This window comes from Streptomyces sp. ICC4, assembly GCF_003287915.1.
In the GTDB taxonomy this organism is placed as follows: domain Bacteria; phylum Actinomycetota; class Actinomycetes; order Streptomycetales; family Streptomycetaceae; genus Streptomyces; species Streptomyces tritrimontium.
This window is the reverse complement of the sequence record NZ_CP030286.1, coordinates 1312165-1427507: the sequence shown is the minus strand read 5'-3', so window position 1 is coordinate 1427507 and position 115343 is coordinate 1312165. Positions and strand designations below refer to the sequence as shown.

Annotated in this window: 89 protein-coding genes, 1 tRNA gene and 8 pseudogenes (2 of these 98 only partly in view); 41 read left to right on the top strand and 57 right to left on the bottom strand. The window is 73.6% G+C overall.

Annotated features, from left to right (window positions below; genetic code table 11):
- Both DRB89_RS06425 and DRB89_RS06420 read right to left on the bottom strand, forming a co-directional pair.
- A protein-coding gene (locus DRB89_RS06425; RefSeq protein WP_112453245.1) for a sugar ABC transporter permease crosses the window boundary here: on the bottom strand, positions 1–974 show its 5' portion. The gene continues 85 nt to the left of window position 1, outside the view; only the first 974 of its 1059 coding nucleotides appear in the window; the start codon lies at positions 972–974; the stop codon falls past the left edge of the window.
- Complete coding sequence (locus DRB89_RS06420; RefSeq protein WP_239516034.1) at positions 971–2128, bottom strand: MFS transporter; 1158 nt, start codon at positions 2126–2128, stop codon at positions 971–973. Before DRB89_RS06420 ends, DRB89_RS06425 begins: the two co-directional genes overlap by 4 nt.
- Before the next feature lie 338 nt (positions 2129–2466).
- Between DRB89_RS06420 and DRB89_RS06415 the strand changes: the two genes are divergently transcribed.
- A complete protein-coding gene (locus tag DRB89_RS06415) occupies positions 2467–3306 on the top strand; it encodes a hypothetical protein (RefSeq protein WP_112447422.1) in 840 nt (279 codons plus the stop codon).
- 245 nt (positions 3307–3551) lie between these two features.
- Here DRB89_RS06415 and DRB89_RS06410 read toward each other — a convergent pair whose 3' ends face one another.
- Positions 3552–4538, bottom strand: coding sequence for an ADP-ribosylglycohydrolase family protein (locus tag DRB89_RS06410; protein WP_112451826.1), 987 nt, complete (start codon positions 4536–4538; stop codon positions 3552–3554).
- A gap of 268 nt (positions 4539–4806) precedes the next feature.
- Between DRB89_RS06410 and DRB89_RS06405 the strand changes: the two genes are divergently transcribed.
- The 3 genes from DRB89_RS06405 (at position 4807) to DRB89_RS06395 (ending at position 11917) form a co-directional block, all read left to right on the top strand.
- The gene (locus tag DRB89_RS06405; protein WP_112451825.1) at positions 4807–5538 is read left to right on the top strand and encodes a VIT1/CCC1 transporter family protein; all 732 of its coding nucleotides are present in this window, start codon (positions 4807–4809) and stop codon (positions 5536–5538) included.
- Positions 5539–5913: 375 nt separating this feature from the next.
- Positions 5914–10464 (top strand): glutamate synthase large subunit, encoded by a 4551-nt coding sequence (gene gltB / locus DRB89_RS06400; protein ID WP_204358093.1) that lies wholly within the window; start codon positions 5914–5916, stop codon positions 10462–10464.
- A complete protein-coding gene (locus DRB89_RS06395; RefSeq protein ID WP_112451823.1) occupies positions 10457–11917 on the top strand; it encodes a glutamate synthase subunit beta in 1461 nt (486 codons plus the stop codon). The genes gltB and DRB89_RS06395 overlap by 8 nt, the downstream gene beginning before the upstream one ends.
- A gap of 219 nt (positions 11918–12136) precedes the next feature.
- Here the strand turns inward: DRB89_RS06395 and DRB89_RS06390 are convergent, their stop codons facing one another.
- Entirely contained in the window at positions 12137–12919 is a 783-nt protein-coding gene (locus tag DRB89_RS06390) for a GntR family transcriptional regulator (RefSeq protein WP_112451822.1), read from the bottom strand.
- On the bottom strand, positions 12916–13464 hold the full coding sequence (locus DRB89_RS06385) for a UTRA domain-containing protein (protein ID WP_112451821.1): 549 nt from the start codon (positions 13462–13464) through the stop codon (positions 12916–12918). Before DRB89_RS06385 ends, DRB89_RS06390 begins: the two co-directional genes overlap by 4 nt.
- 149 nt (positions 13465–13613) lie before the next feature.
- On the opposite strand from DRB89_RS06385, the gene DRB89_RS06380 reads away from it, so the two are divergent.
- The 3 genes from DRB89_RS06380 to DRB89_RS06370 all read left to right on the top strand — a co-directional run bounded on the left by DRB89_RS06380 (position 13614) and on the right by DRB89_RS06370 (position 17709).
- Positions 13614–14003: an ATP-binding protein gene (locus DRB89_RS06380; RefSeq protein ID WP_112451820.1), complete on the top strand. Its 390-nt coding sequence runs from the start codon at positions 13614–13616 to the stop codon at positions 14001–14003.
- A gap of 176 nt (positions 14004–14179) precedes the next feature.
- Entirely contained in the window at positions 14180–16750 is a 2571-nt protein-coding gene (locus DRB89_RS06375) for a molybdopterin cofactor-binding domain-containing protein (protein ID WP_204357681.1), read from the top strand.
- Positions 16747–17709, top strand: a complete 963-nt coding sequence (locus DRB89_RS06370; protein WP_112447936.1) for an FAD binding domain-containing protein — start codon at positions 16747–16749, stop codon at positions 17707–17709. The genes DRB89_RS06375 and DRB89_RS06370 overlap by 4 nt, the downstream gene beginning before the upstream one ends.
- Before the next feature lie 33 nt (positions 17710–17742).
- Here the strand turns inward: DRB89_RS06370 and DRB89_RS06365 are convergent, their stop codons facing one another.
- Positions 17743–18717 (bottom strand): helix-turn-helix domain-containing protein, encoded by a 975-nt coding sequence (locus DRB89_RS06365; RefSeq protein ID WP_112447935.1) that lies wholly within the window; start codon positions 18715–18717, stop codon positions 17743–17745.
- 111 nt (positions 18718–18828) lie between these two features.
- On the opposite strand from DRB89_RS06365, the gene DRB89_RS06360 reads away from it, so the two are divergent.
- From DRB89_RS06360 to DRB89_RS06345, 4 genes are all read left to right on the top strand, one after another.
- A complete protein-coding gene (locus tag DRB89_RS06360) occupies positions 18829–19746 on the top strand; it encodes an NAD-dependent epimerase/dehydratase family protein (RefSeq protein WP_112447934.1) in 918 nt (305 codons plus the stop codon).
- Between the two features lie 98 nt (positions 19747–19844).
- Entirely contained in the window at positions 19845–20069 is a 225-nt protein-coding gene (locus tag DRB89_RS06355; RefSeq protein ID WP_112447933.1) for a hypothetical protein, read from the top strand.
- On the top strand, positions 20066–21154 hold the full coding sequence (locus DRB89_RS06350) for a hypothetical protein (protein ID WP_112447932.1): 1089 nt from the start codon (positions 20066–20068) through the stop codon (positions 21152–21154). The genes DRB89_RS06355 and DRB89_RS06350 overlap by 4 nt, the downstream gene beginning before the upstream one ends.
- Before the next feature lie 85 nt (positions 21155–21239).
- On the top strand, positions 21240–22571 hold the full coding sequence (locus DRB89_RS06345) for a glycoside hydrolase domain-containing protein (protein ID WP_112447931.1): 1332 nt from the start codon (positions 21240–21242) through the stop codon (positions 22569–22571).
- A gap of 60 nt (positions 22572–22631) precedes the next feature.
- Here the strand turns inward: DRB89_RS06345 and DRB89_RS06340 are convergent, their stop codons facing one another.
- The 4 genes and pseudogenes from DRB89_RS06340 to DRB89_RS06325 form a co-directional block, all read right to left on the bottom strand.
- Positions 22632–23174, bottom strand: a complete 543-nt coding sequence (locus DRB89_RS06340; RefSeq protein WP_112447930.1) for a pyridoxamine 5'-phosphate oxidase family protein — start codon at positions 23172–23174, stop codon at positions 22632–22634.
- A gap of 36 nt (positions 23175–23210) precedes the next feature.
- Positions 23211–23754: pseudogene (locus tag DRB89_RS06335) on the bottom strand (VWA domain-containing protein); the annotation flags it as partial.
- A 185-nt stretch (positions 23755–23939) separates the two neighbouring features.
- The gene (locus DRB89_RS06330; RefSeq protein WP_239516033.1) at positions 23940–25121 is read right to left on the bottom strand and encodes an acyl-CoA dehydrogenase family protein; all 1182 of its coding nucleotides are present in this window, start codon (positions 25119–25121) and stop codon (positions 23940–23942) included.
- Positions 25118–26806: an AMP-binding protein gene (locus DRB89_RS06325; RefSeq protein ID WP_112447929.1), complete on the bottom strand. Its 1689-nt coding sequence runs from the start codon at positions 26804–26806 to the stop codon at positions 25118–25120. Before DRB89_RS06325 ends, DRB89_RS06330 begins: the two co-directional genes overlap by 4 nt.
- 97 nt (positions 26807–26903) lie before the next feature.
- On the opposite strand from DRB89_RS06325, the pseudogene DRB89_RS06320 reads away from it, so the two are divergent.
- A pseudogene (locus DRB89_RS06320) lies at positions 26904–27302 on the top strand (flavin reductase family protein); the annotation flags it as partial.
- Positions 27303–27349: 47 nt separating this feature from the next.
- Here the strand turns inward: DRB89_RS06320 and DRB89_RS06315 are convergent.
- Entirely contained in the window at positions 27350–28033 is a 684-nt protein-coding gene (locus DRB89_RS06315; RefSeq protein ID WP_112447928.1) for a PadR family transcriptional regulator, read from the bottom strand.
- Between the two features lie 116 nt (positions 28034–28149).
- On the opposite strand from DRB89_RS06315, the gene DRB89_RS06310 reads away from it, so the two are divergent.
- The 3 genes from DRB89_RS06310 to DRB89_RS06300 are packed head-to-tail and all read left to right on the top strand — an operon-like array spanning position 28150 to position 30953.
- Positions 28150–29280, top strand: coding sequence for an LLM class flavin-dependent oxidoreductase (locus DRB89_RS06310; protein WP_112447927.1), 1131 nt, complete (start codon positions 28150–28152; stop codon positions 29278–29280).
- 3 nt (positions 29281–29283) lie between these two features.
- Positions 29284–30024, top strand: a complete 741-nt coding sequence (locus tag DRB89_RS06305; protein WP_112447926.1) for a glucose 1-dehydrogenase — start codon at positions 29284–29286, stop codon at positions 30022–30024.
- Complete coding sequence (locus tag DRB89_RS06300; RefSeq protein ID WP_239516032.1) at positions 30021–30953, top strand: alpha/beta hydrolase; 933 nt, start codon at positions 30021–30023, stop codon at positions 30951–30953. The genes DRB89_RS06305 and DRB89_RS06300 overlap by 4 nt, the downstream gene beginning before the upstream one ends.
- Positions 30954–30958: 5 nt before the next feature.
- Here the strand turns inward: DRB89_RS06300 and DRB89_RS06295 are convergent.
- A tRNA-Ser gene (locus DRB89_RS06295) sits at positions 30959–31031 on the bottom strand.
- A gap of 117 nt (positions 31032–31148) precedes the next feature.
- On the opposite strand from DRB89_RS06295, the gene DRB89_RS06290 reads away from it, so the two are divergent.
- Complete coding sequence (locus DRB89_RS06290; RefSeq protein ID WP_112447924.1) at positions 31149–31457, top strand: hypothetical protein; 309 nt, start codon at positions 31149–31151, stop codon at positions 31455–31457.
- Between the two features lie 36 nt (positions 31458–31493).
- Here DRB89_RS06290 and DRB89_RS06285 read toward each other — a convergent pair whose 3' ends face one another.
- Genes DRB89_RS06285 through DRB89_RS06270 form a run of 4 tightly spaced genes read right to left on the bottom strand, consistent with a single transcriptional unit; the run spans position 31494 to position 35283 of the window.
- Positions 31494–32651, bottom strand: a complete 1158-nt coding sequence (locus DRB89_RS06285; RefSeq protein WP_112447923.1) for an acetyl-CoA C-acetyltransferase — start codon at positions 32649–32651, stop codon at positions 31494–31496.
- Between the two features lie 25 nt (positions 32652–32676).
- On the bottom strand, positions 32677–33303 hold the full coding sequence (locus tag DRB89_RS06280) for a TetR/AcrR family transcriptional regulator (protein WP_112447922.1): 627 nt from the start codon (positions 33301–33303) through the stop codon (positions 32677–32679).
- 49 nt (positions 33304–33352) lie between these two features.
- Complete coding sequence (locus tag DRB89_RS06275) at positions 33353–34138, bottom strand: SDR family oxidoreductase (protein ID WP_112447921.1); 786 nt, start codon at positions 34136–34138, stop codon at positions 33353–33355.
- Positions 34135–35283 carry an acyl-CoA dehydrogenase family protein gene (locus DRB89_RS06270; RefSeq protein WP_112447920.1) on the bottom strand — a complete coding sequence of 383 codons (1149 nt, stop codon included), beginning with the start codon at positions 35281–35283 and terminating at the stop codon, positions 34135–34137. Before DRB89_RS06270 ends, DRB89_RS06275 begins: the two co-directional genes overlap by 4 nt.
- Positions 35284–35359: 76 nt before the next feature.
- Between DRB89_RS06270 and DRB89_RS06265 the strand changes: the two genes are divergently transcribed.
- From DRB89_RS06265 to DRB89_RS06255, 3 genes are read left to right on the top strand one after another with little or no spacing between them, the layout of a single operon-like run.
- Entirely contained in the window at positions 35360–36214 is an 855-nt protein-coding gene (locus DRB89_RS06265; protein WP_112447919.1) for an enoyl-CoA hydratase, read from the top strand.
- Positions 36214–37359: an acyl-CoA dehydrogenase family protein gene (locus tag DRB89_RS06260; protein WP_112447918.1), complete on the top strand. Its 1146-nt coding sequence runs from the start codon at positions 36214–36216 to the stop codon at positions 37357–37359. The genes DRB89_RS06265 and DRB89_RS06260 overlap by 1 nt, the downstream gene beginning before the upstream one ends.
- The gene (locus DRB89_RS06255; RefSeq protein ID WP_112447917.1) at positions 37359–38339 is read left to right on the top strand and encodes an acyl-CoA dehydrogenase family protein; all 981 of its coding nucleotides are present in this window, start codon (positions 37359–37361) and stop codon (positions 38337–38339) included. The genes DRB89_RS06260 and DRB89_RS06255 overlap by 1 nt, the downstream gene beginning before the upstream one ends.
- 89 nt (positions 38340–38428) lie before the next feature.
- Here the strand turns inward: DRB89_RS06255 and DRB89_RS06250 are convergent, their stop codons facing one another.
- Positions 38429–39082: a response regulator transcription factor gene (locus tag DRB89_RS06250; protein ID WP_112447916.1), complete on the bottom strand. Its 654-nt coding sequence runs from the start codon at positions 39080–39082 to the stop codon at positions 38429–38431.
- A gap of 245 nt (positions 39083–39327) precedes the next feature.
- Here DRB89_RS06250 and DRB89_RS06245 point away from each other — a divergent pair, with 245 nt between their 5' ends.
- The 4 genes from DRB89_RS06245 to DRB89_RS06230 all read left to right on the top strand — a co-directional run bounded on the left by DRB89_RS06245 (position 39328) and on the right by DRB89_RS06230 (position 43845).
- Positions 39328–40368, top strand: a complete 1041-nt coding sequence (locus tag DRB89_RS06245) for a transglycosylase family protein (protein WP_112463230.1) — start codon at positions 39328–39330, stop codon at positions 40366–40368.
- A 125-nt stretch (positions 40369–40493) separates the two neighbouring features.
- A complete protein-coding gene (locus DRB89_RS06240; protein WP_162688485.1) occupies positions 40494–41699 on the top strand; it encodes a histidine kinase in 1206 nt (401 codons plus the stop codon).
- 127 nt (positions 41700–41826) lie between these two features.
- Positions 41827–42030: a cold-shock protein gene (locus tag DRB89_RS06235; RefSeq protein WP_112447913.1), complete on the top strand. Its 204-nt coding sequence runs from the start codon at positions 41827–41829 to the stop codon at positions 42028–42030.
- A gap of 117 nt (positions 42031–42147) precedes the next feature.
- Complete coding sequence (locus tag DRB89_RS06230; protein ID WP_112463229.1) at positions 42148–43845, top strand: DEAD/DEAH box helicase; 1698 nt, start codon at positions 42148–42150, stop codon at positions 43843–43845.
- A 102-nt stretch (positions 43846–43947) separates the two neighbouring features.
- Here DRB89_RS06230 and DRB89_RS06225 read toward each other — a convergent pair whose 3' ends face one another.
- Genes DRB89_RS06225 through DRB89_RS06205 form a run of 5 tightly spaced genes read right to left on the bottom strand, consistent with a single transcriptional unit; the run spans position 43948 to position 48387 of the window.
- Positions 43948–44880: a tyrosine-protein phosphatase gene (locus DRB89_RS06225; RefSeq protein ID WP_204357680.1), complete on the bottom strand. Its 933-nt coding sequence runs from the start codon at positions 44878–44880 to the stop codon at positions 43948–43950.
- Positions 44881–44911: 31 nt separating this feature from the next.
- Entirely contained in the window at positions 44912–46012 is a 1101-nt protein-coding gene (locus DRB89_RS06220) for a nitronate monooxygenase (RefSeq protein ID WP_112447911.1), read from the bottom strand.
- Positions 46013–46016: 4 nt separating this feature from the next.
- Positions 46017–46784: a CoA-transferase gene (locus tag DRB89_RS06215; protein ID WP_112447910.1), complete on the bottom strand. Its 768-nt coding sequence runs from the start codon at positions 46782–46784 to the stop codon at positions 46017–46019.
- Positions 46781–47641, bottom strand: a complete 861-nt coding sequence (locus DRB89_RS06210) for a CoA-transferase (protein WP_112447909.1) — start codon at positions 47639–47641, stop codon at positions 46781–46783. Before DRB89_RS06210 ends, DRB89_RS06215 begins: the two co-directional genes overlap by 4 nt.
- Positions 47638–48387 carry an enoyl-CoA hydratase family protein gene (locus DRB89_RS06205; protein ID WP_112447908.1) on the bottom strand — a complete coding sequence of 250 codons (750 nt, stop codon included), beginning with the start codon at positions 48385–48387 and terminating at the stop codon, positions 47638–47640. Before DRB89_RS06205 ends, DRB89_RS06210 begins: the two co-directional genes overlap by 4 nt.
- 56 nt (positions 48388–48443) lie before the next feature.
- Between DRB89_RS06205 and DRB89_RS06200 the strand changes: the two genes are divergently transcribed.
- Together DRB89_RS06200 and DRB89_RS06195 are read left to right on the top strand one after the other, a co-directional pair.
- Complete coding sequence (locus tag DRB89_RS06200; protein ID WP_112463228.1) at positions 48444–49262, top strand: SDR family oxidoreductase; 819 nt, start codon at positions 48444–48446, stop codon at positions 49260–49262.
- Position 49263: 1 nt separating this feature from the next.
- Positions 49264–50172 carry an SDR family oxidoreductase gene (locus DRB89_RS06195; RefSeq protein WP_112463227.1) on the top strand — a complete coding sequence of 303 codons (909 nt, stop codon included), beginning with the start codon at positions 49264–49266 and terminating at the stop codon, positions 50170–50172.
- Positions 50173–50271: 99 nt separating this feature from the next.
- Here DRB89_RS06195 and DRB89_RS06190 read toward each other — a convergent pair whose 3' ends face one another.
- Positions 50272–50877, bottom strand: a complete 606-nt coding sequence (locus DRB89_RS06190) for a hypothetical protein (protein WP_112447905.1) — start codon at positions 50875–50877, stop codon at positions 50272–50274.
- A 221-nt stretch (positions 50878–51098) separates the two neighbouring features.
- Here DRB89_RS06190 and DRB89_RS06185 point away from each other — a divergent pair, with 221 nt between their 5' ends.
- Genes DRB89_RS06185 through DRB89_RS06170 form a run of 4 tightly spaced genes read left to right on the top strand, consistent with a single transcriptional unit; the run spans position 51099 to position 55029 of the window.
- Positions 51099–51881 carry a 2-keto-4-pentenoate hydratase gene (locus tag DRB89_RS06185; protein WP_112447904.1) on the top strand — a complete coding sequence of 261 codons (783 nt, stop codon included), beginning with the start codon at positions 51099–51101 and terminating at the stop codon, positions 51879–51881.
- A gap of 12 nt (positions 51882–51893) precedes the next feature.
- Positions 51894–52796: an acetaldehyde dehydrogenase (acetylating) gene (locus DRB89_RS06180; RefSeq protein ID WP_204358005.1), complete on the top strand. Its 903-nt coding sequence runs from the start codon at positions 51894–51896 to the stop codon at positions 52794–52796.
- Positions 52793–53893 (top strand): 4-hydroxy-2-oxovalerate aldolase, encoded by a 1101-nt coding sequence (dmpG, locus tag DRB89_RS06175; protein ID WP_112447903.1) that lies wholly within the window; start codon positions 52793–52795, stop codon positions 53891–53893. The genes DRB89_RS06180 and dmpG overlap by 4 nt, the downstream gene beginning before the upstream one ends.
- Entirely contained in the window at positions 53890–55029 is a 1140-nt protein-coding gene (locus tag DRB89_RS06170) for a Rieske 2Fe-2S domain-containing protein (protein WP_112453294.1), read from the top strand. The genes dmpG and DRB89_RS06170 overlap by 4 nt, the downstream gene beginning before the upstream one ends.
- A gap of 309 nt (positions 55030–55338) precedes the next feature.
- Here DRB89_RS06170 and DRB89_RS06160 read toward each other — a convergent pair.
- The 4 genes and pseudogenes from DRB89_RS06160 to DRB89_RS06145 form a co-directional block, all read right to left on the bottom strand.
- Positions 55339–56856 (bottom strand): annotated as a pseudogene (locus tag DRB89_RS06160) (homocysteine S-methyltransferase family protein); the annotation flags it as partial.
- Positions 56853–57818: a carbohydrate kinase family protein gene (locus tag DRB89_RS06155; protein ID WP_112449097.1), complete on the bottom strand. Its 966-nt coding sequence runs from the start codon at positions 57816–57818 to the stop codon at positions 56853–56855. The pseudogene DRB89_RS06160 and the gene DRB89_RS06155, both read right to left, overlap by 4 nt.
- 32 nt (positions 57819–57850) lie before the next feature.
- Positions 57851–59071, bottom strand: a complete 1221-nt coding sequence (metK, locus tag DRB89_RS06150; protein WP_112449096.1) for a methionine adenosyltransferase — start codon at positions 59069–59071, stop codon at positions 57851–57853.
- Between the two features lie 127 nt (positions 59072–59198).
- The gene (locus DRB89_RS06145; protein WP_112449095.1) at positions 59199–59426 is read right to left on the bottom strand and encodes a DUF6059 family protein; all 228 of its coding nucleotides are present in this window, start codon (positions 59424–59426) and stop codon (positions 59199–59201) included.
- Positions 59427–59785: 359 nt separating this feature from the next.
- On the opposite strand from DRB89_RS06145, the gene DRB89_RS06140 reads away from it, so the two are divergent.
- Both DRB89_RS06140 and pcaB read left to right on the top strand, forming a co-directional pair.
- A complete protein-coding gene (locus DRB89_RS06140) occupies positions 59786–61753 on the top strand; it encodes an FAD/NAD(P)-binding protein (protein WP_112449094.1) in 1968 nt (655 codons plus the stop codon).
- A complete protein-coding gene (gene pcaB, locus DRB89_RS06135) occupies positions 61750–63165 on the top strand; it encodes a 3-carboxy-cis,cis-muconate cycloisomerase (RefSeq protein ID WP_112449093.1) in 1416 nt (471 codons plus the stop codon). The genes DRB89_RS06140 and pcaB overlap by 4 nt, the downstream gene beginning before the upstream one ends.
- Positions 63166–63310: 145 nt before the next feature.
- Here the strand turns inward: pcaB and DRB89_RS06130 are convergent, their stop codons facing one another.
- The 15 genes and pseudogenes from DRB89_RS06130 to DRB89_RS43645 form a co-directional block, all read right to left on the bottom strand.
- Positions 63311–63904 carry a TetR-like C-terminal domain-containing protein gene (locus DRB89_RS06130; protein ID WP_112449092.1) on the bottom strand — a complete coding sequence of 198 codons (594 nt, stop codon included), beginning with the start codon at positions 63902–63904 and terminating at the stop codon, positions 63311–63313.
- Positions 63905–64093: 189 nt separating this feature from the next.
- Positions 64094–65428, bottom strand: a complete 1335-nt coding sequence (locus tag DRB89_RS06125; protein ID WP_112449091.1) for an FAD-dependent oxidoreductase — start codon at positions 65426–65428, stop codon at positions 64094–64096.
- Positions 65421–66242 (bottom strand): hypothetical protein, encoded by an 822-nt coding sequence (locus tag DRB89_RS06120; RefSeq protein ID WP_112449090.1) that lies wholly within the window; start codon positions 66240–66242, stop codon positions 65421–65423. The genes DRB89_RS06125 and DRB89_RS06120 overlap by 8 nt, the downstream gene beginning before the upstream one ends.
- A 33-nt stretch (positions 66243–66275) precedes the next feature.
- Entirely contained in the window at positions 66276–67892 is a 1617-nt protein-coding gene (locus DRB89_RS06115) for a class I adenylate-forming enzyme family protein (RefSeq protein WP_112449089.1), read from the bottom strand.
- 113 nt (positions 67893–68005) lie between these two features.
- Positions 68006–70246 (bottom strand): MMPL family transporter, encoded by a 2241-nt coding sequence (locus DRB89_RS06110; protein WP_112449088.1) that lies wholly within the window; start codon positions 70244–70246, stop codon positions 68006–68008.
- Positions 70247–70279: 33 nt separating this feature from the next.
- Positions 70280–71287 (bottom strand): alpha/beta hydrolase, encoded by a 1008-nt coding sequence (locus tag DRB89_RS06105; protein ID WP_112449087.1) that lies wholly within the window; start codon positions 71285–71287, stop codon positions 70280–70282.
- A complete protein-coding gene (locus DRB89_RS06100) occupies positions 71284–72855 on the bottom strand; it encodes an FAD-dependent monooxygenase (RefSeq protein ID WP_112449086.1) in 1572 nt (523 codons plus the stop codon). The genes DRB89_RS06105 and DRB89_RS06100 overlap by 4 nt, the downstream gene beginning before the upstream one ends.
- Entirely contained in the window at positions 72852–73838 is a 987-nt protein-coding gene (locus DRB89_RS06095) for an NAD-dependent epimerase/dehydratase family protein (protein ID WP_162688484.1), read from the bottom strand. The genes DRB89_RS06100 and DRB89_RS06095 overlap by 4 nt, the downstream gene beginning before the upstream one ends.
- The gene (locus tag DRB89_RS06090) at positions 73835–75097 is read right to left on the bottom strand and encodes a nucleotide sugar dehydrogenase (RefSeq protein ID WP_112449085.1); all 1263 of its coding nucleotides are present in this window, start codon (positions 75095–75097) and stop codon (positions 73835–73837) included. The genes DRB89_RS06095 and DRB89_RS06090 overlap by 4 nt, the downstream gene beginning before the upstream one ends.
- 57 nt (positions 75098–75154) lie before the next feature.
- Positions 75155–76771, bottom strand: coding sequence for a class I adenylate-forming enzyme family protein (locus DRB89_RS06085; protein WP_112449084.1), 1617 nt, complete (start codon positions 76769–76771; stop codon positions 75155–75157).
- A 28-nt stretch (positions 76772–76799) separates the two neighbouring features.
- On the bottom strand, positions 76800–77756 hold the full coding sequence (locus tag DRB89_RS06080; RefSeq protein ID WP_112449083.1) for a UbiA family prenyltransferase: 957 nt from the start codon (positions 77754–77756) through the stop codon (positions 76800–76802).
- A gap of 19 nt (positions 77757–77775) precedes the next feature.
- Entirely contained in the window at positions 77776–78588 is an 813-nt protein-coding gene (locus tag DRB89_RS06075; protein ID WP_112449082.1) for a class I SAM-dependent methyltransferase, read from the bottom strand.
- Positions 78589–78608: 20 nt separating this feature from the next.
- Complete coding sequence (locus DRB89_RS06070) at positions 78609–79727, bottom strand: DegT/DnrJ/EryC1/StrS family aminotransferase (protein WP_112449081.1); 1119 nt, start codon at positions 79725–79727, stop codon at positions 78609–78611.
- Positions 79724–80809, bottom strand: a pseudogene (locus tag DRB89_RS43650) (DegT/DnrJ/EryC1/StrS family aminotransferase); the annotation flags it as partial. The gene DRB89_RS06070 and the pseudogene DRB89_RS43650, both read right to left, overlap by 4 nt.
- Before the next feature lie 162 nt (positions 80810–80971).
- Positions 80972–81895, bottom strand: a pseudogene (locus DRB89_RS43645) (4-(cytidine 5'-diphospho)-2-C-methyl-D-erythritol kinase); the annotation flags it as partial.
- Positions 81896–82315: 420 nt separating this feature from the next.
- Between DRB89_RS43645 and DRB89_RS06060 the strand changes: the two are divergent.
- The 3 genes from DRB89_RS06060 to DRB89_RS06050 all read left to right on the top strand — a co-directional run bounded on the left by DRB89_RS06060 (position 82316) and on the right by DRB89_RS06050 (position 87031).
- The gene (locus DRB89_RS06060; RefSeq protein WP_112449079.1) at positions 82316–83293 is read left to right on the top strand and encodes an AfsA-related hotdog domain-containing protein; all 978 of its coding nucleotides are present in this window, start codon (positions 82316–82318) and stop codon (positions 83291–83293) included.
- Positions 83293–84300, top strand: coding sequence for an AIR synthase-related protein (locus DRB89_RS06055; RefSeq protein WP_112449078.1), 1008 nt, complete (start codon positions 83293–83295; stop codon positions 84298–84300). The genes DRB89_RS06060 and DRB89_RS06055 overlap by 1 nt, the downstream gene beginning before the upstream one ends.
- Positions 84301–84676: 376 nt before the next feature.
- On the top strand, positions 84677–87031 hold the full coding sequence (locus tag DRB89_RS06050; protein ID WP_112449609.1) for a helix-turn-helix transcriptional regulator: 2355 nt from the start codon (positions 84677–84679) through the stop codon (positions 87029–87031).
- A 259-nt stretch (positions 87032–87290) separates the two neighbouring features.
- Here the strand turns inward: DRB89_RS06050 and DRB89_RS42730 are convergent, their stop codons facing one another.
- Entirely contained in the window at positions 87291–87437 is a 147-nt protein-coding gene (locus DRB89_RS42730; RefSeq protein ID WP_162688483.1) for a hypothetical protein, read from the bottom strand.
- Between the two features lie 161 nt (positions 87438–87598).
- Here DRB89_RS42730 and DRB89_RS06045 point away from each other — a divergent pair, with 161 nt between their 5' ends.
- Together DRB89_RS06045 and DRB89_RS06040 are read left to right on the top strand one after the other, a co-directional pair.
- Complete coding sequence (locus DRB89_RS06045; protein WP_239516031.1) at positions 87599–88678, top strand: hypothetical protein; 1080 nt, start codon at positions 87599–87601, stop codon at positions 88676–88678.
- A gap of 111 nt (positions 88679–88789) precedes the next feature.
- Positions 88790–89878 (top strand): AfsA-related hotdog domain-containing protein, encoded by a 1089-nt coding sequence (locus DRB89_RS06040; RefSeq protein ID WP_112449608.1) that lies wholly within the window; start codon positions 88790–88792, stop codon positions 89876–89878.
- A 209-nt stretch (positions 89879–90087) separates the two neighbouring features.
- On the opposite strand, the gene DRB89_RS06035 is transcribed toward DRB89_RS06040, so the two are convergent.
- From DRB89_RS06035 to DRB89_RS06020, 4 genes are all read right to left on the bottom strand, one after another.
- On the bottom strand, positions 90088–90939 hold the full coding sequence (locus DRB89_RS06035) for a 4'-phosphopantetheinyl transferase superfamily protein (RefSeq protein WP_112449607.1): 852 nt from the start codon (positions 90937–90939) through the stop codon (positions 90088–90090).
- Positions 90936–91208, bottom strand: coding sequence for an acyl carrier protein (locus DRB89_RS06030; RefSeq protein ID WP_112449606.1), 273 nt, complete (start codon positions 91206–91208; stop codon positions 90936–90938). Before DRB89_RS06030 ends, DRB89_RS06035 begins: the two co-directional genes overlap by 4 nt.
- Before the next feature lie 83 nt (positions 91209–91291).
- Positions 91292–93142, bottom strand: a complete 1851-nt coding sequence (locus DRB89_RS06025) for an acyl-CoA dehydrogenase (RefSeq protein WP_239516030.1) — start codon at positions 93140–93142, stop codon at positions 91292–91294.
- Positions 93139–94944, bottom strand: a complete 1806-nt coding sequence (locus DRB89_RS06020; protein WP_112449605.1) for a fatty acyl-AMP ligase — start codon at positions 94942–94944, stop codon at positions 93139–93141. Before DRB89_RS06020 ends, DRB89_RS06025 begins: the two co-directional genes overlap by 4 nt.
- A gap of 224 nt (positions 94945–95168) precedes the next feature.
- Between DRB89_RS06020 and DRB89_RS06015 the strand changes: the two genes are divergently transcribed.
- Positions 95169–97721, top strand: a complete 2553-nt coding sequence (locus DRB89_RS06015) for an AfsR/SARP family transcriptional regulator (protein WP_162688482.1) — start codon at positions 95169–95171, stop codon at positions 97719–97721.
- A gap of 92 nt (positions 97722–97813) precedes the next feature.
- Here the strand turns inward: DRB89_RS06015 and DRB89_RS06010 are convergent, their stop codons facing one another.
- The 5 genes from DRB89_RS06010 to cseB form a co-directional block, all read right to left on the bottom strand.
- On the bottom strand, positions 97814–100549 hold the full coding sequence (locus tag DRB89_RS06010) for a LuxR family transcriptional regulator (protein ID WP_162688481.1): 2736 nt from the start codon (positions 100547–100549) through the stop codon (positions 97814–97816).
- Positions 100550–100729: 180 nt separating this feature from the next.
- A complete protein-coding gene (locus tag DRB89_RS06005; protein WP_112449602.1) occupies positions 100730–103267 on the bottom strand; it encodes an FtsX-like permease family protein in 2538 nt (845 codons plus the stop codon).
- A gap of 101 nt (positions 103268–103368) precedes the next feature.
- Entirely contained in the window at positions 103369–104151 is a 783-nt protein-coding gene (locus DRB89_RS06000; RefSeq protein ID WP_112453565.1) for an ABC transporter ATP-binding protein, read from the bottom strand.
- 166 nt (positions 104152–104317) lie between these two features.
- Positions 104318–105526 (bottom strand): HAMP domain-containing sensor histidine kinase, encoded by a 1209-nt coding sequence (locus DRB89_RS05995; protein ID WP_204358046.1) that lies wholly within the window; start codon positions 105524–105526, stop codon positions 104318–104320.
- 71 nt (positions 105527–105597) lie between these two features.
- On the bottom strand, positions 105598–106332 hold the full coding sequence (gene cseB / locus DRB89_RS05990) for a two-component system response regulator CseB (protein ID WP_275435579.1): 735 nt from the start codon (positions 106330–106332) through the stop codon (positions 105598–105600).
- Between the two features lie 237 nt (positions 106333–106569).
- On the opposite strand from cseB, the pseudogene DRB89_RS05985 reads away from it, so the two are divergent.
- Positions 106570–107187: pseudogene (locus DRB89_RS05985) on the top strand (aldo/keto reductase); the annotation flags it as partial.
- A gap of 218 nt (positions 107188–107405) precedes the next feature.
- Here DRB89_RS05985 and DRB89_RS46265 read toward each other — a convergent pair.
- Positions 107406–108242, bottom strand: a pseudogene (locus DRB89_RS46265) (DUF6777 domain-containing protein); the annotation flags it as partial.
- A 70-nt stretch (positions 108243–108312) separates the two neighbouring features.
- On the opposite strand from DRB89_RS46265, the gene DRB89_RS05975 reads away from it, so the two are divergent.
- The gene (locus DRB89_RS05975; RefSeq protein ID WP_112447228.1) at positions 108313–109821 is read left to right on the top strand and encodes a lipase maturation factor family protein; all 1509 of its coding nucleotides are present in this window, start codon (positions 108313–108315) and stop codon (positions 109819–109821) included.
- On the opposite strand, the gene DRB89_RS05970 is transcribed toward DRB89_RS05975, so the two are convergent.
- A complete protein-coding gene (locus tag DRB89_RS05970) occupies positions 109807–110790 on the bottom strand; it encodes an NAD-dependent epimerase/dehydratase family protein (RefSeq protein ID WP_112447226.1) in 984 nt (327 codons plus the stop codon). The genes DRB89_RS05975 and DRB89_RS05970 overlap by 15 nt on opposite strands.
- A gap of 148 nt (positions 110791–110938) precedes the next feature.
- On the bottom strand, positions 110939–111115 hold the full coding sequence (locus DRB89_RS43640) for a hypothetical protein (RefSeq protein WP_204357649.1): 177 nt from the start codon (positions 111113–111115) through the stop codon (positions 110939–110941).
- A gap of 340 nt (positions 111116–111455) precedes the next feature.
- Here DRB89_RS43640 and DRB89_RS05965 point away from each other — a divergent pair, with 340 nt between their 5' ends.
- Positions 111456–111842, top strand: coding sequence for a hypothetical protein (locus DRB89_RS05965; protein WP_112453228.1), 387 nt, complete (start codon positions 111456–111458; stop codon positions 111840–111842).
- An 89-nt stretch (positions 111843–111931) separates the two neighbouring features.
- Here the strand turns inward: DRB89_RS05965 and DRB89_RS05960 are convergent, their stop codons facing one another.
- Positions 111932–113407 carry an SDR family oxidoreductase gene (locus tag DRB89_RS05960; RefSeq protein WP_112447224.1) on the bottom strand — a complete coding sequence of 492 codons (1476 nt, stop codon included), beginning with the start codon at positions 113405–113407 and terminating at the stop codon, positions 111932–111934.
- 203 nt (positions 113408–113610) lie between these two features.
- On the opposite strand from DRB89_RS05960, the pseudogene DRB89_RS42725 reads away from it, so the two are divergent.
- Positions 113611–114423 (top strand): annotated as a pseudogene (locus DRB89_RS42725) (DMT family transporter); the annotation flags it as partial.
- 171 nt (positions 114424–114594) lie between these two features.
- Here DRB89_RS42725 and DRB89_RS05945 read toward each other — a convergent pair.
- A protein-coding gene (locus tag DRB89_RS05945; protein ID WP_112447220.1) for a transglycosylase family protein crosses the window boundary here: on the bottom strand, positions 114595–115343 show its 3' portion. Its footprint extends 556 nt past the window's final position; the window shows 749 of its 1305 coding nt (coding positions 557–1305); its start codon lies beyond the right edge, outside the window; its stop codon occupies positions 114595–114597.

The following is a 115343-nucleotide window of genomic DNA, read 5'->3' as shown; positions in this document are numbered from 1 at the left end:
ACCGCGATGCCCTTCCCGGCGTCGTAGCAGCCGTCCAGCAGCCTGCCGTCCGACAGGTGCGCTCCGGCCAGCCGCTCCAGGATCGCGGCCGCGCGGGCCGCGTACCGTGCGGCCCCCGGGCCCGGGACGCGGGCGAGCTTCAGCAGCGCGACGGCCGTCACGGCGGCCGCGGAGGTGTCCGACGGGCCCTCGGGCAGCGCCACGTCGGCCGGCGGGACGAGCGGCGCGCCGGGCCCCGCCCACGCGTCGGCCAGCCGCTCCGCGAGCTCCCGCGGACTCCCCGTCAGCAGCCCGGCCACGTCGGTCCGGTGCAGCGCGTCGGCCAGCGCCAGCAGTAGCCAGGCCCGGCCCCTGCTCCAGCCGACGGGCGGATCCCCGCAGGCCCGCCACCCCTCCCCCGCGGCGAAGCCCAGGGCGGGGACGAGCCCGGGACCCGGGGTGAGGCACAGGTCCAGATGGCGGGCCAGGTGGGAGGCGGCCGCCGCGGCGCCCCCGGGGCCGGCGGCGGCGAGGAGGGGGACCAGGCCCGGGACGCCGTCCACGCGGGCCAGCAGGCGGGGCCCGCCGAAGGCCGATCCCCAGGGGACCAGGCCCAGTTCCGCGTCCACGGCCGACAGGCAGGCCGCGGCCGCCCGCGTACGGAGCCCGGCGGCGGCGGGGTCGCCTGCCGCGAGCGCGGTGCCGTACCAGAGGATCAGCCCGCGCGTGGAGGTGTCCGCGTCCACCCAGCCGGCCAGCCGCGCGGTGCACGCGGAGGCGGCGGCCCGGTCGCCCGGGGCGCCGGTGTGCCGGGCGCGCAGCCACAGCAGCCCCGCCCAGAAGCCGCCGGCCCACGAGCCGCGGCCGGTGGTCGTCCAGCGGCCCGTCCCCGGGTCGGCGTACAGCGGGAACCGGTCGCCGGCCTCGGCCGCGCCGACGGCGACCCGGTCGAGGACGTCGGCCAGCGCCCGCCCCGCCCACGCGGGCCCGCTCACGCGGCGGCCGCCGCGGCCCGTGCGCGCCGCTCCCGCAGCGCCCACACCGTCGCCACGGCGCAGGCCAGGGCGAACTCGGCGGCGACCAGCAGCCAGCCCTCGCCGTAGCGGCCCGCGTCCGCGAGCGGGCCGAAGAGGGGCGGGCCCACGGCGAACCCGGTGAAGAATCCGGCGGCCACGAGCGCCGAGTCCTGGCCGGCCCGGCCGGGGGCGGAGCGCTGCATCACCAGCACCATCGAGACGGCGTTGGCCGATACGGCGAACACCCCGACGGCCACGGCGGCCACCCAGACCAGCGGCCCCGCGCTGAGCGCCGCCGCCAGCAGCACGGCCGCCCCGACCGATCCGGCCGCCAGCAGGCCCGGCAGCCACTGCGCGCGCCCCGGCCGGGCCGCCTTCGACCAGCCGATCCGGCCGCCGATGCCCGCGACGCCGAGCACCGCGACCAGGGCGCCGGCCGCAGTGGGGCCCATGTCGAGCCGCTGCGCGCCGAACAGGGCGACGTAGGTGTTCACCGAGGCGATCCCGGAGCCCAGGAAGAGGGAGAACACCGCCAGCCAGGCGATGTCGCCCCGGGGGACGAGCGAGGAGCGCGGCGCGGCGGGCTTCGCCGGAGGGTCTGCGGGCAGGGCGCGCAGCGCCCACAGGGCCGCCAGCGCGGCCGCGGCCGCCGCCGTCCACACGGCCCCGCGCCAGCCGGCCGTACCGGCCAGCGCCGTGAGCGGCAGCCCGGCCGCGAAGGCGCCGAGCTGGACGCCGGACTGCTTCATGCCGGTCACCGGCCCGCGCCGGGCGGGGGCCACGGCGGCGAGGATCGCCTTGTTGGTCGCCGGGTTGGCCAGGGCCTGGGGCACTCCGCCCAGCGCGACGGCGGCGAGGAGGAAGCCGGGGCCGGGTGCGGAGCCGATCAGCGCGAGCGTCGCGGCGGACACCGACAGGAGCAGGACGAGGGAGCGGCGCGGCCCGATCCGGTCCACCAGGCGGCCGCCGAACGGCGACAGCACGGCCGCCGTGCCGAATCCGATCGTGGTCGTCAGACCGAGCACGGCCGCCGAGACGCCCCACTCGGCCACCAGCCTGGGGCCGAGCGCGCCGAAGAGGAACAGCTGCAGCATCGAGAAGGCCATGGCGCCGGTGAGCAGGGCCGTCAGCATGCCCTCCGACCGCACCGCACCGCGCCGTACGGGTGTCCCTGGTGTCCCCGGTGTCCCTGGCGGCCCTGGTGTTCCCGGCATCCGAGGCCCCCCTGGCGCCTTCGCCGACGTACTGCGTTCCCCCACCGCGCGCTCCGTTCCCGCTGCCGGATCTCCGGTCCGCAGCAGGAGTCGGACGGGCGAACACCCCAGTTCCCGGGGGCGGTTGTGGTGTGTGACACATCCCGGCTAGAGCGGTGCATGAGAAATCCTGATGCACCCTGTCGCCGCCCCGGGGTCGGTGCAACGATGACTGCGCCATGACTCCGGGTCGGTGTTGCCGCGCGGTACGGGCTGCGATGTTCGCGGCCACCTGCGTGCTGCTCTCCTCCCTCGGGCACGTGCTCATGTCGGGGACGGCCGTCCCCCGGCGGGCGATGGCGGCGGCGTTCGCCGTCACCGCCGCGGCCGGCTGGATCCTCGCGGGACGCGAGCGCGGGCTGCCGGCGGTCATCTCGGCGACCGTCGCCGTCCAGGCCGCGCTGCACGGCGGGTTCTCGCTGGCCCAGGCGGTCGCGGACCGCTTCGCGGGCCGCCTCGCGGTCGTCCCGTCGGCGGCCGGTGCCGTGGGCGCGTCGGGCACTCCGGGGTCGCCCGCGGCCCCGGACTCGGCGGGCGGGCTGGTCGGGCGGTGGGTCCAGTACCTGCTCTGCTCCCCGCCCGTGCTCCCGCCGCGCCCGCCCGCTCCGGGCACGGGCGGCGGCGCGGGCGGCCACGCCCAGCACGCCATGCACTCCGTGCACGCGCTGACCGACGGCGCGGCCTCCATGACGGTGCCCGTGCCGTCACCGGCACCGATGTCGATGTCGATGTACACGTCCATGCCGACGCCGATGCCGATGGCGGGCGGGCACGACATGCTCTCCATGTCGCCGCTCGGCATGCTCGCCGCCCACCTCCTCGCCGCCCTCGTCTGCGGCCTCTGGCTCGCCTACGGGGAACGGGGCGCCTTCCGCGTCCTGCGTGCCTTCGCCGCCCGGATCCTCGTACCGCTGCGGCTGTTCTTCCGCCTCCCCGCGCCCGCGCACCGGCCGCGCGTCCGCTGCCGCCGGGACCACCGGGCCCGGCCCCTGCGCAACCTCCTGCTCGCCGACGCCCTCACCTCACGGGGTCCACCTCTCGGGACCGCTGTCGTCTGACAGCCGGCTCCCCGACGCGCGACGGGCCAGACCGCCCCGCGCCTCGGGCATCGGCCCTGCCGTTCGGCGGGCCGTACCCGTTCACGGGCTCCGAGGTGCCCCCGCACAGCGGCACCGGACCCGGATTCCCGGAAGGACCTCAGGCGATGACCCCTGCCCTGCTCACCCGCCCGACCGCCGCGCCTGTCCCTTATACCCCTTATACCCTTCCCACGTCTACCCCTTTCTAAGTCCCGGGGTCAGGGTCATCGGGGGGTCTCGGCTTCCGGGGTGAGGAGGTCCGCGATGTCCAGGACGTGGTAGCCGCGCATCGACGGGAGGCAGCTCCCGCGGACCGGGCCGATCGCCGAGGACCAAGCGGCCGGGATGGCGGGGGCGCCGGACATGGCTCCGGCGAGGGCGCCCGCCACCGCCGCCGTGGTGTCCGCGTCCCGGCCCATGTTGACGGCCATCAGGACCGAGCCGGAGAAGTCGCCCGCGCACGCGGCGAACGCGCCGAACGCCAGGCCCACCGCCTCCGGGGCCAGGTCCGTCCACGGATAGCCGCCGATCACCACCGCCGAGCGCACGGCCCGTTCGCCGCGCGGCGCGGCCGTGACCGCCCGGCGCAGGGAGCGCGCCGTCCAGGAGTCCGACGGGATGACCGACAGGGCGGCCGAGACGACCGAGGCCGGGGAGCCCCCGGCCATCGCCGCCGCGACGCCCGCCGCGACGGCCTGGCCGCCGTAGATGCCCTCGCCGTCGTGGCTGACGCAGCCGTCGATGGCGACCAGCCGCGCGGCCTCCGCCGGCCGGCCCGCCGCGAAGACGCCGAACGGGGCCGCGCGCATGGCGAGGCCGTCCGACCAGGCGTGGCGGTGCTGGGCCGAGATGGGGGCGGCCAGGCCCCGGCGGAGGTTCTCGAGGGTGCCGCGCTCGCTGAAGCCCGCGCCGCGGAACGGGCCCTCGTCCAGGTCCGCGATCCAGTGGTGCCACGCGCGTTCGACGTGCGCGACGGTGAGCGCCGATCCGTGGCGGGCCAGCAGCAGGCCCGAGAAGATCGCGTATTCCGTGTCGTCCGTGCCCGCCGGGTCGTCCGAGACGAAGCCCTCGATCCGGCCCCATTTGGCCCGGATCTCCGACGGCTTCATGTTCTCCGCGGGAGCGCCCAGCGCGTCACCCACCGCGAGTCCGAGAAGAGCGCCCCGGGCCCGTTCGAGGAGGACCTGCGGATTGCATGCAATCAGCTCCATGGCGCGCCTCTCCACTTGATGGGACTCATATTGAGCCCTTGGGGGATTTGTGCCATGGCATGTGGTTTGTCGCTCGTCGCGAAACACCCCGCCCGTGTCGCCGTCACCCGGTCGCCGACCCGCAAAACCCCAGGTAAGTACGGCCTTCCTTGCTGGCGGGCGGCAAAAATCGTGCGTAGTTTCGAGGTGTTCAGGGGGAGTGGGTGCCTGCGCGTCGAGCGTGGCGTAGCTCTGTGCGCCCACTCGTACAAAAGGGGAGATAGTCCGCATGTCCATCATTGACATCCAAGCACCGCTTCACACCGCCCACCGCGACAACCACACTCACCGCGACGTGAACGGTGGATGGCTGCGCCCGGCGGTCTTCGGCGCGATGGACGGGCTCGTCTCCAACCTCGCCCTGATGACCGGCGTGGCCGGCGGGGCCGTCGCCCCGCACGTCATCGCGGTCACCGGCCTGGCCGGTCTCGCGGCCGGCGCCTTCTCGATGGCCGCCGGCGAGTACACCTCCGTCGCCTCGCAGCGCGAGCTCGTGCTCGCGGAGCTGGAGATAGAGCGCCAGCAGCTGCGCAAGCACCCCGTCGACGAGATGGAGGAGCTGGCCGAGCTCTACGTGTCGCGCGGCGTCGAGCCCGCGCTGGCCCGCGAGGTGGCCATGCAGATGTCCCGCGACCCGGAGCAGGCGCTGGAGATCCACGCCCGCGAGGAGCTGGGGATCGACCCGGACGACCTGCCGTCGCCGATGGTCGCCGCCGTGTCCTCCTTCGGGTCGTTCGCGCTCGGCGCGCTCGTCCCGCTGCTGCCCTACCTGCTCGGCGCGGCCACCCTGTGGCCGGCGGTCCTGCTGGCGCTGCTGGGGCTCTTCGCCTGCGGTGCGGTCGTCTCCCGGGTCACGGCCCGGTCCTGGTGGTACAGCGGGATGCGCCAGCTCGTCCTGGGTGGCGCGGCCGCGGGTGTGACGTACATCCTGGGAACCTGGATCGGCGGAGCCGTAGGCTGACCGGGCAGGGAGTGAGACACTATGCAGTAGGCAACATAAGTAGCCAGTTACCCGGCGGTTTCGATCGCGTGTCCGTCGGGCATCAGACCTTGGGCGCCGGGCAATGAGGCCCGCCCCGCACCGGGACCTTCGTCCCGTGTCCCGATCGCAGGACACCCGCGAAAGTCCCCTCTTGTCTGTCCGGGCAGTGTCCGCATGCTGGAATGACATATCCGCTTCTCGGGATTGTCGTCATCATGTAATCTGCACGAAATTTCGCAGAGGGCCAACGTCGTCCCTCGGCTATGCACATATGCCACGACGACGACGGGAGAGCCGATGCGTTCCGCATCCACGCACTCCGCGACCGGCCTCAGCAACAACGCCTGGTCGCCCATGGACGGTCGCCCCGCCCAGCAGGGCATGTACGACCCGCGCAACGAGCACGACGCCTGCGGCGTCGGCTTTGTGGCCAACCTCACCGGCGAGGCCGGCCACACGCTGGTCGAGCAGGCGCTGACCGTATTGCGGAACCTCGAGCACCGAGGCGCCACCGGCTCCGAGCCCGACTCGGGCGACGGCGCCGGCATCCTCTCCCAGGTCCCGGACGCGTTCCTGCGCGACGTGGCCGGGTTCGACCTTCCCGAGGCCGGCGCGTACGCCGTCGGCATCGCCTTCCTCCCCGCCGACGGCACCGCACAGGCCGTCGCCGTGGAGCAGATCGAGGCCATCGCCGCCGAGGAGAACCTCACGGTCCTCGGCTGGCGCGAGGTCCCGGTCACCCCGGACCTGCTCGGCAACGGCGCCCGCGCCACCATGCCGGCCTTCTCGCAGCTGTTCGTCAGCAACGGGACGAGCGGCATCGAGCTGGACCGCAAGGCCTTCGTGCTGCGCAAGCGCGCCGAGCGCGAGGCCGGGGTCTACTTCCCGTCGCTCTCCGCGCGCACCATCGTCTACAAGGGCATGCTGACCACCGGCCAGCTCGAGCCCTTCTTCCCGGACCTCTCCGACCGCCGCTTCGCCTCGGCGATCGCCCTGGTCCACTCCCGGTTCTCGACGAACACCTTCCCGTCCTGGCCGCTCGCCCACCCGTACCGCTTCGTCGCGCACAACGGCGAGATCAACACGGTCAAGGGCAACCGGAACTGGATGAAGGCCCGCGAGTCCCAGCTGGCCTCCGGCCTCTTCGGCGAGGGCGCGCTCGAGCGGATCTTCCCGATCTGCACCCCGGACGCCTCCGACTCCGCCTCCTTCGACGAGGTCCTGGAGCTGCTCCACCTCGGCGGCCGGTCGCTGCCGCACAGCGTGCTGATGATGATCCCGGAGGCGTGGGAGAACCACACCTCCATGTCGCCGGCCCGCCGCGCGTTCTACAAGTACCACTCCACGCAGATGGAGCCGTGGGACGGCCCCGCCTGCGTCACCTTCACCGACGGCACCCAGGTCGGCGCGGTCCTCGACCGCAACGGCCTGCGCCCCGGCCGCTACTGGGTCACCGACGACGACTTCGTCGTGCTCTCCTCCGAGGTCGGCGTCCTGGACATCGACCCGGCCAAGGTCGTCCGCAAGGGCCGCCTGCAGCCCGGCAAGATGTTCCTCGTCGACACCGCCCAGAAGCGGATCATCGAAGACGACGAGATCAAGGACTCGCTGGCCGCCGAGCACCCGTACGCCGAATGGCTGGAGACGGGCGAGATCGAGCTGACGGACCTGCCCGAGCGTGAGCACATCGTGCACACCCACGCATCGGTCACCCGCCGCCAGCAGACCTTCGGCTACACCGAGGAAGAGCTCCGGATCATCCTCGCGCCGATGGCCCGCACCGCCGGCGAGCCACTCGGCTCCATGGGCACGGACTCCCCGATCGCGGCCCTGTCCGAGCGCCCCCGGCTGCTCTTCGACTACTTCACCCAGCTCTTCGCGCAGGTCACCAACCCGCCGCTGGACGCCATCCGCGAGGAGCTCGTCACCTCGCTGCTGTCCTCGCTCGGCCCGCAGGGCAACCTGCTCGAGCCGACCGCCGCGTCCTGCCGCAGCGTCACGCTGCCGTTCCCGGTGATCGACAACGACGAGCTCGCCAAGCTGATACACGTCAACGCCGACGGCGACATGCCGGGCATGAAGGCCGCCACCCTCTCGGGCCTGTACCGGGTCTCGGGCGGCGGCGACGCGCTGGCGGCCCGCCTCGAGGAGATCCGCGGGGAGGTCGACGCGGCCATCGAGAACGGCGCGCACCTGATCGTCCTCTCGGACCGCCACTCCGACGCCGAGCACGCGCCGATCCCGTCGCTGCTGCTCACCTCCGCCGTGCACCACCACCTCATCGCCACCAAGCAGCGCACCCAGGTGGGCCTGCTGGTCGAGGCCGGCGACGTCCGCGAGGTCCACCACGTCGCGCTGCTCATCGGCTACGGCGCGGCCGCGGTCAACCCGTACCTCGCCATGGAGTCCGTCGAGGACCTCCTGCGCGCCGGTACCTTCCTCTCCGGCCTGGAGCCGGAGCAGGCCATCAAGAACCTGATCTACGCGCTCGGCAAGGGCGTCCTGAAGGTCATGTCCAAGATGGGCATCTCCACCGTCGCCTCCTACCGCGGCGCCCAGGTGTTCGAGGCCGTCGGCCTGAACGAGGAGTTCGTCCAGGCGTACTTCCAGGGCACCGCCACCAAGATCGGCGGCGCCGGTCTGGACGTCATCGCCAAGGAGGTGGCCGCGCGCCACACCAAGGCGTACCCGGCCTCCGGCATCGCAGCCACGCACCGCGCGCTGGAGATCGGCGGCGAGTACCAGTGGCGCCGCGAGGGCGAGCCGCACCTGTTCGACCCGGACACGGTCTTCCGCCTGCAGCACGCCACGCGCAACCGCCGGTACGACATCTTCAAGCAGTACACCGACCGGGTGAACGAGCAGTCCGAGCGCCTGATGACGCTCCGCGGCCTTTTCGGGTTCAAGACCGACGAGTCAGGAGCCCGCCCGTCGATCTCCATCGACGAGGTCGAGTCGGTCGCCGACATCGTCAAGCGCTTCTCCACCGGCGCCATGTCGTACGGCTCCATCTCCAAGGAGGCGCACGAGACCCTCGCCATCGCCATGAACCAGTTGGGCGCCAAGTCCAACACCGGTGAGGGCGGCGAGGACCCGGACCGCCTGTACGACCCGGCGCGCCGCTCCTCCATCAAGCAGGTCGCCTCCGGCCGCTTCGGTGTGACGAGCGAGTACCTGGTCAACGCGGACGATATCCAGATCAAGATGGCGCAGGGCGCCAAGCCCGGCGAGGGCGGCCAGCTGCCCGGCCACAAGGTCTACCCGTGGGTCGCCAAGACCCGGCACTCCACCCCGGGCGTCGGCCTGATCTCCCCGCCGCCGCACCACGACATCTACTCCATCGAGGACCTGGCTCAGCTGATCCACGACCTCAAGAACGCCAACCCGGTCGCCCGCATCCACGTGAAGCTGGTCTCCGAGGTCGGCGTGGGTACGGTCGCGGCCGGTGTCTCCAAGGCCCACGCGGACGTCGTCCTCATCTCCGGCCACGACGGCGGTACGGGCGCCTCCCCGCTCACCTCGCTGAAGCACGCGGGCGGTCCCTGGGAGCTCGGCCTCGCCGAGACCCAGCAGACCCTGCTGCTCAACGGGCTGCGCGACCGCATCGTGGTCCAGACGGACGGCCAGCTCAAGACCGGCCGCGACGTCATCATCGCCGCGCTGCTCGGCGCCGAGGAGTTCGGTTTCGCGACCGCGCCGCTCGTCGTCTCCGGCTGCGTCATGATGCGCGTCTGCCACCTGGACACCTGCCCGGTCGGCATCGCCACCCAGAACCCGGTCCTGCGCGACCGGTTCTCCGGCAAGCCCGAGTTCGTCGTCAACTTCTTCGAGTTCATCGCGGAGGAGGTGCGCGAGCTCCTCGCCGAGCTGGGCTTCCGCACGATCGAGGAGGCCGTCGGCCACGCCGAGCTCCTCGACACCAGCAAGGCCGTCACGCACTGGAAGGCGCAGGGTCTCGACCTGGAGCCGCTCTTCTACGTGCCGGAGCTGCCCGAGGGCGCGGTCCGCCACGCCCTGATCGAGCAGGACCACGGCCTGGAGAAGGCGCTCGACAACGAGCTCATCCGCCTCGCCGCGGACGCGCTGAACGCCGACTCGGCCGAGACCGCGCTGCCGGTCCGCGCCCAGGTCGCGATCCGCAACATCAACCGCACGGTCGGCACCATGCTCGGCCACGAGGTCACGAAGAAGTTCGGCGGTGCGGGCCTGCCCGACAACACCATCGACCTGACCTTCACCGGCTCCGCCGGCCAGTCCTTCGGCGCCTTCCTGCCGAAGGGCGTGACCCTGCGCCTGGAGGGCGACGCCAACGACTACGTCGGCAAGGGCCTCTCCGGCGGCCGCGTCGTGGTCCGTCCCGACCGGGGCGCCGACCACCTGGCCGAGTACTCGACCATCGCGGGCAACACGATCGGCTACGGCGCCACCGGCGGCGAGCTGTTCCTGCGCGGCCGCACCGGCGAGCGCTTCTGCGTCCGCAACTCCGGCGCCCTGGTCGTCTCGGAAGGCGTGGGCGACCACGGCTGCGAGTACATGACCGGCGGCACCGCGGTCGTCCTCGGCGAGACGGGCCGCAACTTCGCGGCCGGCATGTCGGGCGGCGTCGCGTACGTCATCGACCTGGACCCGGCCAACGTCAACGTCGGCAACACGGGCGCGCTCGAAGCTCTGTCCGACACAGACTCCCAGTGGCTGCACGATGTGGTGCGCCGCCACGAGGAGGAGACCGGCTCGACCGTGGCCGCGAAGCTCCTGGCTGACTGGACCGCCTCGGCGGCCCGCTTCAGCAAGATCATTCCGACCACGTACAAGGCAGTGCTCGCCGCCAAGGACGCCGCTGAGCTCGCCGGACTCTCCGAGTCCGAGACCACGGAGAAGATGATGGAGGCGGCGACCAATGGCTGACCCGAAGGGCTTCCTCACCACCCCCCGCGAGACCGCCTGCACCCGTCCGGTGGCCGAGAGGCTGAAGGACTGGAACGAGGTCTACGTTCCGGGCTCGCTGCTCCCGATCATCAGCAAGCAGGCCGGCCGCTGCATGGACTGCGGCATCCCGTTCTGCCACAACGGCTGCCCGCTCGGGAACCTGATCCCGGAGTGGAACGACTTCGCGTACCGCGAGGACTGGACCGCCGCCTCCGAGCGCCTGCACGCGACGAACAACTTCCCGGAGTTCACCGGGCGGCTGTGCCCGGCGCCGTGCGAGTCCGCCTGCGTGCTCGGCATCAACCAGCCGGCCGTCACGATCAAGAACGTCGAAGTCTCGATCATCGACAAGGCGTGGGACAACGGCGACGTCACCCCGCAGGCGCCCGAGCGTCTGTCCGGCAAGACCGCCGCCGTCATCGGCTCCGGCCCGGCGGGTCTCGCCGCGGCCCAGCAGCTGACCCGGGCCGGCCACACCGTGGTGGTGTACGAGCGCGCCGACCGCGTCGGCGGCCTGCTGCGCTACGGCATCCCCGAGTTCAAGATGGAGAAGGTGCACATCAACCGCCGCATCGAGCAGATGCGCGCGGAGGGCACCAAGTTCCGCACCGGCGTCGAGGTCGGCCGCGACATCACCGCGACCGACCTGCGCAAGCGGTTCGACGCGGTGGTCATCGCGGCGGGCGCCACCGTCTCCCGCGACCTGCCGGTCCCGGGTCGCGAGCTCAAGGGCATCCACTTCGCGATGGAGTACCTCCCGCTCGCGAACAAGGTCCAGGAGGGCGACTTCATGGCGCCCCCCATCACGGCCGAGGGCAAGCACGTGGTCGTCATCGGCGGCGGTGACACCGGCGCGGACTGCGTGGGCACCGCCCACCGCCAGGGCGCGGCCTCGGTCACGCAGCTGGAGATCATGCCCCGCCCGTCGGAGGACCGGCCCACCGGCCAGCCCTGGCCGACGTTCCCCATGCTGTACAAGGTCACCTCGGCCCACGAGGAGGGCGGCGAGCGGATCTACTCCGTCTCCACCACCCACTTCGAGGGCGACGAGGACGGCAACGTCCAGGCCCTCCACCTGGTCGAGGTCGCCTTCGAGGGCGGCAAGCTCGTCCAGAAGCCCGGCACCGAGCGCGTCCTCCCCGCGCAGCTGGTCACCCTGGCGATGGGCTTCACCGGCACCGACCAGGAGAACGGCCTGACGGCGCAGTTCGGCCTGGCGATGGACGCGCGCGGCAACATCGAGCGCGACGCCTCCTACGCGACCAACGTCGACGGCGTCTTCGTCGCCGGCGACGCCGGCCGCGGCCAGTCGCTGATCGTCTGGGCCATCGCGGAAGGCCGCTCGGCCGCCCGCGGTGTGGACCGCTTCCTGACCGGCACCAGCGCCCTCCCGTACCCGGTCAAGCCGACGGACCGCTCGATCACCGTCTGATTCTCGACGCCGCGCTCGCACCGCTCGGCCGCAGGCGGCCTCCCGGGCTTCGCCCGGCTGCGCCGGCCTCCGGCCGTCGGAGTGGCGGCTGAGGTCTCTGCGGTACCCCCGGCTCGCCGGGACCCCTCATACGGTCCGTACAACGAAGTACGGCACTCGACACAACGCCCGCCACGTCCCCGACCAGGGGTGGCGGGCGTTGTGGCGTTCCGGGGGTGGTCAGGCTTCGGGCGTGAACTCGTACTGGAGCTCGTACAGGTGGCCTGCCTTCACCATCACGGTGACCTCGATCGGCTGTCCCTCCGCGCTGTAAACCGTACGGAGGGTCCGCAGGACGGGGAGGTCGCCGGGCAGCCGCAGTGCTGTGTACTGCTCCTGCGTCGCGACGCGGGCGGAGAGCCGGTCCACGCTGCGGTGGGGCGGGAAGCCGAGCTCGGTCAGCAGGGTCGGAGTGCCGCCCCGGATCCGGCGGGGATCCGCGAGAGCGGTGCCGCGAGCGAGGTCCGGCGGGTAGTACGAGCTCACCAGCTCGGCGGGTTCGTCTTCGATGGTGATCAGCTGGCGCCTGCACACGGCCGGCCTGCCCTCAGGGAGTCCGAGCGCGGCAGCGACATCACCGACGACGGGCACCTCTTCCACCGCCAGCAGGGTGCTGTGCGCCGCGCGGGCCGGTTCCGATGCTTCGGCGAGCCAGGGGTACGCCGCCCCGTCCACGGCCGGTGTCAGGGATCCGGCCGGGCGAACGGCCCGCTGGCGGGTGTCCCGTACGGTCACGGCCGAGCCCGCACGACCCAGGGCCAGCCCTTCGTCCTTGAGGAGCTGGACGGCCTTCTGGATCGTGGCGTTGGAGGCATCGAAGCGGGCCTTCAGCTGCGCGGTGGAAGGCAGCTTCGATCCAGGAGGGAGGCCGCCGCTCATGATCTCGTCACGGAGATCGGCGGCGATGCGGGCGTGGAGCGGCCGGGGGTCGGGTCCCGAGGCGTCGGCGCTGGACAGGGTCATGCGACCTCGATGTCGATCTCGTACCGCAACTGCTGGCGTCCGGCAGGCATGACCATCACGTCGGCCTGGATCGGCCGGCCCGCCGAGTCGTAGGTGGTCCGGGCGAGTTGAAGGACCGGTTCGCCCGGTCCGAGGCGCAGGTGCTCCCGCTCCTCGGCGCCCGGCATCCGGGCCGTCACGTTCTCGACGGCCCGTACGCCGATGTGTCCCAGCCCGGCCAGCAGGGTCACCGCGCCGCCCCGGATCTTTGCCGTGCCGGCCAGAGGGGTGCCTGCGGCGATGCCGGCAGGGTAATAGGTGTCGGTCAATTCGGTTGGCTCGCCGTCGAGTTCGATGATCCGGCGGCGGACGACGGCGGTCTCCCCGGTCGCGAGGTCGAGCATTCGGGCGACCTCGGCCGGGGCGCCGGCCTCACCGGCGTGCAGGATGCGCTGCGCGCCGCGACGGCCCGCCGCCTCGGCCTCGGCGGTCCAGGCGTCGGGTTCCCCGTCGGCGCGAGGGGTCAGGTACGGCATCGACGTGCTGGTCCATCCGCTGCCGCTCACGCTGCCTCCTGAGTGTCCGTCGTGCTCTGCCGGTGCCCACGTTAAGCGACACCTCTGCGCTATCCCAGCCTGCAGACCTTGCTGCTTTTCGCGAATAGCGATACGTTCTGTGAGGCCTTGGAAGCTCAGCGTTAAGGCGGTGGGGTGCTATGTCCTTGTCTCGGCAGCAGCGGTTCCCTCGGGCCCGTGCCTCGGTGCGCGCGGCCCGTCAGTTCGTAGGCGACACGCTTGGTGACTGGGGTGTGTGCGAGCGGCGGGACGACATACGGCTCTGCGTGTCCGAGCTCGCCACGAATGCAGTTCTGCACGGGGTCCCGCTGGGGCGGGAGTTTTCCGTGCGCCTGGAACGGGAGGGCGGGATCGTGACGATCGGGGTGCGCGACAGCGGCCCGGGTCGCCCCGTCGTGCAGCAGCCCGACCTCGGTGCTCCGAGCGGCCGGGGGCTGTGGCTGGTGGTCGAGCTCGCCGACGAGTTCCGGATCTGCGACGAACGGGTGGGCAAGACGATTTGGGCCGGGTTCAAGGTGGGCTCGGCGTGAGGTGAGTGACTGAGACACAACGCCCGCCACGTCCCCGACCAGGGGTGGCGGGCGTTGTGGCGTTCCGGGGTGGGGCCGTCCGTGGTGCCGAGCTGCGGGGAGGGTGGGGGCGGGTTATCAAGGGGGGTGAAGGCGAGCCCGGTAGGTATGGGGGTCGCCGCCCCCACGGTTGAGGAGTGCGTCTCGTGGAGTTCGAGGTCAATGGCGTCCCGTGCGCGGTGGACGTGGACGGTGATCCGGCCGCCGTGGAGGTGGTGCGGGAGCGGCTGGGGCTGACCGGGACCAAGCTGGTCTGCGCCGGCGGGGTGTGCGGGGCGTGCACGATCCAGGTCGACGGGGAGCCGCGGGTGGCGTGCCTGACGCCGGCGGTCCGGCTGGCCGGGCGGCGGGTCACGACGGTGGAGGGGCTGGCCGGTCACCCGGTCGGGCGTGCCTTCGCCGGTGAGGACGCCCTCCAGTGCGGCTACTGCACCCCCGGGTTCGTGGTCGAGGCGGCCGCGTTCTTCGAGCGGTGGCGGGCCGCGCACGGGCGGGCCAGGCCGGGGCGGGAGGAGATCGCGGAGGCGCTGGCGGGGCACCTGTGCCGGTGTGGGGCGTACGAGGGGATCTTCAGTGCCGTGGCGGCGGCCTGTGTGGGGGACTACGACGGGGAGGTGCCGGCGCCGCCGCGCGCCGAGGCGCCGGAGAAGGTCGACGGGTCCGCCCGGTACACCACCGACCACCGGCCCGAGGGGCTGCTGGAGGGGGTGATCATCCGCTCGCCGCACGCGCACGCGCACGTACGGTCCCTGGAGGCCGGGGACCTGCCGCTGGTGCCGCTGCTGCCCCCCGACGGGGTGGTGCGGTACGTCGGGCAGCCCGTGGCGGCGGTCGCCGCGGCGGACCGGGCCTCGGCGCGGGCGGCCGCCGAGCGGGTCAAGGTGGAGTACGAGGTGCTGCCGGCCGCCCTCGACGTGGGCCGGGCCCGGGCCGGCGAAGGGCCGCTGGTCTACGAGGACAAGGCGGCGCGCAAGCTGGCACCCGGCTCCGGAGAGGCTCCCCAGCTGGTGCCCGCCCGCTGGCGCGGCAACCGGCGCGGCCCGTCCGCCATGAGCAAGCGGCCCGCCACGGCCGTGCGCCGGATCATCGAGGGCCGGGAACGCAGCCCCGAGCGGGTGGTCGAGGGGCTGTTCACGACTGCCGCCCAGAGCCATACGCCGCTCGAACCGCACGCCTGCCTGGCCCACTGGGTCGACGGCGCCCTCCACCTGGAGGTGTCCACGCAGTCGGTGAAGCAGGTGGCCGAGCTCGCCGCCGAACGCTTCGGCGTGCCCGTCGAACGGGTCGTGGCACGGGCCGTCCACGTGGGCGGCGGCTTCGGCTGCAAGATGGGGCTCACCTCCGACGTCGTCGCCGCGGTGGAGCTGGCCCGGCTGCACGGCGCCCCGGTGCGGGTGGTGCTGGACCGGGACGAGGAGCTCACCGACGGTGGGTACCGGCCCGGCACGCGGATCCGGCTGGCGATGGCCGCGGACGCCGCCGGAGAGCTGAGCGCGCTGGCCATGGACGTGGACACCGACGGCGGAGTCTCGGTGGGCGGCACCGTGGCTGCGCTGGCCCGGTTCATGTACGGCAAGGCGCCGCGCAGGCTCCGCGACTTCGACATCGTCACGCACCGGCCGCCGGGCGCGCCCTTCCGCGGCCCGGGCGGACCCACGATGTGCTGGGCCCTGGAGCAGGCCGTCGACGAGATGGCCCACCGGCTCGGCGAGGATCCCATCGCGCTGCGCCGCCGCTGGGACGGCAACCCGAAGCGCCACGCCCTGTACGACCTGGCCGCCGCGCTCCCGGCCTGGTCGGGGACCCGCGGCGGCACCGGGCGGTTCCGCCGGGGCGTCGGGGTGGCAGCGGCCAACTGGCTGTACTTCCTCGACCCCGTCACCGAGGTCGAGCTCACCGTCGAGGACGGGATCGTCGTCGCCCGCTGCGCCGTGCAGGACATGGGCACGGGCTCGCGCACCGTACTGCGCCGGGCCGTCGCCGAAGGGCTCGGCGTGCCGGAGGAGAGGGTGCGTGCCGAGGTCGGGCACAGCGACACCGTCCACGGGCCCACCTCCGGCGGCAGCCGCACCACGCCGTCGATCGTGCCCGCGGCCGTGGACGCCGCCGAACGGCTGCGAGACGCGCTCGGCGCCGCTGACGGCGACGTGGCCTCCCGGTTGGGGCTTGCGAACGGCGTACGGGTCACCGGCCGGCGCCCCCGCGACCGCCGGGGCTTCGTGACCCCCCTCAACCTGACCATGGGCGGCGTGGCGATCGGCCGCGGCTTCACCGGATCGGTGCAGGTCGCCGAGGTGGAGGTGGACACCCGGCTCGGCCGGATCCGCCCGCTGCGCGTGTGGAGCGGCATCGCCGCGGGCCGCATCCACGAGGAACGGCTCGCCCGCAGCCAGTGCGAGGGCGCCGTCGTCCAGGGCGTCGGCTACGCCCTGTTCGAGGAGCGGCGCACCGACCCGGCCACCGGCCGGGTGCTGACCGACAACCTGGAGGACTACCGCGTCCCCGGCATTGGAGACACCCCCGAGATCACCGTCCACTTCCACCAGGAGGGCTTCGAACACGTCCCCGGCGGCGGAGTCGGCCTCGGCGAGATCGCCACCCTGCCGACCGCGGCCGCCCTGGCCAACGCGGTCCACGACGCCACCGGCCGGCGCCCGTACGACATGCCCATCCGACCCGACCGGCTCCTGGAAGGACTGGCTACGTGAGCACCGAGCCCACCCTCGCCGACCTCTCGGCCGCCGTCCTGGCCCGCGGCGGGGAGCTGCGCGCCGGTGGCACCGACACCACCGCCCGACAGCGCGGCGCGATCTCCCCGGGGCCGTTCACCGACCTCGACGGCGCGGACGGGCTGCACGGCTTCACCCCACTGCCCGGCGGCGGGCTGCGCGTCGGCGCGCTGACCACGCTCGCCACGCTGGCCACCGATCCGCGGGTGCGCTCCGGCTGGCCGGCCCTGGCACTGTCGGCCGGGACCGCGGCGACCCCGCAGGTTCGTGCCGCGGGCACGCTGAGCGGCAACCTGCTCCAGCGCAACCGCTGTTGGTACTACCGCAATCCGCACTTCAGCTGCCTCCAGAAGGGCGGCTCCGGCTGCCCCGCGCGCGAAGGCGACCACCATTTCGGCGTGGTCGCCGGCGATGGCCCCTGTGTCGCCCCGCACCCGTCGACCCTCGCGATGGCCCTGCTCACCTATGACGCCGAGGTCGAGGTCCACGGCGAATCGCCGCGTACCGTCGCTGACTTGTACGGGGACGGCGACCGGCTCCACCGTGCCGACCACCTGTTGGCGCCCGACCGCATCCTCACCGCGGTCCTGCTGCCGCCGTCCCTGCCGGGAGAACGAGCCGCCTGCCACCGGGCCACCAGCCGGGCCCACGCCGAATGGCCCCTGGTCGAGGCCACCGCCCGGCTCGTCCTGGACGGCGCCACGGTCACGCACGCCGCCGTAGCGGCGGGCGGCGTGGCTCGGGTTCCGCTGAGGCTGACGGAGGTGGAGGCCGTGCTGATCGGCCGTGAGGCCACCCCCGAGGTCCTGGCCGCGGCGGCCGCGACGGTCCTCGGCCGCTGCCGACCGCTGCCGCAGACCGCGTACAAGACCACGCTGTTCCGGGACACCGTGCTGGAGGTCCTGGAACGGGCCGCCGCCCCCGCCCCCACCGGTTAGCGTCCCGCCGGCCGTAGGGCCGCGCCTCCGGCCCTACGGCCGGCGAACCCGCGCCGTGGCCCGGTAGGCGGTCGGGGTGAGGCCGGTGGAGCGGACCAGGTGGGTGCGGAGGGAGTCGGCCGTGCCGAGGCCGCTCCGGGCGGCCACCTGGTCCACGGGGAGGGAGGTCGTCTCCAGGATCTCGCGGGCCCGGTGGAGACGCTGGTGCAGGAGCCACTGCAGGGGGCTGAGGCCCGTTTCGGAGCGGAAGCGGCGGGTCAGGGTGCGCATGCTCAGGCCCGCGTGCCGGGCCAGGTCGGTCAGGGTGGTCGGTTCGTGCAGGCGGGCCAGGGCCCAGGCGCGCGTCCCGGCGAGGGAGGTGTCGCCGTCGGCCGGGAGCGGGGTCTCGATGAACTGGGCCTGGCCGCCCGGCCGTGCGGGGGCGGCGACCACCAGGCGGGCGGTGGCGTTCGCCACGGCGGCCCCGTAGTCGCCGCGCACCATGTGCAGGCACAGGTCGATCCCCGCCGAGAGCCCCGCCGAGGTCAGCACCCCGTCGTCCTCGACGAACAGCACGCCCGGCACGATGTCGACCGCGGGGAAGCGCTCCCTGAACTCCTCCGACATGCTCCAGAAGGTCGTTGCGCGACGGGAATCGAGGAGACCGGCCTGCGCGAGGACGAATGCACCCGTGCAGATGGACGCGATGCGCCGCCCCCGCGCGGCGGCGGCCCGCAAGGCGTCCAGCACCCGCGGGTCCGCGCTGACCCGCGCGCCCGTCCCCGTGACCATCACGGTGTCGGCCCGCTCGATCGCCTCCATGCCGTGGCGCACGACGATGTCGATGCCGATCGCCGCAGTGACGACCCCGGGGGTGGGGGTGCAGACCGTCACCTCGTAGGCCGGGTCCTCCCCGATGCGCGTCGCGCCGAAGACCATCTCCGGGATCGACAGGTCGAAGGTGGTCACCGGGGGGACCGCGATGACCGTCACCCGGTGCGGACGGTGGGTCGGAGGAGGGGGCGTCATGGCTCGAATCTCCGGATGGCTGGCATTCAGGCCACTACTGTACGGCGCCGCCCGGAGCGAGAGTTGATCCATCGCGTGAACAACTCAGGCCTTCAGCAGGGGAGTACAGCCATGTCCGTGCACGTCATCACCGGCGCCGGCCCGATCGGCATCGCCACCGCCCGCATGCTCGCCGCGTCCGGCGAGCGGGTCCGTGTCGTCACCCGCAGTGGTGGTGGGCCCGAGCATCCGCTCGTCGAGCGGGTCGCCGCCGACATCACCGACACCGACCGCCTCACCGGGCTGCTCCGGGATGCGCGCACCCTCTACAACGCGGCCGCCCCCGCCTACCAGGACTGGCGCACCGCCTTCCCGCCGCTGGCGGCCTCCCTGCTCACCGCCGCCGGGCGGACCGGAACGGACTACGTGATGCTGGGGAACCTCTACGGGTACGGGCCAGTGGCGGAGCCCCTGACCCCCGGTCTGCCCCTGCGGCCGACCTCGGACAAGGGGCGCGTGCGCGCCGCGATGTGGGAGGAGGCCCTGGCCGCCCACGAGGCGGGGGGCGTGCGCGTCGCCGAGGTCCGGGGAAGCGACTTCCTCGGCGAAGGGGCGCTCTCGCTGTTCACCTGGACGGCCGTCCCGGCGGTGCTCGCGGGCACGGAGGCCGTGTTCCCGGTCGACCTGGACGAGGCGCACGCCTGGTCCTACGTGGGCGATGTGGCCCGTACCCTCATCGCGGTCGGCGGCCGGGAGGACGGCTGGGGCCGCGCCTGGCACGTGCCGTCCACCTCGGAGCTGTCCATCCGGGCGCTGGCGGGCCGGCTCGCCGAAGCCGCGGGTGCGCCCGGCCCGCGGCTGCGGCGCACGACGCCCGGGGAACTGGCCGCACTGGTGGCCCGGGACGCGGTGATGGCCGAGGTCCCGGAGATGGCGTACATGTACGACCGGGCGCTGCGCGTGGACGCCTCCGAGACCGAGCGCGTGCTCGGCGTACGGGCCACCGCGCTGGACCTCGTCCTCAAGGAGCTGGTGGAGAGCGGGAACTGAAGGCCGATGCCGGCCTTACCCGCGAGTATTGACTATTAGTCAATACAGCCTCACGCTCGGAGCGAGCCGTCGTCGTCTCTGGTGTGGGAGGTCGTCCCGTGCGTACCGATGAGGAACTGGGCCGGTTGAGCGCTGAGTTGGGAGGCGCCCGACCGCCCGCGTCGTTCGCGTCACTGGACGCCGGTGAGCTCGCGCGGCTCGCCGGAGCCCTGAAGGCGGAGCGGGTGCGCCAGGCCGAGGGGCTCGGCGAAGCCGCCGAGGAGGCCCTCAAGCTGGTGCCCGCCATCGCCCGCGGCGCCGTACGCAAGGTGCTGTTCCGGTGAGCCGCGCCGAAGTGGAGAAGATCGCCCGCCTGGTGGGCGTGGACGCCGGGGAGCTCGGCTTCCTGCGCGGGCTTCCGGACGAGGACGTACGGGCGTTCCGCGAGCAGGTCGGCGGCGTGCTGAACGACGGGGCGCCCGAGATGCTCGACCGGATCGCCGCCGCGACCAAGCTGGTCCCGGCCGGGGTGGCGGCCGCCATCTCGCAGAAGGCGCTCGGGCCCCGGCTGGCGGCCGCCGTGGCCGGCCGGCTGGAGGCGGGCCGGGCCGCGGACATCATCGAGAAGCTCCCCGTCCCCTTCACCGCGGAGGCCTGCGGGCACCTGGACCCCCGGAAGATCGCCGGGATCGTCGACCGGCTCGACGAGGGGCTCGTCGTCCGCATCGCCGTCACCCTCGCCGACCACCGGGACCACCTCACCATGGGCCGGTTCGTCGGCCACATGAGGGACCGGGTGCTGCGCCGGATCCTGGACCAGGTGGATGACGAGGCGGTGCTGCGCGCCGGCTTCTACGTCGACCTGCCCGACCGGCTGCCCCGGATCCTGGAGCTGATGGGCGACGAGCGGCTCGCCGCGGTGGTACGGGCCGCCGCTGCCTGCGGGCTCTGGGAGGAGGCCCTCGGCATCGCCGCGATGGTGGGAGGCGACCAGCGGCTGCGGATCGCCGAGCTCACCGCCCGCCTCGACGGGCCCGAGCTCGACTCGCTCGTGCGGGTGACGCACGCCGAGGGGCTGTGGGAGTCCCTGCTCCCGCTCGTCGCGCTGCTCGGCGAGGACGACCGGCTCGCCGTGGCCCGGCTGGGCTCCCTGCGCGATCCGGAGATCCTGGCCGGAGTGGTGCGGGCCGTCGTGGCGACCGCGCTGTGGGGCGCGTTCCTGCCGCTGGTCGGCGTGCTGCCCGAGGAGGCCCGCAAGGTGGTGGCGGACGCCGCCGCCGCGCTGGGCGACGCGGAGCTCGAGGGACTCGTGCGCGAGGTCGACAAGCAGGACCTGTGGGAGCTGGTGCTGCCGCTCGTCGAGCTCATGGAGGAGGCGGGCAAGGAGCGGATCTTCGCCCTTCCCGCCTTCCAGGACCAGCAGGGGTAAGGGGACGCCCGCTGGGCCGGACGGGCCAGTCGCGGGGCTTCTCCACTCGGAGGAGGGGCCCCGCATTCTGGTAACAGTGGGTCACATGTTGTCCTCCCACATGATGTTGAGCTGCCTGCTGGGCGCCGCGCTGCTCTCTCCCGTCCCCCTCGGGACCGGCGAACCGCCAGCCGGCGCAGCGAGCACCGAGCCGCGCACCGAGCCGGGCGCCGCCGACGGCCGTACGGTCGACTACCGCGGGCTGCGGCTCAGCGTCCCCGCCGACTGGCGGGTCGTCGACCTCGACCGGAACCCCGAGGCCTGCCTGCGCCTCGACCTGCCCACGCTCTACCTCGGGCACGCCGGCACCCAGGGCGAATGCGCGGCCGGCCGCGCCGCCGCCCCCCGCGCCGACACCCTGCACCTGGAACCCCTCGAAGGCGCCCCGCCGCGCGCCGACATCCCGACCGTCGGAGGGGACGAGGGCGACCCGCTGCCCAAGGTCCGGGGCGACAGCAACGAGCTCCGCTACGCACTGCGCCGCGCCGGGCTGATGGCCACCGTCTCCTACGCGACCACGCCCGAGTCCGTACGGGGCGTCCTCGGACGGGCCCGCGCGTTCCTCCCGCCCGCGGCCCCGGGCCCCGCACCCGCCGAGCCGGCCGTCGCGACCGGCCCGGGCCCCCGTACCGCCGTCCAGGAGCCCTACACCGGCGAGGGCTTCGACGCCTGCACCGCCCCCACCCAGCGGGCCATGGACGCCTGGCGCGGCGACTCCCCCTTCGGCGCCGTCGGCGTCTACATCGGCGGCCGCGCCCGGGCCTGCGCCCAGCCGCAGCTCACCGCCGGGTGGGTCGACCGGCAGACCGCGGCGGGCTGGCACCTGATGCCGATCTGGGTCGGCCCCCAGCCCTGGCACAGCTCCTCCACCGGCCTGTCCACCGACCCCTCCGAGGCCAATGAGCAGGGCCGGGCCGCCGCCGACGGCGCCGCCCAGGCGGCCAGGGCCCTGGGGCTGGCCGAGGGCACGGTCCTCTACAACGACGTGGAGAACTACACGGACCGGGCCACCTGGGACGCCCCGGTCGTCGCCTACCTCACCGCCTGGACGGTCCGGCTGCACGAACTGGACTACCGGGCGGCCGCCTACGTCTCGGCGAGCTCCGGGGCCAAGGCGCTGAGCGCGCACTACGCCCAGGCCCCGGAGGCCATGCCCGACGTGCTGTGGGTGGCCCGCTGGAACGGCGCGGCCTCCGTCTCCGACGCCGACCTGGGACTGCCCCAGGGCACCGGGCAGTGGGCCGGCGCGCGCCGGGCCCACCAGTTCCGGGGCGACCACGACGCCACGTACGGCGACGTGACGATCAACATCGACCGGAGCTGGGTGCACGTGGGCGAGCAGCAGGCCCCGAAGAAGGGCCGCCTGCCGCTCAGCTAGTGCTGTGGCCCAGTGCTGTGGCCCAGTGCGGTGACCGGAAGGGTCCACGGGGTCCGCCGGTCAGCCGGCCGGCGGCTCCTCGGGGACCGGCTTCTCGGGAACCGCCTCCTCGCGGACCGGCTCGTCGTCGTCTCCCCGGCGCAGGGTGCGCAGGCCGTGCTCCGGGGTCCACGAGCGCACCACGAGGTCGTCGCCCTCGACGCCGACGTGGACGACCTCCGTCAGCTCGGTGCGGAAGAGGTCGAAGGGGTGCGGGGACTCGGTCTCCTCCGCGTACCGGTGGAGCTCGGGCGGCTCCACGATCTCCACCGCCCGCCCGGCGATCCGCACGTCCCCGTCGGGCATCGTCTCTCCCGCGCCCGGATTGGTGTGCAGGGCGAAGCGCGGGTCGCGCCGCAGGTCCTTGCCCTTCATCGAGCCGGGCATCATGCCCAGCCACAGCTCGCCGCCGCGGATGTCGACATTGAGCCCGGTCGCGCGGGGGGACCCGTCCTTGCGCAGGGTCGCGAGGACGTGGTGCGGGAACTGCGCGAAGCGGGCCTCGACGGCCGCCGCGAAGTCCGGTTCCGCCGTCTCGAACACGGCCCAGTTGTTCGTCGTCATACGTCCATCAAAGCGCGAGGTGCCCCCGGCCGCCGCTCAGGCGCGCACGATGCCCGCCGCCCGGGCCGCCGCCAGCCATGCCGGGAACTCCCCGACCAGGCGGTCGTACAGCTCGGAGTCCGCGACGGTCCGCGGGTCCGGGCCGGCGTGGAAGTAGCCCGCGTTGTCCACGACCCGTTTGCCCGGGACGGGCAGTTCGTCCAGCCGCCGCAGGAAGTCGAACTGCGAGCTGCGCGTGTTCCCGAAGCCGACGAACTGCCAGAACAGCGGGAGAGCGGCCGCCTTGCACAGGTACTTCTCCGCGGCGAGCTTGTTGATCGGCCCGCCGTCGGTCTGGAAGACCACGAGCGCCGGAGCCGCGGAGCCCGAATCCAGGTAGTGGTCGATCACCGCGTCCATCGCCGCGTGGTAGGCCGTCTTGCCCATGTGGCCGAGGTGAGAGGGGATCTCGGTGAACCGCCGCCGGTATGCGCGTGTCGTCATCCAGATGTGCGGGCAGGCCCGACACCTGATTGGTACGGGCCTGCTCGCGGTAGCGCTGGTGGTACGGGCACATCGATCTGGAGTAGTCCAGGACCAGTTGGAGTTCTCTCCCGGATGAATCCGGAAGACTCTCCCTCGGATTGCTCCGAGGAGTTTGACAGGGCACGCCTGTCCGGCCACGACCCTCCCGGCCGCAGGAGCAAGTGCGAGACCTGCTCTGGTTGTTGGGGACTTGGTTATCGTCCGCAAACCATGCGGTGAGAGTAGCAGATGCTGTGTGCGTCAGCGTGCCGACAGCAGGCCGAGCAAGGCCGCCAGCCGTTCACGGTGCGCGGCCGGGGAGCCGAAGAGCTGCGCCGAGCCGTGCGCGCGCTTGAAGAACTCGTGCGCCTCGTGCTCCCAGGTGATGCCGATCCCGCCGTGCAGCTGGATCATCTCGCCCGCCACGTACGAGAAGGCCTCCGAACAGGCCGACTTGGCCGCGGCGGCCGGCGCCGGGGCCGCGTCCGCGGCGGCCGCCGCGAGCGCGAGCGAGCGGGCGCTCTCCACCGCGGTGTACATGTCGGCCAGCCGGTGCTTGATCGCCTGGAAGGAGCCGATGGGCCGTCCGAACTGCACCCGGTCCTTCGCGTACCGGACCGTCGCCTCCAGCGCCCGCGCCGCCGCCCCCGCCTGCTCGGCGGCGAGCGCGGTGCAGGCCAGGTCCCGGACCCGGGCCAGGACTCCGGCGCCGTCGGACGAGAGCAGCCGGGCCGGGGTCCGGTCCATGGTCAGCTCCGCGAGCGGCCGGGTCCGGTCCATGGTGGACCGTACGGTGAAGGCCGTCGGCGGGGCGGTGAGTTCGAACAGGCCCAGCCGGCCGCCGCCCTGGCCGGGCCCGGTGCCGGGCGTGGGGGCAGCGGTGGTGCCGGGCTCGGTCGCGGTGGCGAGGGTGGCGAAGGCCAGCAGCAGGGACGGCTCGCTCGGGCCGGTCAGTACGTACCGCTTGGCGCCCGTGAGCAGCCAGTCCGGCCCGGCCGGCTCCGCCCGGGCCGCCAGATCGCCGGCCTCCCAACTGCCGCGCCGGGCGCCCGGGGCCGGACCGGATCCCGTCTCCGGCCCGCCGTCGGGGCGCCCGCCCTCCTCCGCCCAGGCCAGCGCCCCCACGGCCGTCCCCTCCGCCAGCCCGGGCAGATGCCTCGCGCACGCCTCCCGGTCCCCGGCCGCCAGCAGCGCCCCCACCGTCAGCACCGCCGAGCCCAGATACGGTACGGGGCTCAGCGCGCGCCCCAGCTCCGCCCTGACCACCCCGACTTCGGCGGCCCCGCAGCCCAGGCCGCCGTACTCCTCGGGCACCGCCAGCGCGGCCGCGCCCACCTGGGCCGTCAGCGGGGCCCAGGCCGCGTGGCCGGGGTGGCGGGCGAGCACCGCCCGTACCGCGTCCCGCAGTTCCGCCTGCTCGGGGGTGGGCGCCAGTGTCCTCACGCCGACTCCCCCCGGGCCGCGCGGCGCAGCTCCGTCTTCAGCAGCTTGCCGCCCACGCCCCGCGGGAGCTCGGCCAGGCGGGTGAACCGCCGCGGCACCTTGAAATTGGCCAGCCGCTCCCGGGACCAGGCCGTCAGCTCGTCGGAGGTGACCGGCCCGGTGGTGACGACGTAGGCCACCCCGACCTCGCCGAGCCGCTCGTCGGGGGCCCCGACGACCGCGGCGTCGGTGATGGCGGGATGGGTGAGCAGCACGTTCTCCACCTCCGCGGGGTAGGCGTTGAAGCCGCCCACCACGTACATGTCCTTCAGCCGGTCGGTGATGGCGAGGTAGCCGCGCCCGTCCAGGACGCCGATGTCCCCGGTGCGCAGCCAGCCGCCGGGCAGCACCACCTCGGCGGTGGCCGCCGGGTCGTCCAGGTAGCCGGGGGTGACGTGGTAGCCGCGGACCTGCACCTCGCCCGGCTCCCCGGCGGCCAGCACCGCGCCGAGCGGGTCGGCGATCCGCACCTCGGTGCCGGGCAGCGGCGGTCCGACGGTGTGGGCGAGGGTCCGGGCGTCGGCGTCGGTGGGGCAGACGGAGACGACCCCGCCGGATTCGGTGAGCCCGTACGCGGTGAACACCTCCGGCGCGCCCAGTGCGGTGCGGATCTCCTCGACGAGGGAGGCGGGCACGGAGGCGGCCCCGGTGCCGGCCAGGCGCAGGGCGGAGAGGTCGTACGAGGTCCGGCGCGGGTGGCGGACCAGGCCGTGGAAGACGGTGGGCGGCCCCATCAGGCAGGTGACGCGCTCGGCGGCCATGCGCGCGAGGACGCGGTCGGCGTCGTAGACGGCCTCGGGGAGCATGGTGGCCCCGCGCAGCAGGCAGGCGAGCACGCCGGCCTTGTAGCCGAAGGTGTGGAAGAAGGGGTTGACCAGCAGGTACCGGTCGCCGGCGCGCAGGCCGACGAGGCCGGACCAGGAGGCGTAGAGCCGGACGGTCTGGCCGTGGGTGGTCATGACGCCCTTGGAACGGCCGGTGGTGCCGGAGGTGTAGAGGATGTCGCAGAGGTCCCCGGGGCGTACGGCGGCCGCGCGCGCGGCCCGCTCCTCCTCGGTGACGGACTCGCCGGCCCGCAGGTACGCCTCCCAGCCGAGGGTGGCGGCGGTCGTGGCGGCGCCGCCGCCTGGGCCTTCACCCCCTTCACCTCCTTCGCCTCCTTCACCCTCTTCGCCTCCTTCGCCGCGCAGGATCACGGTGGAGGCGAGTACCCCCAGGTCCTCGCCGGAGGCGTGCAGCGCGCGGGCGTAGTCGGTGCCGAGGAAGCCGCGCTCGGTGAAGAGCGCGCGGGCGCCGCTGCGCCGGATGACGTCCGCCGCCTCGGCGGGCTTGTAGCGGGTGTTGACCGGGACGAGGACGGCTCCGACGCCCACCGCGCCGAGGGCGGCGGTGATCCACCGGCGGCTGTTGGGGGCCCAGATCGCGACCCGGTCGCCGGGCCGGACGCCGTGGGCGATCGCGGCGCGGGCGGCCCGGTGGATCTCGGCGGCGAGCCGGGCGAAGGTCCAGCGGACCTCGCCGTCGGCGAGCGCCTCGAGCTCCCCGTGCGCCGCGGCGGCGTGGTCGGGGAGCCGGGCGAGCGTGGCGGGCGGCTGCGGCTGCGCCTGCTGTGGCCACGGCGGCTGCTGCGGGGGCGGTGGTGGCATCGGACCCTCCCTACTTGACGAGCGAGCGTGGGCGGTATCCAATCACAGGTGTTTCGGTTAGGCATATACCTAGTAGGAATAATCAGGGGAGGTTCTCATGTCCGACATGAAGTCGGTCCTGTCCAGCTTCTGCACCGGGGTCGCCGTCATCACGGCACGCGAAGCCGACGGCCGTCCCGTCGGGATGGCCGTGCAGTCCTTCTCGTCCGTTTCGCTGGACCCGCCGCTGGTCTGCTTCTGCCCGGCCCGTACGTCCACCACCTGGCCGAGGATCCAGGCCGCCGGCGCCTTCGCCGTCAACATCCTCGCCGCCGACCAGCAGGACCTGTGCCGCCGGTTCGCCGTCACCGGGGGCGACAAGTTCGCCGGCGTCGCCTGGCGCGCGGGCGGCAACGGCGCGCCCCTCCTGGACGGGGTGCTCGCCTCCGTCGCGTGCGATCTGGAGGCCGTCCTGGACGGCGGCGACCACGCCATCGCGCTCGGCCGGGTCACCGCCCTGGCGGCGCACCGCGAAGGCGCTCCGCTGCTCTACTTCCGGCGCGCCTACGGGCGCTTGCCGGCCGCGCCGGACTTCCCCGCCCCGTCGGGCTTCCCCGCCGTGCCCGGTCCGCCGGTCCCGGCGCCGCCCGGGTTCCGGCCCGCCGCCAGCGCCTCGATGTCGTCGAGCATGGCGGCGGCGAGGTCGCGCTCGGAGGCGTAGTAGCGCTCCGCCCACTTCAGGGTGAGCGTCGGGTACGCCCACGAGGCCTCGTCCTTGGCCCCGTCCGCGTCGGCCACCGCGCGCCGGCGCATCTTCTCCGCGAACTCCTGGTGCTGTACGAGGACTTCGCGCATCTGCTCCGGCTCCAGCAGGTGGCCCAGCCATAGCCGCAGCATCGGCCCGTGCTTGAGCACCGGCGGGTCGACGGGCGCCTCGCGCGCCCATTCCCGTACGGCCGCCATGCCCTCGCCGGTGATCCGGTACACGCGCTTGTCGCGGGTGCCGGTCTCCTGGGCGACCATCCGCGAGGAGGCGTAGCCGGCCTTCTCCAGCCGCTTGAGCTCGCTGTAGATCTGGCTGAAGGACGGGCTCCAGTAGAAGAAGCGCAGCGACCAGTCCGACCACTTCTTCAGGTCGTAGCCGGAGAGCTCCTCTCCGAAGGAGAGCAGCCCGAGCACAGCCCAGCTGGTTGCCGGGAGCGTGCGCTTGTTCGTCTCGTCTGCCGCCTGGTTCGCCACGCAGCGCAGTCTACGACCGGTCTTCGCGGTGACTCTTCCCCCGGTGAAGTATGACTGCTAGAAGTATTCCTAATCGAAATACATCGTTCACGTGCCGTGCCCGGTGCACGGCTGGGAGGTTCCCCATGAAGTTCTCGATGATCTTCGAGGCCCAGCTCGTCGACCCGACCCCCGAACGCGAACGCCAGGTCATCCACGACTGCGTCGAACAGGCCGTGTTCGCCGAGGAGATGGGCTTCGACCGGATCTGGGCCGTCGAGCACCATGCCCTCACCCAGTACGCCCACATGAGCGCCTCCGAGATCTTCCTGACCTGGGTCGCCGCCCGCACCCGGAGGATCCGCATCGGCCACGGCGTCGTGACCATGCCCTTCGGCTACCAGCACCCCGTGCGCGTCGCCGAACGCGCCGCCATGCTCGACGTGCTCTCCGGGGGCCGCGTCGACATCGGCGCCGGGCGCGGGGCCACCCGCCAGGAGATGTCCATGTACGGGGTCCGGCCCGAGGACACCTACCCGCAGATGGAAGAGGCGCTGCGGATCTTCTCCTCGGCCTGGCGCGAGGAGCGGTTCGAGTGGCACGGCTCCATCGACATCGGACCCGGCGCGATCCTGCCCCGCCCGGTCCAGGGCCCCCACCCGCCGCTCTTCATGGCCTGCTCCAAGCACGACACCCTCAAGCTCGCCGCCGAACTGGGCATCGGGGCACTGGTGATGGGCTTCGCCGGCGCCGACGACGTCCGCGCGATGCGCAAGGTGTACGACGAGGCCATCGCCACCCGCACCGGCGACCGCTTCGTCTCCACCGAGGTCAACGACCACCTCTCCGCCCTCTGCCCGACCATCGTCCTCGACGACGCGGAGCGCGCCCTGCGCCTGGGCACCCGCGGCCAGCGCTTCTTCGCCGAGTCCATCGCGCACTGGTACGGCAACGCCCCCGCGCCCACCGGCTACTCCGAGGAGGAGAGCGCCGAGGACCACGTGGCCGCCCTGGAGCGCGGCCGCGAGGAGCTCGTCGCCACACTGCACGAGGCGAACATCCCGGCCCGACCCGTGGACACCGGCACCTACAACGCCGAACATGCCTACGGAAACGCCGGGACCGCCATCGCCTACGTCGAGCGGCTGCGCGAGATCGGCGTCGACGAGGTCATGTGCCTGATCCAGATGGGCACCGTTCCGCAGGAGGCGTGCATGGAGACCATCCGCCAGTGGGGCGAGCACGTCATCCCGCACTTCCGCGCGCTGGAGGGCTGAACCGTGTCCGCAGGCTCCGTCCGTCTCGACGGCAAGGTCGTCGTCATCACCGGCGCAGGCCGCGGCCAGGGCGCCGCCGGGGCCCGGCTGTGCGCCGAGGCCGGCGCCCGGGTGGTCGTCACCGACGTCCGGGAGGAGGAGGGCCGCGAGGTCGCCGCCTCGCTGGGCGGCCAGGGGCTCTACGTGCGCCACGACGTGGCCGAGGCGGACAGCTGGGCGCAGGTGGTCCGCGAGGCCGTACGCGCCTTCGGGACCGTCTCGGCGCTCGTCAACAACGCGGCGCTGTGGCGCACGGCCCACGTGGAGCGCCAGGGCCTCGAGGACTTCGAGGCCCTGCTGCGGGTCAACCTGCTCGGCCCCTTCCTCGGCATCCAGGCGCTGGCCCCGGTGCTGCGCGCCGGCGGGGGCGGCTCGATCGTCAACGTCTCCTCCACCGCCGGACTCAAGGGCATCCCGGGCCACGCGGCGTACGGGTCGACCAAGTACGCGCTGCGCGGGCTGACGAAGTCGGCGGCGCTGGACCTGGCCGGGGACGGGATCAGGATCAACTCGGTCCATCCGGGGGCGATCGACACCCCGATGGTCAGCGGGGCGGTCGCGGGGCGGGACTGGTCGCACGTGCCGCTGGGGCGGATCGGGCGGCCCGAGGAGGTCGGGGAGCTGGTCCTCTTCCTCTGCTCGGACGCGTCCTCGTACATCACGGGGGCGGAGTTCACGGTCGACGGGGGGATGACGGCGCGATGAGCGACTCCATGGGCGTCACGATGGGCGGCTCCTTGTCCGGGGCGGCCCGCCGGCTGTGCGACGCGATGTCGGCAGGCTTCCCCGGGCCGGGCGACGTGGCGGCCCTGCGGGCCGCCGCCGCGGCGGGCCGGGATCCGGGCCGGGCAGCGGGCGTGGAGGTGGCCTCGGTGCGGGACGCGGTCGCGGACGGCGTCCCGGTCCGGATCTACGATCCCGCGCCGGGCGCCGCGGGCCGCCCCCTCGTCGCCTGGTTCCACGGCGGGGGCTGGGTGATGTGCGGCCTGGACACCCACGACGCGCTGTGCCGGGCGCTGGCCGCGGCCTCGGGCGCGGTGGTGGTCTCCGCGGACTACCGCCTCGCCCCCGAGCACCCGTGGCCGGCGGCGCCGGACGACGCGCTGACGGTGCTCCTGTGGGCCCGCGCGCGGGCCGCCGCACTGGGCTGCGACCCCGCGAGGCTGGTGGTCGCGGGGGACTCCAGCGGGGGCAACCTGGCGGCCGTGACCGCCCTGCGGGCCCCCGAACTGATCGCGGGCCAGCTGCTGTTCTACCCGCCGCTGGACGCGTCGATGGACTCGCCGTCGGTGGCCGGGTTCGGGGAGGGGTACTTCCACACGGCGGCCCACATGGCCTGGTACTGGGACCAGTACGTCGGCGGCGGCGACCCGGAACACCCGCACGTGTCCCCGCTCCGCGCCCCCGACCTGTCCGGTCTCCCGCGCACGCTGATCGTCCTCGCGGACTGCGACGTGCTGCGGGACGAGGGGCTGGCGTACGGGCGCCGGCTGGGGGAGGCGGGCGTGGACTGCGGCGTCCACCTGGTGCCCGGGGTCTTCCACGGCTTCCTGGGCCTGCCGCTCCCGGCCGCGGCCGGGGTGATCCGGGCGGCCGGGGCGTGGCTGGCGACCACGGCCACGGCCGCGAAGTAGAGGGGGGCTGGGCGGCCGGATTCGAACCGGCGTCCTTCCCTTAGCAAGGGATGCGCTGCCTCTGCGCTACGACCCAGCCCTTGCCCGAAGCTTAGCGCTGTGACCGGAAAGGTCCACCGGGTCGCGGCGCCCGGCACGGCACCTCGCCGCGGCCCCGGCCGCCGCGCACGCGGATATCCCCGGCATGATGTGCGCATGTCGATATCGGTCCCCGGGGTGCTGGCGCGCAACTCCCTCGCCCTGGCAGCGGAGTTCGCCGCCGTCCTGCTGCTGCGCGGCGACCCGTCGCACTGGCTGCCGGTCATGCTGGTGCTGTTCGCCTTCGTGTCCGGGGTGCCGAACGGTACCGAGGCCGGCTTCGTCCTGCGGACGGTGCTCGCGGGTGGGGCGGTGCTGATCGTGTGGTGCGGTGTCCGGGCCGGGGACGAGGTCCCCTGGCAGGTGCTGACCGGGGTCCTGGCCCTGATCCAGACGGTCGTGTTGACCCGGATCTCCCGCCGCTGACCGGTCCGCCGGCCGGTCAGCGGACCGGGGCGGAGGCTAGAGCCGCTCGATGATGGTGACGTTGGCCTGGCCGCCGCCCTCGCACATGGTCTGGAGGCCGAAGCGGCCTCCCGTGCGCTCCAGTTCGTGCAGGAGCGTCGTCATCAGCTTGACGCCCGTCGCGCCCAGGGGGTGGCCCAGGGCGATCGCGCCGCCGTTGACGTTGACCCGCTCCGGGTCCGCGCCGGTCTCCTTCAGCCAGGCCAGGGCCACCGGGGCGAAGGCCTCGTTGATCTCGACCAGGTCGATGTCCGAGAGGGACATGCCGGTCTTCTTCAGGGCGTAGGCCGTCGCCGGGATCGGCGCGGACAGCATGCGGATCGGGTCCTCGCCGCGGACCGACAGGTGGTGGATGCGGGCGCGCGGGCGCAGGCCGTGTTCCCGTACCGCCCGCTCGGAGGCCAGCAGCATCGCCGCCGCCCCGTCCGAGACCTGGGAGGAGACCGCCGCCGTGATCGTGCCGCCCTCCATGACCGGCTTCAGACCCGCCATCCTCTCCAACGTGGTGTCGCGGCGCGGGCCCTCGTCGACCGATACCCCGCCGTACGGCACGATCTCCCGCTCGAAGCGCCCCTCGTCGATCGCCCGCAGCGCCCGCTGGTGGGAGCGCAGGGCGAAGCGCTCCATGTCCTCCCGCGAGATGCCCCACTTCTCCGCGATCAGCTGGGCGCCGTGGAACTGGTTGATCGGGGAGTCCCCGTACCGTGCCCGCCACCCCGCCGACCCCAGGTACGGGCCTTCGGTGAAGCCCAGCGGCTCCGCCGCCTGCCGCGAGGCGAAGGCGATCGGGATCATCGACATGTTCTGGGTGCCGCCCGCGACCACCAGGTCCTGCGTTCCGGACATGACGCCCTGGGCCGCGAAGTGCACCGCCTGCTGCGACGATCCGCACTGCCGGTCGATGGTGACGCCCGGGACCTCCTCGGGGAGCCCCGCCGCCAGCCAGGCCGTGCGCGCGATGTCGCCCGCCTGCGGCCCCACCGTGTCGAGGCAGCCGAACACCACGTCCTCGACGGCCGCCGGGTCGATCCCGGACCGTTCGACGAGGGCCTTGAGGACGTGCGCCCCCAGGTCGGCCGGGTGGACCTCGGACAGGCCCCCCTTGCGCCGGCCCACCGGGGTGCGCACCGCTTCGACTATGTAGGCCTCGGGCATCAGAACTCCTCAGGGGTATGCGGGGTTACGTGCGTGTGGCGATGCCGTCCAGCACCATCGACAGGTACTGGCGGGCGATCTCCTCGGGACTGTGCTGGCCGCCCGGCCGGTACCAGGACGCCGCCACCCACACCGTGTCGCGCACGAAGCGGTAGGTGAGGCGAATGTCCAGGTCGGCGCGGAAGACCTCGGCGGCGACCCCGCGCTCCAGCGTCCCCAGCCACGCCTTCTCGAACTTGACCTGCGAGTCGGAGAGGTAGTGGAAGCGGGGCTGGGCGGAGAGGTGCCGGGATTCCTTCTGGTAGATCGCGACGGCGGCGCGGTGCCGGTCGATCTCCCGGAACGATTCGGTGACGAGGGCCTCGATGGTCTGCCGGGGTCCGAGACCGGCGGCGAGGACGGTGTCGTACCCCTCCCACAGCTCGTTCAGGAAGGCGGAGAGGATCTCGTCGAGCATCGATTCCTTGGAATCGAAGTGGTAGTAGAGGCTGCCGGCGAGCATCCCGGCGGCATCGGCGATCTTGCGGACGGTGGTGGCGTTGTAGCCCTGCGCGGCGAAGACCTCGGCGGCGGTGTCGAGGAGTTCGCGGCGGCGTTCGGGCGACGCCGTCACCTGGGGCTTCTTCTTGGCTGTCGGCTTGTTCGTTGGCACGCGCCCATTCTGGGCCAGCGGGAGCCGGGTCCGGTCGGCACGGCTTCCGCTAGGCGCGCTGACTGCTGACCGACACGGTCTCGCCCGTCATGTACGACGAGTAGCCGCTGGCCAGGAAGACGATGACGTTGGCGACCTCCCACGGTTCGGCGTACCGCCCGAAGGCCTCCCGGGCGGTGAGCTCGGCGAGCAGCTCCTCGCTGGTGACCTTCACCAGGTGCGGGTGCATGGCCAGGCTCGGGGCGACCGCGTTGATCCGTACGCCGAACTCCGCAGCCTCCAGCGCCGCGCAGCGGGTCAGCGCCATCACCCCGGCCTTGGCGGCGGCGTAGTGGGCCTGCCCGGTCTGGGCGCGCCAGCCGACGACGGAGGCGTTGTTGACGATGACCCCGCGCCCGGTGCCGGCGGCCCGCAGGGAGCGCATCGCGGCGCGGGTGCAGCGGAAGGTGCCGTTCAAGGTCACGTCCAGGACCCGCGACCACTGGTCGTCGGTCATGTCGACGAGGTTCGCCGTCCCGCCGAGGCCCGCGTTGTTGACGACGATGTCGAGGCCGCCGTGCGTCTGTTCGGCGAGCGCGAACAGCGCTTGGACCTGCTCCTCGTCGGTGACGTCGCAGGGCAGGGAGGCGACGCGGTCCGCGCCGAACTCCGCGGCCAGCGCGTCCTCGCTCTCCTTCAGGCGCCGGGCGTGGGCGTCGCTGACGATCACGCGGGCGCCCTCCTCCAGGAACCGCCGTGCGGTGGCCCCGCCGATGCCGGCTCCGGCGGCGGCGGTGATGACGGCCGTCCGGCCCGCCAGCAGCCCGTGCCCGGACACGTACTCGGGTGCGTTCACGCCCGTACCTCCTTGGGAAGGCCGAGGATGCGCTCGGCGAGGATGTTGCGCTGGATCTCGTCCGAGCCCGCGTAGATGGTGTCGGAGCGGGAGAAGAGGAAGAGCCGCTGCCAGTCGTCGAGGTCGTACGGGTCCCCGTGCGCGCCGGCGGCGACGAGCGAGGCGGCGCCGCACACGTCCATGGCCAGTTCGCCCAGGTCCCGGTGCCAGCGGGCCCAGTACAGCTTGGCGGCCGACGGGGCCGCGCCGGGCCGCAGGGCGCCGGCGCGCATGGTCTCCAGGCCGATCCAGGCCCGGACGAGCCGGTCGCGGATCAGCGGATCGGCCATCGCGCCGTTGCCGCGGGCCAGTTCGGCCAGGTTCTCCAGCTCGCGGCGGAAGCCGACCTGCTGGCCGAGGGTGGAGACGCCGCGCTCGAAGCCGAGGGTGGCCATGGCTACGGCCCAGCCCTCGCCGGGGGCACCCACGAGGTGGGCGGCGTCGGTGCGGGCCCCGTCGAAGAAGACCTCGTTGAACTCGCAGGTGCCCGTCAGCTGGGTGATCGGCCGGACCTCCACGCCCTCCTGGTCCATCGGGACCAGGAGGTAGGACAGTCCCGCGTGGCGCCGTGAGCCGGGCGAGGTGCGGGCCAGGACGAAGCACCACTGCGACTGATGGGCCAGCGAGGTCCAGATCTTCTGGCCGTCCACCACCCACACGCCGTCCACCAGGGCGGCCCGGGTGCGGACCCCCGCCAGGTCGGAGCCGGCGCCGGGCTCGCTGTAGCCCTGGCACCACAGTTCCTCCACGGCCCGGATGGGCGGCAGGAAGCGCCGCCGCTGCTCCTCGGTGCCGTGGGCGATGAGGGTGGGGCCGAGGAGCTGCTCGCCGATGTGGTTCACGCGCGCGGGCGCGTCGGCGAGGGCGTACTCCTCGTGGAAGGCGATCTGCTGCCCGGTGCTCGCGCCGCGGCCGCCGTATTCGACGGGCCAGCCGACGCAGGTCCAGCCGTGGGCCGCCATGTGCCGCTCCCAGGCGAGGCGTTCGTCGAAGGCCTCGTGCTCGCGGCCGGGTCCGCCGCGGCCCTTGAGGTCGGCGAACCCGCCGGTGAGGTGGGCCCGTAGCCAACTCCGAACCTCGGTGCGGAACTCCTCGACGCTGCTCATGGCCGTACGTTAACCTACCAAACACTTGTTAGGGAAGTTTGTGAAGGACGGAAGCTCCGTGAGCGAAGGAAGCCGGATGCCCGCTGCCCCCGACCCCGAGACGCCGGTGCTCTACGAGCGCCGCGGCCCGGTGGCGTACGTGACCATGAACCGCCCCCGCTACCGCAACGCGCAGAACAGCGCCATGACCTACGCGCTCGACGACGCCTTCTACCGGGCCGCCGACGACCCGGAGGTCAAGGTCGTGGTCCTGGCCGGCGCCGGCGAGCACTTCTCGGCGGGCCACGACATCGGCACCCCGGACCGCGACGCGCACCTGCCCTTCGAACGCCGCGCCGGCCTGTGGTGGGACCACTCGCGGCGCCCCGGCGCCGAATCCCGCTTCGCCCGCGAATCCGAGGTCTACCTCGGCATGTGCCGCCGCTGGCGCGAGCTGCCCAAACCCGTCATCGCCTCCGTCCACGGCGCGTGCGTGGCCGGCGGCCTGATGCTCGCCTGGGTCTGCGACCTCATCGTGGCGGGCGAGGACGCCTTCTTCGCGGACCCCGTCGTCCGCATGGGCATCCCGGGCGTCGAGTACTTCGCGCACCCGTGGGCGATGCCCCCGCGCATCGCGAAGGAGTTCCTGTACACCGGCGACCGGATGTCCGCCCGGCGCGCGTACGAGATCGGCATGGTCAACCGCGTCGTCGCACGGGCCGAACTGGCGCGGGAGACCGACCGCCTCGCCCTGCGGATCGCCGAGATGCCGAGCTTCGGCCTCGCCCTCACCAAGCGGGCGGTCAACCAGGCCGAGGACCTCCAGGGCCTGCACTCGGGCATGGACTCCGTCTTCGGCCTGCACCACCTCGCGCACGCCCACAACGCCGAGACGGCCGCGGACTCGCTCGGCGGCATGAACATAGCCGCCATGAAGGAGGCGAACAGCTGATGGACCTGAACCACGCGCCGGACGTCCAGGCCTTCCGCGCCGAAGCGCGCGCCTGGCTGGCCGCCCACGTCCCCGCCTCCCCCCTGCTCTCCCTGGAAACCGCGGAGGGATTCGCCGCCCACCGGGACTGGGAGGCCCTCCTGCACGCCCACCGCTGGTCGGTGGTCTCCTGGCCCGAGGAGTACGGCGGCCGCGGCGCCGGCATCGAGCACTGGCTGGTCTTCGAGGAGGAGTACTGGGCCGCCGGCGCCCCCGGCCGGGTCTCCCAGAACGGCATCAACCTCCTCGCCCCCACCCTCTTCGACCACGCCACGGACGAACAGCGCGCCCGCGTCCTGCCCTCCATGGCGAGCGGGGAGACGATCTGGGCCCAGGCCTGGTCCGAGCCGGAATCCGGCTCCGACCTCGCCTCCCTGAAGTCCCGGGCCGTGCGCACCGAGGGCGGCTGGCTGCTGTCCGGACAGAAGACCTGGTCCTCCCGGGCCGCCTTCGCCGACCGCGCCTTCGGCATCTTCCGCACCGACCCGGACGCCCCGAAACCGCACCAGGGGCTCACGTACCTGATGTTCGACCTGCGCGCCCCCGGCGTCACCGTGCGGCCCATCGGCCGGCTCGACGGCAAGCCCGCCTTCGCGGAGCTCTTCCTCGACGAGGTCTTCGTACCGGACGCGGACGTGATCGGCGAGCCCGGCCAGGGCTGGCGGATCGCCATGTCGACCACCGGCAACGAGCGCGGGCTCACCCTGCGCGCCCCCGGCCGCTTCCTCGCCGCCGCCGACCGCCTCGTCGGGCTCTGGCGCAGCACCGGCGACCCGGCGGACACCGCGCTCGGCGACCGGGTCGCGGACGCCGTGGTCGGCGCCCGCGCCTACCAGCTGTTCACCTGGGCCAACGCCTCCCGGTTCGCCGCCGGAGAGACCATCGGCGCCGAGTCCAGCCTCAACAAGGTCTTCTGGTCCCAGTACGACATCGCCCTGCACGAGACCGCCCTGGACCTGCTCGGCCCGCACGCGGAGCTCGCCGACGGCGCGTGGGCCGAACCCTGGGTCTTCTCGCTGGCCGGACCCATCTACGCGGGGACCAACGAGATCCAGCGCGACATCATCGCCGAGCGGCTGCTCGGCCTCCCGAAGGGCCGCCGCTGATGCGCTTCCTGCCGACCGAAGAACAGTCGGACTTCGCCCGCAGCCTGCACGGCCTGCTCGGCGCCTCGGACGTCCCGGCGGCCGTACGGGCCTGGGGCGCGGGCGACCACGCCCCCGGCCGGGCCCTGTGGACACGGCTCGCCGGGACCAGCCTGTTCGCCCTCGCCGTCGACGAGGCGTACGACGGGGTGGGCCCGCTCCCGCTGGAACTGTCGCTCGGCTTCGTGGAGCTGGGCCGCGCCGGAGTGCCGGGCCCGGCGGTGGAGACGGCCGCCGCCGCCGTCCTCCTCTCACGGCTCGGGGACGAGGCCCTCGCCAAGCGGTTCCTGCCCGGCCTCGCGGCGGGGGAGACCTCGGCCACGCTGACCCTCCCGGGCGCGGGACCGTACGCGCTGGACGCGGACGCGGCGACGCACCTGTTCACCGTGTCGCCGGCCGGGGAACTGCGCCTGGCCGGCCCCGGCCCGCTCCTGGCCTCCACCGACCCCGCCCGGCGCCTCTGCCTCCCGGAGGGCGGCGGCGAACTCCTGGCGGCCGGCCCGCACGTCACCGCGGCGGCCGCCGCCGCCGGAGACTGGGCACGGCTGCTGACGGCGGCCCAGTGCCTGGGCACCGGCGAGGCCCTGCTCGCCCGCACGGTGGAGTACGCCAAGCAGCGCACTCAGTTCGGCACCGCGATCGGCGGCTTCCAGGCGGTCAAGCACCGGCTCGCCGACACCCTGCTCGGCCTGGAGTTCGCCCGGCCGCTGCTGTGGGCGGCCGCCCTCTCCCTCGCCCCCGAGGAGGTCGCGGCGGCGAAGCTGACCGCGGGCGAGGCGGCGTACGCGGCGGCCATGACGGCCCTCCAGCTGCACGGCGCCGTCGGCTACACCGAGGAGCTCGACCTCTCGCTGTGGCTGCGCAAGGCCCGCCCGCTGCGCGACGCCTGGGGCACGCCGGCCCAGTGCCGGGCGGCGGTCCTCCAGGGGCTCGCGCGGTAGGTGCGGTAGGTACGGGGCGGGGCCGGTGTCCACCGCGGCGGACCCCGCCCGCCCGGGACCCCGTCCTGACAGGCCGTAGGCCCGGCCGGCTACGCCGCGCGGACCAGGCCGGCCTCGTGGGCCAGGATCGCGGCCTGGGTCCGGTTCGAGAGGTCCAGCTGCGTCAGGATCCGCGACACGTACGTCTTCACGCTCGCCGGTGACAGGTGCAGCGCCTGCGCTATCTGCTGGTTCGTACGGCCCTCGCCGACCAGCGCGAGGACGTCCCGTTCGCCGGGGGAGAGGGTGGAGAGCTGCTCGGTGTGGTCGGGGGTGCCGGTCCGGGTGTCCGCCCGCTCCAGCAGGGCCCGCATCACTCCGGGGGCCAGCGCGCTGCCGCCCGCCGCGACCGTGCGGATGCCGGCGAAGAGCTCCTCGGGGCGCAGGTCCTTCAACAGGAAGCCGGCCGCCCCCGCCCGCAGCGCGTCCAGGACCAGGTCGTCCGCCGTGTAGCCGGTGAGGACCAGGACCCGCGGCGGGTCCGGCAGCCGCAGCAGCCGCAGGGTCGCCTCCAGGCCGTCGACCCTCGGCATGACCAGGTCCATCAGCACCACGTCCGGCCGGTGCGTGCGCGCCAGCGGCACGGCCTCGGCCCCGTCGGCGGCCTCCGCGACCACCTCGATGCCGGGCGCGCTCCCCAGCAGGGTCACCAGCCCCGACCGTATGAGGCTCTGGTCGTCGACCACCATCACCCGGATCGCCATGTGACCCACCTCCCCTGAATCCCCGTCTCATCCCGGACATTACCGGCATATCGGGACCTCGGTCCCCACAACCCTCGCTCCCCAGTCCCCTTTTGCCGCCCCGCTTGTCCTCTTTAGGCGACTTCGGAGACCCCCTCTCCTCCCGGACGGTGGTGACCGAGGCCGAACGCACCGCCGCTCCATCCGCTCCACCGTCTCCACCCGATGCGCCGGCCTCGCCATGTCCCCGACGTCAGGAACCCCGCATGTCTCTCCCCTCTGCCCGCACCTTCGCCGGTCTCGTCGTCGCCGGCATCGCCGCCCCCGCCGCCGTGGGTCTCGTGGCACAGCCCGCGTCCGCCGCGTCGGTCGGCACGTGGGACAAGGTCGCCCAGTGCGAGTCCACCGGAAACTGGAGCATCAGTACCGGCAACGGCTACTACGGCGGCCTCCAGTTCTCCTCCGCCACGTGGGCGGAGTTCGGCGGCAAGCGGTACGCCCCGCAGGCCGACCGGGCCACCAAGGCGCAGCAGATCGCCGTCGCCGAGAAGGTCCTCGCGACCCAGGGCCCGGGCCCCTGGCCCGCCTGCGGCAAGCTCGCCGGCCTCCAGCGCGGCGGCCCGGCCCCCGAGGCGCCCAAGGCCCCCGCGGCCCCCAAGGCTCCCGCCGAGGGCACCGGCGCCTCCGCCGCCGGGAAGGCCTACAGCGTCGTCAGCGGCGACACCCTCGGCACGATCGGCTCCAAGCTGGGCATCGGCTGGCAGAAGCTGTACACCGACAACCGCTCCGTGATCGGTTCCGACCCGAACATGATCATCCCGGGCCAGCGCCTCGCGTACGGCTCCGGCTCCGGCGGCGGCTCCGACGCCCCCGCCGCACCGAAGCCCTCGAACTCCTCGAAGAGCGCCGGCGTCCTGCCCGTCTCCGGCGCCACCGTCTCCGCGCGATACCACCAGTCGGGCGGTTGGGCGGCCGGCCACCACACCGGCATCGACTTCGCGGTGTCCACCGGCACCCCGGTCAAGGCCGCCGCCGCCGGCACCGTCGTGTCCTCCGGCCGGCAGGGCGCCTACGGCAACGCCGTCGTCATCAAGCACGACGACGGCCGCCACACCCTCTCCGCCCACCTGTCCTCCGCGACCGCCTCCGCGGGCGAGCGCGTCCTGGCCGGCGAGCAGATCGGCCGGTCCGGCAACACCGGCAACTCCACCGGCCCGCACCTCCACTTCGAGGTCCGCTCCAGCAACAGCTACGGCGCCGACGTCAATCCCGTCACCTGGCTGAACGGCCTCGGCGTCTCCCTGTAGACACCGAGCCGGACCATCGGTGCGGCGTCCCCCCGGGATGCCCCTTCGGCGGAAGGCGGGCAACCTGGGGGGACGTTGTGACGCGCTTCGCGTCATTCATGTGCCCATGGGGGGGTGGTGGAGCCGTGCAGGCTGTGCCCGGTCGCGCCGGACAGCTCCTGGAACGCGGGCTGCGCACCCTGACCGGGGAGAGCGGCGGAGCGCCCGACCCGGTGCGCGCCCGCCGCACCGACATCTGCCTCGCCCTCCTGTGCGGGCTGCTCACCACCCTCAACCTCCACGACGTCCACCGCTTCGGCCTCGTCAGCGACTACCCCACGAGCCTGGCCGCCGGCTGGCTCGCGGCCGCCTCCCTGCTCTGGCGCCGCTCCCGCCCCTGGCTCCCGGCCCTCGTGGCCACCGCCGCGACCGTCGTCTCGGACGACCGCGGCCCCCTCGTCTTCGCCGCCTACGCCCTGGCCGCGTACGGCCGCGCCCACCGCTGGGGCGGGGTCCTGCTGATGGCCGTCGCCTACGCCGCCACCCGCGACCTCTTCCTGCCGCTCGGGTACGCCGGGCGCGACCCCGCCTCCTTCGTGCTCGGCTCCGTCCTCGTGCCCGCGCTGTACGGGGAGACGGTGCGGCGCAACCGGCGCGTCATGGCCGCGCTGCGCGAGCGGGCCCGCCAGGCCCACGCCGCCGTGGACCAGGCGGCCGACCTGGCCGTCGTACAGGAGCGCACCCGTTTGGCCCAGCGCACCCACGACGGCCTCGGCCACCGCCTCACCGCCCTCACGATGCAGGCCGCCGCCCTGCGCCTGGACGCCGGGGCCGACCCCCGCGTGCGGGAGGGGGCCGCGGCCGTGGAGGAATCGGCCCGGGCCGCGATGGCGGAGGTCAGGGAGGTGCTGGACATGCTCACCGACCCCGCGGGCAGCCGGTCCCACACCTCGCCCGTGGACGTCGGCCGCTTCCTCGGCTCCCTGGCGCGGAACATGCGGGCCACCGGCATGGAGATCACCCACCACACGCAGCCCGGCCTCGGGGCCTTCCCGGCGGCCGACGGGCGGCTGCTGCTGCGGATCGCCCGCGAGGGGCTCACCAACGCCGCGAAGTACGCCCCCGGCTCCGCCGTTCGGATGAATCTGTACACCGGGGACGGGGAGGTTCGCCTGGATGTGGTGAACACCGCGCCCGAGGGGGAACGGATCGTCCTCGACTCAGGCGGGATGGGCATTCCGGGGCTCCGGGCGGCCCTCGCGGAGGTGGGCGGCAGACTGCGCTCCGGGCCCGGTCGGGACGGAGGTCACATGCTCGCCGCGACACTCCCCGACCGACGTGTGCTAGCTTAGAGCTCGTTGCAGTTGTGGTACCCATGAACTTTATGTGCGCCTGACGGGAATGCTCCGACAGGCGCTTTTATTGTTTTGCCGGAATCTCCGGATGGGGCCCTTTGCCGCCTATTCAGGAGATTCAAAAATGGCACTTGGCACCGTGAAGTGGTTCAACTCGGAAAAGGGCTTCGGCTTCATCGAGCAGGACGGTGGCGGCCCGGACGTCTTCGCCCACTACTCGAACATCGCCACCCAGGGCTTCCGTGAGCTCAACGAGGGCCAGCGCGTGTCCTTCGACGTCACCCAGGGTCAGAAGGGCCCGCAGGCCGAGAACATCCTGCCTGCCTGACGTATTCAGCACGCCGGGGTCCGCACCGAGTAGGTGCGGGCCCCGGCTTGTCTGCTGTTTCGACCTGTTTGTAGCTTTTGTACGCAGTACCTGCCGGTTTCAGGAGGGCTTTCTCGCATGACCAGCTCCAGCTCCGCACGACCCAGCCGCCGCCCCACCCGGGGCCGAGGTGCGGCCCAGGGACGTCCGAAGGCTGGCGCGGGACGGCAGAAGTCCGCCCCCGTAGCCAGGCCCCAAGAATTCACCATGCCCGAACCGCTCACCCCGGCGCTGCCGCCGGTGGTCGCGTTCGAGGACATGGACATGCCCGAGGCGCTGCTGAAGACCCTCGCCGCCCAGGGCGTCACCGAGCCGTTCCCGATCCAGGCCGCGACCATCCCGAACTCCCTCGTCGGCCGCGACCTGCTCGGCCGCGGCCGCACCGGCTCCGGCAAGACGCTGGCCTTCGGCCTGGCGCTGCTGGCCCGGACCGCCGGCCGCCGCGCGCAGCCGAAGCAGCCGCTCGCCCTGGTCCTCGTACCGACCCGTGAGCTCGCGCAGCAGGTGACCGACGCGATGGCCCCGTACGCCACGGCCGTCAACCTGCGCATCACGACCGTCGTCGGCGGCATGTCGATCAACCGGCAGTCCGGCGCCCTGCGCCGCGGCGCCGAGGTGCTCGTCGCCACCCCCGGCCGTCTGAAGGACCTCATCGAGCGCGGTGACGCCGACCTCTCGCAGGTCTCCATCACGGTCCTCGACGAGGCCGACCAGATGACCGACATGGGCTTCATGCCGCAGGTCACCGCCCTGCTCAAGCAGGTCGAGCCCGAGGGCCAGACCATGCTGTTCTCGGCGACCCTCGACAAGAACATCGACAAGCTCGTCAAGATGTTCCTGCACGACCCGGTCGCCTTCTCCGTCGACCCGTCCGCCGGTGCGGTCAGCACGATGGAGCACCACGTCCTGTACGTCATGGACGAGACCGACAAGAAGGCCGTGGCCACGCGTATAGCCGCTCGCGACGGCCGGGTGATCATGTTCGTCGACACCAAGCGCGGCGTCGACCGCATGGTCAAGAAGCTCCTCGCCGACGGTGTCCGCGCCTCCGGCCTGCACGGCGGCCGCTCGCAGCCGCAGCGCAACCGGACCCTCGACTGGTTCAAGACGGGCGAGGTCACCGCACTGGTCGCCACCAACGTGGCCGCCCGCGGCATCCACATCGACGACCTCGACCTCGTCGTCAACGTGGACCCGCCGGTCGACCACAAGGACTACCTGCACCGCGGCGGCCGTACCGCCCGCGCCGGCGAGTCCGGCAGCGTCGTCACCCTGGTCCTGCCGGACCAGAAGCGCGACATGACCCGCCTGATGTCGGACGCGGGGATCTCCCCGCGCACCGCGCAGATCAAGTCCTCCGACGAGGAACTGGTCCGCATCACCGGCGCCAAGGAGCCCTCGGGCATCCCGGTCGTCATGGACGTGCCGCAGGCCACCCCGCCGCGCCAGCGCTCCGCCGGCCAGGCCGGCGGCGGCTCGGGCTCCGGCCAGCGCCGCCGCTCGGGCGGTGCGCGTACGGGTTCCGGCACGGGCGCGGCTCCGGCCGCCGGTGGCGGCCGCGGCCGCCGTACCGGCGGCGCGGGCGCGGCCGGCGGCCAGGCTCCGGCTTCCGGTTCGGGCCAGGCCCGCCGCGGCCAGGGCGGCCAGGGCGCGGCCGCGGGCGGCTCCGGCGAGCGCGGCCGGCGCACCGGGGGCGCCGCCTCCGGCGGCGCTGCCGCCGCGTCCGCCCGCAGCCGGGTGGGTGGCGCGGGCCAGGCCCGCCGCCGTTCCGCCTGACCGTCACGACGTACCGACCACCGCGCCGGGCAGCACTTCGCGTGCTGCCCGGCGCGGTGCTGTGTCCGGCGGCCTCCTGGTGGCGGCCACCGGACTACCGGATCACCGGACCAGCTTGTTCTGGAGCTTCGCCAGCGTCCGCAGGTCCAGGCCGAGGCCGTCCGTCAGGTAGCCGTAGAAGCTGCCGTAGTCGGCCTCCATCTGATCCGTCGCGGAGTCCAGGTAGTCCTGGCGGACCTCCTGGAGCGGGATCAGCAGGTCCGGGTTCTGCATCCGCCCGGACTGCTTGAGACCCGCCCGCACCTGGGCGTCGTACGCCCCGCGGAAGGTGTTCGAGGCCAGGTAGTCGCGCTCGGCGGTGTCCTGTGGGACGGCCAGGGCGCGCAGCAGGACGTAGCTCATCCAGCCCGTCCGGTCCTTGCCCGAGGTGCAGTGGTACAGGATCGGACCCTGCTTGCCGTCGGCGATCTCGCGCAGGGTGGTCGCGAACTGCGCCCGGTTCTCGGGGTTGGTCACGAACGCGCGGTAGATGTCGCGCATGTACGCCTCGGCGCGGCCGCCGCCGAGCATCTGCTCCTGCTTCACGGGGTCGCCGCTGCCTATCGCGCCGACCAGGGTCCCGTACAGGCCGAGGTCGTTGACCGGGCGGGCGGTGGAGGCCAGTCCGGCGGGCAGCTTGTCGGCGCCGTCGTACTGGACCTCCATCGGGATGCGGAAGTCGACGACCTTCGTGAGGCCGAGACCGGCGACGGCGGTGATGTCGGAGGCGGTCAGCTTGCCCAGTGCGTCGGAGCGGTAGACCAGGCCCTGGCGGACCTTTCCGCCGGTCCAGGTGCGGTAGCCGCCCAGGTCGCGGACGTTGACCGCGCCCTGGAGGGGGATCTGGCGGATCGTTTCCGCCGACTGCTGGTGCTGGTGGTGACGTGCGGGGGAGGCGCTGCTGGCCGGCGCGGCGTACGCGGTGGCGGGCAGGGTCCCGAGGGCTAGGGCGGAGGCGAGCACCGCGGTCGCCAGACGGATTCTTGCACGGCTCATCTGGGGCAACTCCTGTAACGGAGAAGGGGAATCACCCTGGTGGTGGCAGGGTGCCGGACGGGTGCGGGGGGATGAGGTGGGGGAGTGTGAGGCCGTGCAGTCCTTCCAGCACGGCGTGGGCCTCGGCCATGACGCGGGTGACGAGCTCCGCACAGGACGGCAGATCCTCGATCACGCCGGCGACCTGGCCCGATGCCATGACGCCGAGGTCCGTACGGCCCTCGACCATGGACGCCTTGAGGAGCATGGGGGTGTTCGCGGCGAGCAGCACCTGGCTCCAGGACAGGTCCTTGCCGTGTTTCATCGCGAGGCCGTCGCGGACCATCTGCGGCCACGACAGGCCCGAGAGCTTCTTGAAGCCGGCCGCGTGCCGCACGGCCTTGGCCAGCGCCCGCGCCCGGCCCGACCGCTCCAGGGAGGCGACGAGCTCGCTGCGCAGCATCCGGTGCGGGAGCCCGTCGACGGCCGTCGTGACGGTGACGTCCTTGACGCCGGCCTTCAGGTACTCGGCCTTGACGGCGTCCGGGACGGTCGAGTCGGAGGTGAGCAGGAACCGGGTGCCCATGGCGATGCCGGCGGCCCCGTAGGCCAGCGCCGCGATGAGTCCGCGGCCGTCGCTGAAGCCGCCCGCCGCGATCACCGGGATGTCCACCGCGTCCACCACCTGCGGAAGCAGCACGGTCGTGGCCACGTCACCGGTGTGCCCGCCGCCCTCGCCGCCCTGAACGATCACCGCGTCCGCGCCCCACGCCGCGACCTTCTCGGCGTGTCGGCGGGCCCCGATCGAGGGGATCACGACCACCCCGGCGTCCTTGAGCCGCGCGATCAGCTCCTTGGACGGGGCGAGCGCGAACGACGCCACCCGCACCCCCTCGTCGATGATCAGCTGGGCGCGCTCGGCCGCGTCCCCGGCGTCCGCCCGCAGGTTGACCCCGAACGGGGCGTCCGTACGGGACTTGACCTCGTGGACCGCGGAGCGCAGCTGGTCCATCGTCATCGTCGCCGAGGCCAGGATGCCGAGCGCCCCCGCTTCGGCCGCCGCCGTCACCAGGCGCGGACCCGCCACCCAGCCCATGCCCGTCTGCACGATCGGATGCCGGACCCCGACCAGCTTGGTGAATGCCGTCTCCATCGGATCAGACCCGCACTTCCCGGTCGCGCAGCCCCTTGGGGTCGATGACCTCGCGGATCAGCCGCAGCTCCTCGGCGCTCGGCTCCCGCGTGTACGGGACCTCCTCGGCCACGGCCAGCTCGAAGCCGGTGGCCGCCCGGACCTGCTCCACCGTGACGCCCGGGTGCAGGGAGGCCAGGCGCATCGAGCGGTCCGGGCCGCCGAAGTCGAAGACCCCGAGATCGCTGACCACCCGGGGGAGCCGGTGGAAGCGGGTCACCCCGGCCGCCTCGGCACGGTCGTGGCCCACGCCGCTCACCATGTCGACGCGCTCGACGAAGACCCGGGTGGAGTGCTTGGGGATCCAGTAGCTCACCGGGTTGTTCAGGGTGTTCACGGGCGCGCCGCGGACCCCGAGGAGCTGGCGGGCCGGCCGCTCCCAGTCGCCGATGCAGGAGATGTTCTGGTTGCCGAACCGGTCGATCTGGCTGGCGCCCATCATCACGTGCCGGTGTCCGCCGGTGACCATGGTCAGGTGGCGGCGGTACGGGAGCCAGCCCTCGGCCGTCCCGTCGAGCCCGACCAGCATGGCCTCGCCGTCGGTCAGCAGCAGGTCGGGGGAGAAGGTCCGCTTCGCCAGCCGGGCCCCGAAGGAGGGCACCAGGCCCATCGGGCTGGCCAGCACCTCGCCGTTGTCGCGCCAGGCCTCGGCGCAGGCGATCACGCAGTATTCGGCGCGGGTGGCGGTGTGCGTCGGCGTGCTGCTCGGCGTGCTGCTCGGCGTGGTGCTCACTTCTGCTCCTCGTGCCAGGCCTGGACGGCCGACTGGTAGGCGTGCTCGCTGCCGCCGGAGAGGAAGCGCCCGGCGAACTCGGGCCAGGGGGTGGTCGCGTACAGCTTCTGGAAGGCCTCGTCCCGGCCGTAGTCGGGGGCGCAGGAGGTGAAGTGGGCCCCGTTCGGGGTCTCCACGACCCCGGTCACCGAGTGGCGGCTGACCAGGAGGGACTGCGGGGGCCCGGCCTTGGAGAGCTCGGCGGTCTCGACGAGCTGCTCGCACGAGACGTACGCGGTGTCGGCGGCCTCGCAGAACAGGTCGTCGAAGTACGGGTCCGGGCCCAGGTACTGGGCGTTGCCGTGCCGGTCGGCGCGGTTGAGGTGGACCAGGGCCGCGTCCATGCGCAGGGCGGGGACGGCGACGAACTCCTCGCCGTCGGCGTAGGGCGAGGTCACGGTGCGCAGCTCGGGATTGACGCGCATGACGTCGGAGCCGAGGCCGGCGCGGACGGGGAGGAAGGACAGCCGGTTGGCGGCGGCGTGCAGGCCCCACATGAACATGGCCTCGTCGAGCTCGGTGAGGGGGAAGGCGCCGCTCTCGCGGGCGGCCCGGTAGTGCGGCTCCAGGGGGATGGAGTCGAGGGTGACGAAGGGCGTGACCAGCTTGGCGATCTTCCCGGCGGCGGCGAGCAGCCCGACGTCGGGGCCGCCGTAGGAGACCACGGTGAGATCGGTGACCTCGGAGCGCAGCAGGGCGCGGACCAGGGCCATGGGCTTGCGCCGCGAACCCCAGCCGCCGATGCCCACGGTCATCCCGCTGCGCAGCCGTCCGGCCACCTCGTCGGCGGTCATCGTCTTGTCGCTCTGGCCGGTCATGCCGGTCCCTCCTTGCCGAAGGTGTCGCGGACCCGGTCGGCGACCCCGCTGAGATTGGCCTCGAAGGTGAAGCCCTGTTCGAAGCGGTAGCTGCGGCGCACGTCCACCGGGTCGATGCCGTTGATGGCCGCCTTGGCGAGCCGGATGAGGTAGCCGTCCTTCTTGGCGATCTCGGCGGCCAGCTCCAGGGCCGCCGCCCGCAGTTCCCCGCGCGGGACCACCTTCCACACCGAGCCGTGGGCGTGCAGTTCGGCGGCGGTGGCGGTGCGCGAGGTGTAGTAGAGGGTGCGCATCAGGTGCTGCGGGACGAGCCGGGCCAGGTGGGTGGCGGCCCCGAGGGCGCCCCGGTCCAGCTCCGGCAGTCCGAAGGTCGCGTCGTCGGAGGCGACGATGGCGTCGGCGTTGCCGACGAGGCCGATCCCGCCGCCGAGGCAGAAGCCGTTCACGGCGGCCACGACCGGCACCTCGCACTCGTACACGGCGGCGAAGGCCTCGTAGCAGCCCCGGTTGGCGCCGATGAGCGAGGCGTGCCCGGTGTCGCGCTGCATCTCCTTGATGTCGACGCCGGCGTTGAAGCCGCGGCCTTCGGCGGCGAGGACCACGCACCTGACCTCGGGGTCCCGGCCGGCCGCGCGCAGGGCGTCGGCGAGGTCGTACCAGCCCTGCACGGGGAGCGCGTTGACGGGCGGGAAGTCGACTGTGACGAGTGCGATGCCCTTGTCGGGGCTTGAGGTGGAGACACCCATGAGCGGATCAGCTACCTTTCCACCAAACATTTGTTAGGTGAGGAAGGTAGCAGCCGATGGAGCTCAACGGGAGGGTTGTCGTCGTCACCGGCGGAACCCGGGGCGTCGGCGCCGGGATCGCGCGGTCGTTCCTCGCGGCGGGCGCCCAAGTCGTCGTCTGCGCGCGGCGGCCGCCGACGCAACCGGTCGAGGTGGAGGGCCGTTCCGCGTCCTACGCCGCCCTCGACCTGCGCAACCCCGCCGCCGTACAGGACTTCTTCGCGTCGGTCGCCCGGCGCCACGGACGCCTCGACTGCCTGGTCAACAACGCCGGCGGAACCCCGTACCGGCTGCTGGGGGAGGGCGAGGCGGAACGCCACGCGCGGGTCGTCGAGCTGAACCTGATCGCCCCGATAACCGCCTCGCTCGCCGCCCGCCCCTGGCTGCGGGAGGCGCGGGGCTCGGTCGTGATGATCGGCAGCGTCAGCGGGACCCGGCCCTCGCCGGGGACGGCGGCCTACGGGGCCGCGAAGGCGGGCCTGGAGAACCTGGCCCGCTCCATGGCCGTCGAGTGGGCCCCCGAGGTACGGGTCAACTCGCTGGTCCTGGGCATGGTGCGGACCGAGCTCTCGCACCTGCACTACGGCGACGAGAGCGGCATCGCGGCGGTCGGCGCGACCGTCCCGCTGGGACGGCTGGCCGAACCCTCGGACGTGGGCGACGCGGCGGTCTTCCTGGCCTCGGACCGGGCGCGGTACGTGAGCGGCGCGAGCCTGCTCGTGCACGGGGGCGGCGAGCGCCCGGCGTTTTTGGACGCGGCAACGGTGAACAAGGCGAACCAGACGAACCAGACGAACCAGACGAACCAGACGAACAAGGCGAACGAGGAGAGCTGACATGGGACTTGCCGAAGGCCGTGTGGTCATCGTGACGGGCGCCGGACGCGGACTGGGCCGGGCCCACGCGCTGGCCTTCGCCGCGGAGGGGGCCCGGGTCGTGGTCAACGACCTGGGAGTCGCACTGGACGGGCTCCCCGCGGCGGACAGCCCGGCGGCGCTCGTGGCCGACGAGATCCGGGCGGCCGGCGGGGAGGCGGTCGCGCACGGCGGGGACATCGCCACCTCGGACGGCGCGGCCTCCCTGGTCGAGACGGCCGTCTCGACGTTCGGGCGGCTGGACACCCTGGTCAACAACGCGGGGTTCCTGCGCGACCGGATGCTCGTGAACCTGGACGAGGACGACTGGGACGCGGTGATGCGGGTGCACCTCAAGGGGCACTTCCTGCCGCTGAAGCACGCGGCGGCCCACTGGCGGGCGGAGGCGAAGGAGGGCCGCCAGGTGGCCGCGCGGGTGATCAACACCTCTTCGGGGGCCGGGCTGCTGGGCTCGGTCGGCCAGGGCAACTACAGCGCGGCCAAGGCGGGCATCCTCGGCATGACCCTGGTCGCGGCGGCTGAGATGGGCCGCTACGGCGTCCAGGTCAACGCGATCGCCCCGGCCGCGCGCACCCGGATGACCGAGCAGGCCTTCGCGGACACCATGGCCGCCCCGCAGGCCGGGGCCTTCGACGCGATGGCCCCGGAGAACGTGTCCCCGCTCGTGGTGTGGCTGGGCTCGGACGCCTCGGCCGGGGTCACGGGCCGGGTCTTCGAGGCGGAGGGCGGCCGCATCACGGTGATGGAGGGCTGGCGGCCGGGTCCGACGGCGGACCGGGGCGCGCGGTGGACTCCGTCGGAGGCGGGGGAGGCGGCGGCGAAGCTGCTCGCCGACTCGGAGCGGCCGCAACCGGTGTACGGGGCCCGCTGACCGGGGCCGTCCGGCGGGCCCGGCCCCCGATGCCCGGCCCCCGATACCCGGCCCCGCGCCGGCCGCGTGTGAGAGCGGCCGGCGCGGGGCCGTTCTCCGTCAGCGCGTCGCGGGCTTCGGGGCGGGGGCCGCCGGGACCACATCGAAGTCGTACTCGTGGATCGTCCGCGCGAAGCCGCAGACGCCGTCCTTGCCGGCGTACCGGCCGTAGTCGAAGGCGAACCCCAGCCCGGCCTTGGACTTCGCATCGGCCCTGACGCGCATCCTGACGTCGGCTCGGGCGCCGGGCTTCAGGACCCCGCCGATCGTGGCGAACTTCGAGGCGTGGGGCATCGTCCGCCACTTCTTCGCGGCCTTGTCGTACCACTGCGTCGTGATCTTGAGCTCCGCGTACGTGTCGTACGCGGAGGCCGAGGCGTCCACGTTCGCGCCCACCGCCTTCAGCGGCGCCTTGGAGGTGTTGACCGAACGGAACGTGAAGGTGGACCAGGTCCCCGCGACGAGCCGGGTCGGGAAGCCCACCAGCTCGGAGGTGCTGCGCTCATCGGCCAGCGTCCACCCCGTGCAGGTGGCGAAGGGATCGGCGGCGACGGGAGCCGGCGCGGGCGGCTCGGCGGCGCTCGCGGCGGGCGCCGCGATCAGGAGGGCAGGTGCCACGACGGTCGTCGCGGCCAGGGTCGCCAGGGTGCGGCGGAGGTGGTTCATGGAACTCTTCCGGTTCTTCGGATTCTGCGGTCTGCGGGCGCGTCGCGCGCACCGCATCTAAGAGCCCCGAACCGCCCCGAAGGTTGCCCGGAGCAAACGGATTGCTCCGGATTCCTTTCCCGGCGGCCTTTCCCGGTGACCGGGAAAACGGCCTCCCGGCGCCGGAGGCGGTCCGTCTAGCCTCGCCGCACCGAATCCGCCCCTCCCCGCAAGGAGCGCACATGCTCTCGGACCGCCACCGGCTCCGCGTCGCTGAACTGCTGCGGTCCGCCGAGCACGGGCGGACCCCGGTCGCTCCGCTCAGCACCCGCTTCCCCGGCATCGACACCGAGGACGCGTACGAGATCCAGCTCCTCAACATCCGCCACCGCTGCGCGAACGGAGAGCGGATCACCGGCCACAAGGTCGGCCTGTCCTCCCCGGTCATGCAGGCCATGATGGGCGTCGACGAGCCCGACTACGGGCACCTGCTGGACGCGATGGAGCTGCGCCAGGACACCCCGGTCCCCACCGCCGCGTACTGCGCGCCGCGCGTCGAGGTCGAGATCGGCTTCGTGCTCGGCGCCGACCTCCCCGGCGAGGGCTGCACGACCGCCGACGTACTGGCCGCGACCGAGCGGGTCGTCCCCGCCCTGGAGCTCATCGACAGCCGGATCGCCGACTGGCGCATCGCCATCGCCGACACCATCGCCGACAACGCCTCCTCCGCCGGATACGCCATCGGGGAGGGACGCGACCCCCGCGAGCTCGACCTGAAGGCCGTCGAAGCCACCCTGACCTGCGGCGCGGACACCCTGGCGCGCGGCCGCGGCGACGCCGTCCTGGGGGACCCCGCCGCCTCCGTCGCCTGGCTCGCGCGCACCGTCGCCCGCTTCGGGGTCGGGCTGCGCAAGGGCCACCTCATCCTGCCCGGGTCCTGCACCCGCGCCGTGGACGTGGCCGCCGGGCGGACGTACACCGCCGAATTCACCGGGCTTGGCCCGGTGTCGCTCTCCTTCTCCTGAAGCTCTGAGGTGATCACGATCAAGACGAAAGCGACCGCCGCCATCGTCGGCTCCGGGAACATCGGAACCGACCTGCTCTACAAGCTCCAACGCTCCCCGTACATCGAGCCCCGCTGGATGATCGGCGTGGACCCCGACAGCGAGGGCCTCGCCCGCGCCCGCCGCGCCGGACTCGACGCCTCCCACGAGGGCGTCGACTGGCTGCTCGGGCAGGACGAGCTCCCCGACCTGGTCTTCGAGGCCACCTCCGCCTCCGTGCACCGGGCCAACGCCCCGCGCTACGCCGAACTCGGCATCAAGGCCGTCGACCTGACCCCCGCCGCCGTCGGCCCCGCCGTCATCCCGCCCGCGAACCTGACCGCCCACCTCGACCGGGCCAACGTCAACATGATCACCTGCGGCGGCCAGGCCACCATCCCCATGGTGTACGCCGTCTCCCGCGTGGTCCCCGTCGCCTACGCCGAGATCGTCGCCTCGGTGGCCTCCGTCTCGGCCGGCCCCGGCACCCGCGCCAACATCGACGAGTTCACGCGCACCACCGCCCGCGGCATCGAGGAGATCGGCGGCGCCGCCCGCGGCAAGGCCGTCATCATCCTCAACCCCGCCGACCCGCCGGTCATCATGCGCGACACCGTCTTCTGCGCGATCCCCGCCGACGCCGACCGGGGCGCCATCGCCGCCTCCGTCCAGCGCGTCGCCGCGGAGGTGGCCGCGTACGTACCCGGCTACCGGCTGTGCGCCGAGCCGCAGTTCGACGACCCCGACCCGCTGGGCGGCGGCACGGCCCGGGTCGCGATCTTCCTGGAGGTGGAGGGCGCCGGCGACTACTTGCCGCCCTACGCCGGAAACCTCGACATCATGACCGCCGCCGCCGCCAAGGTCGGCGAGGAGTTCGCGAAGGGAATGCTCGCGTGAGCACACGCACGACGTACTCCGACACCCTCGACATCCGCGTCACCGACTCCTCGCTGCGCGACGGATCGCACGCCAAGCGCCACCAGTTCACGGGGGAGGACGTCCGGTCGGTCGTCGCGGCCCTCGACGACGCCGGGGTCCCCGTCATCGAGGTCACCCACGGGGACGGCCTCGGCGGCTCCTCCTTCACCTACGGCTTCTCCAAGACCCCGGAACAGGAACTCATCAAGATCGCCGCCGACACGGCGGTGAACGCGAAGATCGCCTTCCTGATGCTGCCGGGCCTCGGCGTGAAGGACGACATCCGCGCCGCGCACGCGGGCGGCGGGCAGATCTGCCGGATCGCCACCCACTGCACCGAGGCCGACATCTCCGTCCAGCACTTCGGGCTGGCCCGCGCGACGGGCCTGGAGACCGTCGGATTCCTGATGATGGCCCACTCCACCACCCCCGAGAACCTCGCCCGCCAGGCCCGGATCATGGCCGACGCCGGCTGCCAGTGCGTGTACGTCGTCGACTCCGCGGGCGCCATGGTCATGGACGAGGTCACCGACCGGGTCGCCGCGCTCGTCGCCGAACTCGGCGACGACGCGCAGGTCGGCTTCCACGGACACGAGAACCTCGGCCTGGGCGTGGGCAACTCCGTCGCCGCCGTCCGGGCCGGCGCGCTCCAGATCGACGGCTCGACCCGCCGCCTCGGCGCGGGCGCCGGCAACACGCCCGTCGAGGCCTTCGCCGCCGTCTGCCTGAAGATGGGCATCCGCACCGGCATCGACGTCCTGAAGATCATCGACGCGGCCGAGGACGTGGTCCGCCCCGTCATGGACGAGGAGTGCCGGCTGGACCGCATGGCCCTGCTCATGGGCCACGCCGGCGTCTACTCCAGCTTCCTGCGGCACGCCTACCGGCAGGCCGGGCGCTACGGGGTCTCCGGCGCGCGGATCCTGCTGCGCGCGGGCGAACGCCGCCTCGTCGGCGGCCAGGAGGACCAGCTCATCGACATCGCCGTCGAACTCGCGGCCGAAGCCGCGCGAAGCGTCGGCGCGCCCGACCGCGCACCGCACGACACCACAACGAAGTGGAGGGCCACCACGTGACCGCGATCGAAGAAGAACCCCGTGTCATCGAAGCGGCGGCCGCGCCGACCCGGTTCGCCCGCGGCTGGCACTGCCTGGGACTCGCCTCCTCCTTCAAGGACGGCGCCCCGCACGAGGTCGAGGCCTTCGGGACCAAGCTCGTCGTCTTCCAGGGCGCCGACAGCGCGGAGCTCGCCGTCCTGAACGCCCACTGCCCCCACATGGGCGGCAACCTCGCCCACGGCACCGTCAAGGGCGACACCGTCGCCTGCCCCTTCCACGACTGGCGCTGGTCCGGCGACGGCCGCTGCGCCGCCGTCCCCTACGCCCGCCGCGTCCCGCCGCGCGCCAGGACCCGCGCCTGGACGGCCCTGGAGCAGAGCGGCCAGCTCTACGTCTGGCACGACCCCGAGGGCAACCCGCCCCCGCCCGAGGTCGCGATCCCCGTCATCGAGGGCGTCGGCGACCCCGAGTGGAGCGACTGGAGCTGGAACTCCCTGCGCGTCGAGAACTCCAACTGCCGCGAGATCGTCGACAACGTCGTCGACATGGCGCACTTCTACTACGTGCACTACGCCTTCCCGCACTACTTCAAGAACGTCTTCGACGGGCACGTCGCCACCCAGTACATGGAGTCCACCCCGCGCGGCGACGTCGACCTCGGCACCCTCTCCACCGGTGGCGGCCTGCGCTCGGACGCCTCGTACCACGGCCCCTCGTACATGATCGACCGGCTGTGGAGCGACGTCGGCGCAGGCGTCGAGCTCGAATCCGTCCTCGTCAACTGCCACTACCCGATCGACGAGAACAGCTTCGTGCTGATGTACGGGGCCATCGTCAAGAAGCTCCCCGGCATGAGCGACGAGCAGGCCGCCGAGGCGGCCCGGCTCACCTCCGAGGGCCTGGCCGTCGGCTTCGAGCAGGACGTCGATATCTGGAAGAACAAGACCCGCATCGACAACCCCCTGCTCACCGAGGAGGACGGCCCGGTCTACCAGCTCCGCCGCTGGTACGAGCAGTTCTACGTAGACGCCGCCGACGTCAAGGACGAGATGGTCCGACGCTTCGAGTTCGAGATCGACACCACCCGGGCCACCGCGGCCTGGAAGGCGGAGGTCGCCGAGAACCTCGCCCGCCGCGCGGCCGGGACCCGGTGATGACCCCGGTCGTGTGCGGGGAGTGCGGCGCCCGGGTGCTGTGCGAGAAGTTCAGCCCCGCCCACACCCAGATCCAGTGGACGGACGAGGCCGCCGTGCTCCCCGGGGGTTGCCCCCGCATCGCCGCCGCGGTCGCGGCGGGCCTGCCGAGCGGCGGCGTCCGCTCCTGCGGAGCCCTGCGCGAGGGCATCGAGGCGGCCGTCCTGGAGGGCCGCCGGGCTGCGCCGGCGCGCTTCCGATCTCCTCGCCCCCGGCCCTGGCCCTGTCCTTGACTACCCACTGACGCTGCCGACCACCGTCGCTGTGTTGGATGTCCGACTCGTGGATTCCCCAGTTGCCCGTCAGGTCCTCGATGAGGCGCTCGGCGATGGCGACCTTGTGCTCGACGGTGCGGGCCTGGCCCTCCTCGTCGATGGTCAGCGCGATCAGCGCGGCACCATGCTCCTGAGCAAGACGGGTCACCTTCGCGAAGCGGGAGTCGGGACCATCCCCGTCCTCGTAGTTCACCGAGTTGATGACCGCACGGCCGCCGATCTTCTCCAGACCCGCCCGCAGCACCGGAACCTCAGTCGAGTCCAGCACGATCGGCAACGTCGAAGCCGTAGCGAAACGGCCGGCCAGCTCCTGCATGTCGGCGACGCCGTCGCGCCCGACGTAGTCCACGCACAGGTCGAGCATGTGCGCGCCCTCGCGGATCTGATCGCGGACCATTTCCACGCAGTCGTCCCAGCGGGCGTCCAGCATGGCCTCGCGGAACTTCTTCGACCCGTTGGCGTTCGTGCGTTCGCCGATCGCCATGTACGAGATGTCCTGCCGGAACGGCACCGTCTGATACAGCGAGGAAGCACCCGGCTCCGGACGCGGATCCCGCACCGCAGGGCTCAGCTCACGGACGCGTTCCACGACCTGGCGCAGGTGCTCCGGCGTCGTTCCGCAGCAGCCACCCACCAGGGACAGCCCGTACTCGCGGACGAAGGTCTCCTGCGCATCGGCCAGCTCGGCTGCCGACAGCGGGTAGTGCGCCCCGTTCTTGCCCAGGACGGGCAGGCCGGCGTTGGGCATGCAGGAGAGCGGGATGCGTGAGTTCCGGGCGAGGTAGCGAAGGTGCTCGCTCATCTCCGCCGGACCCGTCGCGCAGTTCAGACCGATCATGTCGATGCCGAGCGGCTCCAGCGCCGTGAGCGCCGCACCGATCTCCGAGCCCAGCAGCATCGTGCCGGTCGTCTCCACCGTCACCGAGCAGATCAGCGGAACGGAGACACCCAGCGCCTCCATCGCGCGGCGAGCGCCGACGATCGAGGACTTCGTCTGCAGCAGGTCCTGGGTCGTCTCCACGAGCAGTGCGTCCGCGCCGCCCGTGATCAGGCCCTCCGCATTCACCTGATACGCATCACGGATCGTCGCGTAGTCGATGTGACCCAGCGTGGGGAGCTTCGTGCCCGGACCCATCGAGCCCAGGACCCAGCGCTGCTGCCCCGTCGAAGCCGTGAACTCGTCCGCGACCTCACGCGCGATCCGCGCGCCCGCCACCGACAGCTCCAGATTCCGGTCCGCGATGTCGTACTCGGCCAGCGCCGCATGGTTCGTGCCGAACGTGTTCGTCTCCACACAGTCGACACCCACCGCGAAGTACTCCCGGTGCACATTCGCCACGATGTCCGGACGCGTCACGTTCAAGATCTCGTTACAGCCCTCGAGCTGCTCGAAATCCTCCATCGTCGGATCCTGCGCCTGCAGCATCGTCCCCATCGCCCCGTCGGCCACCACCACCCGCGAGGCCAGCGCCTCGCGCAGGGCGGCGACCCGGGAGGTCTGGTCGCGGGTCACGACACACCCGCCGGGGACTGGGCCTGCCCGTACGTGCCGCCGACCTGCTCCAGCAGGGCGCTGCGGGAGGTCTCGTACTCCTGGGTGCCGACCGTCGCGAGGACGACGGTGGCCAGGGCGCAGCCCAGGCGTGCGGCGCCTTCGGGGCTCCAGCCCCAGACCGTGCCCGCGAGGAAGCCCGCGCGGAAGGCGTCGCCCGCGCCGGTCGGTTCGACGGGCCCGGCGGTGGGGACCGCCGGGACGGAGATCGGGGACTCGTCCTCGCGGGCGATGCGCGCTCCGTCGGCGCCGTGGGTGGTGATCCAGCTGCCGACGCGGGAGAGCACCTGGGGGGTGGTCCAGCCGGTCTTCTCCTGGAGCAGGGCGCTCTCGTACTCGTTGGTGAACAGGTAGCGGGCCCCGTCCACGAGGGCGCGGACCTCGGCCGGCTCCAGCCGGGCGAGCTGCTGCGAGGGATCCGCGGCGAACGGGATGCCGAGCGCCCGGCTCTCGTCCGTGTGGCGGAGCATCGCCGCCGGGTCGTTCGGGGAGACGACCACGAGGTCGAGTCCGCCGACCCGGCGGGCGACGGGGGCCAGCTCGATGCGGCGGGCCTCGCTCATGGCGCCCGCGTAGAAGGTGGCGATCTGGTTGTGGTCGTCGTCGGTGGTGCAGACGAAGCGTGCGGTGTGCAGCTCCTGGCTGACCAGCACGGATTCCGTGTCCACGCCGAAGGAGACGAGGCGCTCCGCCTCCGGGCCGTAGTCCGGTCCGACCGCGCCGACCAGCACGGGGTGCAGGCCGAGCGAGCCGAGCCCGAAGGCGATGTTGGCCGCCACTCCCCCTCGCCGGACCTCCAGGTGGTCGGCGAGGAAGGAGAGCGAGACCTTGTCCATCCGGTCGAGGATGATCTGGTCCGCGAACCGGCCGGGGAAGGACATCAGGTGGTCTACGGCGATCGAACCGGTGAGAGCGATCTTCACGGGGAGCTGCCTCTGTCTCGTCTTCGGGTCCGTCAGCGGCCGGCGGCGGCCTTGAGGGCCTCCGCGCGGTCGGTGCGTTCCCAGGTGAAGTCCGGCAGCTCGCGGCCGAAGTGGCCGTACGCGGCGGTCTGGGCGTAGATCGGGCGGAGCAGGTCGAGGTCGCGGATGATCGCGGCCGGGCGGAGGTCGAAGACCTCGGCGATGGCGTCCTCGATCTTCGCGGCGTCGACGGTGGCGGTGCCGAAGGTCTCGACGAACAGGCCGACGGGCTCGGCCTTGCCGATCGCGTACGCGACCTGGACCTCGCAGCGCGAGGCGAGCCCGGCGGCGACCACGTTCTTCGCGACCCAGCGCATCGCGTACGCGGCGGAGCGGTCGACCTTGGACGGGTCCTTGCCCGAGAAGGCGCCGCCGCCGTGGCGGGCCATGCCGCCGTACGTGTCGATGATGATCTTGCGGCCGGTCAGACCGGCGTCGCCCATCGGGCCGCCGATCTCGAAGCGCCCGGTCGGGTTGACCAGCAGCCGGTAGCCCGCGGTCTCCAGCTTGATGCCGTCGGCGGCGAGCCCGGCGAGGACGTGCTCGACGACCTGCTCGCGGATGTCGGGGGTGAGCAGCGCGTCCAGGTCGATGTCCGGGGCGTGCTGCGAGGACACGACGACGGTGTCGAGGCGGACGGGCTTGTCGCCGTCGTACTCGATGGTGACCTGGGTCTTGCCGTCGGGACGCAGGTAGGGCAGGACCCCGTCCTTGCGCACGTCGGTCAGCCGCTTGGAGAGGCGGTGGGCCAGGTGGATGGGCAGCGGCATCAGCTCGGGGGTCTCGTCGGTGGCGTAGCCGAACATCAGGCCCTGGTCGCCGGCGCCCTGCTGGTCGAGCTCGTCCCCCTCCTCCCCCGCGGCGCCCTCGACGCGCTGCTCGTAGGCGGTGTCGACGCCCTGCGCGATGTCGGGGGACTGCGCGCCGATGGACACCGACACGCCGCACGAGGCGCCGTCGAAGCCCTTGGCGGAGGAGTCGTAGCCGATCTCGAGGATCTTGTCGCGGACGAGCTGCGCGATCGGCGCGTACGCCGTCGTCGTCACCTCGCCGGCTATGTGGACCTGGCCGGTGGTGATGAGGGTTTCGACGGCCACGCGCGAGGTCGGGTCCTCGGTGAGGAGCGCGTCGAGGATGGTGTCGCTGATCTGGTCGGCGATCTTGTCGGGGTGGCCCTCGGTCACGGACTCCGAGGTGAAAAGGCGACGGGACACGGCACTCCCAGTGCGAGTCGGCGGCGGACTGACGAGAGCGGACAACAGCACTCGGGCAGGACCGGGACGGCGGACCCACCGACCGCGACTTTGTGGGTGTCCGCTTAAGCACCGCTTGCGTGAACCGTCAGATCAGGTGCCGCCAGATCTCCTTTTCCTCCTCGGACAATTCCTGAAGGCTGTCCCATTTCTCCGGATGGCCCGGCGGCGGGCCGCCGCCGGGCCGGATCGGGGGCCGGCCCGCACCCCATTCACCGGACCAGGCCGCATCGCGGTCCATGGGCGCGAGGGGCACCCACACTCCGCCGACGGCACCCAGCCCGGCGATGAAGGCCCACCACTTTCGATTGCGCATGCTGCCCTCCTGGGCCTGGAACAAAGACAGTTCACCGCTTCGAGCATGGCGGCAGCGGCTTGGCTTCCGCTTAAGGAGGAGTCGAGGCGGGTCCGCGCACGGACCGGCGCGGCCGCATGGCAAGCCCATGGCAATCGGAATCCGCGGGCATGGCGGGAGCGGGGCAGAACCCGTCGGTCACCGGCCGCACCCGGCAGGTTCTCGGCATGATTTCCCGGCTCCGGGACGCATTTTCCGGCCACGGCGGGCCTTTCGTTGACCGGCTTTCACACCGGCGGCTCTGATCCCTTTCATGCGTGCGCTCCACGACGGGATGCGCATTCCCGCCTCTTTCATCTCACGCCAATCAGGAGCAGCAGATGGGCAATCAGCAACTCGTCATGTGCGTCGTCGGCAACGGGCCCCGCGGACTGTCCGCGCTGGAGCGTGTCTGCGCGAACGCCTCCCAGTTCCCCGAAGTCGACGTGACCGTGCACGTGGTCGACCCGGAACAGCCAGGTCCGGGCAGAGTCTGGCGCGGGAGCCAGTCCCGTCATCTGCTGATGAACACCGTCGCCTCCCAGGTCACCCTCTTCACCGACGACACGGTGGAGATGGCGGGGCCGCTGGCCTCGGGGCCGAGCCTGTACGAATGGGCCCGGCTGATGACCCCACTGGAGCCCGGCGAGGGCGGCCTGGACGCGGACTTCCTCGCCGAGGCCCGCCGGCTCGGCCCCAACACCTACCCGACCCGCGGCTTCTACGGCCGCTACCTGGAGTGGGTCTTCCAGCACGTCGTGGCGCTGGCCCCGGCGCAGGTCGAGATCGTCGTGCACCACAGCCGCGCCGTCGCCCTCGACGACGGCGACGGCGGCGGGCGCAAGGACGGCCCGCAGACCGTACGGCTGGAGGACGGCACGGTGCTGGAGCACCTGGACGCCGTCATCCTCTCGCTCGGCCACGTCCCGGCCGAGGAGCCCGAGTGGCTGCTGCGGCTGCACGAGGAGGCGTCCGCGCTGGGCCTCGCCCACCACCTGCCGGTCAATCCCGCCGACACCGACCTGTCGGCCATCGGCGCGGGCGAGGCGGTGCTGCTGCGCGGCCTCGGCCTCAACTTCTTCGACTACATGGCCCTGTTCACGCACGGCCGGGGCGGCGTCTTCGAGGAGGACGGCGACCGGCTCGTCTACCGCCCCTCGGGGCTGGAGCCCCGGCTGTACGCGAGCTCCCGGCGCGGGATCCCGTACCACGCGCGCGGCGAGAACCAGAAGGGCGCCTTCGGCCGGCACGTGCCGCTGCTGCTCACCGAGGCCAAGGTCCGGGAGCTCCGCCGGCGTGCCGAGCTGAACGCGGGGCTCGACTTCCGTACGGAGATCTGGCCGCTGGTCGCCCGCGAGGCGGAGGCGGTCTACTACACCGCGCTGCTGGCCCGCGAGCACTCCCCGGCGTACGTCGACGCCTTCCGCGACCTGCTGCTGCGCACCGAGCGCGGCGGTGCGGCCGAGCGGCGGCTGCTCGCGGAGTTCGGTGTCGCGCCCGAGGACCACTGGGACTGGGAGCGGCTCTCGCAGCCGCACCTCGGCGTGGAGTTCGCGGGGCCCGACGCGTACCGGACGTGGCTGCTCGACCTGCTGCGGCGCGATGTCGCGGACGCGCTGGAGGGCAATGTCGCCGGACCGCTGAAGGCCGCGCTGGACGCCCTGCGCGACCTGCGCAACGAGATACGCCTGCTCGTCGACCACAACGGGCTGACCGCGGCCTCGCACCGCGACGACCTCGACCGCTGGTACACCCCGCTCAACGCCTTCCTCTCCATCGGCCCGCCGACCCGGCGCATCCAGGAGATGATCGCGCTGATCGAGGCCGGGGTGCTCGAGGTGACCGGTCCCGACATGCGGGTGGAACTCGACGCCGCGGGGCGCCGGTTCACCGCCTCCTCGGAGCGGGTCCCGGGCTCGCGGGTGCACGCGCGCGTGCTGATCGAGGCCCGGCTGCCCGACATCGACCTGCGCCGCACCGCCGACCCGCTGCTGCGGCACCTCAAGGCCACCGGGCAGTGCTCCGCCCACGTGGTCGACGGCCCGGGCCGCGAGACGTACCCGACGGGCGGGCTCGCGGTCACGCAGCGCCCGTACCACCTGATCGACGCGGCGGGCGAGCCGCACCCGCGCCGGTTCGCCTTCGGCGTGCCCACCGAGTCGGTGCACTGGGTGACGGCGGCCGGCATCCGGCCCGGCGTCAACTCCGTGACCCTCGGGGACTCGGACGCCCTCGCCCGCGCCGTGATCGCCCTGGCCGGCGTGCCGGCCAGAGCGGTGCCCGCGGCGCGCAGCGAGGTGGCGGGATGACCGACCTCGACTCCGGGCTGCTCTCCCCCGTCCGGGCGGGCACCCCGATCGAGCCGGTGACCGGCGACCTCGCCTGGCTGCAGGCGATGCTGGACGCGGAGACCGCCCTGGCCCGGGCGCAGGCCCGGATGGGACTGGTCCCCCGGGCGGCCGCCGAGACCATCACGAAGGCGGGCCGGGCCGGGGAGTTCGACCTGCGGGCCCTGGCCGAGGCCGCCAGGGGCGCGGCCAATCCGGTGGTGGGCGTCGTCCAGGCACTGACCGCGGCGGTGGCCGACGCCGACCCGGCCGCCGCCGACTACGTGCACCGCGGCTCCACCAGCCAGGACGTGCTGGACACGGCCACGATGCTGGTGGCGGCGCGCGCGCTGGCGGTGATCACCGCCGATCTGGAGCGCACCGCGGACTCGCTGGCCGTACTGGCCGCCGCGCACCGGGACACCCCGGCGGCCGGCCGGACCCTGACCCAGCACGCCGTGCCGACCACCTTCGGGCTGAAGGCGGCCGGCTGGCTGCAGGGGGTGCTCGACGCGCTGGAGCGGCTGCGGGCCCTGGAGCGCGGCGGGCTGCCGGTGGAACTGGGCGGCGCGGCGGGCACGTTGGCGGGCTATCTGGAGTACGCGCGGATCGACGCCCCGGACAGCTCGGCGGCCGATCCGGACCGCTACGTGGCCGAGCTGTTCGGCGCGTACGCGGACGAGCTGGGCCTCGCGGTGCCCGTCGCGCCGTGGCACACGGCCCGTACGCCGCTGGCCGATCTGGCCGCCGCGCTGACCCTGGCCTCCGGGGTGCTCGGCAAGATCGCCGTGGACGTGCAGTCGCTGTCGCGCACGGAGGTCGCGGAGGTCAGCGAGCCGGCCGCGCCGGGCCGCGGGGTCTCCTCGGCGATGCCGCAGAAGGTCAATCCGGTCCTGGCCACCTTGATCCGGTCGGCCGCGGCGCAGGTGCCGCTGCTGGCCGTGGGCGTGGCGCAGGCCCTGATCGCGGAGGACGAGCGGCCGGCGGGCGCCTGGCACGCGGAGTGGCAGCCGCTGCGGGAGTGCCTGCGGCTGGTGGGCGGGGCGGCGCACACGGCGGCCGAACTGACCGCGGGACTGCGGGTGCACGCCGACCGGATGGCGCACAACCTGCGGCTGACGGGCGCGCTGATCGTGGCCGAGCGGCTGGCCGCGGTGCTGGCCCCGGCCCTGGGGAAGGCGGCGGCGAAGGCCGTCGTCACCCGGGCCTCGCTGGAGTCCGCCGCGAGCGGCCGTCCGCTGGGCGAGCTGCTGGCCGGGGAGGCGGGGATCGCCGCCCGCTTCACCCGCGCGGAGCTGGACTCCTTCGCCGACCCGGCCCGCTACACCGGCGCGGCCGGGACCCTGGTGGACCGGGTCCTGGCCCGGCACCGGGAGCTCGTACCCGCCCGGTGACCCGGCCCGGCGCATGACGGAGGGGGCTGCCCGCAACCGGGCGGCCCCCTTCGCCGTACGACCCCCTCTGGGGAGGGGCGTGTGTTCAGCCGGGCCGGACCGCCTCGCACAGGTGGTCCGGCCCGGCGGGTCGTGACGCCGCGGCCTACGGGCGGGCCGCGAGCCCGGCCAGGGCGTGCTCGGCGAGGTGGCCGGCGAGCGCCTTGTCCAGCGGGCCGGTGCCCAGCAGCAGGCGGAACCAGATGGGGCCGAAGACCAGGTCGACCGCGGTGTCGAGGTCGATGTCGGCGCGGACCTGGCCCTGCTCCTGCGCGAGCTCGAAGCGGGCGCGGGCGACCGTGCGGTTGGGCCCGAAGACGTGCTTGAGGAAGAAGCCGGCGAGCCGCTCGTCGGTGTTCGCCTCGGCGGCCAGGGCCGCCAGGTGCGGGCCGATGCCCGGGGCGGCGAACAGCTCGACCACGGCGGTGAGCTGCGCCTCGAGGTCGGCGGCGATGTCACCGGTGCGGGGGAAGACCATGTGGGGTGCGACGGTGCGCAGCAGGGTCTCCACCACGACGAAGCTCTTCGCGGGCCAGCGGGCGCTGATGAGCCGCTCGTCGACGTCCGCGCGGGCGGCGATGTCGCCGAGGTCGAACTCCCGGTACGTGCGCTCCGCGCACAGCTCCAGGACGGCGGCGAAGACCGCTTCCTGAGCCTCGGGACCTATCACTGCTGCGGTGGACTGCTCCAGATTCGGCATACCGGCGAGCCTAGGTCGGGGCCTTCGCGCGGGAGCGTCCGCGCCTGTGGCAAGAACCTGTCAGACAGGGAGTCTCCACCGGAGGGTTCGCGCAGGTCACGTCGTACGCCCGCACACGCGGGCGGCCGGACCCCGAGGATCGGGATCCGGCCGCCCCGCGCATGCCGGAGCCGTTGACCGTCAGGTCGGTCAGCGCTCCAGCAGCGCCCGTACGCGCGGTACCGCGAGCTTCGCCGAGGCGATGGCCGCCTCGCTGCTCGGCCGCAGGTACAGCCAGTCGCCCGCGTACTCGATCGGTCCGGGGGCGCGCTGGATGAATCGCTTGCGCAGCGCGAGCGCCTCGGGCGGCGCGTCCGGCAGCGCGTGCTTCCAGCGGATGACGTCCGTGCCGACGCACGCCTCCTGGAGCCCGTCGATGAGAAGCCGCTCCCCCTCTTCGAGGACCAGGCGCGAGACGTCCTCGTCGCTCGCCTCGAAGAGGCCGGGGACCCGGCGGGGCGAGATGAGCAGGGACACCAGGCCCTTGCCGGCCGGCGCCCGCTCGGGGCACTTGTTGTGCTCGACGGTGCAGCCCGCCAGCAGCGGGCTCTCGCCCCGGGCGATCAGCGCCGCGTACAGCTTGGGCCCGAAGGTCGTGCGGCGCGGTTCGAGCGGCCGGTCGAGCATGCAGGCGACGCGCATCACCGGCGAGAAGGTGGAGGCCTCGAGGAACGCCCGCTCCTCGTCGGGGACGTCCGGGTAGATGGACGTGATCTGCGGGGAGGGCAGGGTGACCACGACGGCCCTGGCGGTGACGTCGGTGCCGTCCTCGAACATCAGCCGCGCCCCGGTGCCGTCCTCCTTGACGGTGCTCACGCGCTTGCCCACGTGCACGGTGAGCCGCTCGGCGAGCTTGCGGGCCATGGTGTCCTGGCCGTGCTTGTACGTCCGCCAGCGCAGGATGCCCTTGGTGCCGAGCATGATCGCCATCAGTGGGGCGGCCGTGGAGCGCTCGGGGGTCCAGCCGAAGGCGGAGGCGGAGATCGGCTCGAGCATCCGGTCCACGAGCTCGGGGTGGTACTCGCGGCCCAGCTCGGTGACGGTGCTGGTGCCGAAGATCGAGTCCTCGGGGTGCTCCGGGTCCAGGGCGCCCTTGCGGCCGGCCTTCGCCATCAGGCGCAGCATCTGCCCCCACGCGGCCGGGGAGAGTCCGGCCCTGGAGAGCGCGGACAGCGGGTGCCCCAGCCACGGGAAGGCCCGGCCGTCGCGCCACAGGGCCACGGGGGGCCTGATGCGGTGGACGTCGCCGGACTCCTGCAGGCCGAGCTCGCGGATGAGCTCCCAGGTGGAGGGGTAGCCGAAGGGGGCGAGCGTCTCGGCGCCGCGGTCGATCGTGTAGCCGTCGATGCGGCCGCAGCGCATGCGTCCGCCGGCTTCGGACTCGGACTCGAAGACCTCCACCCGGTAGCCGGCCTGGGCGAGGCGGTGGGCGGTGGTCAGACCGGCGATTCCCGCTCCGACGACGGCGACGTCGAGATCAGACATTGCTGCTCCTCAGCGAGTGGGCCCCCGCCGGGACCGGAGGGTTCTCACGGACGGGCTCGGCGGCCGGTGCGGGACCAGTACCGGCAACGGGGCCGGCAACGGGGCCGGCGGCGAGCTTCCCGGACCAGGGCCGGCGGCCCTCGGCCAAGAACTGGCGGCGCAGGAGCGTCATGTACGTCAGGTCCAGGACCAGGATGGTGAAGCCGAAGAAGGGCAGCAGCCAGCGGTCGGGGAACTGCCCGGCGAACATGATGGTGACGGTGAAGGTGCCCAGCAGCTTGGAGAGCGCCACGCCCATCGACTGACCCTTGGTGGAACGGCGCTTGCGGAGCAGGCCGATGTAGGCCGCGCTCATGAAGACGTTGATCCCCATGGCTCCGTAGATGCCGTAGAAGTCGGCGAACTCGCGTCCCAGCAGGACGTGGAAGAGCGTCGCGTATCCGACCAGGCCCAGGACCACCGCCGTGTACAGCTTCGGCCGGATCCTGGGGAACTCCTTGCGGCCGTACTTCAGCGCCTGGGCGAGGATGATGACGTCGAGGCCGAACCAGGCGACGAGCATCCACTTCTGGACCTCGGGTGTCGGCAGGACGAACCCGTAGGTGAGCTCCCAGCCGAAGTTGAGGGCCAGCGCGCCGAGCGGCATGCCGACGTGCTTGTCCACGGACGCCCGCCGGATCAGCGCCACGTACGCGTAGATCCACGCCAGGCCCTGGAACATCTCCAGCGGCCAGTAGAACCAGTCGGGGACCTCTCTCGGCGTGTGCATCGCCGGCGGGTTGGTCATGAATTCGATGAGGACGATTCCGTCCATGTGCTCGGTCTTTCCTTTCTTGTCCGGCGGGTGTCAGGTCCAGCGGCCGGTGCCGACGGATCGCTTCTCGCCGAGTACCTGCTCCAGCAGTTCGAGTCGGCGCACCTTCCAGGTGGCGGTGCGCGGAACGTCCTCCCAGCGGACGAGGACGGGCTCGGCCAGCGGGGGCAGCCCCTGGGTGGCGCGGAGCCACTCACCCTCGTCGAGGTGTCCGTCCCTCATGGACAGCACGGGGACGGGGAGTTGGCCGTGCACGCCGAGCACGGTCACGTCGATGGCCTTGTCGAGACGGTCGAGCAGGACGCTCTCCACCTCGATGCTGCTGCCGCCGGGGATGGTGTCGACCTCGCGGTCGACGAGGCGCAGCTTGCCGAAGCGGCCCCTGACGCCGACGTCCCCGGTGTTCCACCACTTGCCGTCGAGCTTCATCTCGTGGCGGTCCTCCTCACCGAGGTAGGTGAGGCAGCGGCCGCCCGAGGCGACCATGAGGATGCCGGGCTTGCCCCGCGGCTGGGTGCGGCCGGTGTCCGGATCGACGACCTTGACCTTGGCCAGGATCGGCACGGGCCGGCCGAGGTCGTTGGTGATGGCGGTGGGAGAGTCGGTCTTCTCGACCTTGCGCCGGGTGAACCACGCGATGCAGACCGGTCCGACCTCGCTCTGGCCCCAGCCCTGGCCCCAGATGACGCGCTTGTGGCCCGAGGCGGCGAGGAACTTGCGGACGGTGCGCGGGTGGACGGCGTCGAAGGTGCCGGCGAAGAGCCGGACCTGGCGGAACAGCTCGGGCCGGTCGTCGGCGAGCTCCTCCCAGCGCTGGAAGATGTTGGGGCACGCCTCGAGCGTGGTCGGCTTGTAGTCCTCCAGGGCGCGGGCGGCGTTCTCGACGGACGGGTCGGAGATCACCACGAGGGCCTTGGGCGCGAGCGCGAACTGGCCGGCGGTCCAGGAGACGTTGCGGGCGTGCGCGAAGGTCACGGAAGAGCCGACGATGTCGGTGCGCCTGCTCGCGACGACGGGGAAGCGGATGCGCTCCAGGCGGCTGGCGAGGCCCAGGATGGTGCGGCCCGAGTTGACCACCAGCTTGGGGACGCCGGTGGTGCCGGAGCTGTGGGTGATGATCATCGGCTCCTCGTCGGGGACGAGGTCGACGGGGGCCTCGGCGGCTCCCCGCAGGTCGTCCAGCGAGACGGAGTTCGGGGGCAGCGGCTCCTCGGGTCTGCCGATCACCACGACCCGTACGCCGGGGTCGGCCAGGTTGATCCCGGCCCGGTAGGCGCGGTCCAGCTCCTCGGCGCCGGCCACGATCAGCTGCGGCTTGAGGTTGTCGATCATCGAGCGGATGGAGGCGACGTTCTTCAGCGGCGCGAGCTGGGCGGGCAGCACGCCGATCCGGGCGGCGCCGGCGGCGAGCATGAGGGTGTCGTAGTGGTTGCGCTTGACGATCGCGATCCGGTCGCCCCGGCGGGCACCGGCCGCGTACAGCCAGGCGGCCGCGCGGCGCACGGTCTCGGCGAGGGAGGCGGCGTCGTGCCGGATGCCGCCCTCGGGGGCGATGTCGAAGGGGCGGTCGAGCAGCATGACCGTCTGGTGCCGCGCCTCCGCGTGCAGGTCGAACAGCAGACCGATGTTGGAGGTCCGGGATGTACTCATGTTGTTTCTCCCAGGAGACAGAGGTGGATGCCGCCGACCGCGGGGCCGGGGTCCGCCCTGTGCCCCACCGCCCGGTCTCCCGGGCGGCGAGGCACAGAGCACGACCAGGGTCGTCAGCGGGTGTTGGAGGCCAGCGGCGCCGCGGCGTTCGCGCCGTTCGCCGGCGGCTCTTCGCCCTCGTGGAGGCCGAAGCGCTGGTGCAGCTTGCGCAGCGGGCCGGGGGCCCACCAGTTGGCGCGTCCCATCAGCTTCATCGTGGCGGGCAGCAGCGCGCCGCGGATGATGGTGGCGTCCATGACGATGGCGAGGGTCAGGCCGAGGCCGATCGCCTTCATGTAGCTGATGCCCGAGGTGACCAGGACCACGAAGACCAGCGAGAGCAGCAGGGCCGCGTAGGTGACGACCTTGCCGACGCGCTCCAGACCGGAGGCGACCGCCAGCTCGTTGTCACCGGTGCGGTCGTACTCCTCCTTGATCCGGGACAGCATGAACACCTCGTAGTCCATGGACAGGGCGAAGGCGATCGTGAAGAGCATCACCGGCACGGTCCAGGTGATGGCGCCGGTCACGATGAAGTCGCCGACCAGTCCCTTGAGGTGGCCGTCCTGGAAGATGAAGACGAGGGCGCCGAAGGTGGCGGACAGGCTCAGGCCGGTGAGGAGCATCGCCTTGATCGGCAGCAGCACGCTTCCGGTGAGCAGGAAGAGCAGGACGAACATGCCGACGAACAGGATGAGGGCGGCCACCGGAAGGGTGTCCTCGAGCTGGTCGAAGGTGTCGACGCTGACGGCCGCGGGGCCGCCGACCTTGACGTCGAAGGGGGCCTTCGCGCCACGGACGTCCTGGACGAGCTCGTCGCCCTTGTCGCCGTACGGGTCCACGGCCGGGATGAGGGACAGGAAGGTGGAATCGGCGGCGGCGAAGCGGCCGTTGGCCTCGGTGGGCCCGGTGACCAGCTTGCCGCCGGTGTAGGAGCCGGTGAGGGCGTCGACGCGGGTCACGCCGGGGAGCGCGGACAGCTGCTCGGCGTAGGAGCCGATCTCGGCCGTCTTGGACTTCGGGTCACCGCTGCCGACGGCGACGATCTGCAGGGGCTGCTGCTCGCGGGAGTCGAAGTCCGCCTTGAGCTGCGCGGCCACCTGGGCCGACTTGGCGTCGGCGGGCAGCACGCTCTCGTCGGGCAGGCGCACGTTCATGTTCGCGGCCGGCAGGCCGAGCAGGACGACGAAGGCGAGGACGAGCACGGTGACCAGGACCGGGCGCTTCATGACCGCGGTCGAGGTGGTGTGCCAGAAGCCGCCGCCGTCCTTGGCGGGGTTCTCCTTGCGCTTGATGATCTTCCACTTGTCGATGCGCGGCCCGATCCACTTGAGCAGGGCCGGGACCAGCACGATCGTCGAGCCGGCGGCGAGCAGCGCGGTGGCGATGCAGCCGAAGGCCAGCGAGCGCAGCATCGTGAAGGGCAGTGCGAACAGGCCGAGGAAGGCGACCGCGACCGTCAGCGCGGAGAAGAGCACCGTGCGGCCGGCGGTGTGCATGGTGGCGCGGATGGCCTCGTTGATCTCCTTGCCGCGCCGCAGTTCCTCTCGGTAGCGGGTGACGAAGAGGAGGCTGTAGTCGATGCCCAGGCCGAGCCCCAGGAAGGTCGTGGTGCTCATGACCATGCTGGAGGTCTCGCTGAACATGGTGACGCCGAACAGCACGCCCATCGACAGCAGCATCGCGCTCATGGCGACGGCCAGCGGGAGCAGGGCGGCGATCACGCTGCCGAAGATGATCACGAGGACGAGGAGCACGAGCGGGAAGACCATGGAGTCGGCCTTGGCGCTGTCCTCGTTGGACTGGGTGGTGTTCTCCAGCCACATCATCGCGGAGCCGCCGGTCTTCACCTCCAGCCCCTCGACCTTGCCCGTGTACTCCTTGTCGATCTCCTTGATCCGGGCGATGACCTCGTCGAAGTCACCGTTGACCCGGCCCAGTACGAGGGCCTGGTTGCCCGACTTGGCGCGCAGGGCCGGGGCCTTGCCCGAGGTCCAGTAGGAGACCACGTTGGAGATCTCGGCCTCGCCGGCGATCTTCTCGGTGAGGGCGGCGCCCGCGGCGGCGACCGCGGGGTCGTCGACCCCGCGCTCGTCCTTCACCAGCAGGAGCAGGTTGGGTTCACCCTGCTTGAAGGTCTCACCCAGCTCGGCCGCGGCCTTGAAGGACTCGGTTCCGGTGGACTCGTATCCACCCATCGTGAGGCGCTTCTGCAGACCGCCCGCCGCGCCTCCGGCGAGGAGGACGACGAGCAAGGTCCAGAGCAGCACCTTCTTTGGCGAATTGAGAAGGACGCGGGAAAGACTCTCAAACATGGGATTCCCCTTTTTCGGAACGTAACTCCGACGTCATGCGGACGCGGAGAGCTTTCGGTTCAGCCAGCGCGAGGTGATCGCGTAGGCCTCGGGTGCGGTGCGGTGCACGTTGAGGGAGTGACCGGTCGCCGGGATGACGTGGGTCTCCAGCTCCGCCTCGGGGCCGTAGAAGCCCTCTTCGAAGGCGTGCACGGCCGCGCTGTCGGCGGCGAAGCCGACGTCCGCGCTGCTGAACAGCGCGTCGTGCTCACCGACCACGAGGAGCACGGGAACCTTGACCGCGAGCGAGTACTCGGGCAGGTAGGTCTGGGGCAGGCTCTCGCCCTCGCCGAGGGTGGCGGTGGCCTTGATGAGCTCGTCGTGCGCCGACAGCTCCGGGTCGATGCCCTGCGCGTGCTCGAGCATCCGGGCGCGCAGGCCCGGGCGCTGGGTCATGTACCACTGCGGCAGGTCCGGGTCGGCGATGACCGGGTCCTCGGCGCCCGGGTGGAAGAAGTTGATGACCTCGTCGTACAGCGGCGCCGTGGTGTGCAGCATGCCGGTGACGACCAGGGCGTCCACGTCCGCGTGGCGGGCGGCCTCGACGATGGCCAGGCCGGAGCCGAAGGAGTGGCCGACGGAGACGACCTTGGCGAAGGAGTGCCCGGCGGGGGTGCCGGAGCGGAGCTCCTGGATGACGTGGTGGATGGTCTCGACGTTGCTGTCGACGGTGACGTCGACGGCTGCCGGGCGGCTGCTGGCGCCGGTGCCGAGGCGGTCGAGGAGCAGCACCGCGTAGCCGGCGGCCAGCATGTGGGCGGCGTAGTCGTACGCGCCGGGCACGGTCCAGTAGCGGCGGTCGTAGGTGAGGCCCGCCAGCAGCACCTGGACGGTGTCGGACCCCTGCTCGGGGATCAGCAGCTCGCCGCGGAGCCGCCACTCGGTCTCCGGCGCCGCGGCGGGGCGCACGGTGAAGGTCAGGTCCTCGCGGACCGTGCCGCCGGACGCGGCCGGGGCCGGGGCCGCGTCCAGGTCCGCGGGGCGGATGGAGGTCGTGGTCATCGGGTTCTCCTTGAACTGCCGTGGATCGGAACGATGTCGGCGAGCGGCGTCGCGTCCCGCGCACCCGGCCCGCCCTGGGGCGGCCGTGCGGAGGAGCTCGCGGCCCGCGGTCCGGAAGAAGGGGTGAGGGCCCCCACCGGGGAGGTGCGGGCGGCCGCGCCGTGCGTGGTGCTCGGCGGGGCGGAGGGAACGGGCCGGCGCGGCCCGCGCAGGGCCGCGGCCAGGACCTTGGGCCGGAAGGCCGCGGTCGGTGTGACCAGCAGCTGGCCCAGTTCGAGGATCACGGTGGCGGCGGCACGGTTGACCGGGGCCACCGCGGCGACCTTGTCGACGTACCACTGCGCGATGCGGGTCTGCAGGTCGGGCGGGGACACCTCGGCGGCCCACGGGTACTTGAGGTCGGAGGTGGTGGCGATCTGCCACGCCCCGGCGGCCTGCCTGGCCAGCGCCTTGCGCAGCCGCCCGGCCAGACCGGGGGCGGCGCCGTGGTCGCGCAGCATCCGGTCGAGGACCAGCGCGCCCTGGACGGCGACCGACATGCCCTGCCCGTAGGAGGGGTTGAAGGCGGCCATCGCGTCGCCGACGACCAGGAACCGGTCGGGGGCGCGGCGCAGCTTCTCGTAGTGGCGCCAGCGGTTCTCGGTGCGGCCCGAGCCGTGGATGCGGCCCAGCAGGGTTGCGTCCCGGACGGCCTCGAACAGGACGGGATCGCGCAGGGACTTGACGGCGCGCAGGAAGCCGTCGAGGTCGGTGGGCGGGCGCTGCCCGCCACTGACGGACACCGACACCATCCACTTGCCGTCCTCGATGGGGTTGAGGATGCCCTGGCGCGGATTGTCGGGGGTGGCCATCAGCAGCATGCACGTCCAGTCGGCGGCATGGCCGGCCGGAGGGGCGAACACCGCGGTGGCGTAGGCGGTCTGCGCGTCGACGACGGTCTCGCGCGGAGCCTCGTAGCCCAGCTCCGCGAGCCATTCGGGGGCCCGGGACTTGCGGCCCGAGGCGTCGACGGTGAAGGCGGCGGCGATGAACCGCTCGGCGCCCCAGCCGGCCGGGGCCGCGCCGTCCCTGCCGCGCACCCGGACACCGGCGACGGTGGATCCGGGCCCGGCCTGGAGGGAGACCACCTCGTGCTCCTGCAGGAAGGTGACCTTCGGGTCGGTGCGCAGCCGTTCGCGGACGACCGAGTCGATGACGTCGCGGGTGCCGGTCATCATCGACAGGCCGGTGTCGAAGCGCGGGATCCAGCCGCCGGGGGCCATCAGCAGGATGTCCTCGGGCATGCGGACGCGGACCATGCCGCCGGCGATCAGCTCGCGTTCGATGCCCGGGAACAGCCGCTCCAGCCCCTGGTGGCCGGCGGCCATCAGGTTGTGGGCGTGCCGGGACTGGGCCACGCCCCGGCGCCACTGCGGGCCGTCCGGGAGCCGGTCGCGCTCGATGACCGTGACCCGGTCCATGGTGCGGGCCAGGGCGGCGGCCGCGGTGAGCCCGGCGAGGCTCGATCCGATGACGACGGCGTGGCCCTCGCCGGTGTCGGTGCCGGGGACCGCTGTGGTCGGACTCATCGGCTGCTCCCTCCTGCGTGCGTGGTGGCGGCCGCGGCCCTGGGGCGGGCCGCGAGGTCCCCGAGGACCGTGGGCAGGCCGTCCGCCACGGTGGGGTGGACAAGGCTCCAGCCGAGCTCGGTGCGGGCGCGGCGGTTGGAAACGCGGTACGAGGTGGTCAGCGAGGCCGCGACGGCCCCGCCAAGGGCGAGCGCGGCGAGCGGGCGCGGTACGCCCGAGACCTTGCGCACGCCGGTGGCGAACGCGATCCGCGCGGTGAACTGGGCGATCCGCAGCGGCTCGTCGTCGACGAGGTTGTACGAGCCGCCCGCGGGCGCCCGGTCCAGTGCGGCCACGTATCCGGCCGCGAGGTCCTCGACGTGGACGCAGCTCCAGTAGGCGCGGCCGTCGCCGATGTGGCGCAGCCGCCCGGAGCGGATCCGGTCGAGGAAGGCGGTCTTGAAGTTGCCGCAGGGCCCGTAGACGAACCCGGGGTGGAGCGTGACGGCGTCGAGCCCCCGCCCGGCCAGCGAACGCAGCAGGGCGGCCCCGGCCGCGTGGCCGACGCCCAGCGGGGCCGGGGTGTGCGGGGTGGACTCGTCGATCCACCGGTTGCCGTGGTCCCCGTACACGTAGGCGCCGCCGGTGTAGAGCAGCCTGCTGCCGTGGCGCAGGCAGGCCTCGGCGAGCGCCGAGGTCATGACCCGGTCCGCGGTGCGCAGGCCCGCCAGCCGGGTGGGGGTCAGCCGCCCGGTGACGCGCTGCTGCGCCGCGTGCACGACGGCGTCGTGCTGCTCGACGAGCCCGGTGTACGAGCCCGGCCGCAGCATGTCGCCGGCGTGCGGGATTGCCCCGGCGGCGGCCAGGTCCGCGGCGGCGGCCGAGGCCGGGTCGCGGACCAGGGCGGTCACCTCGCGGCCGGCCGCGAGCAGGGCGCGGGTGACCGCGCCGCCGACGAAGCCGGTGGCGCCGGTGACCAGGACCCGCTGCCGAGGGGTGCTCACAGGTGCTCGACCGTCGGGCCGGCGGGGATCTTCCGCCGGCAGTCGAGGACGTACGCGGCGTGCTGCGCGACCAGTTCGAGGTCGAACGCCGAGTGGTCGGTGAGCAGGACGACGGCGTCGGCGTCCGCGACTTCCTGCGCGGTGAGCTCGACGCGCGCCAGGCGCGGGTCGACCCCGTGGCCCTCGACGACGTGCGGGTCGACCGCGCGGACCTCGGCGCCCAGGCGCAGCAGGCCCTCGACGACGCGGGTGGCGGGCGATTCGCGGGCGTCGCCGGTGTCGGGCTTGTAGGCGAGGCCCAGCAGCAGGACGCGGGCGCCCTTCAGGGCCCGGCCGCGCTCGTTGAAGCCGTAGATGAGCCGCTGGACGACGTATCCGGGCATGTGGTCGTTGATGTGGTTGGCGAGCTCGACGAAGCGGAAGAGGCGGCCGACCTTCCGCTCCACCTGCCAGGACAGGTAGACCGGGTCCACGGGCAGGCAGTGGCCGCCGACGCCGGGGCCGGGGGTGAACTTCATGAAGCCGAACGGCTTGGTGGCCGCGGCGTCGATGGCCTCCCACACGTCGATGCCGAGGGTGTGCGCGTACATCGCGAGCTCGTTGACGAGGGCGATGTTGACGTGCCGGAAGGTGTTCTCGACGAGCTTGGTGAGCTCGGCGACCTTCGGGGAGCCGACCGGGACGGTGGTGTCGATCAGCCCGGCGTAGAAGGTGTCGATCGCGGCGAGGGAGGCCTCGTCGATGCCGGAGACCACCTTGGGGGTGCGCTCCAGCGTCCAGGTCCGGTTGCCCGGGTCGATGCGCTCGGGGCTGTAGCCGAGGTGGAAGTCGGTGCCCGCGGTCAGGCCCGAGAACTCCTCCAGGATCGGCGCGACGAGCTCCTCGGTCGTACCGGGGTAGGTCGTGGACTCCAGGACGATCGTGGCGCCCTGGCGCAGGAAGCGGCCGAGGATGCGGGCGGCCGACTCGATGTGGCTGAGGTCGGGCACGCCCTCGCGCAGCGGGGTGGGGACGCTGATCACGGCGACGTCGAAGCCGCCGAGCTCGCGCTCCTCGGTGGTGGGGCGGTAGGCCCCGGAGTCCAGGACCGCCTGGAGCCGCTCGGGGGCGACGTCCTCGACGAAGGACTCGCCGGCCGCGATGCGCTTGACGCGCTCCTCGCTGACGTCGAAGCCGACGACCGTGTGGCCCGCCTCGGCGGCGAGCATCGCAAGGGGCAGGCCGACGTAGCCCTGTCCCATGATGACGATCTTTGCCATCTGTCCGTTCCTTTGGTGGCCGGGTGGGTGGCCGTTGAGGGTGGGTTGACCGGCGGATCAGGTCCAGAGACCGGTGCCGAAGGTTTCCTGGGACTCCAGGACGCGCTGGCGCAGGTCGAAGCGGCGCACCTTCCAGGTGCCGGTGCGCGGGAAGTCCTCCCAGGCGATGACCCGCGGCTCGGCGAGCTCGGGCAGGTCGCGGGTGGCCGCGGCCCACTCCTGGTCGGTGAGGTCCGGTCCGGACAGGCTGATGACCGGGACGGGCAGGCCGCCGGGGTCGCCGAGGACGATGACCTCGGTGGCGCGCTCCAGGCGTTCGAGGAGGATCGACTCCAGCTCGATGCCGCTGACCCCGGGGATCAGGTCGACCTCGCGGTCGACGATGCGCAGGTTGCCGGTGCGTGAGCGCACACCCATGTCACCGGTGTTCCACCAGCCGTCCCAGGCCTTCTCCTGGTGCCGGTCGTCCTCGCCGAGGTAGGTCAGGCACAGGCCCTTGGTGCGGACGAGCACGACGCCCTGCTCCCCGGCGGGCACCGGCTTGCGGGTCTCCGGGTCGACGACCTTGACCTGCGTGACGAACGGGACCGGGCGGCCGACCACGTTGGTCACCGGATCCAGGGCGCCGGCGTTCTTGCGGATCTTGTTGCGGGAGTAGACGGCCATGGCCACCGGGCCGGTCTCGCTCTGGCCCCAGACCTGTCCCCACACGGGCCGGCGGACGTCGCTGGCCTCCATGAACTTCCGGACGGTCGGCGGGTGGATGGCGTCGAAGGTGTTGAGGTACGCGCGCACCCGCTTGAACGCCGCCGGGTGGGACTCGGTGAGCGGCTCCCAGCGCTGGTAGATGTTCGGGCAGGCCTCGAGGATCGTCGGGCGGTGCTCGGCGAGCATCGCGGCGGCGGTCTCCGGCTCGGAGCCGGCGAGGATGACCACCTTCTGCGGCGGGCGGGCCATCTGGGCGAAGGTCCAGGTGATGGCGCGTCCGTGGACGAAGGCGATGCAGGAGGCGAACACGTCGTCGGGACGCACCGCCAGCCCCGGGATCGGCATCGTCTCCAGCTTGGTGAGGACGCCGAGCAGGGTGTTCGGGGAGTGCACCACCAGCTTGGGGACGCCGGTGGTCCCCGAGGTGTGCGTGCAGATCATCGGCTCGTCCCGGCCGCGCAGGTCCACCGGCGGCACGTCCGCGCCGCTGAGGTCGGCGAGGCCGACGGCGTCGGGGGCGAGCGAGACGTCCCCGTCGATGGAGATCACCTGGGTCCCGGGACCGGTGAGCAGCACCCCCTCCTTGACGGCCGCGGCGAGCACGGAGTCGGAGGCGATCAGGACGCGCGGGGCGAACCGCTCCATCATCTGGGCCAGTACGCCGGGGGCGTTGGTGGCCGAGATCATGGCGGGCAGTGCCCCGATGCGGGCGGCGGCCGCGGCCAGGAGCACCACGTCGTGGTGGTTCTCCTTGATGATGGCGAGCCGGTCGCCGCGGCGCAGGCCGGCCAGGCGCAGCCGGCCGGACATGTCGGCGACGAGCGAGGCGAGGCGGGCCCCGTCGTACTGGCGGCCGGCGTCGGGAGCGATGTCGAAGGGCCGGTCGAGGTGCCATGCCGGCACGTCCGCGTCGGCGTATGCCTCGAACAGCGCGCCCAGGTTCTTGGGTCGCAGGTTCTTCTTCATACCCAGCCTTGTCTTCGTGGAAGTCGGGTCAGCGGACGGCGAGCAGGTTGGCGACGAGCAGCAGGGCCACGCCGAGGCGGTGGGCCTGGCCGCCGAGCTTGCGGGCGACCAGGACCTGCCCTTTGAGCAGTCCGGTGCGCAGTTGGTGGACGCGCAGGGCGATCACCGGGGCGAGCGCGAGGAGGAACCACCAGGGCACGGCGCCGACGGCGCAGGCCCAGAGGATCGCCGCGGTCTCGGCGAGGCTGAACGCGGCGATGACGGCGGCGTAGACGGGCGGCCGCAGCATGGTCGCGAGGTTCTTGCGGCCGGAGGCGATGTCGCCGTCGCGGTCGTTGATGTTGGAGTAGAGCGAGACGAGCACGCTCCACAGGCCGATGAGCACGGACTCCAGCAGGGCCAGTCCGGTCATCTCGCCGTGGACGAGGCCGAAGGGGATCACCGCGACCAGGCTGGTGCTCAGGATGAGCACCAGTTCCTGCCCGTAGCGGTGGCTCAGCCGCAGGCCGTAGGAGTACTGGACGCTGCCGCCGACCAGCACCGGCAGCAGGGCCAGGGCCCACAGCGGCCGGTGCGGTGCGATCAGGGCGCCCAGGACCGCCCAGGTGATGCCGAAGAGCAGGGCCGCGTAGCCGAACCCGAGGGCCTGGCGGACCGTCAGGTGTCCGTCCAGCAGGGGTTTGAGCTCACGGTTGCGCAACTGCGCCTGCGCGGGGTCGTAGTTGACGAGGTCGCTGCCGTCCCGGAAGCCGGTGACGTCGTCGAACGCGACGGCCGACGCGCAGACGCCGACCCAGCCGAGGGTGAGCACGACCAGCGTCAGCAGGACCCGGGGGTCCAGCCGCTCGTCCGGCGGCAGCATCGTCCACACGACCAGCGCGGCCAGGTAGTAGTCGAAGAACCTCAGCTTGGCCAGCTGCGCGTAGGCACGCGGACGGGTCATCCGCGGCGCTGCCGGGGGTGCGGGTGCCAGGGTGTCGGTCATGCCCTCTTCCTCCGCCGGTTCAGTTGCCGAGCGGCTTGCGGCCGGTGGTGGAGATCTGGACCTGGCTGAGCCAGTGGTGGGCGGGGTCGCCCATCTGCGCGATGGCCTCGTCGATGCGCTCGCGGGTCACCAGGCCCCCGGCGGTGATGCGGGTGGCCATGAACTCCAGCCACAGCTGGTAGTGGCGGGCCTGCACCGAGCCGCCCTCGACCATGACCACGCGGCCCTCGGCCTGCACGTCCTCCAGGCCGGTGCCCAGCGCGATGTGGTAGTCGACGTGGCCGCCGCGCGGGTCGTGGCCGGCCTCGCGCATCAGCCCGTATCCGGCGGCGCGCACGTCCTGGAGGAACTCCTCGGAGTGGGCGCTGCGGAAGAGGGTCGAGGAGTCGGTGTCCTCGAGGAAGAGGATGCCGCCGGGCTTGAGGGCGCCCACCAGCTTGGCGATCAGGGCCTCGCGCTCGGGCAGGTGCTGAATGACCATGCGGGCGTGTACGAGGTCGAAGGCGGCGGCGGGCAGCTCGTCCTCGCGCAGGTCGAGCTGGAGCACGCGCAGGGTCTCGTCCTGCTCGTCGATCAGGCGCTCGGGCTTGAGGTCGGCGGCGACCACCCGGCCGGTGGGGCCGACCAGGTGCGCGAGGCGGCGGGCCGCTGAGCCGGAGCCGAAGCCGACCTCCAGGCAGTGCCAGCCGGGGCCGACGCCGAGCCGCTCGAAGCGCTCGAAGGTGCCGGGGTCCCAGATGGCCTCGTTGGTGATCAGCCGCTCGGTCTCCTTGTCCCAGGCGGAGTCGAAGACGTACTCCTGCTGCTGGTCCGCTTCCGTGGTGACGGTCATGGGTCCTGGTCCTCCTGGGCCTAGGCGAAGAAATCGCAGATCGTGTCGGCTATGTGCTCGACCTCGGCGTCGGTCAGGTGCGGCCAGACCGGGATCGCGAGGTTGGACCGGCTGGCCCGGCGCGCGTTCGGCCAGTCGGCGCCCTGCGGCGCGAACGCGGCGAAGGCCGGCTGCAGCGGGAGCGGGGTCGGGTAGTAGACGTGCGAGCCGATGCCGTGCTCGCTCAGGTAGGCGCGCAGGTCCTCGCGCCGCGAGACCTGGATCGAGTACACGTAGTAGCAGCGGCCGTTGCGTCCGGCCGGCGGGGCCTTGACGTCCTCGTCGTGGAGCTCGGCGAAGCGCTCGGTGTAGTAGTCCGCGATCCGGGCCCGGCGCTCCAGGCGGTCGGGGAACCCGGCCAGCCGGTGCAGCTGGAAGCCCGCGAGGACCTCGTCGAAGCGGCTGTTGCGGCCGATGCGGTGGTGCAGGAAGCGGTTGACGCCGTCCTGCCCGTGGTTGCGCAGCATCTTGACGGCGGTGGCCAGTTCCGGGTCGTCCGTCAGGACCACCCCGCCCTCGCCGGCCGTGCCCAGGGCCTTGACCTGGAAGAAGGAGAAGACGCCGAGGGTGCCCCAGCGGCCGGCGGGCACACCGTCCAGGACCGCGCCCTGGGCGACCGCCGCGTCCTCGATGACCGGGATGCCGTGGCGCCGGGAGATGTCCGCGAACCGCGGCATGTCGGCCATGATCGAGAACAGGTGCGCGGGCATCAGCGCCTTGGTGCGCTCGGTGATCAGGCTCTCGGTGTGGTCGGGGTCCATGACCATCGTCCACGGGTCCACGTCGGCGAAGACGGGGGTGGCGCCGGCGTTGACCACGGCGGAGGCCACCGGCTGGCAGCAGAAGGCGGGGACGATGACCTCGTCGCCCGGACCGATGTCCAGGGCGCCGACGGCCAGTTCCAGCGCGCCCGTGCCGCTGCCGCAGGCGAGGACCGCGCCGGCCCCGGTCGCCTTCTTGATCTCCTCTTCGAACTCGGCCGTCCGGCGGCCGAGGATGAAGCGCTGCTCCGGATCGGTGCCGACGTCGAACAGCACCTTGAGCAGGGCGTCCTTGTCACCCTCGAACAGGTCCGGCGGGAAGAAGGGCAGGGTGTTCACGACTGGCTCCCGGTGAAGAAGTCCCGGATCGCGGCGACGACGGTGTCGAGCTGCTCCCCGGTCAGGTCGGGGTAGAAGGGCAGGGCCACGGCCGACGCGCAGGCGGCCTCGGCCACGGGGAAGTCGCCCGGTCCGTAGCCCAGGTGCGCGAAGCAGGGCTGTACGTGCAGGGGGATCGGGTAGTACGTCTCGGTGCCGATGCCCCGCGAGGCCAGGTGGGCGACCAGCTCGTCGCGGCGCTCGACCTCGATCTCGTACACGTAGAAGACCGCGTCGGTGGGGACCGCCCGCTCCACGACGGTGGGCAGGCGCAGGATGCCGGGCAGGCCCGACAGCCGCTCGTGGTAGGCCTGCGCGAGGCGCGCGCGGGCGGCGATGTCCTCGTCGAGGCGGGGCAGCTTGGCCATCAGCACGGCGGCCTGGATGTCGTCCATCTTGCTGTTGGTGCCGGAGGCGCCCGACAGGTTGGAGATGCCGGCGATGTGGTCGATGGTCTTGCCCATGCGGCCGTGGTGGCGCAGGATCTGCGCCGTCTCGGCGACCTCGTCGTCGTCGGTGAGGATCATCCCGGCGTCGCCGATCGCGCCGAGCGTCTTGGTGGGGAAGAAGGACAGCACCCCGCCCCTGCCGAGCAGGCCCGCGTGCTTGCCGTTCCAGCGCATGCCGATGCCCTCGGCGCTGTCCTCCAGGACGGTGATCCCGTGCCGGTCCGCGATCTCGGAGATCGCGTCCATGTCGGCGAGCTGGGTGAACAGGTGGGCGGGCATCACGGCCCGGGTGCGCTCGGTGATCGCCTTCTCGAAGGAGAGCGGGTCCATGGCGTACGTGACGGGGTCGATGTCCGCGAAGACGGGCACGGCCCCGATGGCGGCGACGGTGGTGGCGGTCGCGGCGAAGGTGAAGGCGGGGACGACGACCTCGTCGCCGCGCCGGACTCCGGCGGCGCGCAGCAGGATGACCAGGGCGTCGGTGCCGTTGTTGACCGCGATGGCGTGCTTGGCGCCGGTGTAGGCGGCGACGGCGCGCTCGAACTCCAGGCACTTGCGGCCGTGCGACCACTTGTTGCGGTCGAAGACGTCCTGCACGTGGGCGCTGATCGACGGCCACAGTGCGTCGAAGGTGGCCGCCTGGGTGAAGAACGGCACCCCCGGGTGCTCGCGGCCGCCGGGCTCGGCGGGAACTTCGACACTCTTCACGGCTGCTCCTTGGGAGACGTTGAGGGAGCTCCGGTCCGTCCCGGTGGTCACCCGCGCGGCCGGGCCGTCGACGGGGCCGTGCGCGGTGCGTACGGACCGGCAGTGCCCGGAGGCTTCGAGGGCGGCGGCCACCGTCCCGGCGGCGGCTTCGTCGCGGACCAGGAAGGCGCAGGTCGGGCCGGAGCCGCTGACCAGCGCGCCGAGCGCCCCGGCGTCGAGTCCGGCGCCCAGGGTGTCGGCCAGTTCGGGGCGCAGCCGCAGCGCGGCGCCCTCCAGGTCGTTGCGCAGCAGGGCGGCGAGCCGGTCCGGGTCCCCGGAGGCGAGGGCGGCCGCGAAGTCGGGCGCCGGGGCCAGCTCGGCCGGCGCGGGGGCCGCCGTGTCCGACTCGGCGAGCAGCAGGTCGTACTCGCGGAACACCCGCGGGGTGCTCAGCCCGCCCCGGGCTTCGGCGAACACCCAGTGGAAGCGGCCGGAGTCGGGCAGGGCGGTGAGCCGCTCGCCTCGCCCGGTGCCCACGGCGGTGCCGCCCATGAGAGCGAAGGCGACGTCGCTGCCGACCTCCGCGGCGACCTCGGCCAGCAGCGGGTCCTTCGGGTCCAGGCCCCACAGCGCGGCGCAGCCGACGATGGCGGCGGCCGCGTCGGCGCTGCCGCCGGCCATGCCGCCGGCGACCGGGATCCGCTTGTCGATGTGCAGGTGCACGCCGGGGTCGACGCCGATCCGCTCGGCGAGGAGGGCGGCCGCCGCGGCGGCGAGGTTGCGCCGGTCGGCGGGGACCGCCCCGATGTCCTCGCCTTCGAGCGTGACGGAGAGCTCGGGGGCGGGGGTGGCCGTGACGGTGTCGTGGAGCGACACCGCCTGGAAGACGCTGACGAGTTCGTGGTAGCCGTCCGGCCGGGTTCCGCCCACAGCGAGGTGGAGGTTGACCTTGGCCGGTACCTGGACCGTGACGCTCACCGTGCGGCGTCCCAGATCTCGATCATCAACGTGGCTGCTTCCTGTGTCGAAGGGTGTTCCGGCAGACCGTCGCCGACCGGAAGGACGGCGTCCGATGGGCGGCGCGGAGGCGGAATCCGTCCCGCCGCTGCCCTGGTGCCGAGAGTCTGCGGCGGCGTCCATGCGCCCGGCTAAAGCCATCTCGGCACCCGGCGTGACCTGCCCGTACGCCCTCCAGGACCGCCTGCGCGGCCTGCCGGAGGGGTAACCGGAACACCCCGGGGAGGGCGCGGGCGGCGACAGCAGTACCTGCCGTGCAACTTCGTGCCATCGCCGTGCGCTGGAACGGCGCGGGGCGCCCGGAGAAGCTGGACGGGCACGCCCGGACACCCCGCGGCCGGGGCCGGACCGAAGCTCTCCGCACGGAGCGGCGACGCACCCGAGCAAGGAGTGAGGATGTCTCGAACCGCGACACTCGAAAGGCTCGACCTGACAGCGGTCACCCGCCGGCTCGTCCACCTGCCGAAGGAGCCGTGGCTGCCCGGCCGCGGCGCGCCGGAGCCGGACGGGGAGCGTTTCGCGCTGTCCGGCGAACTGCCGGACGCGCCCTCCCTGTTCCGCGACGGCGCCGGGGGCCACGACACCCAGCTGTTCGTGGAGATCTTCCGGCAGCTGGGCCTGTCCCTCGGGTACCGCTACTTCCGGGTGCCCGCCGAGCGCGCCTGCCTGTTCGTCGGGCTCGACTGGGCCGTGGCCGATCCCGCCGTCTGGCGCCGCCGCGGACCGGGCGCGCACCTGGCGGTGGACGTCCGCGCCACGCCCACCACGACCACTCCGGGCGGGGCGCCGCGCGGGCTGCGGCTGGCCGCCGCCCTGCGCATCGACGGTGAGCCGGGCTGCACGGGCTCGGCCGAAGTCCTCTTCCTGCCCCCGGCGGTGGCCCGCGACCACCGTGCCACCAGCCGGCTGGCCGCCGTGTCCGCGGACGCTCCGCGCCCGTACGGTCCGCCCCGACCGCTCGCCGAGCCGGGCTCGGTCGGCCGCACCGACCCCGCCGACGTGGTGGTCCGCGCGCCCGTGACCCGCGGGGAGTCGTCCACCACCGCGCTCGTGATCGACCCCGGGCACCCGGTGTTCTTCCTGGACGGCGCCGACTCGGTCCCGGGCCTGCTCCTGGTGGAGGCGCTGCGGCAGTCCGCGGTGCTGGCCGCCGGCCGGAGCCACGGTTTCCGCCCGGAGCTCACCGCGCTGACCGCGCTGGCCGTGCGCTTCCGCGGGTTCGCGGAGCTGGACCTGCCGCTGAGCTGCACCGCGGTGGCCGGCCCGGTGCGCCCGGACGCGGCCGGGCGGGCGTCCGCGCCGATCCGGCTGACGGTCTCCCAGCTCGGCAAGGTCACCGCGGAGGCCGAGATCACCGCGGCCCGGGCCGCGTGATGACGAGCGCACCCGCCCCGGCGGGGCACGTCGGGCTCGGTGACGACCGCGACGCCGTCCCGGGCGGGGAGAGCCTGCGGTCGGTGGTCGAGAAGGTGCTGGGGGACGTACTGGCCCCCTGCCCGCCGCTCGGCGCGGGCTCCCCGATGCTGCACACCGGAGCCTTCGTGGTGGACCCGCCCTTCTACGGGGACGGGGACATCGGGCAGGTCGCCGTCTGCGGCACCGTCAACGAGATCGCGGCCGCGGGCGCCGAACCGGTGGCGCTGACCCTGTCCGTCATCGCCGAGGCCGGCCTGCCGCTGGCCCGGCTGGCCAGGGTGGCCGCCTCCGTACGGGACTGCGCGCGCGAGGCCGGCGTGGTGGTCTCCGCCGTGGACGTCCGCGCGGTGCGGGCGGGCGAGGCGGACCAGCTGTACCTCCAGACCACGGGCATCGGGGTCTTCCCGCAGGGCACGCCGCCGCGGAGCGCGGCGCGAGCCGGGGACCGGATCCTGCTGAGCGCCCCGCTGGGCGGCTACGGCGCCCACCTGCTGTCGGTGCGCGAGCTGCTCGGGTACGAGAGCATCATCAGCGGCGCCTGCGCCCCGCTGGCCTCGCTGCTCGCCCGGGTCCGCGGCCGCGTGCCGCCGGACGCGGTGCGGGCGGTGCGCCCGGTGGCGGGCGAGGGCCTGGCCCCGGTGCTGCGCGCGATGGCGCACGGGACGGCCTTCGACCTGCGCGTCGAGGAGCTCGCGCTGCCGGTCCGCCACGAGGTGCGCATCGCGCTGGACGCGCTGGGGGTCGCCCCCTGGCACGCCTCCAGCGCGAGCTGCCTGTGCCTGGTGGTGGCCGCGGACCGTGCCGAGGAGGTGCTCGAGGCGCTGCGCGGGCATCCGCTGGGCCGGGAGGCGGCCGACGTGGGCGTGGTGCTGCCCGGTACCGGAGCGGGTGTGGAGCTGGTGCGCGCCGACGGCTCCCGGGTGCCGCTCGCGGCCGAACAGGGCCCGCCCGCACGGCTGTCGTAGCCGGACGTGATCCAGCAGGACCCCCCGCCCGCACCGTTCCGGTGCGGGCGGAGCCATGTGCGGAGCCATGTGCGGGCGGGGAGCGGAGGCGGAGGGGGCGGGTCCGGGCCGGGCCGGCCGAGAGCGGAATGCTCCCGCTGCCTGGTTCCGGTCGTTTTCCGTACCGGACCGAGCTATTCACCACACCGGCCGCACCGATCCGGCTAACTTCATTCATCTCCTGCCGTTATTCAAACGTCGAGTTTCGGTCCTCTCCGTCGGAGGCCGCTTGTCAGGGAAAACCCTGACAGTAAAACAAGACACCCCGACAGCATTTACAGCCGAATACGTACACCCGTTCTCCGGAAATGAGAACGCGCACCCGAGGAGACCCGCCATGCGCAAGGAACCGCTGACGCCGGTACGGGCGGAAGAACTCGCCCTGCTGCGGCGCACGCTGCTCCTGGCACGGGAGTCCCCTCAAGTCACTCGCATCACGGGGGAGGCGTGGTCGGGCAAGACCCACCTGATGCGCCGGCTGTCGCAATCGGCACGACAGGAGGGCTGGACCGTCGCCTTCGGCAGCGTGCCGCGCCCGGGCCCCGCCCGCCCCTTCGAGGTGCTCGTCGACGCCCTCGACGAGCACCTCGGCCACGCCGGCGCCTCCCTGACCGCCGCGCTGGGCACCGCCCACACCCGGTGCCTGGCCGCATACTTCCCCTCGCTCGCCACCGCGCCCGGCGCCCCGCCCGCGGCCCCCGCGCCGCCGGACGCCTACGGCGCCGTCCGCGCCCTGCGGGCCCTGATCGAGATACTGGCGGGCGACGGCGGCCTGCTGCTGGCCCTGGACGACGTCCACCGCGCGAGCCCCGAGACCCTCGACTTCCTGACCCACCTGGTCCACCACCCGCCGCGGGCGCCGGTCCTGACGGTGTTCGCCCACCGCACCGGCGCCACCGCCCGGCACCTGTCCGCCGTCTCCCACGACAGCTCCCGGGTCCGCCACATCGCGCTGGCCCCGCTCGCCGACGACCGGGCGCGCACCCTGCTCCCGGCCGGCCTGGACCCGGTCACCGAAGCGCAGGCGCTGCGCGACGGCGCGGGCGTGCCCGGGCTGCTGCGGGCCCTGGCCCACGATCCCGCCACCGGGCCGCGCGCCGTCCCCGAACTGTCCCTCGGCGTACCGCCCCTGCTCCAGCACGGTCCGGTGGAGCTGCACTCCCTGTCCTCGCTGGGCTGGCGCACCGCCTGCGCGGCGGCCGTCGTGGGCTCCCCCTTCACCCCGGGCCAGGTCGCCGCGACCGCCCCGCTGCCCGAGGAGGAGGTGCGGCGCGGCCTGGACGAGCTGCACGCCGAAGGGCTGGTCGCCCCGGACGGCTCCGCACTGCGCTTCCGCTTCACCCGCCCCGTCCTGCGGGCCCTGCTCTACCACGCCTCCGGCGCGGGCTGGCGCGGCGCGGCCCGGCACCGGGCCGTCCTCGCGCTGCGCTCCGACCGCTCCCCGGCGGCCCGGTTCGCGCTGGCCGCGCACCTGGAGGACACCGATCCGCTCAGCGCGGCGGACGTGCGCGAGCTGAACCTGGCCGCACGGGAAGGGCTGTTCCGCCAGCCCGCCCGGTCCGTACGGGCGCTGCGCCGGGTGACGGCGTACCCGCAGGCCCCGCTGGAGTCCCATCTGCTGCTGCAGAAGGCCCTGGTGGTGGCCGGCGAGCCGGAGGAGGCGCTGCGCGGATACGCCGGGCTGTGGCCGCGCGTCCACGTGCTCTGGGCACCGGACGGACGCCACGACGCCCTGCTCTGGCAGGTCCGGGCGCTGCGGCTGCTCGGCCGGGGCGCCCGGGCCGGCGCGCTGCTCGACTCGGCCGGCTCCGGCTCCGGCTCCGGCTCCGGCTCCGGGCCCGCGGCCGGATCCGGGGCCGCCCGGGCCCAGGGCGGGGAACTGCTGGGCGAGCGGGCCGCGCTGGCCCTGGAGGCCGGCCTCCGGAACGATCCCGAGACCGGCCCGGCGACCGGCCCGGCGACGGGCGGCTCCGGCTGGGACTGCGCGCTGGAGGCCGCCCGCGGCGCCCTGCGCGAGGCGGGCCCGCCGCAGGATCCCGGCCACGCGCACGCCCTGGCCCGGCTGGCCGCCGTACAGGCCGCGGCCGGCGACCTGCCGGGCGCCGCCCGCAGCGCCCGCGGGGCCGCCCTGCTCCTGGACTCCCTCGACGACGACGGGTGCGCCCCCGTGTTGGAGGCGCTGCGCTGGCTGGGCTCCGCCGAGTCCGCGCTGGGCGACCCCGCGGCCCTGCGGCACGCCGAGCGCGGTGTCCGCCTGGCCCTGCACCACGGGCAGGCGTTCCTGCTGGGACAGCTGGCCACGGGCCTGGCCCGGGCCCGCCTGGCGGCCGGGGACCGCGCCGGGGCGGCCGCCGCCGCCGCTCTCGCGGCCGAGGCCGCACGCCGGGGCGGAGCCCCCGTACCGGCGCGCGAACCCGAGGCGGCAGCGGAACCCGGCATGGCCGGAATTCGGCAGCGGGTGTCCGGATATCAACTTGCCGACCAGGTCGAGGGCAGGCTCTCGGAACTCAGCCGCCGAGAGCTGGAAATAGCCGATCTGGTCGCCGACGGAAACACCAACCAGGGAATTGCCGCGCACCTCGACATCAGCGTGAAAACCGTGGAGACGTACATGAGCCGGATATTCAAGAAGCTCGGCGTCAATTCACGTTCCCAGGTAGCCCGCACCATCGGAAGAAATGACGGCCATTAACGGCCGGAACACCGGAATGCATTCGGGAGCTTATCGCCCGCGCGAAAACGGGCAAGAAAAAGCCCCGCCACTCGAACTTGGGGTTCCGAGGGCGGGGCTAATGGGCGACTCGACCGGTCGGGGGAACCGGGAGCGGAGGACCCACACCCAGAGAGTTCCACCCACCGCTTGTGAACGACTTAAGGCACCTTCCGGGATGTGAAAAAGAGCAGGCCCGCCAGTGTGGCGGGCCTGCTCTCGGCACGGGTCAAGCGGAACGTCAGCCCCAGCGCTCGTCCAGCGGGACCAGAACCGGCGGGGCCGACACGACGGCGGCGCTCACCGCCGGCCCGGTGGTGATCGCCTGCACGGAGCCCGCCCCCACGGACACCGCGACGCCGAACGCGATCAGAAGAGTCGCTGCCATGTTTCGAAGACCAAGGCCGTTCATACTTACCCCCAAGTTTGGTAAGGCCCGTTGTGGTTACGTCAATTAGTCTGCCGAGTTTCAATTGCGGACCCAACCCTTCCCCGCTGTCGTAAAGTTGCCTGGCAACTTGTTCTCGCAACCGGGGGGAGAAAAGCGAGATGCCCGAAAATGCCCTCACTGGGGCAGGTTTCGCCAAGCTGGACGATACGAGTGCGTCCGCATATCGGTACGCGGTTCTCCGCGGCCGCTACGTGCGGGCGGACGTGGCCGAGGAACTGGGGGTCAGCGCCGACCACGCCACACTCATAGAGGAGACCCTGCGGCGGCTGCACCTGTTGCGCCCGATGCCCGGCGAGCCCGATGCCCTGGTGCCCATCAGCCCGGGCGCCGCCGTGGTGGACCTGGTCGCCCCCGCCGAGAACGACATCCGCGAACTGCAGCAGTCCGTCAGCGAGGTGCGGACGGACATGCTCGCGCTGCTGCCCGCGTACTTCGAGAGCCGCCGCCGGCGCAACGAGGCCGAGGCCTTCGACGTCATCGCGGACATCAAGGCCCTGCAGTCCATGCTCGACGACTACGGCTCGCGCTGCCGCTTCGAGATCCTGACCGCCCAGCCCGGCGGGCCCCGCAGCTCCGAGATGCTGGAGCAGGCCCTCCCCCAGTCCCTGGGACGGCTGGACAAGGGGCTGCGGCTCAAGCAGCTCTACCAGCACACCGTCCGCAGCGACCTGGCCACCACCTCCTACGTCCGGTCCGTCACCGGCGCGGGCGCCGAGGTCCGCACCACCGACCAGATGATCGACCGCATGGTCATCTACGACCGCGAGATCGTCTTCCTGCCGGAACAGCACGTCAAGGACCGGATACCCGGCGCCGTGGTGGTCCGCGAACCCACCCTGGTCGCCTTCCTCTGCAAGGTGTACGACCACCTGTGGGCCGGGGCCGCCCCCTTCATCCCGGGGATGGAGGAGATCACCACCATCAACGACGAGCTCAAGCTGTCCATCGTCAAGCTGATGGCGGAGGGGCACAAGGACGAGCTCGTCGCCCGGCGCCTGGGCATGTCGGTCCGGACCGCCCGCCGCCACATCTCGCAGATCATGGCCGAGGTGGAGTCCACCAGCCGGTTCCAGGCGGGCTTCAACGTGGCCATGTCCGGCATGCTCGACGAGGGGGCCGGCGGCGACTCCGGCCGCGACGGCTCCCCGGGCCAGGGCCCCAAGTACGAGCAGTACTAACTGACACACAGGAAGCTGCCACCGCTGTCCGCTGGCCGCCCCTCCCGCCTCCCGGCAGTGTGAGCACCCGGGAGCCTCAACGGGAGGCGGCCGGGACGGGGGTGGGTCAGCATGAGCGGTACCGCACTCGCCGACTGGGAGGCCGCGGCCGGACGTTCCCCGGTCGTCGGCCGTTCCTCGGTCGCCGACTGGGACATCCCCCCGGACCGGGACGCACCCGTCCGGCGCTCCGCGCCCGGCGCCACCACCCGCCACCTGGTCCACCGCCCCCGCACCTGGGAGCACCACGGGCTGTCCCCGGTGGAGGACGCCTCGGAGGAGTTCGCGCTCGCCGCCGACCTCCCCCGCGACCACCCGCTCCTCAACGACGGCCCCGGACGGTTCCACGACATCCAGGCGGCCTCCGAGATGGTCCGCGAGGTGGGCGAGTTCATCGGCCAGTGCCACTTCGGCGTCCCGGCCAACCGCACCGGCATCTTCTACCGGTTCGGCATCGACGTCCCCGACCTGGCCGCCTGGCGGACCCGGCCCGGACCCGCGCGGCTGACCGCGACCCTGGTGGTGACCCCCGACAAGATGATCGGCGGGGTGCCGCGCGCCCTGGACTTCCGCACCGCCCTGGAGATCGACGACGTCCGGTGCGGGACCGGATCGGCCAACGTGGTGTTCCTGCCGCCCGTGCTGCGCCGCAGCCACCGCGAGCAGAGCCGCGCCACGGCCTTCGCCGCCGCGGGCGGGACGGGCCGGCCGGGCGGGACGCCCGCCGCCGACCCGGGCACCCTGGTGGACCCGGCCGACGTGGGACGCTCCGACCCGGCCAACGTCATGCTCCACGGCGCCTCGCGGCCCTCGCACGGCAGGCTCTCGGTGGGCGTGTCCGTACCCCCGCTGTGGCCCTCGGCCCAGGGTGCGGGCGACGGCCACGTGGCCGCCCTGGTCCTGCTGGAGACGCTGCGCCAGGCCTCGCTCCTGGCGGCCCTCGGCACCCATCAGCTGGCACCGGCGCGCTGTGCGCTCGCTTCCCTGCGGGTCCATTTCCGCGGCTACGCGGAGCCGGACCTGGCGATGCGCTGCGCGGCGGTGTCGGGAGTACTGGAGCACGACGGCCAGGGCCGGCGCCGGGCCCCGGTCACCCTCACCCTGACCCAGGCGGGCCGCACCGTGCTGGAGGCCGTCACCAAGGTGGTGGAGGACCACTAGTGCTGTGGCCGGGAAGGTTTGCCGGGGCGCGGTGTCCGGTGCGGTGCCTCTCCCCCAGCTACCGCTGGGAGGGGCCCCCGGGCGGAGGGCCGCCGCTTGTACTGGACGTACTTCGGTGGTCCGACAACGCGGCGAGGTGCCGTGCCGGGCGCCGCGACCCGGTGAACCTTTCCGGTCACAGCACTAGGCGGCCCGCCGCTCCCGCGCGCTCAGGCGGCCGCCGCCTCGGCGAGGGCCTCGTGGATCGCCTCGACCGCCTCGGCGTCGAGCATCGAGGTCACCTCGGTGTCCGGCGCGCCGGGGAATCCGGCGTCGTACACGGCGGCGCTCACGGTGAAGTCCACGCCCCCGCTGACCAGCGCGTAGGTGCGGAAGGACCACTCGTCCCCCTCCCCCGGCGTGCCGTCCGGGCTCAGCACCCGGATCCGCCCGCCGCCGCCCCGGCCGAAGCCGAACTCGGTGAAGCGGAACTGCATGCCCTGCCCGATCGCCTTGCTGTACGCCTCCTTGAGCGTCCACAGGCGCACCAGGTTCCGGTTGCGGTCCGCCTCGGCGAGGGCCGCGAGGTCCCTGCGCTCCTGCGGGGTGCAGATGTGCCGGTCCAGGCCCGGCCGGTAGAGCCGACGGGTGGCCCGTTCGGCGTCCACACCGATCAGCCCGCGGCTGGTCAGCGCGACGACGAGCAGCTCGCCGGTGTGGCTCAGGCTGATGTCGATCTGGTCGCAGCCGCGCAGGGAGGGGCGCCCGGTGGGGCCGTAGGCCAGCTCCAGGTCGGCGGCGTCGGCGGACAGCGCGCCGGCGGCCGCGTGCTTGAGCAGCAGCCGCGAAGCCGCGTACCGGCTGCGGATGTCGGGGTGCTCGATGTCCTCGAAGCGCGCCCAGTCCCGGCCCAGTACGGCGCGCAGCGCGGGCGCCCGCTCGTCACCGGGGCGCCAGTCCGCGAGGCGGCCGTACACCAGCACGCTGCCGTGCCGGCGCAGTTCGGCGCGCACCCGCTCCGCGTCCGCGCGGTCGCCCGGGCCGGCGACAGCGAGGGGCTCGCCCAGGGCCGGAGCGGTCACGGGGCGGGCCGCGCCCCGCGCGTGGCGAGGTGCACGACCAGGCGGTCGACGGTGGAGTGGTCCCAGACCCAGGCGGGTTCGAGGGAGATCCCGAAATCGTCCTCCACGTCACCGCACAGGCTCAGCGCGCCGACGGAGTCCAGCCCGTACTCGGCCAGCGGCACCGACGCGTCGATGCTGTCGGGGTGACGGCCGAGGTAGACGGCGAGCCGCTCAATCAGCCATCCGTACAGCGGCGCCGCGTTGCGCGACGGTACGGGGAAAGTCATGCCGGTGCTCCTTGGACGAGGGTCGGGTTCGGTACGGGGGGTCGGTACAGGGGGTCGGTACGGGGGTCGGTACGGGCGGCCGGTCAGCCGGGCACCGGCGCGTCGTACAGGTCGTAGCTGCGCCCCTCGCCGAAGCGGGCCAGCACCTCCCGGTGGACCCGGTCCGCGCAGCTCGCGGGCAGCTCCCCGGGGCGCAGGCCCAGCCGGCGCGCGACGCGGTGCAGGGCGGCCGCGGCCCAGGAGGGGTCCCCGAGGAAGGCGTCCCCGGCGGCGCGGGCGTGCCACCACACCCCGAGGACGGCGGCGCCGGCCAGCACCAGCGCGTGGCGGTCGCCCAGCGCGAACCAGGCGGGGCTGGTGGGGCGGCCCGCCTCCGGCGGGGGCAGCGCGAGCACCCGCCCGCGCAGATCGCGCAGTTCGCGGACGAGCAGGTCGGCCGGGGCGCGCAGGGCGCGCTCCTCGCGGGTGGTCCCGGGCACGGCGGCGGCGAAGGCCAGGAGGGAGGCGCTGAGGCTGTCGCGTCCCCCGGCCGGCACGAGGGCCCCGTACCGGAAGGGGGGCAGCGGACCCGCCGGGCGGAACAGCGCGGCCGGCGCCTCCTCCCCCGTGAACCAGGCGCCCCGGGCGAGGCTCCCCAGCTGCGGGACGACCGTGGCGCGGCAGGCCGCGGCCCCGGCGTGCCCGAGGCCGGCCGCGGGCACGTCGCGCAGGTGCTTGGCGAAGATCCCGACGGCGCCCTCGCGGGCGTACAGCTGCGATCCGAGCACCGTGGACAGGTCGTGCATCGTCTCGCTGAGCACCTTCGGCAGCAGTGCCGCGGCGGCCGCCGCGTACAGGCTGGTCTCGCCGGGCAGCAGGTGCAGGGCCCGGGCGGCGACGAGGGCGAGGCTGTCGCAGAGCAACAGGTCGGTGAAGGCGCCGGTGACGGTGGCCGCGACCTGGCGCGGGTCGGCCGCGGTCCCCGGCCCGCCGAGTCCGCCCGCGCCGCCCACTCCGCCCGCTCCGCCCGGCCCCTTGGCGCGGTCGACGCGCACGGCGGTGCGCAGGGCGGTGTCCCCGGCCGCCACCGCCAGCGAGGCCGTCAGGGTGCGGCTGATCTGGAAGGACCGCAGGGCCGTGCGCAGCCCGCTGCCGGGCGCGCCGAGCAGCGCGCCCTCGGGCACCGGGCAGCGGTCGAACTCCACGCCCGAGCGGAAGTAGCCGCGCAGTCCCACCGACGGCGGCCGCCCGGTGATCCGGTGGCGGTCCGCGGGCAGCCGGCGCGGGTCCAGCAGCAGCGCGCTGTGGCTGCCGCTGCCGCGTTCGTCGCCGGTGCGGCAGAACAGCACCAGGGCGTCCGCGCGCCGCACGTTGGTGACGACCGGCTTGGCGCCGGTCAGGGCGAGCCCGCCGCCGGCCCGCGGGACGATCCGGATGCCGCTGCGGGCCGAGTCGCCGGTGCGCGCGCTCTCGTGCTCGGCGACGGCCGCCTTCGAGCCCGCCAGCAGGAGGGCGGCGAGGTGGGCCCGCTGGTCGGCGCTGCCCGCCATCCACACGTCGGACGCGGCCGTGAAGGTGGTCGTGCCGTGGCCCGTGCCGAGGGCGACGTCCCGGCGGAAGACCGGCCGCGCGATCCGCACCAGGGATTCCACCGAGTCGAAGCGGCCGCCCAGTTCGCGCGGTACGAACTCCTCGTTCATGCCGAAGCCGTCGAGCACCGCCTCGGCCTCGGCGGAGGGCGTCGCGGCCCGGTCGGCCCGCAGCAGCGCCCGGTGTCCGGTCGGGTTGTCCGGCCGGCCGGGGTCGCCGAGCAGCCGTTCCAGGGCGGCGACGCGGTCGCGCACGGGCAGGGCCGCGACCGGGACAGGGACCGCGACCGGGACCACGCCGCCGGCGCCGGCCGGGACCGTGCCGCGCACGCCCCCGGGGGCCGTGCGGAGCCGGGTCCCGCTCACCACACGGTCCCCTGCGCCGTGCCGCCCACGGGTTGCAGCAGGTCGTTGCCGAGCACCGTGTTCCAGGGCCGGATCAGGCCCCGCACGTCCGGATCGAGCACCTCGTACACACCGGCGAGCTCCCCGGCGAGGAACAGCTCGCGCATCAGGGTGCGCCGGACCTTGCCGCTGGTGGTGCGGCGCACCGTGCCGGGCCGGACGAGCAGCACGTTGCCCCCCGGCACCTCGAAGTCCTGCCCGACCAGGGTCTGCACCCGGCGGGCCAGGATCCTCAACTGCTCCCAGTCCGTGTCCTGTTCGCGCACCTCCTGGAGGACCACGAGCTGCTCCCGCCCGGCGTCCACGGTGAACACGGCTCCGTGGCCGGCGGCGAAGGCCGGGGACAGCGCGCGGACGGCCCCCTCCACGTCCTGCGGGTAGAGGGTGCGCCCGCTCAGCACCGCGACCTCCTTCAGCCGCCCGGTGACGTACAGCTCCCCGTCGTCCAGGACGCCGAGGTCCCCGGTGCGCAGGAAGGGCCCCGACCCGCCGCGCGGTCCGGCCCCGAAGGCCTGCTCGGTCTCCTCCCGGTTGCGCCAGTAGCCCCGGGCCACGCTGTCGCCGCGCAGCTCGATCTCCCCCACCCGCCCCGGGGGCAGCTGCCGCCCGTCGGGTCCGGTGACGCGCAGCTCGTGCCCGCGCACGCGGCCGCTGCTCACGAGGGTGCGTACGGGCTCTCCCGCGCGGGCCGGGCGCAGCTCGTCGCGCTCCAGGGCCGCCGCGTCCACGGTGCGCCGGACCGGGCCTTCGCCGGGCACCCCGCCGGAGACGAAGAGGGTGGCCTCGGCCAGACCGTAGGCGGCGCACAGGCTCCCGGGCCGCAGCCCGGCGGCGGCGAACCGTTCCGCGAAGGCGTCCAGGGTCCGGTGGCGCACCGGTTCGGCCCCGTTGAGCGCGACCCGCCAGCGGGACAGGTCCAGCCCGGCGAGCTGCTCGTCGGTGACCCGCCGTACGCACAGGTCGTACGCGAAGTCGGGGGCGGAGCTGACCGTCGCCCCGTACGTGTCGATGGCCCGCAGCCAGCGCACCGGGCGCCGGACGAAGGAGGCGGCCGACATCTGCACCGAGGTGGCGCCCAGCCACAGCGGATGCAGCAGCTGACCGATCAGCCCCAGGTCGTGGTGGTGCGGCAGCCAGCTGGCGAAGCGGTCCTCGGGCGTGGTCCCGAAGGCTTCCCGGAAGGCCTCCTGGTTGGCCAGCAGGTTGCGGTGGCTGACCATCACCCCGCGCGGCCGCGAGGTGGAGCCGGAGGTGTACTGGAGGAAGGCCAGGTCGTCGGGGCCCGTGCCCGGGTCCTCGTACGCCCCGGGGCCCGGGTCGCCGGCCGCGCCGATCGCGTCGGTGGCCAGGCACACCACCTCGCCGCGGCCTGCCATCGCCAGCCACAGCGAGACCTCGGCGGCGTGGGCCGCGTCCGTCAGCACCACGCGCGCCCCGGTGTCCCGGAGGATGCCGGACACCCGCTGGAGCCGTTCGCCGCGGTCGCCGGGGAGCGGGGCGGGGACGGCAACCGCCCCCGCGTACAGGCAGCCGGTGAAGGCCCGCAGGAACTCGGCGCCCGGCGGGTGGAGGAGGAGGACCGGCTCGCCCGCGGCGCCCAGGGCGCGCAGCCGTACGGCGAGGGCGCGGGCCGCGGTGTCCAGCGCGGTGAAGGTCACGTGCTCCGCGGTGCCGTCGTCGTGGAGGAAGACGTGCGCGTCCGCCCCGCCGCGTTCCCCGGCGCGCTGCCGCACCACCTCGGTGAACGTCGAATGACTGGTCAAGGCCTGCCCCTTCGCGCCGTACCCGGGACACCGACGGGGCGCCGTGTGCCCCTTCTCCCAGGTGCCGCATCCTGCCCGCGGGGGCTAAAGCAGCCCTTGCGGCTGCCGCGCCGGCGGGGCGGAAATAGGGGGGTGCCTGTCCGAAGTGCGGGGGTCCGCCCGCCCTAGAGTGGGTGGACCAAGTGAGCGGGGGGGTTCACATGCGTTTTCGGGTTCTCGGTCCCATGGAAGTGCGTTCGGCCGGACCGGACGTGCGGGTGCTGACTCCGCGCGCCGCGAAGGTGCGCGTGGTCCTGGCGACCCTGCTGGTCCGCGTCAACGAGGTCGTCTCCGTCGACAGCCTCATCGACGAGCTGTGGGGCGAGCATCCGCCGCGCACCGCGATGACCACGCTCCAGGTGTACATATCGCAGCTGCGCAAGATGCTCCGGGACGCCGATCCGCAGGGCGGCGACGAGCTCCTGCTGACCCGCTCGCCCGGCTACCTGTTCCGCCTCGACCCCGGCCAGCTGGACCTCTCGGTCTTCGAGGACCTGCACGCCCGGGGCCGCGAGGCGCTGGCGGCCGGCGACCACGCCGGCGCCGCCGAACTGCAGCACCAGGCCCTGGCGCTGTGGCGCGGCCCGCTGCTGTCGGACACCCCGCACGGCTCGCTGCTGGACAGCATGGCCGTGCGGCTCAGCGAGGTCCGCACGGGCGCGCTGGAACAGCGGGTGCGCGCCGAGCTCCAGCTGGGCCGCCACCAGGAACTGCTGGGCGAGCTGCGGGCGTTGACCGCCGAGCTGCCGATGCACGAGGAATTCCACGCGCATCTCATGGTGGCCCTCTACCGCACCGGCCGGCAGGCCGACGCCCTGGGGACCTTCGCCACGCTGCGCCGCACCCTCGTCGACGACCTGGCCATCGAGCCGGGCCGGCAGATCCAGCAGCTGCACAGCCGCATCCTGACCGGCGACCCCGCGCTGCTGCGCCCCTCGGCCGCCACCGCGGCCGGGGCTTCCGCGGCCGCCCGGGCGCCCGGCCTTCCCGACCTTCCCGTGATCGAACTCCCGCAGCCCGACCCGCTGTTCACCGGCCGCGACGCGGAGCTCGGCGAGCTCGCGGCCCGGCTGGAGGGCGCACAGGCCGGCGGCTGCGTGCTGGTCAGCGGCCCGGCCGGGGCGGGCAAGACGGCCCTGGCCGCCGCCGCCGCGCAGCGGGCCGCCGCGGCCTTCCCCGACGGCCGGGTCCTGGTGCGGCTGCGCACCGGTACGGGCGCCCGGCCGGCCGGCGCCGACGCGCTGGCCGCCGCACTGCGGGCCTTCGGCACCACCGGCACGCTCCCCAAGACCGAGGACGAACTCACGGCGCTGCTGCTGCGCCTGACGGAGGGCCGCCGGATCCTGCTGGTCCTGGACGACGTGGCCTCGGCGGCGCAGCTGCGTCCGCTGCTGGCCGCGGCGGCGCACTGCGTGGTCCTGGCCACCTGCCGCGGGCTGCCCCGCGGCATGGCCGCGCTCGGCGTACAGGCCCTGCCGCTCGGCCCGCTCGGGCCGGCCGCGGGCCGCGCCCTGCTCGCGGACGACGAGGCGAGCGCGGAGCTCACCGAGCTGTGCGGCGGGCTGCCGCTGGCCCTGCGGGCGGTCGCCGCGCAGCTGGCCTCGCACCCGCGCTGGACCACCGCCACCCTGGCCGACCGGCTGCGGGCGCCGCGGAGCCGGCTCACGGAGCTGCGCGCGGCGGACGAGGAGTGCTACGGGGTACTGCGCGCGGCCTACGCGGAGGCGGCCGAGGCCGACCGGGCCGCGTTCCGGCTGCTGGGCGCCGTACCCGCGGGCCCGTTCAGTGCGGACACCGCGGCCGCCGTCCTCGGGCCGGTGTCGGCGCGGCCCGCCGACACCGGGGAATCCCTGGAGTCCCTGGTGGCGGCGGGCCTGCTGCTGGCCCTGCCCGAGGGCGGCTACCGGCTGCCCGAGCTGCTCGGGCTGCTGGCGGCCGAACGGCTCGCCGAGGAGGAGCCGGCCACGGTCGCGCACGGGGCCACGGCCCGGCTGTGCGAGGTGCTGGCCGGCGAGCTGGAGGCGGCGCAGCACGCCGGACACCTGGACGGGCTGCACCCCCTGCAGTGGTTCGAGCTGCGGGGTCCGGAGCTGGCGGACGCCCTCGTACGGGCACACCGCGCCGGGCTGTGGCCGCAGACGGTCCGGCTGGCGGACGGCATGGCGCCCTTCCTGGAGGCCCTGGCCGCCTGGGAGCTGTGGGAGCGCTGCCACACGGCGGCCCTGGACGCGGCCCGGCGGCTCGGCGACGCCGCCGCCGAAGCACGGCTGCTGCGCTCGCTCGGCGATCTGGCCTGGCAGTGCCGGCGCCTGGCGGAGGCCGGGGACCACTACCGGCAGGCGCTGCGCGCCGTCGAGAGCGCCGGACCCGTCGCGGCCGCCGAGACCGCCCCCGAGCGGGTGCGGGCCCTGGCCGGCCTGGTCGACCTGCGGTTGGACGAGGGCGAGCTGGCCGGTGCGGCGCAGCTCCTGGACCCGATGCTCGACGAGGTGCCCCAGGACGTCCGGGGCCGCTGGGAACTGAGCCGGGTGCAGGGCCTGCTGGCCGTGGAGACCCGGGTCCCCGGCGCGGCCGAGACGCACTTCCGCCAGTGCCTGACCCTGGCCTCGGCGCTGGGTGACCGGCGTCTGGAGTCCTACGCCCGGCGCTGGCTGAACCGGCTGGACGGCGGCGAGCACCGCGCGGACTGGTCGGAGGTCCGCCCCGGGGTCTGGCGGGCCCGGGCCACGACGGGCTGAGGCCGGGGACGACCGGAACGGAAAGGAAAGGGGGGCGCTGCCGATGGCAGCGCCCCCCTCGCGTTCCCGCTCCCCGTTCCCGGGCGGCCCGCTCAGCCCGCCTTCGCCGACTCGCGCTCCTCCGCCTGCGGGTCCATCTGCAGGTCCATCGGGAGCTCCTGCCGGCGGGTGATGTTCAGCTTCTTGTACGCGCGGGTCAGGTGCTGCTCCACCGTGCTCATGGTGATGTAGAGCTTCCCCGAGATCTCCCGGTTCGTGTACCCGTACGCGGCCAGCGCCGCCACCCTGCGCTCCGACTCGCTGAGCCGGCTCGCGTCCCCCACCGGGGCCCGGTCCTCGGCCGCGGCCGAGGGCACCACCCGGGTCTGCCCCGGCAGGATCTGCTCGCACAGCGGACCGGCCCCGCAGTCCGCGGCGAGCTGCCAGGCCCGCCGGGTGACCATCCCGGCCCGGGTGCCCTCGCCGACCAGCTGCAGGGAGCGGCCCAGATCGGCCAGGGCCCGCGCCAGTTCGAGGCGGTCCCCGGAGCCGCGCAGCTCCTCCACGGCCCGGCCCAGCACCTTGGGCCGCTGGGCGGGCTCGCCCACCGCGGCGCGCAGCCGCAGGGAGACCCCGTGCACGCGCGGGCTGCGCACCTCCGCCATCGACAGCTGCTCGGCCACGAACCGGTCGGCCTGCCGGTGCTCGCCCAGCTGGATCAGGGCCTCGGCGGCGTCGGTGCGCCACGGGGCGAACCGGGGCCGGTCCAGGTTCCACCGGCGGGCGAGGCGGCCCGCGTCGAGGAACTCGCCGACCGCGGCCTGCGGCCGGTGCGTGGCCAGGTAGTAGTGGCCGCGGGCCCGCAGGTAGCCGATGGCGTGCACACCGGCGAACAGCTCCTCGGGGACCGGCAGTTCCAGGCGGCGCGCGGCCTCGTCGTAGCGGCCCATGGCGGTGAGCGCCAGCACCTCGGTGGCCAGGGGCGCGAAGAGGAACACCGATCCGCGTCCCGCGACGGCGTTCACGGCCGCGGCCGCTTCCCGCGCCGCGCCCTCCAGGTCGCCGGTGCGCAGCAGCGCCTCGGCGTACAGGTGCCCGAACGCCGCGTACCAGCCGGGAGTGCGCACCGGATCGGTCTGCGCCCGGAGCTTCTGGCTCCATGCCGCGGCCCGGTCCGCCTGGTCGGCGTGGAGCAGGGTGCGGACGGCCTGGGCGAGCGGGTCGAAGGTGGTGTGCGCGAGCGGGGTGGCCTTCAGCAGCCGTTCCACGGCCGCGAGGTCGCCGGCCGTGCCGCCCGGGTGCGCCCACAGCGCGGCGCAGTCGCGCAGCCGGCCCGGGGCCGCCGCGGCCTGGTCCCGGCCGCCGGCGGGCGGCAGCGCGTAGAGCTGGCGCAGCGGGTCCTCCCGCGGCGCGGGCGGCTGCTCCCCCTCGGTGCTGTCGGGGGGGCGCGGGGCGGTGCGCTCGAAGGTCTCGGCGGCGCTCTCGATCCGGCCCTGCGAGACGAGCAGCCGGGCCAGCTGGCCCGCCTGGGCGGACGTCAGGGCCCCGGCCCGCATCGCGGCCAGCGGAGCGGCCAGGCACGCCTCGGCGGCGGCGGGGTCGCCGCGCCAGGTGACGGCGGCGAGCTGCAGGTCGATGTCCAGGCGCAGGGGCTCCTGCGCGCACAGTGCGCGGGCGCGGGTCAGGCAGGAGGCGGCGTACGACCAGTCGTCGTCGAGCAGGGCCCGGCGGGCCGCCTCGCGCAGCGCGGGCACCGCCCAGCCCTCGGCCGCCTCACACGACCCGGGCAGGTCGGCGGCGGCGAGCAGGTGCCCGGCCACCACCCCCGCGCCGGCCTGCCCGTCGTGCAGGGCGCGGGCCGCCTTCCCGTGCAGACGGGCGCGTTCGGCCGGGTCCGCGTCGTCCAGCACGGTCGCGGCGGCGGCCGGGTGCCGCAGCCGGTACCCGTCGGTGAGCCCGGTGCCGTCCAGGACGGACAGGGCGCCCCGGGCCGCGTGGACCGTGGTGCCGGCGAGCTCGCGGACGAGGCCGGCGGTGGCGTCCTCGCCGAGTACGGCGATGGCCGCGGCGAGCCGGCGCGCCTCGGGTCCGCTGCGCCGCAGGCAGACCGCGACGGCCTCGGCGAACGGGCCGCCGGGCAGCGGCGCGGGCCATCTGCGGGCCCCGCGCACCGGTACGGGGTACTCGGTGAGCAGCGCCTTGAGTAGCAGCGGGTTGCCTCCGGTGATCCGGTGCAGGTGCTCGGCGAAGGTGTCGGAGACCGGCGCGCCGGTGTGCCGGGCCAGCACCTCGGCGGTGGCGGCGAGGTCGAGGCAGCCGAGCCGGATCCAGCCGAAGCCCGGATGCCGCAGGAGCTCCGTACGGGCCCGGGAGTTCTGCGCGCCGCCCTGGCCGGGCGACTGCGCGAGGACCATCAGCAGCGGTACGCCCCGCAGGGAGCGCGCCAGGTGCAGCAGGTGGTCGAGCGAGGCGGCGTCCGCGTGGTGCAGGTCATCGACGCACACCATGACGGCGCCCCGGCCGGTGAGCTCCCGCAGCGCCTCCTCGAACGCATCGGCCGACGCGGCCCCTTCGCCCGCCGGCAGCGTGCCCGGCGGCAGCGTGCCCGCCGGCAGCGCCGCGAGGAGCCGGCGCAGCACCGCGTGCTCCGCGCCCTGCTCGCCGGGCGTCCCGGCGGCCCGCAGGACCGTGACCCCGCCCCGCACGGCCAGGTCCGCGAACTCCTGCACCAGCTCGGACTTCCCGCATCCGGCGGGCCCCTCCACGAGCGCGACGCCCGCCCCGCCCGATTCGCACGCCTTGAGCATCATGTCCAACCGCGCGAACGCGTCGTCCTTGTGCCAGAACACCACAGCAGCCTCCCCCGATCGCCCTGCACTGCCGTGGAGCCACGTTAGGAACCACGGCGGCGGAGCATCAGGGGAAACCGCTGGCCACAACCTGCGCGGCAGCAACTGCCCAACGGGGCCCGGCGGGGCCCGGCGGGGCCCCGCGGGGCCTTGCGGGGCCTTCCGGGCCCCGCGCCCGTCCTACTGCGCCGCCGTCGCCGCGGGGATGTCCACGCGGGCCGCCCGGCGGGCCGGCCAGAGCGAGGCGAGCAGCGCGCCGGCCAGGGCGAGCAGCACGCCGAGGGCGAGTCGTCCCCAGGGGACGACCAGGGCGTAGCCGGCGACGCTCTCGGCGAGGGTGCGGCCCAGCGCCCAGCCGGTGAAGACGCCCATGACGGTGCCGACGACCGCGCCCAGCGCGCCGACGAGCAGGGCTTCCGTACGGATCATCCGGGACACTCCGGCGCGCTCCATCCCGATGGCGCGGAGCGTGCCGATCTCCTTGCCCCGTTCGAGGACGGACAGGGCCAGGGTGTTGGCGATGCCCAGCGCCGCGATGACCAGGGCCATGCTGAGCAGGGCGTGGAAGACGTTCAGCTGGTCGCCGATGCCGCTGGTGTCCTCGGCCCGGATGGCGTCCTCGTCGAGGACGGACAGGGCGGGGTTGTCGCCGAGCGCCTTGACGATGCTCGCGAGCCCGGCCCTGCCCGGTCCGCCCGGCACGTCCACGACGATCGAGTCGGTGGTCGGCGCGGAGTCGTAGCGGGCGACGAGGGAGTCGGGCGCGGTGATGCTCGGCAGCAGGTTGCTCTGCTCGTCCGCGTGGTAGACGGCGCCGATGGTGACGGTGCCGTGCTGGTCCAGCCGCTCCACGGGGAGGGTCTGGCCGACCTTCCAGCCGTTCGCCCGGGCCTTGAAGTCGGCCACGGCGACCCGTCCTTCGGCCAGGCCGTCGAGGGATCCCTCGACCACGTCGTAGCGCAGCAGGCGGCCGATGGTGGCGGGGTCGACGCCGGTCAGGACGGAGGGGACGCCGCCGATCCGGTACTGGGTCGACTGGTTGAGCGGGCTGTACGCGGCGCCGGGCAGCCCCTTCAGGGGCTCGGCGGTGGCGGGGGTCATCCGCTGGCCGCCCGAGGCTCCCTTCACCAGGTAGTCGGCGGCGAGGTCCCGGGTGGTCGCGCCGTCGAGGTACCGCGTGGCGGAGGCGCCGAGCACGGACAGCCCCGAGGCCAGGGCCAGCGCGATGGCGAGCGCGGCGGCGGTGGCGCCGGTACGGCGCGGATCGCGCACGGTGTTGCGGGCGGCGAGGTCGCCGTGGACCGGGCTCAGCCGCGTCAGCAGCGGCCTGAGCAGCGCGACGAACGGCCGGGACAGGAGCGGGATCAGGACGGTCGCCCCGACCAGGGTCAGGGCGGCGCCGAGACCGATGACGGTCCGGGCGTCCATGGCGTCCTGCCCGGCGGGCAGGGCCCCGTACAGCACGGCGGCGGTGCCGCACAGCACGAGCGCGGCGCCGGCGGCGGTGCGCGGGGAGCCGGTGCGCGCGGGCTCCGCGGGCTCGGCCGCGCCGAGCGCGGCGACGGGCGGGATGGCCATGGCCCGGCGGATCGGGAGCCACGCGGCGATCACCGGCAGCGCGGTGCCGGCCGCCAGCGCGATGAGCACGGTGGACGGGAGGAGGACCAGCGGTGCCTCCGGGGCGCCGGCGGCGGCGAACAGCGCCTGGAGCAGGGCGGCGACCCCGGTGCCGGCGGCGATGCCGGCCACGGAGGCGATCAGGCCGACGAGGGCGGACTCGGCCAGCAGGCCGCGGCGCACCTGTCGGCGCGTGGCGCCGACGGCCCGCATCAGCGCCAGCTCCCTGGTGCGTCGGGAGACCAGCATGGTGAAGGTGTTGGAGATGAGGAAGGCGGACACGAAGAGGGCGACCGCCGCGAAGCCCACCATGATCTGGCTCATGGTGTCGCTGTCGCTGGAGGCGAGGTTCGCCTGGAGCCTGGCGAGTTGGGCCCCGGTGACCGCGCTGGTGCCCTCGGGCAGCACCTTCTCGACGGCGCCCAGGAGCCGGCCCGCATCGGTGCCGGGTGCGGCCGTGATCTCGATGTTCGTGTAGGCGCCGGGTGCGAGGAACAGCTTCTGGGCGGCGGCGTCGCCGAACAGCGTCAGGCTGCCCCCGGCGGGCCGCTTGGACGCATCGGTGCGGAAGACGCCGCTGAGCGTGTACGAGGCGGCGCCGGTGTTCGCGGCGACCCGTACGGTGTCGCCGACGCGGTAGCCGCCCTCGGCGGCGGAGTCCTCGTCGAGGGCGACGGAGTGCTCGCCGGTCGGACCGGACCCCTCGGTGAACCGGTAGGCGGGGTCGCCGCCGTCCTTGCCCGGGGCGAAGTTGCCGCCCCGGCGGGACGCGCCGTCCCCCAGCAGCCGGCCCTCGCGGTCGGGGACCGCGGCGAACCCGCTGACGCGGCCCGCGACGGCGGCGACGCCGGGCACTTCGGCCAGGACGGCCGCGGTGCGGGCGTCGAGGGTGGCCGGCGGGCGGCCGGGCACCGTGTCGGGTGCGACGTCGAGCGAGATGCGGTCGTAGCCGGCCACCGCCCGGTCGACGGCGGCCTGCTGGTGGCTGTCGCCGTAGACGAGGCTGCCGGTGATGAAGGTGACGCCGAGCATGACCGCGAACGCGGTCGTCAACAGGCGTGCCTTGTACGCGAACACGTTGCGCAGTGCGGTACGGAGCATGGGGGTGCGGTTCCTGGGAGACGGGCTCGGCGGCTGCGAGCGGTCGGCTGGTGCGGGGGCACGGCACAGACGGGCCGGGGACGGGCCTGGGGCGGGGCGGGTCAGCTGGTGCGCGGGCCGACGTCGAACGCCTTCATCCGGTCCAGGACCCGCTCCGCGGTGGGCCGCGCCATCTCGTCGACCAGGCGGCCGTCGGAGAGGAAGACCACGCTGTCGGCGTAGGCGGCGGCGACGGGGTCGTGGGTGACCATGACCACGGTCTGGCCCAGTTCGCGCACCGAGTCCCGCAGGAAGCCGAGGACTTCGGCCCCGGCACGGGAGTCGAGGTTGCCGGTGGGCTCGTCACCGAAGACGATCGCGGGCCGGGAGACCAGGGCGCGGGCCACCGCGACCCGCTGCTGCTGTCCGCCGGACAGCTGTCCGGGCCGGTGGTCCAGGCGCTGGGAGAGGCCGACCATGGCGACCACGCGGTCCAGCCACCGCCGGTCGGGCCGGCGGCCGGCGATGGTCAGCGGGAGGGTGATGTTCTCCAGCGCGGTCAGCGTCGGCAGCAGGTTGAACGCCTGGAAGACGAACCCGACCCGGTCGCGGCGCAACACGGTGAGCTGCCGGTCGTCGAGCGTGCTCAGCTCGGTGGTGCCGATCCGCACGGACCCGGAGCTCACCGAGTCGAGCCCGGCGGCGCAGTGCATCAGCGTGGACTTGCCGCAGCCGGAGGGGCCCATGATCGCGGTGAACCCGCCCTCCCGGAACTCGACGCTGACGCGGTCCAGCGCGACGACGCGGGTGTCGCCGCTGCCGTAGACCTTCGTCAGGTCTTCGGTGGCGGCCGCGATCCCGGCCGGCGTGTGGGGCGCGTACGGGGCAAGCGGTGCGGCGGTCACGGAGGACTCCTCTTCGGGTGCGGCGGGGTGCACTTCGAAGGGTGTCCGGGGCGCGTATCGGGATCCGGCGCGGCCGTGTACCGGTACCCGCTCGGCTTCGTATCGGTTGTGCCGGTGCCGGGCCGACCGGAGCCGCGGCCGGTACCGGTACCGGTACCGGTACCGGTCAGCCCGGCAGGCTCAGGGTGGCGACGGCCCCGCCGTCCGGCGCGTTGGCGAAGCGGAGCTCGGCGCCGAGCAGCCCGGCCTGCCCCAGGGCGATGGTCAGCCCCAGGCCGTGGCCCGATCCGCGCTCCGCCGCGCCCGTCCGGAAGCGGCGCGGGCCGTCGCGCAGCAGGTCCTCGGGGAAGCCGGGGCCGTGGTCGCGCACGACGACGGTGCGGTCCCCCACGGTGACCCGCACCGGGGTCCGTCCGTGCCGGTGGGCGTTGACGACGAGATTGGCGACGATCCGTTCGAGGCGGCGCGGATCGGTCTCCACGGTCCGGTCCGGCTCCGCGTCGGCGAGGGTGACCTCGAATCCGGTGCGGGCCACGGCCTCGGCGACGACCGCGCCGAGGGGGACGCGGGCGTGGACCGGCCGTTCGGCTCCGGCGTCCAGGCGGGAGATCTCCAGGAGGTCCTCGACCAGGCCGCGCAGATCGCGCACCCGGCCCCGGAGCAGGTCCTCCGTCTCGCCGGCCGGCAGCAGGTCGGCGGTGGCCAGCAGACCGCCGACGGGCGTGCGCAGCTCGTGGGCCACGTCCGCGGTGAACCGGCGCTCGTCGCGCAGCCGGCGGCCGAGGGTGTCGGCCATCAGGTCGACGGTGGCCGCGATGTCGTCCACCTCGTCGCGGCCCTTGGTGGGCCCGGTACGGGCGTCCAGGTCCCCGGCGGAGATCCGGCCCGCGGTCTCGGAGACCTGCCGCAGCCGGCGGCCGAGCAGGCCGGCTCCCCAGACCGCCAGGGGCGTGGCCGCCGCGAGGGCGATCAGCGAGGCCACCGCCATGGTCGCGTCGAGCCGGCGCAGCTCGTGGAGTTCCGAGCTCATGTTCATCCGGACGGCGAGGACCGGGCTGCCGGGTCCGCCGACGCGCTGGGCCCCCCAGACGCTCGGCCCCGCGTTGCCCTCGATGTGCCCGTCGTGGGCGGTGTGGCGCTCACCGTCGTCCGGGTCCCGCAGCGCGGCGGGCAGCCCGGCCGGATCGAGCGCGGCGCCGTCCGCGAGGGTTCCGGTGCTCCGGTAGGTGCTCATGGCCGAGTAGACGGTGTTGAAGGCCCGGGCCTCGGCCCGGGCGCGGATGTCCTGCGCGGTCCAGAGGTGGACGAGCACGCCCACCGCCGCCGCGACCAGGCATGCCGTGGCCGCGGCCAGTACGGCGATCCTCCAGCGCAGGGGAAGGCGGCGCGGCCGCGGGCCGCCGGAGGGGGCCACAGCGCCCACCTCGCTCACCTCGCTCACCTCGCTCACCGCCTGAGCTTGTAGCCGAAGCCGCGGACCGTCTCGATCCGGTCCCGGCCCAGCTTGCCGCGCAGCCGCTGCACGCACAGGTCCACGACCCGGCTGTCGCCGTCCCAGCCGTAGTCCCAGACGTTGCGCAGCAGGGTGTGCCGCTCCAGCACGATGCCCGGATGGGCGGCGAACTCCAGCAGCAGCTTCAGCTCGGTCGGGGTCAGCGCCACCGGGCTCCCGGAGACGGACACCTCCAGGCCGCCGGTGTCGATGGCCAGGTCGCCGAAGACCAGCGTCCGCCCCTCGGCCGGCCCGGGCTCCCCGTCCGCGGCCCGCCCGGGTGCCGGTGCGGGCGCGTAGGTCGCCCGCCGCAGCAGCGAGCGGATGCGCGCCACGAGCACGTAGGTGTCCACGGGCTTGACCACGTAGTCGTCCGCCCCCGCCTCCAGACCGGAGACGACGTCGAGCCCGTCGCCGCGGGCCGACATCATCAGGACGGGCACCAGGCTGGTCTCCCGGATCCTGCGGCACAGGCCGATCCCGTCCAGGCCGGGCAGCATCACGTCCAGGACCAGCAGGTCGAAGTCCTCGTCGCGGAAGAGCTCGAGGCCCGTGAGTCCGTCGGCGGCGACCCGCACCCGGTAGCCGTAGCGCTCCAGGGCGACGGCGAAGGACCGGCGCATCAGGTCGTCGTCCTCCACGAGCAGCACGCGGACGGGCGGCGCGGGGGCCGGGACGGGCACGGACACGGGCGGACGACTCCTGTTCGCAAGGGCCGGGCGGTCCAAGAGAACCCGGTGGCCGATAAAGAACGATAGGCCAGAAACCGGGCACGGCACCGGTGTCGCACGGTCCGAGGGACAACCGAGCGCTCCCGGATGCCCGACCGATACAAACGCCGGGACGCCCGGACGGCAGCCGAAGGATTCAGGCAGGGCCGAATCAATGGCGCGAGGCCCGCCGCGCGGGAACCACGCCCCCATGACCCGGACGACCTCGTCATCGCCACCAAGGTCGGACCGGGCCGCGACCCCTCGGGAGAGTGGCTGCCGCACGCCACCCCCGGGCAGCTGCGCGGCCAGGTCGAGGAGAACCTGCGCCAGCTCGGCCTCGACCACCTCGACGTGGTGAACCTGCGCATCGTCGGCACCGATTCGATCGCCGAACGCTTCGGCGCACTCGCCGAACTGCGCGAGGCCGGCCTCATCCGCCACCTGGGCCTGTCCAACGTCCGCCCCCACCACCTCGCCGAGGCCCTGGCCATCGCGCCGGTGGTGTGCGTCCAGAACATGTACGGCATCGGCGCCTCCCCCGAACAGGAGGAGCTCCTGCACATCTGCGGTGAACAGCGCATCGCGTTCGTGCCGTTCTACTCGATCGCCGGCGCCGGCCGCACGGCCGGCGCGACCACCGACGACAGCCCGGAGGTGGACGCCGTCGCCCGCGCCCACGGGGTGGGCGCGGCCCAGATCCGGCTGGCCTGGACCCTGCACCAGGGCCCCCACGTCCTCGCCATCCCCGGCACCGGAGACCCGGGCCACCTCGCCCAGAACGTGGCCGCCGCCACCCTCCGCCTCTCGGCCGACGAACTCACCACCCTGAACACCCCCGCCCAGCCGCCGGGGGCCTGGCCGGGGCTGGAGGTGCCGGGCGGCGTGGGCGGCGCGGTGCGGGCGAGGCTGTTGCTGTCCGGGGTCGGGCAGGGATCGGCGGGCGTCGTCCCGGGCGGGGTCGCGGGTCCGGCGGGGATGCCGGCGGCCGGGTCGAAGGGCGGCGGCACCTGGGGCGCGCGGTCCTGGGCGCCGTCGTCGCCGGTCTTGCGCTCGAGCCAGGTGTTGTCGGCCATGTTGACGATGACCAGGTTGTTGATCACCTGCACGGTCGGTTCGATGACGACGACCTGGGCGGGCTGGTAGCCCGCCCAGGCGTCGCCCTTGAGCACCGGGGCGCCCTTGGCCGCACGCGGTGCGAGCAGCGGGTTTCCGCAGGCGCAGCGGACGCGGGGCATTCCGTGGCCGTCCACGAGGACGGCGGTGCCCGCCTGCAGGACGGACTGGAAGGCGGTCGGGCCGCCGCCGGCGAAGCCGTGGTTGGTCACCCGGGTGTCGGCGCGCAGCACCACCGGGGTGAGACCGCGCAGGAACTCGGGGATGCCCTCCTGCTCCACCTGGGCGGCCTGGGCGAAGGCCCGGGCCTTGGCGTCGTCCTCGGTGAGGGACTGGACCTGCGCCTCGACGTCGCAGCTTCCGAGACGCTGCGTTCCGCCGTACAGGCCGGGGGTGGCCGCGTTGACGGTACGGATGCCCCGGCCGGTCGCGTTGGGCAGCGGGGGCTGGACGGGTGCCGACTCGCCGGTGGCGGAGGAGGTCGTGAAGGGATCGGGGCCTGCCGAGGCCACGGGCTGGAGGTGGACCTCCTGGCTCTCGGCGGCGGGGCCCTTGGTCTGCCCCTCGTCGCCGGAGGCCCCGCAGGCCGCGGCGAGCAGTCCGAGGACGGTGAAGAGGGCCGCACGGGCCGGTGCGTGACGACGCGGCGCCTGACGAGGTGTCGGTGCGTGCACGTTGCATCTCCCTTTTCGCCCCGGTTGCTCCCTCTTGTCTGCCGCATGCGGGCGGCCCCCGCAACCGGGGGAACGCGCGGGCCACCCCGCCGTCAACATGCTCAAGACACCCTCTGGGCCGGTCCCCCGGGGTGGCCGCGGGCAGCGGCCGCGCCGGATACTCGAGGGGATGGACTGGTTCACGGCGCCCGAATACTGGCTGGGTCGGCTGATCTTCCAGCGGGCCCTGGCCGGCGTCTACCTCGCCGCCTTCGCCGGGGCCGCCCTGCAGTTCCGGGCACTGATCGGGGCGCACGGCATGCTGCCCGTGCCGCGGCACGTGCGGCACGTGCCGCCGCGGCGCGCCCCGAGCCTGTTCCGGCTGCACTACTCCGACCGGTTCTTCGCCGCCTGCGCCTGGACGGGGGCGGCGCTCGCGGCGGCGCTCGCGGCGGGGGCCGGGGACGCCGTGCCGCTCGGCGCGGCGATGGCGATGTGGGCGGTGCTGTGGCTGCTCTACCTGTCCATCGTGAACGTGGGGCAGACCTGGTACTCCTTCGGCTGGGAGTCGCTGCTCCTCGAGGCGGGCTTCCTGGCCGTCTTCCTCGGCAACGCGCGGACCGGGCCGCCCGTGCTGGTGCTGTGGCTGCTGCGCTGGGCGGTCTTCCGGGTCGAGTTCGGCGCGGGGCTGATCAAGATGCGGGGCGACGCCTGCTGGCGCAAGCTCACCTGCCTGTACTTCCATCACGAGACGCAGCCGATGCCCGGGCCGCTGAGCTGGTTCTTCCACCATCTGCCGAAGCCGGTGCACCGGATGGAGTGCGCCGCCAACCACGTGACCCAGCTGGTCGTCCCGGTGCTGCTGTTCGCCCCGCAGCCGGTGGCCTCGTACGCGGCCCTGGCGATCGTGGCGACACAGCTGTGGCTGGTGCTGTCCGGGAACTTCGCCTGGCTGAACTGGCTGACGATCGCGCTCGCCGTCCCGGCCGTCGACTTCACGCGGCTGTCCTGGCTCCCCGTGCCCGGTGCGGACGCGGGGAGGCCGCCGGAGGCCGCCCACCGGGAGGGGCCGCTCTGGTACGCGGTCCTGGTCTGCGCGCTGACCGCACTGGTGCTGGTGCTCAGCCGGCACCCGGTGGCCAACATGCTGTCGCGCCGCCAGGTGATGAACCGGTCCTTCGACCCCCTCCACCTGGTCAACTCCTACGGGGCGTTCGGCACGGTGGGCCGGATCCGCGAGGAGGTGGTGGTGGAGGGCACCGCCGACCGGGTGCCCGCCGTGGACGGCGCCTGGCGGGAGTACGGATTCAAGGGGAAGCCGGGCGACGTGCGCCGCACGCCGCGCCAGTTCGCCCCGTACCACCTGCGCCTGGACTGGCTCATGTGGTTCGCGGCGCTCTCCCCCGACTACGCACGGGACTGGTTCGGGCCGTTCGTGGAGCGGCTGCTGGCGGGCGACCGGGACACCTTGCGGCTGATCCGCCACAACCCCTTCCCGGACGCCCCGCCGCGGTACGTCCGGGCCCGGCTGTACCGCTACCGCTTCACCACCTGGCGCGAGCTCCGCGAAACGGGCGCCTGGTGGCACCGGACGCTGGTCCGCGAGTACATGCCGCCGACCCGGCTCGCGGCCGCGCCCGGCTCCCACGGCGGCCGGGCGGGGCCGTCAGGACCTCCGGGGGCCTCAGAGGCCGAGTAGGGCGGCCTCCTGCTGCGGCGATATGCCCTTGGACGGCCGGTCGGGGCGCTGCGGGGCCACTCCGCCCAGCTCCTGGAGCCAGGTCCAGGTGTCGGCTACGGTCTCCTCGACCGGCCGGCACTTCAGGCCCGCCGCCAGCGCCTTGCCGACGTCCCCGCCGAACATGAAGTCGTGCTGCTCGCCCTCGTGGACCCAGATCGGCAGCTCGGTCCAGGGTTCCACGCCGGCTTCCTCGATCCGGGCCTGCTCGGTCCAGCGCAGCTCCGCGGCGCCGCCGGTCACCGCCGCGCAGGCCTCGAGGAGGCTGCCCATCGTGGCGTGGCCGACCGGTGACACGAGGTTGTACGGGCCGCCGAGCCCTGCTTCGGCCGCGTCCAGGGTCCAGCGCGCCAGGTCCCGCACGTCGACGTACTGGAGCGGGAGGCCGGGCCGGCCGGGGGCGAGCGTGGGGCCGCCCCGCGCGGTGCGGTTCAGCCACCAGGGCAGCCGGCCGACGTTCTCGTACGGGCCGAGGATGAGCCCGGCGCGGACCAGCAGGGCGCGGTCGCCGAAGGCGTCCACCGCGGCGATCTCGGCGCCGCGCTTGTCCTGCGCGTAGTCGGTGGCTTCTGCGTCGGGCGAGCCCTCGACGAGCGGGCCGTCCTCGTCGAGCCCGGCGGGGGCCGGGTAGGAGTACACCGACCGGCTGGATATGTAGGCGTACCGGCCGGTCCGGCCGGCGAGCAGCCGGGCGCTGTCGCGCACGGCGCTGGGGGCTCCGCCCCAGGTGTCGGCGACGAGGTCCCACTCCCCCTCGGCGAGGGCGGCCAGGCCGTCGGGGGCGGTGCGGTCCCCGTGCAGGGCCTTGGTGCCCGGCGGGGGCGCGTGGTGCCCGCGGTGGAAGACCGTCACTTCCCACCCGCGGCTCTGGGCGTCTTCGGTGATCGCGCGCCCGACGAATTCGGTCCCACCCAGCATCAGCAGCTTCATGTGGATCAGCGTGCCCGGTGCGCGGGGGGTGCGTAACCCGTGATCGCCCACAGCGATGACGCCGACGGCGTACGGCTTCGGGGAACTTCCGAGCCCCCGCCGCCGATCGTCGGCGCGGGGGCCCGGAGAGGCCTTCGAACTGCGGCGGCTAGTCGATGCCGGGCAGGATGTGCGGCTCAGCGAGGTCGTCCTCGTAACCCGCGAGGCGGATCGGGGCGGACCGGGCCCAGACCTCCAGGTTGCCGAGCGTCTCGGGGCGCTTGCTGCTCCTCGACCCCGTACGTTCTCTCGGTGCCTGGTCGGTCTTCGTCAGTTCTGGTGTCACCGCGCACTCCTTTGTGTCGCGTAACCCGGCAGGCGGGACCGCGAGCCGGTACAGGAATAAAGGGCTTCCGGACGCGGTGGCGCCTTGGTGGAGCGAGTGCCCGGGTAGGGCTCTCATGCGGATCACAGTACACATATGAGCGGACCCCCGCTCGATGGAAAGGTAAAATCCACGCTGGACCGCTTGTTTTCGCCGCGAATTCAGTAAGTCGTACGGCGGTACGCCACGGACGGCTGATCTGCTCGACGGCGCCGTACGGGTGAAATGCGGTCGGGCGACGGAGGGAGCGTCAGTGGCGGGGTCCGAGGTGCCGACGGTCGTCGGAAGCGTCGAGGAACTGATGGATCTGCTGCTGGCCGGCCATGCGGCGGGCCACGGGCTCCGCACGGCGGCGTCGCTGCGCCGCTCGCACCCCTTCGACAAGGAGCTCCAGGTCGCCGGGCTGGTGCACGGTCTGGGTCGGGCCGAGCCTACGGCGCGCGCGCTGCGCCCGCTCCTGGGCGAGCGGGTGGCCCGGCTGGTACGGCTGCAGGCGCCGGGTCCCGGAGCGCCGGGTCCCGGAGCGCCCGCGGACGCCGGAACGCCCGCGGACGCCGGCGCCGACGTCGAGGCCCTGAGGCTGGCGGTCGACACCGGCCGGGGCAGCGGCCCGGAAGCGGGCGTGCTCGAGGACTGGCGCCCGGTACTGGAACTGGTCGCGGCGGGGGCGTACGACCGAACGGGTTGAACGCGGCGCGCCCCCGGCCCCTCTCGGAAGGAGGGGCCGGGGGCGCGACGGGAAGGTCCGGGGGACCTGGGGGCGTGAGGACGGGCGGCCTACCAGTTGGCGGGCGCGTAGTCCTTCAGGAAGACGCCGAACAGGTCCTCGCCGAGCTCGCCGCGCACGATCGGGTCGTAGACGCGGGCCGCGCCGTCGACCAGGTCGAGGGGGGCGTGGAAACCCTCCTCGGCGAGGCGGATCTTGTCCGGGTGCGGGCGCTCGTCGGTGATCCAGCCGGTGTCGACGGCGGTCATCAGGATCTGGTCCTTCTGGAACATCTCCTGCGCGCTGGTGCGCGTGAGCATGTTCAGCGCGGCCTTGGCCATGTTGGTGTGCGGGTGGCCGGCGCCCTTGTAGCCGCGGCTGAAGACGCCCTCCATCGCGGAGACGTTGACGACGTACCTGCGGCCGGCCTCGGCGGCCGCCATAGCCGGGCGCAACTTGCTGATCAGGATGAACGGCGCGGTGGAGTTGCAGAGCTGCACTTCGAGGAGCTCGATCGGGTCCACCTCGGACACCGTCTGGATCCAGCTGTTGGTGTCGTGCAGGTCGGGGACCAGGCCGCCCGCGTCGATCGCGGTGCCGGCGGCGATCCGCTCCAGGGAGGCGGAGCCGGAGACGAGCGCCAGCTCGGTGATGTCCTGGGCGCTGAGCTTCTCGCCCTTGCCGGTGGGCAGGGCGGCGACGCGGTCGACGGTGCCGCTGCCGAAGGTGCCGATGACTTCGGAGCTCGGCAGCTCGCCGGCCGGCAGCGGGGCGTTCTCGGCGGCGACGAGCTCGCTGTAGGCGCCCGGGGAGCGGCGTACGGTCTGCGCGGCGTTGTTGATCAGGATGTCGAGCGGGCCCTCGGCGGCGACCGAGTCGGCCAGCGCGACCACCTGGGCCGGGTCACGCAGGTCGATGCCGACGATCTTCAGCCGGTGCAGCCACTCGGAGCTGTCGGGCATCGCCTTGAAGCGGCGGATCGCGTCGCCCGGGAAGCGGGTGGTGATGGTGGTGTGCGCGCCGTCGCGCAGCAGCCGCAGCGCGATGTACATGCCGATCTTGGCGCGGCCGCCGGTGAGCAGGGCGCGCCGGCCGGTCAGGTCGGTGCGGGCGTCGCGGCGCGCGTGGTTGAAGGCGGCGCAGTCCTGGCAGAGCTGGTGGTAGAACGCGTCGACCTCGACGTAGCGGGTCTTGCAGACGTAGCAGGAGCGCGGGCGCTGCAGTATCCCGGCGATCGGGCCCTTGGCGGCGGCGGTCAGGGCGTTGCCCTGGGTCTCGTCGTCGATGCGCTCGGCGGAGCCGGTCGCGGTCGCCTCGGTGACGGCCTTGTCGTTGGCGGTCTTGGCGGCGCGGCGGTCCTGGCGGCGGCGCTGCTTGACCGTCCGGTAGAGGCCGGCGGTGGCGCGGCGTACGGTGATGGCGTCCGGGTGGTCGACATCGAGCTTGTCGAGCTCGTCGAGCACGCTGAGGCAGAGGGCCAGCCGGTCGGGGTCGATGCCCGGCCCGTAGCCGTGCACGTGGTCCTGGCTGTCTTCGGTCACCGTCATGCCCGCTGCCGTTCCTTGATCACTCGTCCGCGTCCGCCTGCTGCGGAAGTCCTCAAAAGGGCTAGTGTACGGATCCCCCGCATCGGAAGACAAACCCGCTCCCGTGTACTGCGTACGGACTACTCCTCACGCCTGATGCGTGACCGAATGTAGGGGCCTGTAGGGGGAGGAATAGCTCCCCCTGGTCGGGCATTGTGACTTTTATGAGTGCCCTAGCCCTTTCGGCCCTGCTCTGCCTGGTGTCCGCGGTGGCCTACGCGGGCGGAGCCATCGTCCAGGAGCGGGTCGCGTCCGCCGCGACGAGCCGGCCCTACGCTCCCGTGCGCCAGGCCGGCTGGTACGCCGCCATCGCCCTGAACGGCTTCGGCGCGCTGCTGCACGTGGTCGCGCTGGCGTACGGGCCGCTGAGCCTGGTGCAGCCGCTCGGGGCACTCACCATCGTCTTCGCGCTGCCGATGGCGGCCGTTTTCGTCGGGCGCCGCTCCAGCGGCGCGGCCTGGCGCGGGGCCGTGCTGGCCACCGTCGGGCTGGCCGGGCTGCTGGCCCTGACGGGCGGGGGCGGCCGGGCCGAGCAGTCCTTGTCCGGCGCCGAACAGAGCACCCTGCTGGCCGCGACCGGCGCCGGGGTGGCGGTGCTGTTCCTCGCCGCCCGGAAGGTGCGGCGGGCCACGGTGCGCAGCGTGCTGCTGGCCGTGGCGGCCGGCGCGGCCTTCGGCATGGCCTCGGTGTTCACGAAGTCGGTGGCCGAGACCTTCGCCCCCGACGCGCTGGTCTCGCTGTGGCCGGAGCTGACCTCGGTCGCCGCGCTGGCCGGCGCCGGGCTGCTGCTGTCGCAGGCCGCCTACCGGGGGGCCGGGCTGACGGCGCCGCTGGCGACCGTGACGGTGGCCAACCCGGTGGTCGCGGCGGCGGTCGGCATCGCCATGTTCGACGAGGGCTTCCGGTACGGGGCGGCCGGCGCGGCCGCGGCGGTGGTGAGCGCCGCTCTGGCGGGGGCCGGGCTCGTCCTGCTCACCGTCGCTCCCCGGCGGGCCGAAGGGACCGTACCGGCGGGGAGCACTCGGGACGCGGCTGCGAACACGGCTCCGGCCACTGCTTCCGTCGCGGCTGTGGACACGGCTCCGGCTCCGGCTCCGGGCGCGGTCGTGGTCCCCGCCGGAGCGGAGGCCACGGCCGCGACGCCCGGCTCAGATGTGGACGCCGTGGGCCCGCAGGTACTTCAGCGGGTCGATGTCGGTGCCGTAGCCGGGCCCGCCGCGCACCTCGAAGTGCAAGTGCGGCCCGGTCGTGTTGCCGGTCGAGCCGGAGCGGCCGATGCGCTGCCCGCCGGAGACCGGCGAGCCGGCTTTGACGGCGAGCGCCGACAGGTGCGCGTACTGGGAGTACCGGCCGTCGGAGTGCCGGATGACGACCTGGTAGCCGTACGCACCGGCCCAGCCCGCTGAGACGACCTGGCCGTCGGAGACGGCCTTGACGGTGGTGCCCGTCGCGACCGGGAAGTCGACGCCGGTGTGGTAGCCGCTGGACCAGGAGGAACCGGCGACGCGGTAGGCGGTGCCGAGGCCCGCGTCGACGGGGGCGGAGAACCCTCCCGAGGCGGTTTCGTCCTTCTGCGCCGAGGCGGGCTGCGCCGCCGGCTTCTCGGCGGGCTTCGCGGCCGGTTTGTCAGCGGGCTTCTCGGCCGGCTTCTCGGCGGGCTTCTCCGACACCGGGGCCACGGGCTTGACCGGTTCCGCGGTGCGCGGCGGCTTCTCCGGGTTCTGGGAAGGCGGCGCGGCCGGCGCGGCTGGCGCCGCGGTCACGCGCAGGGTGAGCCGCTGCCCCGGGAAGATGAGGTCCGGATCCCCGCCCACGGTGGCCCGGTTGGTCTCGTACAGCGCCTGCCAGCCGCCCTCGACGTGCTGCTCGGTGGCGATCGCCGAGAGCGAGTCCCCCG

Excerpts from the sequence above, each read along its gene's own strand:
- DRB89_RS05960 (WP_112447224.1), bottom strand. The coding sequence starts at position 113,407 with ATGACGGTGACCGAAGACAGCCAGGACCACGTGCACGGCTACGGGCCG.
- DRB89_RS06185 (WP_112447904.1), top strand. The coding sequence starts at position 51,099 with ATGCTCTCGGACCGCCACCGGCTCCGCGTCGCTGAACTGCTGCGGTCC.
- DRB89_RS06140 (WP_112449094.1), top strand. The coding sequence starts at position 59,786 with ATGGGCAATCAGCAACTCGTCATGTGCGTCGTCGGCAACGGGCCCCGC.
- DRB89_RS06415 (WP_112447422.1), top strand. The coding sequence starts at position 2,467 with ATGTTCGCGGCCACCTGCGTGCTGCTCTCCTCCCTCGGGCACGTGCTC.
- DRB89_RS06265 (WP_112447919.1), top strand. The coding sequence starts at position 35,360 with ATGCCCGCTGCCCCCGACCCCGAGACGCCGGTGCTCTACGAGCGCCGC.
- DRB89_RS06410 (WP_112451826.1), bottom strand. The coding sequence starts at position 4,538 with ATGGAGCTGATTGCATGCAATCCGCAGGTCCTCCTCGAACGGGCCCGG.
- DRB89_RS06340 (WP_112447930.1), bottom strand. The coding sequence starts at position 23,174 with ATGACGACGAACAACTGGGCCGTGTTCGAGACGGCGGAACCGGACTTC.
- DRB89_RS06200 (WP_112463228.1), top strand. The coding sequence starts at position 48,444 with ATGGAGCTCAACGGGAGGGTTGTCGTCGTCACCGGCGGAACCCGGGGC.
- DRB89_RS06195 (WP_112463227.1), top strand. The coding sequence starts at position 49,264 with ATGGGACTTGCCGAAGGCCGTGTGGTCATCGTGACGGGCGCCGGACGC.
- DRB89_RS06050 (WP_112449609.1), top strand. The coding sequence starts at position 84,677 with ATGCGCAAGGAACCGCTGACGCCGGTACGGGCGGAAGAACTCGCCCTG.
- DRB89_RS06145 (WP_112449095.1), bottom strand. The coding sequence starts at position 59,426 with ATGCGCAATCGAAAGTGGTGGGCCTTCATCGCCGGGCTGGGTGCCGTC.
- DRB89_RS06230 (WP_112463229.1), top strand. The coding sequence starts at position 42,148 with ATGACCAGCTCCAGCTCCGCACGACCCAGCCGCCGCCCCACCCGGGGC.
- DRB89_RS06220 (WP_112447911.1), bottom strand. The coding sequence starts at position 46,012 with ATGGAGACGGCATTCACCAAGCTGGTCGGGGTCCGGCATCCGATCGTG.
- DRB89_RS06380 (WP_112451820.1), top strand. The coding sequence starts at position 13,614 with ATGTCCTTGTCTCGGCAGCAGCGGTTCCCTCGGGCCCGTGCCTCGGTG.
- DRB89_RS06245 (WP_112463230.1), top strand. The coding sequence starts at position 39,328 with ATGTCTCTCCCCTCTGCCCGCACCTTCGCCGGTCTCGTCGTCGCCGGC.
- DRB89_RS06105 (WP_112449087.1), bottom strand. The coding sequence starts at position 71,287 with ATGACCACGACCTCCATCCGCCCCGCGGACCTGGACGCGGCCCCGGCC.
- DRB89_RS06325 (WP_112447929.1), bottom strand. The coding sequence starts at position 26,806 with ATGCCACCACCGCCCCCGCAGCAGCCGCCGTGGCCACAGCAGGCGCAG.
- DRB89_RS06345 (WP_112447931.1), top strand. The coding sequence starts at position 21,240 with ATGTTGTCCTCCCACATGATGTTGAGCTGCCTGCTGGGCGCCGCGCTG.
- DRB89_RS06290 (WP_112447924.1), top strand. The coding sequence starts at position 31,149 with ATGTCGATATCGGTCCCCGGGGTGCTGGCGCGCAACTCCCTCGCCCTG.
- DRB89_RS06390 (WP_112451822.1), bottom strand. The coding sequence starts at position 12,919 with ATGACCCTGTCCAGCGCCGACGCCTCGGGACCCGACCCCCGGCCGCTC.
- DRB89_RS06120 (WP_112449090.1), bottom strand. The coding sequence starts at position 66,242 with ATGGACGGAATCGTCCTCATCGAATTCATGACCAACCCGCCGGCGATG.
- DRB89_RS06100 (WP_112449086.1), bottom strand. The coding sequence starts at position 72,855 with ATGAGTCCGACCACAGCGGTCCCCGGCACCGACACCGGCGAGGGCCAC.
- DRB89_RS05970 (WP_112447226.1), bottom strand. The coding sequence starts at position 110,790 with ATGAAGCTGCTGATGCTGGGTGGGACCGAATTCGTCGGGCGCGCGATC.
- DRB89_RS06300 (WP_239516032.1), top strand. The coding sequence starts at position 30,021 with ATGAGCGACTCCATGGGCGTCACGATGGGCGGCTCCTTGTCCGGGGCG.
- DRB89_RS06075 (WP_112449082.1), bottom strand. The coding sequence starts at position 78,588 with ATGACCGTCACCACGGAAGCGGACCAGCAGCAGGAGTACGTCTTCGAC.
- DRB89_RS06360 (WP_112447934.1), top strand. The coding sequence starts at position 18,829 with ATGTCCGTGCACGTCATCACCGGCGCCGGCCCGATCGGCATCGCCACC.
- DRB89_RS06260 (WP_112447918.1), top strand. The coding sequence starts at position 36,214 with ATGGACCTGAACCACGCGCCGGACGTCCAGGCCTTCCGCGCCGAAGCG.
- DRB89_RS06130 (WP_112449092.1), bottom strand. The coding sequence starts at position 63,904 with ATGCCGAATCTGGAGCAGTCCACCGCAGCAGTGATAGGTCCCGAGGCT.
- gltB (WP_204358093.1), top strand. The coding sequence starts at position 5,914 with ATGGACGGTCGCCCCGCCCAGCAGGGCATGTACGACCCGCGCAACGAG.
- DRB89_RS06190 (WP_112447905.1), bottom strand. The coding sequence starts at position 50,877 with ATGAACCACCTCCGCCGCACCCTGGCGACCCTGGCCGCGACGACCGTC.
- DRB89_RS06255 (WP_112447917.1), top strand. The coding sequence starts at position 37,359 with ATGCGCTTCCTGCCGACCGAAGAACAGTCGGACTTCGCCCGCAGCCTG.
- DRB89_RS06250 (WP_112447916.1), bottom strand. The coding sequence starts at position 39,082 with ATGGCGATCCGGGTGATGGTGGTCGACGACCAGAGCCTCATACGGTCG.
- DRB89_RS06285 (WP_112447923.1), bottom strand. The coding sequence starts at position 32,651 with ATGCCCGAGGCCTACATAGTCGAAGCGGTGCGCACCCCGGTGGGCCGG.
- DRB89_RS06210 (WP_112447909.1), bottom strand. The coding sequence starts at position 47,641 with ATGACCGGCCAGAGCGACAAGACGATGACCGCCGACGAGGTGGCCGGA.
- DRB89_RS06015 (WP_162688482.1), top strand. The coding sequence starts at position 95,169 with ATGGAAGTGCGTTCGGCCGGACCGGACGTGCGGGTGCTGACTCCGCGC.
- DRB89_RS06055 (WP_112449078.1), top strand. The coding sequence starts at position 83,293 with ATGACGAGCGCACCCGCCCCGGCGGGGCACGTCGGGCTCGGTGACGAC.
- DRB89_RS06395 (WP_112451823.1), top strand. The coding sequence starts at position 10,457 with ATGGCTGACCCGAAGGGCTTCCTCACCACCCCCCGCGAGACCGCCTGC.
- DRB89_RS06090 (WP_112449085.1), bottom strand. The coding sequence starts at position 75,097 with ATGGCAAAGATCGTCATCATGGGACAGGGCTACGTCGGCCTGCCCCTT.
- DRB89_RS06225 (WP_204357680.1), bottom strand. The coding sequence starts at position 44,880 with ATGAGCCGTGCAAGAATCCGTCTGGCGACCGCGGTGCTCGCCTCCGCC.
- DRB89_RS06235 (WP_112447913.1), top strand. The coding sequence starts at position 41,827 with ATGGCACTTGGCACCGTGAAGTGGTTCAACTCGGAAAAGGGCTTCGGC.
- DRB89_RS42730 (WP_162688483.1), bottom strand. The coding sequence starts at position 87,437 with ATGGCAGCGACTCTTCTGATCGCGTTCGGCGTCGCGGTGTCCGTGGGG.
- DRB89_RS06085 (WP_112449084.1), bottom strand. The coding sequence starts at position 76,771 with ATGAAGAAGAACCTGCGACCCAAGAACCTGGGCGCGCTGTTCGAGGCA.
- DRB89_RS06045 (WP_239516031.1), top strand. The coding sequence starts at position 87,599 with ATGCCCGAAAATGCCCTCACTGGGGCAGGTTTCGCCAAGCTGGACGAT.
- DRB89_RS06080 (WP_112449083.1), bottom strand. The coding sequence starts at position 77,756 with ATGACCGACACCCTGGCACCCGCACCCCCGGCAGCGCCGCGGATGACC.
- DRB89_RS06310 (WP_112447927.1), top strand. The coding sequence starts at position 28,150 with ATGAAGTTCTCGATGATCTTCGAGGCCCAGCTCGTCGACCCGACCCCC.
- DRB89_RS06205 (WP_112447908.1), bottom strand. The coding sequence starts at position 48,387 with ATGGGTGTCTCCACCTCAAGCCCCGACAAGGGCATCGCACTCGTCACA.
- DRB89_RS06125 (WP_112449091.1), bottom strand. The coding sequence starts at position 65,428 with ATGTCTGATCTCGACGTCGCCGTCGTCGGAGCGGGAATCGCCGGTCTG.
- DRB89_RS06365 (WP_112447935.1), bottom strand. The coding sequence starts at position 18,717 with ATGACGCCCCCTCCTCCGACCCACCGTCCGCACCGGGTGACGGTCATC.
- DRB89_RS06420 (WP_239516034.1), bottom strand. The coding sequence starts at position 2,128 with ATGCTGACGGCCCTGCTCACCGGCGCCATGGCCTTCTCGATGCTGCAG.
- DRB89_RS05975 (WP_112447228.1), top strand. The coding sequence starts at position 108,313 with ATGGACTGGTTCACGGCGCCCGAATACTGGCTGGGTCGGCTGATCTTC.
- DRB89_RS06405 (WP_112451825.1), top strand. The coding sequence starts at position 4,807 with ATGTCCATCATTGACATCCAAGCACCGCTTCACACCGCCCACCGCGAC.
- DRB89_RS06110 (WP_112449088.1), bottom strand. The coding sequence starts at position 70,246 with ATGTTTGAGAGTCTTTCCCGCGTCCTTCTCAATTCGCCAAAGAAGGTG.
- DRB89_RS06040 (WP_112449608.1), top strand. The coding sequence starts at position 88,790 with ATGAGCGGTACCGCACTCGCCGACTGGGAGGCCGCGGCCGGACGTTCC.
- DRB89_RS06060 (WP_112449079.1), top strand. The coding sequence starts at position 82,316 with ATGTCTCGAACCGCGACACTCGAAAGGCTCGACCTGACAGCGGTCACC.
- DRB89_RS05965 (WP_112453228.1), top strand. The coding sequence starts at position 111,456 with ATGGATCTGCTGCTGGCCGGCCATGCGGCGGGCCACGGGCTCCGCACG.
- DRB89_RS06005 (WP_112449602.1), bottom strand. The coding sequence starts at position 103,267 with ATGCTCCGTACCGCACTGCGCAACGTGTTCGCGTACAAGGCACGCCTG.
- pcaB (WP_112449093.1), top strand. The coding sequence starts at position 61,750 with ATGACCGACCTCGACTCCGGGCTGCTCTCCCCCGTCCGGGCGGGCACC.
- DRB89_RS06030 (WP_112449606.1), bottom strand. The coding sequence starts at position 91,208 with ATGACTTTCCCCGTACCGTCGCGCAACGCGGCGCCGCTGTACGGATGG.
- DRB89_RS06270 (WP_112447920.1), bottom strand. The coding sequence starts at position 35,283 with ATGAGCAGCGTCGAGGAGTTCCGCACCGAGGTTCGGAGTTGGCTACGG.
- DRB89_RS06115 (WP_112449089.1), bottom strand. The coding sequence starts at position 67,892 with ATGAGTACATCCCGGACCTCCAACATCGGTCTGCTGTTCGACCTGCAC.